This window comes from Rhizobium sp. BK456, from assembly GCF_014194045.1.
Classification (GTDB): domain Bacteria; phylum Pseudomonadota; class Alphaproteobacteria; order Rhizobiales; family Rhizobiaceae; genus Rhizobium; species Rhizobium redzepovicii.
Window position 1 is genome coordinate 995,373 of sequence record NZ_JACIAO010000001.1, and the last position, 112,904, is coordinate 1,108,276.

The 112,904-nt window shown below is 62.5% G+C and carries 107 protein-coding genes (1 of these 107 only partly in view); 65 read left to right on the top strand and 42 right to left on the bottom strand.

Features of this window, described 5'->3' with window-relative positions:
* Window positions 1–129 precede the first annotated feature (129 nt).
* The 3 genes from dapD (at window position 130) to FHX03_RS05250 (ending at window position 2,866) form a co-directional block, all read left to right on the top strand.
* Window positions 130–990 (top strand): 2,3,4,5-tetrahydropyridine-2,6-dicarboxylate N-succinyltransferase, encoded by an 861-nt coding sequence (gene dapD, locus FHX03_RS05240; protein ID WP_183779190.1) that lies wholly within the window; start codon window positions 130–132, stop codon window positions 988–990.
* 99 nt (window positions 991–1,089) lie between these two features.
* Window positions 1,090–2,283, top strand: coding sequence for a succinyl-diaminopimelate desuccinylase (gene dapE, locus FHX03_RS05245; protein ID WP_183779188.1), 1,194 nt, complete (start codon window positions 1,090–1,092; stop codon window positions 2,281–2,283).
* Window positions 2,270–2,866, top strand: a complete 597-nt coding sequence (locus tag FHX03_RS05250) for a hypothetical protein (RefSeq protein ID WP_003588938.1) — start codon at window positions 2,270–2,272, stop codon at window positions 2,864–2,866. The genes dapE and FHX03_RS05250 overlap by 14 nt, the downstream gene beginning before the upstream one ends.
* A 6-nt stretch (window positions 2,867–2,872) precedes the next feature.
* Here the strand turns inward: FHX03_RS05250 and truA are convergent, their stop codons facing one another.
* The 5 genes from truA to def all read right to left on the bottom strand — a co-directional run bounded on the left by truA (window position 2,873) and on the right by def (window position 5,885).
* The gene (truA, locus tag FHX03_RS05255) at window positions 2,873–3,673 is read right to left on the bottom strand and encodes a tRNA pseudouridine(38-40) synthase TruA (RefSeq protein WP_183779186.1); all 801 of its coding nucleotides are present in this window, start codon (window positions 3,671–3,673) and stop codon (window positions 2,873–2,875) included.
* Window positions 3,673–4,608, bottom strand: a complete 936-nt coding sequence (fmt, locus tag FHX03_RS05260) for a methionyl-tRNA formyltransferase (RefSeq protein WP_183779184.1) — start codon at window positions 4,606–4,608, stop codon at window positions 3,673–3,675. The genes truA and fmt overlap by 1 nt, the downstream gene beginning before the upstream one ends.
* A 20-nt stretch (window positions 4,609–4,628) precedes the next feature.
* Window positions 4,629–5,048: a type II toxin-antitoxin system VapC family toxin gene (locus FHX03_RS05265; protein ID WP_183779182.1), complete on the bottom strand. Its 420-nt coding sequence runs from the start codon at window positions 5,046–5,048 to the stop codon at window positions 4,629–4,631.
* Complete coding sequence (locus FHX03_RS05270) at window positions 5,045–5,305, bottom strand: FitA-like ribbon-helix-helix domain-containing protein (RefSeq protein ID WP_097624676.1); 261 nt, start codon at window positions 5,303–5,305, stop codon at window positions 5,045–5,047. The genes FHX03_RS05265 and FHX03_RS05270 overlap by 4 nt, the downstream gene beginning before the upstream one ends.
* A 64-nt stretch (window positions 5,306–5,369) precedes the next feature.
* A complete protein-coding gene (gene def / locus FHX03_RS05275) occupies window positions 5,370–5,885 on the bottom strand; it encodes a peptide deformylase (RefSeq protein ID WP_097624851.1) in 516 nt (171 codons plus the stop codon).
* Between the two features lie 233 nt (window positions 5,886–6,118).
* Here def and FHX03_RS05280 point away from each other — a divergent pair, with 233 nt between their 5' ends.
* From FHX03_RS05280 to FHX03_RS05290, 3 genes are all read left to right on the top strand, one after another.
* A complete protein-coding gene (locus FHX03_RS05280; RefSeq protein WP_183779180.1) occupies window positions 6,119–7,342 on the top strand; it encodes a DNA recombination protein RmuC in 1,224 nt (407 codons plus the stop codon).
* 51 nt (window positions 7,343–7,393) lie between these two features.
* Window positions 7,394–8,293 (top strand): ribokinase, encoded by a 900-nt coding sequence (locus FHX03_RS05285; RefSeq protein ID WP_183852825.1) that lies wholly within the window; start codon window positions 7,394–7,396, stop codon window positions 8,291–8,293.
* Window positions 8,294–8,596: 303 nt separating this feature from the next.
* Window positions 8,597–10,933: a methyl-accepting chemotaxis protein gene (locus tag FHX03_RS05290; protein WP_183852827.1), complete on the top strand. Its 2,337-nt coding sequence runs from the start codon at window positions 8,597–8,599 to the stop codon at window positions 10,931–10,933.
* Window positions 10,934–11,109: 176 nt separating this feature from the next.
* Here the strand turns inward: FHX03_RS05290 and ptsN are convergent, their stop codons facing one another.
* The 7 genes from ptsN to lptC all read right to left on the bottom strand — a co-directional run bounded on the left by ptsN (window position 11,110) and on the right by lptC (window position 17,432).
* Window positions 11,110–11,574: a PTS IIA-like nitrogen regulatory protein PtsN gene (ptsN, locus tag FHX03_RS05295; protein ID WP_003570770.1), complete on the bottom strand. Its 465-nt coding sequence runs from the start codon at window positions 11,572–11,574 to the stop codon at window positions 11,110–11,112.
* 69 nt (window positions 11,575–11,643) lie between these two features.
* Window positions 11,644–12,219, bottom strand: coding sequence for a ribosome hibernation-promoting factor, HPF/YfiA family (hpf, locus tag FHX03_RS05300; RefSeq protein ID WP_003588952.1), 576 nt, complete (start codon window positions 12,217–12,219; stop codon window positions 11,644–11,646).
* 293 nt (window positions 12,220–12,512) lie between these two features.
* Entirely contained in the window at window positions 12,513–13,427 is a 915-nt protein-coding gene (locus FHX03_RS05305; RefSeq protein WP_097624672.1) for a DMT family transporter, read from the bottom strand.
* Window positions 13,428–13,515: 88 nt separating this feature from the next.
* Entirely contained in the window at window positions 13,516–15,078 is a 1,563-nt protein-coding gene (gene rpoN / locus FHX03_RS05310) for an RNA polymerase factor sigma-54 (protein ID WP_097624671.1), read from the bottom strand.
* Window positions 15,079–15,298: 220 nt separating this feature from the next.
* The gene (lptB, locus tag FHX03_RS05315) at window positions 15,299–16,075 is read right to left on the bottom strand and encodes an LPS export ABC transporter ATP-binding protein (protein ID WP_003583867.1); all 777 of its coding nucleotides are present in this window, start codon (window positions 16,073–16,075) and stop codon (window positions 15,299–15,301) included.
* 40 nt (window positions 16,076–16,115) lie between these two features.
* The gene (locus tag FHX03_RS05320) at window positions 16,116–16,751 is read right to left on the bottom strand and encodes an LptA/OstA family protein (protein ID WP_097624670.1); all 636 of its coding nucleotides are present in this window, start codon (window positions 16,749–16,751) and stop codon (window positions 16,116–16,118) included.
* A 15-nt stretch (window positions 16,752–16,766) separates the two neighbouring features.
* A complete protein-coding gene (gene lptC / locus FHX03_RS05325; RefSeq protein ID WP_097624669.1) occupies window positions 16,767–17,432 on the bottom strand; it encodes an LPS export ABC transporter periplasmic protein LptC in 666 nt (221 codons plus the stop codon).
* Window positions 17,433–17,656: 224 nt separating this feature from the next.
* Here lptC and sppA point away from each other — a divergent pair, with 224 nt between their 5' ends.
* The 3 genes from sppA to FHX03_RS05340 all read left to right on the top strand — a co-directional run bounded on the left by sppA (window position 17,657) and on the right by FHX03_RS05340 (window position 19,433).
* Window positions 17,657–18,607 (top strand): signal peptide peptidase SppA, encoded by a 951-nt coding sequence (gene sppA / locus FHX03_RS05330; RefSeq protein ID WP_097624850.1) that lies wholly within the window; start codon window positions 17,657–17,659, stop codon window positions 18,605–18,607.
* A gap of 29 nt (window positions 18,608–18,636) precedes the next feature.
* Window positions 18,637–18,936, top strand: a complete 300-nt coding sequence (locus tag FHX03_RS05335) for an integration host factor subunit beta (protein WP_003544934.1) — start codon at window positions 18,637–18,639, stop codon at window positions 18,934–18,936.
* Between the two features lie 164 nt (window positions 18,937–19,100).
* Window positions 19,101–19,433 carry a LapA family protein gene (locus tag FHX03_RS05340; protein ID WP_097624668.1) on the top strand — a complete coding sequence of 111 codons (333 nt, stop codon included), beginning with the start codon at window positions 19,101–19,103 and terminating at the stop codon, window positions 19,431–19,433.
* Window positions 19,434–19,466: 33 nt separating this feature from the next.
* On the opposite strand, the gene FHX03_RS05345 is transcribed toward FHX03_RS05340, so the two are convergent.
* Complete coding sequence (locus FHX03_RS05345) at window positions 19,467–19,901, bottom strand: GNAT family N-acetyltransferase (RefSeq protein ID WP_183779346.1); 435 nt, start codon at window positions 19,899–19,901, stop codon at window positions 19,467–19,469.
* 63 nt (window positions 19,902–19,964) lie between these two features.
* Window positions 19,965–20,420, bottom strand: coding sequence for a CoxG family protein (locus FHX03_RS05350; protein WP_097624667.1), 456 nt, complete (start codon window positions 20,418–20,420; stop codon window positions 19,965–19,967).
* Window positions 20,421–20,523: 103 nt separating this feature from the next.
* On the opposite strand from FHX03_RS05350, the gene FHX03_RS05355 reads away from it, so the two are divergent.
* From FHX03_RS05355 to FHX03_RS05380, 6 genes are all read left to right on the top strand, one after another.
* A complete protein-coding gene (locus FHX03_RS05355) occupies window positions 20,524–21,108 on the top strand; it encodes an NUDIX hydrolase (RefSeq protein WP_183852829.1) in 585 nt (194 codons plus the stop codon).
* A gap of 124 nt (window positions 21,109–21,232) precedes the next feature.
* Window positions 21,233–22,330 (top strand): class I SAM-dependent methyltransferase, encoded by a 1,098-nt coding sequence (locus FHX03_RS05360; protein WP_183852831.1) that lies wholly within the window; start codon window positions 21,233–21,235, stop codon window positions 22,328–22,330.
* On the top strand, window positions 22,327–23,187 hold the full coding sequence (locus tag FHX03_RS05365) for a TrmH family RNA methyltransferase (RefSeq protein ID WP_183852832.1): 861 nt from the start codon (window positions 22,327–22,329) through the stop codon (window positions 23,185–23,187). Before FHX03_RS05360 ends, FHX03_RS05365 begins: the two co-directional genes overlap by 4 nt.
* The gene (lspA, locus tag FHX03_RS05370) at window positions 23,184–23,687 is read left to right on the top strand and encodes a signal peptidase II (protein WP_183779162.1); all 504 of its coding nucleotides are present in this window, start codon (window positions 23,184–23,186) and stop codon (window positions 23,685–23,687) included. Before FHX03_RS05365 ends, lspA begins: the two co-directional genes overlap by 4 nt.
* A gap of 55 nt (window positions 23,688–23,742) precedes the next feature.
* Window positions 23,743–26,022, top strand: coding sequence for an ATP-binding protein (locus FHX03_RS05375; RefSeq protein WP_097624663.1), 2,280 nt, complete (start codon window positions 23,743–23,745; stop codon window positions 26,020–26,022).
* A gap of 108 nt (window positions 26,023–26,130) precedes the next feature.
* Entirely contained in the window at window positions 26,131–27,006 is an 876-nt protein-coding gene (locus FHX03_RS05380) for a GNAT family N-acetyltransferase (RefSeq protein ID WP_097624662.1), read from the top strand.
* Window positions 27,007–27,039: 33 nt separating this feature from the next.
* On the opposite strand, the gene FHX03_RS05385 is transcribed toward FHX03_RS05380, so the two are convergent.
* Together FHX03_RS05385 and FHX03_RS05390 are read right to left on the bottom strand one after the other, a co-directional pair.
* Window positions 27,040–27,579, bottom strand: a complete 540-nt coding sequence (locus FHX03_RS05385) for a murein L,D-transpeptidase family protein (protein WP_183852834.1) — start codon at window positions 27,577–27,579, stop codon at window positions 27,040–27,042.
* A gap of 173 nt (window positions 27,580–27,752) precedes the next feature.
* Entirely contained in the window at window positions 27,753–30,038 is a 2,286-nt protein-coding gene (locus tag FHX03_RS05390; protein WP_097624661.1) for an NADP-dependent malic enzyme, read from the bottom strand.
* 113 nt (window positions 30,039–30,151) lie between these two features.
* Here FHX03_RS05390 and mutS point away from each other — a divergent pair, with 113 nt between their 5' ends.
* The 4 genes from mutS to murJ all read left to right on the top strand — a co-directional run bounded on the left by mutS (window position 30,152) and on the right by murJ (window position 37,773).
* Window positions 30,152–32,878 carry a DNA mismatch repair protein MutS gene (mutS, locus tag FHX03_RS05395; protein ID WP_183779152.1) on the top strand — a complete coding sequence of 909 codons (2,727 nt, stop codon included), beginning with the start codon at window positions 30,152–30,154 and terminating at the stop codon, window positions 32,876–32,878.
* Between the two features lie 14 nt (window positions 32,879–32,892).
* The gene (locus FHX03_RS05400; RefSeq protein ID WP_054182031.1) at window positions 32,893–33,168 is read left to right on the top strand and encodes a hypothetical protein; all 276 of its coding nucleotides are present in this window, start codon (window positions 32,893–32,895) and stop codon (window positions 33,166–33,168) included.
* A gap of 107 nt (window positions 33,169–33,275) precedes the next feature.
* Entirely contained in the window at window positions 33,276–36,182 is a 2,907-nt protein-coding gene (locus tag FHX03_RS05405; RefSeq protein ID WP_183779150.1) for a [protein-PII] uridylyltransferase, read from the top strand.
* A 10-nt stretch (window positions 36,183–36,192) separates the two neighbouring features.
* Window positions 36,193–37,773 carry a murein biosynthesis integral membrane protein MurJ gene (gene murJ / locus FHX03_RS05410; RefSeq protein ID WP_183779147.1) on the top strand — a complete coding sequence of 527 codons (1,581 nt, stop codon included), beginning with the start codon at window positions 36,193–36,195 and terminating at the stop codon, window positions 37,771–37,773.
* Between the two features lie 12 nt (window positions 37,774–37,785).
* Here murJ and FHX03_RS05415 read toward each other — a convergent pair whose 3' ends face one another.
* Window positions 37,786–38,214: a YcbK family protein gene (locus tag FHX03_RS05415; RefSeq protein WP_097624657.1), complete on the bottom strand. Its 429-nt coding sequence runs from the start codon at window positions 38,212–38,214 to the stop codon at window positions 37,786–37,788.
* A 187-nt stretch (window positions 38,215–38,401) separates the two neighbouring features.
* On the opposite strand from FHX03_RS05415, the gene FHX03_RS05420 reads away from it, so the two are divergent.
* The 16 genes from FHX03_RS05420 (at window position 38,402) to FHX03_RS05495 (ending at window position 52,401) form a co-directional block, all read left to right on the top strand.
* Window positions 38,402–38,800, top strand: coding sequence for a VOC family protein (locus FHX03_RS05420; protein ID WP_183779145.1), 399 nt, complete (start codon window positions 38,402–38,404; stop codon window positions 38,798–38,800).
* A 96-nt stretch (window positions 38,801–38,896) separates the two neighbouring features.
* On the top strand, window positions 38,897–39,961 hold the full coding sequence (gene trpS / locus FHX03_RS05425) for a tryptophan--tRNA ligase (protein ID WP_183779143.1): 1,065 nt from the start codon (window positions 38,897–38,899) through the stop codon (window positions 39,959–39,961).
* 87 nt (window positions 39,962–40,048) lie between these two features.
* On the top strand, window positions 40,049–40,540 hold the full coding sequence (locus tag FHX03_RS05430; protein ID WP_003583845.1) for a universal stress protein: 492 nt from the start codon (window positions 40,049–40,051) through the stop codon (window positions 40,538–40,540).
* 105 nt (window positions 40,541–40,645) lie between these two features.
* Window positions 40,646–41,212 (top strand): NifU family protein, encoded by a 567-nt coding sequence (locus FHX03_RS05435; protein ID WP_183779141.1) that lies wholly within the window; start codon window positions 40,646–40,648, stop codon window positions 41,210–41,212.
* Window positions 41,213–41,301: 89 nt separating this feature from the next.
* Window positions 41,302–41,964 (top strand): tRNA (adenosine(37)-N6)-threonylcarbamoyltransferase complex dimerization subunit type 1 TsaB, encoded by a 663-nt coding sequence (gene tsaB / locus FHX03_RS05440; RefSeq protein WP_097624654.1) that lies wholly within the window; start codon window positions 41,302–41,304, stop codon window positions 41,962–41,964.
* The gene (locus tag FHX03_RS05445; protein WP_003570810.1) at window positions 41,961–42,461 is read left to right on the top strand and encodes a GNAT family N-acetyltransferase; all 501 of its coding nucleotides are present in this window, start codon (window positions 41,961–41,963) and stop codon (window positions 42,459–42,461) included. Before tsaB ends, FHX03_RS05445 begins: the two co-directional genes overlap by 4 nt.
* An 83-nt stretch (window positions 42,462–42,544) precedes the next feature.
* The gene (locus FHX03_RS05450) at window positions 42,545–42,973 is read left to right on the top strand and encodes a Fur family transcriptional regulator (protein WP_012556376.1); all 429 of its coding nucleotides are present in this window, start codon (window positions 42,545–42,547) and stop codon (window positions 42,971–42,973) included.
* 27 nt (window positions 42,974–43,000) lie between these two features.
* Window positions 43,001–43,798 (top strand): lysophospholipid acyltransferase family protein, encoded by a 798-nt coding sequence (locus tag FHX03_RS05455; protein WP_183852836.1) that lies wholly within the window; start codon window positions 43,001–43,003, stop codon window positions 43,796–43,798.
* Between the two features lie 49 nt (window positions 43,799–43,847).
* On the top strand, window positions 43,848–45,257 hold the full coding sequence (gene miaB, locus FHX03_RS05460; protein WP_097624652.1) for a tRNA (N6-isopentenyl adenosine(37)-C2)-methylthiotransferase MiaB: 1,410 nt from the start codon (window positions 43,848–43,850) through the stop codon (window positions 45,255–45,257).
* An 18-nt stretch (window positions 45,258–45,275) separates the two neighbouring features.
* Entirely contained in the window at window positions 45,276–46,325 is a 1,050-nt protein-coding gene (locus FHX03_RS05465; protein ID WP_088940002.1) for a PhoH family protein, read from the top strand.
* The gene (ybeY, locus tag FHX03_RS05470) at window positions 46,325–46,840 is read left to right on the top strand and encodes an rRNA maturation RNase YbeY (protein WP_183779139.1); all 516 of its coding nucleotides are present in this window, start codon (window positions 46,325–46,327) and stop codon (window positions 46,838–46,840) included. The genes FHX03_RS05465 and ybeY overlap by 1 nt, the downstream gene beginning before the upstream one ends.
* The gene (locus FHX03_RS05475; RefSeq protein WP_097624650.1) at window positions 46,837–47,991 is read left to right on the top strand and encodes a hemolysin family protein; all 1,155 of its coding nucleotides are present in this window, start codon (window positions 46,837–46,839) and stop codon (window positions 47,989–47,991) included. The genes ybeY and FHX03_RS05475 overlap by 4 nt, the downstream gene beginning before the upstream one ends.
* A gap of 111 nt (window positions 47,992–48,102) precedes the next feature.
* Entirely contained in the window at window positions 48,103–49,707 is a 1,605-nt protein-coding gene (lnt, locus tag FHX03_RS05480) for an apolipoprotein N-acyltransferase (protein ID WP_183852838.1), read from the top strand.
* A gap of 148 nt (window positions 49,708–49,855) precedes the next feature.
* Complete coding sequence (locus FHX03_RS05485; RefSeq protein WP_003589003.1) at window positions 49,856–50,275, top strand: helix-turn-helix domain-containing protein; 420 nt, start codon at window positions 49,856–49,858, stop codon at window positions 50,273–50,275.
* 177 nt (window positions 50,276–50,452) lie between these two features.
* Complete coding sequence (metK, locus tag FHX03_RS05490; protein ID WP_097624649.1) at window positions 50,453–51,691, top strand: methionine adenosyltransferase; 1,239 nt, start codon at window positions 50,453–50,455, stop codon at window positions 51,689–51,691.
* Between the two features lie 8 nt (window positions 51,692–51,699).
* Entirely contained in the window at window positions 51,700–52,401 is a 702-nt protein-coding gene (locus tag FHX03_RS05495) for a tRNA (guanine(46)-N(7))-methyltransferase TrmB (RefSeq protein ID WP_097624648.1), read from the top strand.
* Between the two features lie 147 nt (window positions 52,402–52,548).
* Here FHX03_RS05495 and FHX03_RS05500 read toward each other — a convergent pair whose 3' ends face one another.
* The gene (locus FHX03_RS05500) at window positions 52,549–52,806 is read right to left on the bottom strand and encodes a DUF1150 family protein (protein WP_003570822.1); all 258 of its coding nucleotides are present in this window, start codon (window positions 52,804–52,806) and stop codon (window positions 52,549–52,551) included.
* A 47-nt stretch (window positions 52,807–52,853) separates the two neighbouring features.
* On the bottom strand, window positions 52,854–53,279 hold the full coding sequence (locus FHX03_RS05505; RefSeq protein WP_097624647.1) for an Hsp20 family protein: 426 nt from the start codon (window positions 53,277–53,279) through the stop codon (window positions 52,854–52,856).
* Between the two features lie 238 nt (window positions 53,280–53,517).
* Between FHX03_RS05505 and FHX03_RS05510 the strand changes: the two genes are divergently transcribed.
* The gene (locus tag FHX03_RS05510) at window positions 53,518–54,462 is read left to right on the top strand and encodes a nucleoside hydrolase (protein ID WP_097624844.1); all 945 of its coding nucleotides are present in this window, start codon (window positions 53,518–53,520) and stop codon (window positions 54,460–54,462) included.
* Window positions 54,463–54,492: 30 nt separating this feature from the next.
* On the opposite strand, the gene grpE is transcribed toward FHX03_RS05510, so the two are convergent.
* Both grpE and hrcA read right to left on the bottom strand, forming a co-directional pair.
* The gene (gene grpE / locus FHX03_RS05515; protein ID WP_054182041.1) at window positions 54,493–55,125 is read right to left on the bottom strand and encodes a nucleotide exchange factor GrpE; all 633 of its coding nucleotides are present in this window, start codon (window positions 55,123–55,125) and stop codon (window positions 54,493–54,495) included.
* 109 nt (window positions 55,126–55,234) lie between these two features.
* Window positions 55,235–56,323 carry a heat-inducible transcriptional repressor HrcA gene (gene hrcA, locus FHX03_RS05520; protein ID WP_183779129.1) on the bottom strand — a complete coding sequence of 363 codons (1,089 nt, stop codon included), beginning with the start codon at window positions 56,321–56,323 and terminating at the stop codon, window positions 55,235–55,237.
* A gap of 127 nt (window positions 56,324–56,450) precedes the next feature.
* Here hrcA and rph point away from each other — a divergent pair, with 127 nt between their 5' ends.
* From rph to hemW, 4 genes are read left to right on the top strand one after another with little or no spacing between them, the layout of a single operon-like run.
* A complete protein-coding gene (gene rph, locus FHX03_RS05525) occupies window positions 56,451–57,170 on the top strand; it encodes a ribonuclease PH (RefSeq protein WP_097624644.1) in 720 nt (239 codons plus the stop codon).
* Complete coding sequence (locus FHX03_RS05530) at window positions 57,167–57,583, top strand: VOC family protein (RefSeq protein ID WP_097624643.1); 417 nt, start codon at window positions 57,167–57,169, stop codon at window positions 57,581–57,583. The genes rph and FHX03_RS05530 overlap by 4 nt, the downstream gene beginning before the upstream one ends.
* 9 nt (window positions 57,584–57,592) lie before the next feature.
* Window positions 57,593–58,237, top strand: a complete 645-nt coding sequence (gene rdgB / locus FHX03_RS05535; protein WP_097624642.1) for an RdgB/HAM1 family non-canonical purine NTP pyrophosphatase — start codon at window positions 57,593–57,595, stop codon at window positions 58,235–58,237.
* A 9-nt stretch (window positions 58,238–58,246) separates the two neighbouring features.
* A complete protein-coding gene (gene hemW, locus FHX03_RS05540) occupies window positions 58,247–59,449 on the top strand; it encodes a radical SAM family heme chaperone HemW (RefSeq protein ID WP_183852840.1) in 1,203 nt (400 codons plus the stop codon).
* Window positions 59,450–59,511: 62 nt separating this feature from the next.
* Here hemW and FHX03_RS05545 read toward each other — a convergent pair whose 3' ends face one another.
* The 5 genes from FHX03_RS05545 to mutM form a co-directional block, all read right to left on the bottom strand.
* Complete coding sequence (locus FHX03_RS05545; RefSeq protein ID WP_003589021.1) at window positions 59,512–60,594, bottom strand: saccharopine dehydrogenase family protein; 1,083 nt, start codon at window positions 60,592–60,594, stop codon at window positions 59,512–59,514.
* Between the two features lie 164 nt (window positions 60,595–60,758).
* The gene (gene dnaA, locus FHX03_RS05550) at window positions 60,759–62,309 is read right to left on the bottom strand and encodes a chromosomal replication initiator protein DnaA (RefSeq protein WP_183852964.1); all 1,551 of its coding nucleotides are present in this window, start codon (window positions 62,307–62,309) and stop codon (window positions 60,759–60,761) included.
* An 841-nt stretch (window positions 62,310–63,150) separates the two neighbouring features.
* A complete protein-coding gene (rpsT, locus tag FHX03_RS05555) occupies window positions 63,151–63,429 on the bottom strand; it encodes a 30S ribosomal protein S20 (RefSeq protein ID WP_003570835.1) in 279 nt (92 codons plus the stop codon).
* Between the two features lie 191 nt (window positions 63,430–63,620).
* Window positions 63,621–64,394, bottom strand: a complete 774-nt coding sequence (locus FHX03_RS05560; RefSeq protein WP_183852842.1) for an enoyl-CoA hydratase — start codon at window positions 64,392–64,394, stop codon at window positions 63,621–63,623.
* A 15-nt stretch (window positions 64,395–64,409) separates the two neighbouring features.
* Window positions 64,410–65,315, bottom strand: coding sequence for a bifunctional DNA-formamidopyrimidine glycosylase/DNA-(apurinic or apyrimidinic site) lyase (mutM, locus tag FHX03_RS05565; RefSeq protein WP_097624638.1), 906 nt, complete (start codon window positions 65,313–65,315; stop codon window positions 64,410–64,412).
* 149 nt (window positions 65,316–65,464) lie between these two features.
* Here mutM and ubiE point away from each other — a divergent pair, with 149 nt between their 5' ends.
* From ubiE to FHX03_RS05605, 8 genes are all read left to right on the top strand, one after another.
* Window positions 65,465–66,241 (top strand): bifunctional demethylmenaquinone methyltransferase/2-methoxy-6-polyprenyl-1,4-benzoquinol methylase UbiE, encoded by a 777-nt coding sequence (ubiE, locus tag FHX03_RS05570; RefSeq protein ID WP_097624637.1) that lies wholly within the window; start codon window positions 65,465–65,467, stop codon window positions 66,239–66,241.
* 48 nt (window positions 66,242–66,289) lie between these two features.
* On the top strand, window positions 66,290–67,864 hold the full coding sequence (gene ubiB / locus FHX03_RS05575) for a 2-polyprenylphenol 6-hydroxylase (RefSeq protein ID WP_097624636.1): 1,575 nt from the start codon (window positions 66,290–66,292) through the stop codon (window positions 67,862–67,864).
* 199 nt (window positions 67,865–68,063) lie between these two features.
* On the top strand, window positions 68,064–69,650 hold the full coding sequence (locus FHX03_RS05580) for an aromatic amino acid lyase (protein ID WP_097624635.1): 1,587 nt from the start codon (window positions 68,064–68,066) through the stop codon (window positions 69,648–69,650).
* Window positions 69,651–69,674: 24 nt separating this feature from the next.
* Window positions 69,675–71,054 (top strand): dihydroorotase, encoded by a 1,380-nt coding sequence (locus FHX03_RS05585; RefSeq protein ID WP_183852844.1) that lies wholly within the window; start codon window positions 69,675–69,677, stop codon window positions 71,052–71,054.
* Complete coding sequence (locus FHX03_RS05590; protein ID WP_183852846.1) at window positions 71,051–72,331, top strand: Zn-dependent hydrolase; 1,281 nt, start codon at window positions 71,051–71,053, stop codon at window positions 72,329–72,331. Before FHX03_RS05585 ends, FHX03_RS05590 begins: the two co-directional genes overlap by 4 nt.
* On the top strand, window positions 72,312–73,409 hold the full coding sequence (locus FHX03_RS05595) for a DUF917 domain-containing protein (RefSeq protein ID WP_097624632.1): 1,098 nt from the start codon (window positions 72,312–72,314) through the stop codon (window positions 73,407–73,409). The genes FHX03_RS05590 and FHX03_RS05595 overlap by 20 nt, the downstream gene beginning before the upstream one ends.
* Window positions 73,410–73,412: 3 nt before the next feature.
* Entirely contained in the window at window positions 73,413–73,742 is a 330-nt protein-coding gene (locus FHX03_RS05600; RefSeq protein WP_097624631.1) for a TfoX/Sxy family protein, read from the top strand.
* A 33-nt stretch (window positions 73,743–73,775) separates the two neighbouring features.
* A complete protein-coding gene (locus FHX03_RS05605) occupies window positions 73,776–75,437 on the top strand; it encodes a urocanate hydratase (protein ID WP_183852848.1) in 1,662 nt (553 codons plus the stop codon).
* Between the two features lie 17 nt (window positions 75,438–75,454).
* Here the strand turns inward: FHX03_RS05605 and FHX03_RS05610 are convergent, their stop codons facing one another.
* Both FHX03_RS05610 and FHX03_RS05615 read right to left on the bottom strand, forming a co-directional pair.
* A complete protein-coding gene (locus tag FHX03_RS05610; RefSeq protein ID WP_097624629.1) occupies window positions 75,455–75,841 on the bottom strand; it encodes a VOC family protein in 387 nt (128 codons plus the stop codon).
* Entirely contained in the window at window positions 75,838–77,088 is a 1,251-nt protein-coding gene (locus FHX03_RS05615; protein ID WP_183852850.1) for an MFS transporter, read from the bottom strand. Before FHX03_RS05615 ends, FHX03_RS05610 begins: the two co-directional genes overlap by 4 nt.
* A 91-nt stretch (window positions 77,089–77,179) precedes the next feature.
* Between FHX03_RS05615 and FHX03_RS05620 the strand changes: the two genes are divergently transcribed.
* Window positions 77,180–78,055 (top strand): LysR family transcriptional regulator, encoded by an 876-nt coding sequence (locus tag FHX03_RS05620; protein ID WP_183779115.1) that lies wholly within the window; start codon window positions 77,180–77,182, stop codon window positions 78,053–78,055.
* 100 nt (window positions 78,056–78,155) lie between these two features.
* Here the strand turns inward: FHX03_RS05620 and FHX03_RS05625 are convergent, their stop codons facing one another.
* On the bottom strand, window positions 78,156–79,061 hold the full coding sequence (locus FHX03_RS05625; protein WP_183779113.1) for a LysR family transcriptional regulator: 906 nt from the start codon (window positions 79,059–79,061) through the stop codon (window positions 78,156–78,158).
* 125 nt (window positions 79,062–79,186) lie between these two features.
* On the opposite strand from FHX03_RS05625, the gene FHX03_RS05630 reads away from it, so the two are divergent.
* The 3 genes from FHX03_RS05630 (at window position 79,187) to coaBC (ending at window position 82,218) form a co-directional block, all read left to right on the top strand.
* Window positions 79,187–79,951 (top strand): SDR family oxidoreductase, encoded by a 765-nt coding sequence (locus FHX03_RS05630; RefSeq protein ID WP_097624625.1) that lies wholly within the window; start codon window positions 79,187–79,189, stop codon window positions 79,949–79,951.
* A gap of 135 nt (window positions 79,952–80,086) precedes the next feature.
* A complete protein-coding gene (locus FHX03_RS05635) occupies window positions 80,087–80,836 on the top strand; it encodes an SDR family oxidoreductase (RefSeq protein ID WP_183779111.1) in 750 nt (249 codons plus the stop codon).
* Window positions 80,837–81,012: 176 nt separating this feature from the next.
* Window positions 81,013–82,218 (top strand): bifunctional phosphopantothenoylcysteine decarboxylase/phosphopantothenate--cysteine ligase CoaBC, encoded by a 1,206-nt coding sequence (gene coaBC / locus FHX03_RS05640; protein WP_183779109.1) that lies wholly within the window; start codon window positions 81,013–81,015, stop codon window positions 82,216–82,218.
* A gap of 29 nt (window positions 82,219–82,247) precedes the next feature.
* Here the strand turns inward: coaBC and FHX03_RS05645 are convergent, their stop codons facing one another.
* Window positions 82,248–83,060, bottom strand: a complete 813-nt coding sequence (locus FHX03_RS05645; RefSeq protein ID WP_097624622.1) for a class II glutamine amidotransferase — start codon at window positions 83,058–83,060, stop codon at window positions 82,248–82,250.
* A gap of 507 nt (window positions 83,061–83,567) precedes the next feature.
* On the opposite strand from FHX03_RS05645, the gene FHX03_RS05650 reads away from it, so the two are divergent.
* From FHX03_RS05650 to FHX03_RS05680, 7 genes are all read left to right on the top strand, one after another.
* Entirely contained in the window at window positions 83,568–84,245 is a 678-nt protein-coding gene (locus FHX03_RS05650) for a FadR/GntR family transcriptional regulator (RefSeq protein ID WP_097624621.1), read from the top strand.
* Complete coding sequence (locus FHX03_RS05655) at window positions 84,242–85,534, top strand: CynX/NimT family MFS transporter (RefSeq protein ID WP_183852852.1); 1,293 nt, start codon at window positions 84,242–84,244, stop codon at window positions 85,532–85,534. The genes FHX03_RS05650 and FHX03_RS05655 overlap by 4 nt, the downstream gene beginning before the upstream one ends.
* A gap of 200 nt (window positions 85,535–85,734) precedes the next feature.
* Complete coding sequence (locus tag FHX03_RS05660) at window positions 85,735–87,267, top strand: S10 family peptidase (protein WP_131710686.1); 1,533 nt, start codon at window positions 85,735–85,737, stop codon at window positions 87,265–87,267.
* Between the two features lie 10 nt (window positions 87,268–87,277).
* A complete protein-coding gene (locus FHX03_RS05665; protein ID WP_097624618.1) occupies window positions 87,278–87,679 on the top strand; it encodes a GFA family protein in 402 nt (133 codons plus the stop codon).
* 545 nt (window positions 87,680–88,224) lie between these two features.
* On the top strand, window positions 88,225–91,773 hold the full coding sequence (locus tag FHX03_RS05670) for a DUF5801 repeats-in-toxin domain-containing protein (RefSeq protein WP_097624617.1): 3,549 nt from the start codon (window positions 88,225–88,227) through the stop codon (window positions 91,771–91,773).
* 80 nt (window positions 91,774–91,853) lie between these two features.
* Window positions 91,854–93,578, top strand: coding sequence for a type I secretion system permease/ATPase (locus FHX03_RS05675; protein ID WP_097624616.1), 1,725 nt, complete (start codon window positions 91,854–91,856; stop codon window positions 93,576–93,578).
* A 17-nt stretch (window positions 93,579–93,595) separates the two neighbouring features.
* On the top strand, window positions 93,596–94,909 hold the full coding sequence (locus FHX03_RS05680; RefSeq protein ID WP_183852854.1) for an HlyD family type I secretion periplasmic adaptor subunit: 1,314 nt from the start codon (window positions 93,596–93,598) through the stop codon (window positions 94,907–94,909).
* Window positions 94,910–94,919: 10 nt separating this feature from the next.
* On the opposite strand, the gene FHX03_RS05685 is transcribed toward FHX03_RS05680, so the two are convergent.
* On the bottom strand, window positions 94,920–96,503 hold the full coding sequence (locus FHX03_RS05685; protein ID WP_097624614.1) for a peptide chain release factor 3: 1,584 nt from the start codon (window positions 96,501–96,503) through the stop codon (window positions 94,920–94,922).
* Between the two features lie 91 nt (window positions 96,504–96,594).
* Here FHX03_RS05685 and dut point away from each other — a divergent pair, with 91 nt between their 5' ends.
* Complete coding sequence (gene dut, locus FHX03_RS05690) at window positions 96,595–97,065, top strand: dUTP diphosphatase (RefSeq protein WP_097624613.1); 471 nt, start codon at window positions 96,595–96,597, stop codon at window positions 97,063–97,065.
* The gene (locus tag FHX03_RS05695; protein WP_097624612.1) at window positions 97,065–97,964 is read left to right on the top strand and encodes a GNAT family N-acetyltransferase; all 900 of its coding nucleotides are present in this window, start codon (window positions 97,065–97,067) and stop codon (window positions 97,962–97,964) included. Before dut ends, FHX03_RS05695 begins: the two co-directional genes overlap by 1 nt.
* Before the next feature lie 12 nt (window positions 97,965–97,976).
* On the opposite strand, the gene FHX03_RS05700 is transcribed toward FHX03_RS05695, so the two are convergent.
* A complete protein-coding gene (locus FHX03_RS05700) occupies window positions 97,977–98,441 on the bottom strand; it encodes an Lrp/AsnC family transcriptional regulator (protein WP_003583755.1) in 465 nt (154 codons plus the stop codon).
* Window positions 98,442–98,553: 112 nt separating this feature from the next.
* Between FHX03_RS05700 and FHX03_RS05705 the strand changes: the two genes are divergently transcribed.
* Window positions 98,554–99,456: a DMT family transporter gene (locus FHX03_RS05705; RefSeq protein ID WP_097624611.1), complete on the top strand. Its 903-nt coding sequence runs from the start codon at window positions 98,554–98,556 to the stop codon at window positions 99,454–99,456.
* Window positions 99,457–99,501: 45 nt separating this feature from the next.
* On the opposite strand, the gene FHX03_RS05710 is transcribed toward FHX03_RS05705, so the two are convergent.
* Window positions 99,502–100,020 (bottom strand): Dps family protein, encoded by a 519-nt coding sequence (locus FHX03_RS05710; RefSeq protein WP_097624610.1) that lies wholly within the window; start codon window positions 100,018–100,020, stop codon window positions 99,502–99,504.
* Window positions 100,021–100,248: 228 nt separating this feature from the next.
* Between FHX03_RS05710 and FHX03_RS05715 the strand changes: the two genes are divergently transcribed.
* Entirely contained in the window at window positions 100,249–100,866 is a 618-nt protein-coding gene (locus tag FHX03_RS05715) for a LysE family translocator (RefSeq protein ID WP_097624609.1), read from the top strand.
* Between the two features lie 144 nt (window positions 100,867–101,010).
* A complete protein-coding gene (cysK, locus tag FHX03_RS05720; protein ID WP_097624608.1) occupies window positions 101,011–101,973 on the top strand; it encodes a cysteine synthase A in 963 nt (320 codons plus the stop codon).
* Between the two features lie 326 nt (window positions 101,974–102,299).
* On the opposite strand, the gene FHX03_RS05725 is transcribed toward cysK, so the two are convergent.
* The 7 genes from FHX03_RS05725 to FHX03_RS05755 all read right to left on the bottom strand — a co-directional run bounded on the left by FHX03_RS05725 (window position 102,300) and on the right by FHX03_RS05755 (window position 110,620).
* Window positions 102,300–103,226: a reverse transcriptase family protein gene (locus tag FHX03_RS05725; RefSeq protein ID WP_097624607.1), complete on the bottom strand. Its 927-nt coding sequence runs from the start codon at window positions 103,224–103,226 to the stop codon at window positions 102,300–102,302.
* The gene (locus tag FHX03_RS35035) at window positions 103,216–103,518 is read right to left on the bottom strand and encodes a helix-turn-helix transcriptional regulator (protein ID WP_097624606.1); all 303 of its coding nucleotides are present in this window, start codon (window positions 103,516–103,518) and stop codon (window positions 103,216–103,218) included. Before FHX03_RS35035 ends, FHX03_RS05725 begins: the two co-directional genes overlap by 11 nt.
* Window positions 103,519–104,210: 692 nt before the next feature.
* On the bottom strand, window positions 104,211–105,743 hold the full coding sequence (locus FHX03_RS05735) for a YifB family Mg chelatase-like AAA ATPase (protein ID WP_183852856.1): 1,533 nt from the start codon (window positions 105,741–105,743) through the stop codon (window positions 104,211–104,213).
* Between the two features lie 176 nt (window positions 105,744–105,919).
* Window positions 105,920–106,867, bottom strand: coding sequence for a glutathione synthase (gene gshB / locus FHX03_RS05740; RefSeq protein ID WP_183852858.1), 948 nt, complete (start codon window positions 106,865–106,867; stop codon window positions 105,920–105,922).
* Window positions 106,868–106,952: 85 nt separating this feature from the next.
* The gene (locus tag FHX03_RS05745; protein ID WP_183779082.1) at window positions 106,953–107,975 is read right to left on the bottom strand and encodes an ABC transporter permease; all 1,023 of its coding nucleotides are present in this window, start codon (window positions 107,973–107,975) and stop codon (window positions 106,953–106,955) included.
* Window positions 107,959–109,479 (bottom strand): sugar ABC transporter ATP-binding protein, encoded by a 1,521-nt coding sequence (locus FHX03_RS05750; RefSeq protein ID WP_097624842.1) that lies wholly within the window; start codon window positions 109,477–109,479, stop codon window positions 107,959–107,961. The genes FHX03_RS05745 and FHX03_RS05750 overlap by 17 nt, the downstream gene beginning before the upstream one ends.
* Window positions 109,480–109,636: 157 nt before the next feature.
* Window positions 109,637–110,620 carry a sugar ABC transporter substrate-binding protein gene (locus tag FHX03_RS05755; RefSeq protein ID WP_183852860.1) on the bottom strand — a complete coding sequence of 328 codons (984 nt, stop codon included), beginning with the start codon at window positions 110,618–110,620 and terminating at the stop codon, window positions 109,637–109,639.
* 331 nt (window positions 110,621–110,951) lie between these two features.
* On the opposite strand from FHX03_RS05755, the gene FHX03_RS05760 reads away from it, so the two are divergent.
* On the top strand, window positions 110,952–111,962 hold the full coding sequence (locus tag FHX03_RS05760; protein ID WP_183779077.1) for a LacI family DNA-binding transcriptional regulator: 1,011 nt from the start codon (window positions 110,952–110,954) through the stop codon (window positions 111,960–111,962).
* 26 nt (window positions 111,963–111,988) lie between these two features.
* On the opposite strand, the gene FHX03_RS05765 is transcribed toward FHX03_RS05760, so the two are convergent.
* Window positions 111,989–112,492 (bottom strand): cupin domain-containing protein, encoded by a 504-nt coding sequence (locus FHX03_RS05765; RefSeq protein ID WP_097624600.1) that lies wholly within the window; start codon window positions 112,490–112,492, stop codon window positions 111,989–111,991.
* 116 nt (window positions 112,493–112,608) lie between these two features.
* On the bottom strand, window positions 112,609–112,904 hold the 3' portion of the coding sequence (locus FHX03_RS05770; RefSeq protein ID WP_183852862.1) for a YraN family protein. The gene runs 73 nt beyond the window's last position; only the last 296 of its 369 coding nucleotides appear in the window; its start codon lies beyond the right edge, outside the window; the stop codon is at window positions 112,609–112,611.

Genomic DNA, 112,904 nt, shown 5'->3' on the forward strand with positions numbered 1-112,904 from the left:
AAGTATGATCTTGTTGGAAAAATCATTCCGTTCTACGGCTGCATGCTGTAGAGCAGGTTAAATCCCTGCCAACCGCATTCCGGAGACTCCGCCGTCTCCACGATAAAGATCGAAGTTTAAGGAATTCTCATGAGCGCCACCGACCTCGCATCCCTCGAAAAGACCATCGAAGCCGCCTTCGACAATCGCGACAATGTGAACACGTCGACCAAGGGCGAGGTTCGCGATGCGGTCGAAGCAGCGCTCGACCTGCTCGATGCCGGCAAGGTTCGTGTCGCAACGCGCGGCGCCGACGGCGCCTGGACGGTCAATCAGTGGCTGAAGAAGGCCGTGCTCCTGTCCTTCCGCCTCAACGACATGGACGTGGTCAAGGGCGGCTCGGGCAATTCCACCTGGTGGGACAAGGTGCCCTCGAAATTCGAGAACTGGGGCGAGAACCAGTTCCGCGCCGCCGGCTTCCGCGCCGTGCCGAACTGCGTCGTGCGCCGCTCGGCCTATATCGCCCCGAACGCCATCCTGATGCCCTCCTTCGTCAATCTCGGCGCCTATGTCGGCGAAGGCACGATGGTCGATACCTGGGCGACGGTCGGCTCCTGCGCGCAGATCGGCAAACATGTGCATCTCTCCGGCGGCGTCGGCATCGGCGGCGTGCTGGAGCCGATGCAGGCCGGCCCGACGATCATCGAAGACAATTGCTTCATCGGCGCCCGTTCGGAAGTGGTCGAAGGCTGTATCGTCCGCGAAGGCTCGGTGCTCGGTATGGGCGTCTTTATCGGCAAGTCGACCAAGATCGTCGACCGCGCCACCGGCGAAGTGAGCTACGGCGAAGTGCCGCCCTATTCCGTCGTCGTCGCCGGCTCGATGCCGTCAGGCAATGCGACCATGGGCAACGGCAAGCCGGCGCCGCATCTTTATTGCGCCGTCATCGTCAAGCGCGTCGATGAACAGACCCGATCCAAGACCGGCATCAACGAACTGCTCAGAGATTGATGACACCAGGACTTTGATCCGGTAAACAGGCGGCGTCTTTTGCGCGAGGCGCCGCCGCCTTGCCATGTCTTTGCCATTCCCGCCGGATAGTTCGACGCCATGACCGCTACCGATCCCGTCGCCAATCTTCAGACGCTGATTCGCTGCCCCTCGGTGACACCGGCCGAAGGCGGCGCGCTGTCGGCGCTCGACGCCATGCTTGCGCCGCTCGGCTTCACTGTCGACAAGGTGAAAGCGAGCGAAGCGGGAACCGCCGATATTGAAAACCTCTATGCCCGGCTTGGCAAGGACGGCCCGCATCTGATGTTTGCCGGCCATACCGATGTCGTGCCGGTCGGCGACGAGGCCGCCTGGACGCATCCGCCCTTCGCCGCCGAGATATCGAAGGGCGAACTCTTCGGTCGCGGCGCCGTCGACATGAAGGGCGGCATTGCCTGCTTCGTCGCCGCCGTCGCCCGCCATATCGAAAAGAGCGGGCCGCCCAAGGGCTCGATTTCCTTGCTGATCACCGGCGACGAAGAAGGCCCGGCGATCAACGGCACAACCAAGCTCCTGCAGTGGGCGGCCGAACGCGGCGAACGCTGGGATGCCTGCCTGGTCGGCGAGCCCACCAATCCGGACAGGCTCGGCGACATGATCAAGATCGGCCGGCGCGGCTCGCTGTCGGGCAAGATCACCGTGCATGGCGTCCAGGGCCACGCCGCCTATCCGCATCTTGCCGACAATCCGGTGCGCGGCATGCTGCAGCTGACGCAGGCGCTGATGGATCCGCCCTTCGACGGCGGCACCGACGATTTTCAGCCCTCAAACCTTGAGGTGACCACGGTCGATGTCGGCAATCCGGCGACCAACGTCATTCCGGCCAAGGCCTCGGCCAGCTTCAACATCCGCTTCAACGACAGCTGGACGGCCGAGACGCTGCGCGCCGAAATCCTGCGGCGCCTCGACGCCGCCGCCGGGGATGGTCGGCTGCGGCCGGGCCGCGAACCGGTGAAATACGATATCGTCTGGGCCGACCGGCCGAGCCATGTCTTCCTCACCCGCAACAATGCCCTGATCGCCTCGCTCTCTTCAGCCGTCGAAAGTGTCACCGGCCGCTCGCCGGCGCTTTCGACCACCGGCGGCACCTCGGATGCGCGTTTCATCAAGGATTATTGCCCGGTCGTCGAGTTCGGCCTCGTCGGCCAGACGATGCACATGGTCGACGAGCGCGTCGCCGTTTCCGATCTGGAGATGCTGACGGCAATCTACGAGACCTTCATTGCCCACTGGTTCGCCAATGCCGGGGCTTAGGGAAGTCCAATACTATTTGGCCGGCCTCTGGCTGCTGATCCGGCTGGATCCGCGCGGCTTCCGCTACCTCGATTTGTCCGAGCGCGGCGTCAACCGCTCGTTCTGGGCGATCGCCTGGTGCCTGCCGCCGATGGGCATTTCCTGGCTCTGGTGGCGGCAGGTCTTTCTGCGGTCGATGCCGCCGGAAGCCGATGTCGGCTTTGCCTTCTATCTCAGGCTCGGCTTCGTCGAGCTCGCCAACTGGTTCGTGCCGCTGGTTTTTGCCGGGCTGCTGCTGCTTGCCTTCCGCATGGGCGAGCGTTTCGCCCCTGTCGTCGTCAGCGTCAACTGGCTCGGCGTGCCGCTCTCCTATATCAACGGGCTGCTGCTGGCGATGGTTGTCTTCCTTCCCGGCTCCGTCGGCCTTGTCTCGCTGCTGCTGCTTGCCTTCATGCTGGCTCAGGTCTTCGTGCTGGCGCGCATTCTGCGGATGATCTGCCACGGTCATCCGCTGATGGTCGGGGCAATGACGCTGGTGCTGCTGGTGCCGTCGATGATCCTTTCGGAATATCTCCAGCACTTCCTCGGCATCTATCCGGTCTGACCAAGCTTACGATGGATCGTCATCGGTCTCGCTGACCGGCCTGCGCCGGTCGACGATCACCTCCGGATAATCCACCTGCAGGAAATAGAGCCCGTCGGGCGGCGCCACCGGGCCGCAGGCCTTGCGATCGCGCGCTGCAAGGGCGGCCTCGACATCGTCAGGCGTCCATTTACCTTCGCCGGCGAGCTTCAGCGTGCCGGCGAAGGAGCGGATCTGGTTGTGGAGAAAACTCTGCGCCGTGGCGCGGATCTCGATCAGCTCGCCGCTGCGCGTCACATCCAGCCGATCGAGCGTGCGCACCGGGCTGTTTGCCTGGCAATGAGCGGCGCGGAAGGTGGAGAAATCGTGGCGGCCGACCAGCCTCTGGGCGGCGGCGTGCATGACCTCGTGGTCGAGCGCCTTCGGTACCCACCAGGCCTTGCCGGCTTCCAGCGCCAGCGGCGCCCGTCGGCTGACGATCCGGTAGAGATAATGGCGGCGCAACGCCGAGAAACGGGCATCGAAGAATTCCGCAACCGCCTCGACATCGAGAATGGAAACACGCTCGCCGGCAAGCCTCAGATGCGCGTTCAAGGCATTCTGCAGCTGGTACGGCGACCATGCCTTCGACAGATCGGCATGTATCACCTGGCCCATGGCGTGGACGCCGGAATCGGTGCGGCCGGCGCCGCGGATCGAGACGGTCTCGCCGGTCAGCGACAGCACTGCGGCTTCGATCGCGCCCTGCACCGAGGGGCCGTTCTCCTGCCGCTGCCAGCCGACATAGGGGCCGCCGTCATATTCGACGGTCATGCGGAAGCGCGGCATCAGGAAAGCCTCGTGCCGGCGGCAAGCGGCGTGCCCCTGAGGAAATCGGCCGCGGCCAGCGGCTTGCCGCCTGCCTTCTGCAGCCTGGTCAGCCGCACAGCACCCGAGGCGCAGGCGACCACGAGATCGTCGCTCAGCAATTGCCCGGCAGGCCCCTCGCCTTCAGCCAGCTCCGAGCCGAGCACCTTCACGCGCTCAGGCTTGCCACCGATCTCGAGCTCGAACCAGGCGCCGGGAAATGGCGCCAGACCGCGGATATGATTGTGCACATCTAGGGCATCCCTGGCAAAATCGATGCGGGTTTCGGCCTTGTCGATCTTGGCGGCATAGAGCACACCATCTTCCGGCTGCGGCGTCAGCGGCAGGTCGTTCATCTCCAGCTTCACCATGGCTTCCGCCATCGCCTTGGCGCCGACCTGCATCAACCGGTCGTGCAGTTCGCCTGCCGTCATGTTCGGGCCGATCTCGACTGTGCGGGTGAGCGCCACGGCGCCGGTATCGAGCCCCTTGTCCATCTTCATCACCATCATGCCGGTTTCTGCGTCACCCGCCATGATCGCCCGCTGGATGGGCGCCGCACCCCGCCAGCGCGGCAGCAGCGAGGCGTGGCCGTTGTAGCAGCCGTCGCGGGTGCCGTTCAAAACCGCCTCCGGCAGCAGCAATCCATAGGCGACGACGACGGCGACATCGGCCTTGAGAGCGGCGAACCTCTCGCGCTCCTCGGGATCTTTGAAATTGACCGGCGTGAAAACCGGCAGGCCGAGCAGTTCGGCCGCCTGATGCACCGGCGATTTCTGCAGATCGAGCCCGCGTCGCCCGCCCGGCCGCGGCGGCTGCGTATAGACGGCGATGATCCTGTGTCCGGCATCGACCAGCAGGCGCAGGGTCGGAACGGAGAACTCCGGTGTTCCCATGAAAATGATGCTAAGAGACATTCTATCTCGCCAATTGAGGATCAGCCGTCTTCAAACGGGTTTACGAGCTTGAGATCAAGCCCCTCGAAATCTCTGGTGTTGCGGGTGGCGAGCGTGGCGCCGTTTGCAAGGCAGATGGCGGCGATCATCGCATCCTTGGTCTCCATCGGCCGCCCCGCCCTCTTGCGCTGTGCTTCCAAGAGGCCGTAGCGATTGGCCGCGCTCAGGGAAAAACCGAGGATACGGCCTGAAAATTCCGACTCGATCTTATTAAAGTCGGATATCAACGTTGCCTTCCGCCTGCCGTCATCAAGAAGTTCAAGACCATAGCGCATTTCGGCGACGGCAATCGTCGTCAGGAAAAGCGTCTCGACGTCATAGCCATCAAGCCAGTTCAATATCCGCTCGCTGTGGGTTCTCCCCTGCATTTCGGAAATCACATTCGTATCGAGGACGATCATGTGTCGAAGCGCGGCGGTTCGCGGTCGGGTTCGTGGCGCGATGCGGCGATGGTTTCCACCTCCTCATCGCTCAATCTTTCATCGCTCATCAGCGAGCGAAAGCGCTGTCCGGCGGAAGCCCCCGAACGCCCGACAGCAATCTGCCGGCGGATGATTTCGATCGCCTCTTCCGAAAGGCTGCGGCCATTGCGCTGCGCGCTTTCCTGAAGCTGCCGCTTCATTGCATCCGGAACATCGCGAATAAGCAGGTCACCCATCGGCACCTCCAATATGATATCAGTGATATCATAGCGCCTTGCCGGCGAAATTTCAACGCGACGCTCAGAGCGCCTTCGACTTCGCCGCCTTGGTGAATTTCTTGATCACCATCTCCCGCTTCAGCCGCGAGATATAATCGATGAACAGCACGCCGTTCAGATGGTCGATCTCGTGCTGCAGGCAGGTGGCGAGCAGGCCATCGGCTTCCACCGTCTGTTCCTTGCCGTTCCGGTCGAGATATTTGACCGAGACGACGGCGGGGCGTTCGACCTCGGCATAATAATCCGGGATAGACAGGCAGCCTTCTTCATAGACCGAGCGTTCGTCGGAAGATTTGACGATCTCCGGGTTGATGAAGACCTGCGGCTGCTTTTCTTCGCCTTCGCGCGACACGTCGATGACGAGCACGCGGCGCGGCACGCCGATCTGGATCGCCGCAAGGCCGATGCCCGGCGCGTCGTACATGGTTTCCAGCATATCGTCAGCAAGACGCTGCAGGTCGGCATCGACCCGCTCGATCGGCTTCGAGGCCTGGCGGAGAATAGGATCGGGAAGAATGATGAGTGGCTTGATGGTCATGGCGTTCCCATAACCCATCTTTTCCGACTATGGAATTATCCGGCAGGCAGGGAAGACGCTTTTTTGCATCCCCGCCCGGAATTTCGCCATATTCGCCGCTGGCCGCTGGCCGGCAGCGGTACCGGAACGACCCTTTTGGCCAGCAAGCGCCTCGGCCTGCGAGGACATTGCGGGCGCTATATCCGTTCACGTTTTGATCTATATATTGCCACCTCTTCTGTTATGGTTACGGCATGACCGCTAGTTCCGATTCGTTCAGTTTGTCGCTTGCCTCCATCAGCCCGGCCATGCTGGCGCTTGCCGGCGGGGTTCTGCTGGCTCTTGTCCTGCTGGTGATCGTGCTGCTGCTGCGCGGCGCAAGCCTTCGCCGCGAGCAGGCGGAGGAGGCAAGCTTTCGTGCCGCTGAAAGCGAGGCGCGCATGGCCGAGCTTTTGAAGATCCAGGCGGAGATGCAGGGCCGGATCGCTGTGATGACCGAGGTGTTCGGCGCGCGGCAGAGCGAGCTGAACCAGGCGATCAGCCAACGCCTCGACGGCATGTCGCAGCGCGTCAACTCGACGATCACCGAGCAGACTAAATCGACGCATGAGAATTTGCAGCGGCTGCAGGAGCGGCTGGCGGTGATCGATGCGGCGCAGAACAATATTCAGACGCTCGCCAAGGATGTCGTCGGGCTGCAGGCCATTCTTTCCAACAAGCAGACGCGCGGCGCCTTCGGCCAGTCGCGAATGGAAACCATTGTCGCCGACGGCCTGCCGATGGGCGCCTATGCCTTCCAGCAAACGCTCTCCAACGGCTCGCGGCCCGACTGCACGATCCGCATGCCGAACGGTGCGCCGCCGCTGGTGATCGATGCGAAATTTCCGCTCGAGGCCTGGAACGCGATCCGCGACGCCGGCAGCCCGGAGGCGGGCAAGATCGCCGGCCAGCAGTTCCGCCGCGACATGGAGATCCATATCAGGGACATTTCCGAGAAATATCTGATCCAGGGGGAAACCCAGGATACGGCCTTTCTCTTCGTGCCGTCGGAATCGATCTTCGCCGAGATCCACGAAAACTTCGAGCCGGTGGTGCAGAAAGCGCACCGCGCGCGCATCGTCATCGTCTCGCCATCGCTGCTGATGCTGTCGATCCAGGTCATCCAGGCCGTGCTCAAGGATCAGCGCATGCGGGCGCAGGCACATCTGATCCAAGGCGAAGTGGCGATCCTAATGGACGACCTCGGCCGCCTCGACGAGCGGGTGCGCAAGCTGCAGGGCCATTTCGCCATGGCGCAGAAGGATATCGACATGGTCGTCACCTCGGCCGACAAACTGACCAAGCGAGGCGCCAAGATCGAAGCGCTGGAATTCGAGGCCGGCGGCGACAGCAAACCGGGCCGCGACACCGAACCCGCAGCCAAATCGGTGGAAAGCCGCACCGGGCTTCTCAAGCTCAGGGTGGTTGACGAGGAGTGACCGCTTCGGGCAGTGTCTCGCCCGCATGCGCCAAAGGACGGGACACCCCTGATGATTACAGTTTTCGGGTCCATCAACATGGATCTCATCGCCACCACCGAGCGTCTGCCGAAGCCCGGCGAGACGGTGGCCGGCAACGGTTTTGCCACCGCCGCCGGCGGCAAGGGCGCCAACCAGGCACTGGCTGCGCGGCGCTCCGGCCGCTACGTGCATATGGCAGGCGCTGTCGGCAAGGATAGCTTCGCCGCCGATGCCCTTGCCCTGCTCGATGATGCGGGAACCGATCTTTCTCTGGTCAAGCATGTCGACGGTCCCACCGGCACGGCGCTGATCCTTGTCGGCGGCGACGGTGAAAACATGATTGCCGTCGTTCCCGGTGCCAACGGCGTGGTCACCGCTGACGATGCCGAGACGGCGATCGGCGGCATGAAGGAAGGCGATATCTTGATGCTGCAGTTCGAAGTGCCGGCTGATGCCGTCGAACGCGCCCTGTCGGCCGCCCGCGCCAAGGGCGTCACCAGTATCCTCAACCTTGCGCCCTTGATTCCCGATGCGCCGCGCCTCGGCCGGCTTGCCGATATCGTCATTGCCAATGAGACCGAGTTCGAGCGGCTAGCCGGACAGGACGGCATGGACGCACCGGCGCGCGAGGCAGCCCTGATGCGCCTGCACGCCGAAACCGGCCAGACGCTGATCGTGACGCTTGGCGGCGACGGTGTCATCGCCATTCGCGACGGAGCGATCTTAAGGGCGCAGGGTCTGAAGATCGAACCCGTCGATACGGTCGGCGCCGGCGACACTTTCTGCGGTTATTTCGCGGCGAGCCTCGACGAGGGCCTGGATTTTGCCTCGGCGCTGCGCCGTGCGGCCGTTGCCGGTTCACTCGCCTGCCTCAAATCCGGGGCGCAGCCTTCGATCCCTTGGGGTGAGGACGTCGCAGCCAGGATATAAGCTGCGTCTCTTTGCGAAGCCGCCGGCAGGGCCCTTAATTTTAAGGGGAATTCCTGCCTTTTTACCGCGGCGCACGGCCCAAATTTCATTCAAATTTAACAGATCCCCAGCGATGTTGCTCCTGGTCGCCGGTGACGCATGCCTTTGATCCGGCCGTCCATTGCATAATTCAAAATGCTGCGGCGTCCTTTGCGCGTCTTTAACAGATGCACGGCGCTGCAGGCGGCGGCTCCATGACGGGGCGATGCCTTTGCTCCTGCGCCGGAAAATGCCCGTTCGGCGCATCCTTGCCCGAGGATTCCCATGTCCATATTCCGCATGAAATCGCTTGCCGCGAAGCTCATCGTCATCACCGGCATCGCCATCGCGCTTGTCCTTGTCGTTTCGAACTTTTTCCTCATCGGCCAGACCCGGGACCGCGTCCAGACGCTGACGATGGATCAGGCGAACCTCGAGGCGAAATCGATCGCAAATGAAATCGCCGCCAATGTCGGCGAACTCGCCAGCGCCGCGCGCACCATGTCCGGCGTCATCGGCCGCGGCCATGAAGGCAAGGCGCTCGATCGCAAGGGCATGATCAACGTGCTGAAGGCCAATCTCGAGCAGAACGCCTTCGCCTTCGGCAGCTGGTTTTGCGAGCAGCTCGGCGCGCTCGACGGCAAGACCACCGAGATCGCCAACGACAAAGACGAAGGCACGAACAAGAACGGCGCCTTCACGCCTTACTGGTCGAAAACCAAGGATGGCGGCATCCAATATTCGACTTTCGATAATGATTATACCGCCGAATGGTGGAAGCTCGCCGCCGACAGCGGCAAGGGCGCGATCACCACGCCCTATATGGCCGAAGGTACCGACGTTCCGACGCTGTTGACCTCGATCGCCTATCCCGTGATGTCGGGTGGCAAGATGATCGGCGTCGGCGGCGTCGACATCTCGCTGAAATCGCTGACCGATAAGCTGCAGGCGCTGCATCCGTTCGGCTCCGGCCGCGTCACGCTGCTGTCGCAGACCGGCAACTGGATCGTCGCGCCGATCCCCGACCTGATGACCAAGCAGTATGACGGCGAAGGCGCCGACACCGTCAAATCGGCGCTGTCAAGCAAACAGCCGGGCCTCGTCAGAAACCTCGCCTATGACGGCCTCGATCCTTTCGACCGCGTCGTCTATCCGTTCGCGGTTCCCGGCGTCAACGCCACCTGGGTCGTGCTCGTCGATGTCCCGCATACGGCGATCAACGCACCGGTGCAGGATCAGACCACCATGATGATCGTGAACGGCCTGATCGTGCTCGGCGCAGTGATGCTGGCGCTCTATTTCGCCGTTCGCTCGCTGGTGCAGCGACCGCTCGGCGGGCTGGTTGCCAGCGTCGAAGCGCTGGGCGACGGCAAGTATGACGAACCGGTCGCCGCCCAGGACCGTACCGACGAAATCGGTTCGGTCGCCAAGGCGCTCGAAGGCTTCCGCTTCACGCTCGCCGACAGCCGTCGCCTCGAAGACGAGGCCGCCAGAGAGCGGCAGGCGGCGGAGACCGAGCGCGGCCGTTCGGAATCGGAACGCCAGCAATCGGTATCGCTTCAGCGCCATATCGTCTCGATCGTCGGCGATGGCCTTTCGGCGCTGTCGCAGGGCAATCTCAGTCACCGCATTATCGACGATTTCCCCGGCGAATATGGCAAGCTGAAACAGGACTTCAACGCCGCCCTTGCGAGCCTCGAAGAGACCATCAACACGATGAACCTCAGCGTCGCCAATATCGGCTTGGGCACCGGCGAAATCAGCAACAGCGCTTCCGACCTCGCCAAGCGCACCGAACAGCAGGCGGCAAGCCTTGAGGAGACGGCGGCCGCACTCAACGAACTCACCGCACAGGTCGATTCCAGCGCCGACAACGCCCGCACGGCCGCAGACAACGTCAACCTCGCCTGCCAGGACGCCGAAAAGTCCGGCGAAGTGGTGCAGAAGGCGATCGCCTCGATGCAAGGGATCGAGCAGTCATCGACGGAAGTTTCGAGGATCATCGGCGTCATCGACGAGATCGCCTTCCAGACCAACCTGCTGGCGCTGAACGCCGGTGTCGAGGCGGCGCGTGCCGGGGAAGCCGGCAAGGGCTTTGCCGTCGTCGCCCAGGAGGTGCGCGAACTTGCGCAGCGTTCGGCCAATGCCGCCAAGGAAATCAAGACGCTGATCAACACCTCGGCCGTCCAGGTCAAGGAAGGTGTCGATCTGGTCGGGCGGGCCGGCGGCACGCTGCACAAGATCGCCGAACAGGTGATGAGCATCAATGATCTCATCCGCCAGATCTCGGCATCGGCCAGCGAACAGGCCGTCGGCCTGAAGGAAATCAACCAGGCCATGAACCAGATGGACCAGGTGACGCAGCAGAACGCGGCGATGGTGGAGGAAGCCACCGCCGCCAGCGTCGCCCTCAACGACGAGGCACAGACGCTGAAGGCGCTTGCTACCCGTTTCAGCGTCGCAGGCTCAGGCAATGCCGCAGCACTGACCTCGGTTGCCCAGCAGATGCGGGCGCCGGCTGCCCCGGCCGCTTCGCCTCGTGCCACCCCCGCGGTCCGCCGCGTGGCAGCTCCATCGCGAGGCTCGGCTGCCGTGGCGCAGGATAGCTGGGAAGAGTTCTGAGCATCAGTTCCCTAAAGCGCGTCACGGCTAACTTGATTCATGCGACGCGCTTTGGCTCTTTGTTTTTATGCATGTCGTTATCCGGGAACCGCTGCACACTTCCCGGCGCCATGCATTATCATGCAAAAGGCGCCGGGATGAGCCGGCGCCTTTCGCATTTCAGACATAAATGACGCTCAGGCAGCGTTCGACGTCTGTTCCTCATTGAGGAAAGCGTAGATTGCCGAAGCGGAATCCGTGGCGCGCAGCTTGGCGACCAGATCGTGATCGCGCAGCACGCGGGCGATCCGCGACAGGGCCTTCAGATGATCGGCACCGGCACCTTCCGGCGCCAGCAGCAGGAAGACGAGGTCGACAGGCTGGTCGTCCAGGGCTTCGAAATCGACCGGCTGCTCCAGCCGGGCGAAGATGCCGACGATCGAATGGATGTTGACCAGCTTGCCGTGGGGAATGGCGATGCCGTTGCCGACGCCGGTCGAGCCAAGGCGTTCGCGCTGCAGGATGACGTCGAAGATCTCCCGTTCGGAGAGCCCGGTGATCCTGGCGGCTCTTGCGGCCAATTCCTGAAGCAACTGTTTCTTGGAATTTACTCTGAGGGCGGGAATGATCGCATCCTGATGGAGCAAATCTGCCAATGCCATTTCTTTTTCCTTCTGTCGCCGGGATCAAATGCAACGAGCGGCGGCGATACCGCCGCTCACCGCCTGATCTCAGCCTTTGATATTGGCGGAATCGATCCAGCCAATATTTCCGTCGTGCCGACGGTAAACGATGTTCAAGTGTTCCTTGCCGGGGCTGCGGAACAGGAGAAGCGGCTCGTCGGTCATGTCGAGCGCCATCACGGCGGTGGCGACCGACATGGTCTTCAGCTGCTTCGTGCTTTCGGCGACGATGGCCGGCGCGAAATCGTCGGGGATCTCATCTTCGTGGTCAGGAACGGAATCCATGACCGTGTAGGAGACTTCTGCAAAACCGTTCAGATGGTTTCCGGCATGATGGTCCTTCAGCTTGCGCTTGTAGCGGCGCAGGCGCTTTTCGATGCGCTCCGAAGCGGCGTCGAAAGCCAGCAGCGGGTCCGTCGCCTCGCCGGCCGCATGCAGCACCACCCCACTGTCGAGATGAAGCTTGCAGTCTGCCGAGTAACGAGAACTCGCCTTTTCCACGGTCACCTGACCCGAATATCCCCCGTCGAAGTATTTCGTGATGGCCATACCAATTTGGTCCTCGATCTTTTGACGGAACGAGTCACCAATTTCCATATGTTTACCGGACACACGCACACTCATGGAGTTTCCCTTCTTATCGTCGTTTGCGGGTATCAGTTTACGCCAAGCCTCAGGTTCATCCAAGCACTTCGCGCAATCTCAAGCAAGATCGGCGTCAGCCTGCTGGTCCTTGGTGCCCTTCTGATGCTGGGGATAACTCCAGACGCCGTTTGCGGCATCGATTGCGGCGGGCTTCTAGCCAGCCGCTGTTGAAAAGTCAATAGGGCGAAAAATCGGCATCACTAATACACGCGACGCACGCATCGAAAACACGGTAATTACAGCATATTTCACCGGCCACTTACCAATGACCTTTAGTGGATTCTCGCTGTGGTTGCCATAACCCGCGCCGGGATCGTCATGGCTGCGACACCGAAGATGACGCAAACGAGTCCAATCCAGGCCGTCGGACTCAGCCTTTCACCGAGGAAAAGGATGCCGATCGCAACACCGATCGGCACTCTGAGATAGGCTTGCGACGTCGTGCCGACCGAGCCCAACGTTTGGACGAGACGGAAATAGATCGCAAAGGCAAGCGCCGTCGAAAAGGCGGACAGAGCCAGCAGCGCCAGAATCGATGCGGCCGAGGGATCGAGCGTCCACGGCCGGTCGACGACGAGGCTGACCGGCAGGAGAATGACCGCGCCCGAGATCAACGAGCCGGCCGCCGGCACGGCGGGATCGAGCCCCTTGAAGTTCTTGCTGAAAATCGCCGCACCGGCATAGCAGGCTGTCGCCAGGATGATGGCGAGCTGCGCCATCAGGCTTTCGCCGAGACCGCCGAGCACCTCTACGCCGATGACCAGGCAGATGCCGGCAACTCCTGATATGACGCCGAAAAGCTTTCGCGCCGTCACCTGCTCGTGGCGGACTATCAGCACGGTCAGCAGGAAGGTGAAGATCGGCGTTGCCGAATTGAGGATCACCGCCAGCCCGGCATCGACGGATTGTTCCGCCCAGGCAATCAGCGTGAAGGGAATGACGCTGTTCAGACAGGCCTGGACAAAAAACCGCCGCCACGTCCCACCGTCAGTGGGCAGACGGATTCGCCGGTAGCGGAGGACGGCGAGCAGAATGCCGCCGGCAATCAGCGTGCGGACGGCGATCAAAGTCACCGGGGGGATCGTCTCGACGCCGATCTTGATGAAAGTGTAGGACGACCCCCAGAGGGCTGCCAGCGCCAGCAGCAGGAGAAGCTCCCTGGCAAGCTTCGGATTTTGCGGCGTCATGGTCGGCTTTCCCAATTCGTTCAAGACGTCAGAGAAATAACGGGGATTTGGAGCTGGATGCTTCGATCAAGACCGAAGCATTGCGGCGTCAGAAGCCGGCGACCTTGGCGAGCGCCCGTTTTTCGCGCCGGCGCTGGACCGAGGAGGCAATGTTCATAGCCTCGCGGTACTTGGCAACCGTGCGGCGGGCGAGATCGACACCGCCTTTCTTCAGCATGTCGACGATATCGTCGTCGGAGAGCACCGCGTCGGGGCTCTCCTGCATGATCAGCGCGCGGATCTTGTGACGCACCGCCTCGGCCGAATGGCTGTCGCCGCCGGCAACGGCGCTGATCGAGACGGTGAAGAAATATTTGAGCTCGAAGAGGCCGCGCGGCGTCAGCATGTATTTGTTCGAGGTGACGCGGCTGACGGTGGATTCGTGCATCTTGATCGCCTCGGCGACCGTCTTCAGGTTCAGCGGGCGCAGGTGGTCGACACCGTTCAGCAGGAAGGCATCCTGCTGGCGGACGATCTCGCTTGCCACTTTCATGATGGTTTTTGCCCGCTGGTCAAGGCTGCGCGTCAGCCAGTTGGCGCTTTGCAGGCATTCGGACAGGAAGGCGTGATCATCGCCATTCCTGGTCACACGGGAAAAATAGGACTGGTTGACGAGCACGCGCGGCAGCGTATCCGGATTGAGCTCGACCAGCCAACCGCCCTCCAGGGAGGGCCTGACGACCACATCGGGCATGATCGCTTCGGAAACGCCGGTCTCGAAACCGCTGCCAGGCTTGGGATTAAGCTGCCGGATTTCGCCGAGCATATCGAGAAGGTCTTCCTCGTCGACGCCGCAGAGCCGCTTCAGCGTGGCAAAATCGCGCCGTGCCAGCAGTTCGAGGTTTTCGACAAGCGCCTGCATGGCGGGGTCATACCGGTCCTTCTGCCTGAGCTGGATCGCCAGGCATTCGGAGAGGCTGCGGGCGAAAACCCCCGGCGGATCGAGCGTCTGAAGTGCGGCAAGCACACGCTCGGCCGCAGTCAGGCTCGTGCCCAGCCGCTCGCCGGTCTCGACGAGATCGACTTGCAGATAACCGGCATCGTCGAGCTGATCGACGAAGTTCTGCGCGATCAGCCGATCGGCCATGTCGGGCAGGACGAAGGGGATCTGCTGGGCGAGATGATCACGCAGCGACACCTGGCCGGCGACGAAATCGTCGAGATCGTAATCGGTGCCCTCGCCGCCGCTGCCCGGCATCGATTTCCACTGGCCGACGAGTTCCGGCGCATCGAGGCGCTGCGGCGCGCTGTCATCGGGATAGACATTGGTGTAGTTGGCGTCGAGCTCGTCGTTCAGCCGGCTGGTGCTGGCGCTGCCGCCATTGTCGTACCAGTCGCTGGAAAGCGCGTCGGTGCGGTTGTCGTAACCATCGTCCGAGCCCGCATCCTCCGGCGAATGACCATAAGGCTCGTCCTCGGATTCGCCGCGTTCTGCGCCCGCCTCGCCGTCATTCGACGGAAATTCGAGCAGCGGGTTCTTCTCCACTTCCTGGGCGATGAACTGGGTGAGCTCGACATGCGTCATCTGCAGCAGCTGGATGGATTGCATCAGCTGCGGTGTCATCACCAGCGATTGGTTCTGGCGCAGGAAAAGACTGGCGGACAGTGCCATGACGGACGCGAAACTCCCTCGATTCCTCCGGGAAACCGCGTCCGATCACACTTCAGGCGACGGAAATCCAACTGGCCCAAAAATTGCTTTTTTATCTCATTTGGTCAAGCGGAACTATGTCGGCGCGGTTAATTTCTGCGGTGGGACAGGTGCCGGCGAAAGGTTTGCGCCGTTTCAGGATGACTGAGGCAGCGTCCCCGTCTTTAGCATCATCGACCGTTCAGAGGCTGAAATTGTCGCCGAGATAAAGCCGGCGCACTTCCGGATTGTTGACGATGTCGTTCGCCCGGCCATGGGTCAGCACTTCGCCGGCATGGATGATGTAGGCCCGGTCGATCAGACCCAGCGTCTCGCGCACATTGTGGTCGGTGATGAGAACGCCGATGCCGCGCGCCGTCAGGTGGTGGACGAGATTCTGGATGTCGGCGACCGAGATCGGGTCAACGCCGGCGAAGGGTTCGTCGAGCAGCATGAAGGTCGGGTCGGTCGCCAGCGCACGGGCGATTTCGAGACGGCGGCGCTCACCGCCCGAGAGGGCAACTGCAGCACTCTTGCGCAGCTTCTGGATATGGAATTCTTCCAGCAACTCGTTCAGCTTCTGCTCGCGCTCGGCCTTGTCCTTGACGTGCACTTCAAGCACGGCGCGGATATTTTCTTCCACCGTCAGGCCGCGAAAGATCGAGGCTTCCTGCGGCAGGTAACCGACGCCGAGACGGGAGCGGCGGTACATCGGCATGGTCGTGACGTCGTTGCCGTCGATCTCGATCGTGCCTTCATCCACCGGCACGAGGCCGGTGATCATGTAAAAACAGGTGGTCTTGCCGGCGCCGTTCGGGCCGAGCAGGCCGACGGCCTCGCCACGGCGCACCACCAGCGAGACGCCATTGACGACGCGCCGCGTCGCATAGGTCTTCGTCAGACCGCGTGCGATCAGCGTTCCCTGATAACGGCTTTTGTCGGCGGCGCCCGCAGCTTGTGGCCCGGGCTGGCCGAACATGGTGGATAGCGATGATAATTTCACGTGGGAGGCCGGCTTCTCAGTTCTGCTTCTGCTGCGCATTCGGCTGCGATTTTGGATCGAGCTGAATTTGGACACGCCCGCCGCAGCTTTCAAGCTCCGCCTGACCGGTTTGCATGTGAACGGTCAGTTTGCAGCCGGTGAAGACGTTCGGTCCATCCGACAGAATAACCTTGTTGCCCTGATCCGCCGTGAGGATGAATGTCTGCGAGGCCATATCGAACTTGCCGTCATCGGCGGTCGCCGTCTGCGTGCCCGATGTCAGCAGGACCTTGTCGGTCACCAGGATCTTGTCGATATCGGCACTGCCCGATGCCAGCGAGGCCGACTGCTGCGGCTGGGCGGCGGGTTGCGTCCCGTCGGCGGCCGGCTTTGCCGCCTTGTCCTTGTAATAGACGGTCATCTTGCCGGACTGCATCGTCGTCGTCCCCTGGACGACCTTGACCTTGCCGGTGAACAAAGCCGTGTGTTCCTGATCGTGGATTTCCAGCTTGTCGCTTTCGATCTGGATCGGCTGGTCGTTGGAAAGCTTCATGCCCGACATCGTGGCCGCCTGCTGCGCTCCCGCGCCCGCGGCCGTCAGAACAAGGGCAAATGCGCCGGCAATGAACGCCAAGCCAGTCTTGCAAGTGGAAATGCGACAATCTTTTGTCATGGATGACCCGGCTGGTTAAGTGCCCTGTTTATGGATGGTGGATGGATCGACATTCATGCGAACATTCCCCTCGAATGTGATCACCCGCCCCTTATCGGTTATCTGGAGCGTCTTCGCAACAATGGAGGCATTGTCCTTGGTGATGGTGACGGGGTCGTCGCTGCGCATGTTCCCGCCCTTGATATCGAGGCGGGCGGACTGGAAATTCGCGTTGAGGCCGCTGCTCAGCACCAGGGTGAACGGAGCGGTCATATGCAGGTTGTCGGTGGCGCGGTTGTAGTCGGCGGTCGAGGCGACGACGCGGGCGATCAGGCCGTCATTCATCGGCACGGCGGCCTTGATGGTCTCCAGCGTGATGAGATCGGGATTGCGGATATCCTGCAACGCCCGTTCGGCGAGCATCGAATAATTGATGCCGTCGGAATTGCGGCCCGCGATCGCCGGCTTTTCCATCACGACCTTGCCGTTTTCGATCTTGGCGCCTTCGAACTTGACGTTCTCAGGCAGATAGATGCTGACCAACGCCACCGCCAGGAGGGCAGCCGCGACGATGAGGGCTGCCACCGGCAGCAAAATCTTCAGCCGCCGCACGCGGGCGGAATGGAACAACGCATCGCCATAGGCGCTACGGCCGGAGCCCGCATAGGCGGCATTTCCGTTGTTCTTCAGGGTATCGAGCATAGGTCTCGTTCCATGTGCGGTGATTGCCGCGCCTCGTAACAAAGCCGGCCGCCAATCACAGTTCGTTTCGCATTATTACATTGGCTTGCCAATATGGAATTTTTTCTGCAACAAGCAACAAAACGGAAAAACATCAAAAAGTGGCATTCGTACGCGCCGCTGCCACCTATTTCACCGGATCGATCGGCGGCATGCCGAAGCCGGGCCAGCGCTGGAGGTTTCTCATGGACAGTTCGATCATCGCCGATCGCCGGCGGCTGCGCCGCAAGCTCGGCTTCTGGCGTATCGTCGCGGTCGCCCTCATCGTGGCACTTGGTCTGGCCTTCTACAGCTTCGCCTTCGGCAATGGCGGGACGGAGCGCCCGCATATCGCCCACGTGACGATCTCGGGACTGATCGTCGACGACGACGAGCTTCTGGAGCGGCTGAAGAAAGTCGAGACCAGCGATCAGGTGAAGGCCGCAGTGATTTCGATCTCCTCGCCCGGCGGCACGACCTATGGCGGCGAAAAGATCTTCAAGGCGATCCGTGCGATCGCAGCCAAGAAACCCGTCGTCTCCGATGTGCGCACGCTTGCCGCCTCCGCCGGCTATATGATCGCCACCGCCGGCGACACGATCATTGCCGGCGACAGCTCGATCACCGGCTCGATCGGCGTCATCTTCCAGTATCCGCAGATCCAGCCGCTGCTCGATAAGATCGGCGTCTCGCTGCAGGAGATCAAATCTTCGCCGCTGAAGGCCGAACCCTCGCCGTTCCACGAAGCGAGCGAGGAGGCCAAGGCAATGATCCGCAACATGGTGGTCGACAGCTATAACTGGTTCGTCGATCTGGTCGCCGACCGGCGCAAGCTGCCGCGCGACGAGGTGCTGAAGCTCGCCGACGGCACGATCTATACCGGCCGCCAGGCGCTCAAGGTGAAACTCGTCGATACGATCGGCGGCGAGCCGGAAATCCGGGCCTATCTCAAATCGCGCGGCGTCGACGCCGACCTGCCGATGGTCGACTGGGACAAGAAGAGCAACACGCCCTTTCTGCTCGCTGGGGCTGTTTCGCGGTTGATTACGATCTTCGGTTATGATGATCTCTTGAAAGGCCAGGATATCAATGGAATCCTGCCCCCAAAGTTGCTTCTTGACGGGCTGCTTTCAGTTTGGCAGGTTGGCCGCGATTGATAAGAAATCAATAATTTAAGGGGGCGAACGTGATCAAGTCCGAATTGGTGCAGATTGTTGCAGCACGCAACCCGCATCTCTATCATCGCGACGTCGAGAATATCGTCAACGCGGTTCTCGACGAGATCACGGATGCACTGGCTGCGGGCAACCGAGTCGAATTGCGCGGCTTTGGCGCGTTTTCGGTCAAGAACCGCCCGTCCCGCTCCGGCCGCAACCCGCGCACCGGCGATACCGTCTTCGTCGAGGAGAAGTGGGTTCCCTTCTTCAAGACCGGCAAGGAGCTGCGCGAGCGGCTCAATCCCGGCCAGGCCGACGAAGAGGATTGAGCGCCGCACGCCGCCTGCGGCGAATCCGCACTTGATCTCGAAGACCGTTTTCCTATTCTGCTAACGCATCGGCCCCGAAAATCGGAATCGATTTTCGGGGCCGATGCGTAGTTATAACGCGCCGCTCAGAAAGGGCGGCGCCATCCGACGCATGGAGAACTCCAATGGCCAAGAAGATCGTCAACCTGTTGATTCTGCTGCCGCTCGGCGTCATCCTCATCGTCTTCTGCGTCGCCAACCGGCAAAGCGTCACGCTCGCCTTCAATCCGTTCCGGCCGGAAGATCAGGTGCTTGCGGTTTCTGCGCCCTTCTTCGTCTTCCTGGTCGTTGCCTTGATCGCAGGCATGCTGATCGGCTCGGCCGCCACCTGGTTCAGCCAGGGTAAACACCGCAAGCGCGCCCGCATCGAGGCCAAGGAAGCCATCCGCTGGCAGGGCGAGGCCGACCGCCACAAGAGCCGCGCCGAGGAAATCGCCGGGCAGCTTCCGGCACGATAAACCGGCTCGGTTTCGGCGATGCTTCGGCAGCGGTCAAACCGGAAAAAAGCTCAGTTCCTCATAGTCGCCCTCCGGCGACGTGCCGTTGCCGGTCACACGGAAACCGTGGGCGAGGTAGAAAGCCTTCGCCCGCCGGTTCTTCACCAGGCACTTCAGCCGGTAGCGGTGGCCTGGCCATTCCGGCAGCGCCTGCAGCAGCGCCGTACCGGCGCCAAAGCCCTGGAAGTCCGGGCTGATATAGAGCATGTGGATGAAATCATCGGCCGGCCAGAGCGACAGGAAGCCGGCTACTCCGCCGTTTTCATGCTCACAGACGAAGACCGTCTCGCCATTCGTATGGGCGGCGAAGTCTTCGCGGTGGAATTTGCCGGGATCGACCCAGACGAATGTTTCGCGGCGCACGGAAAGATAAATCTCCGCGAGCATTTCCTGGTCTTCCGCCCGCGGCGGCCTGATTGTCCACGTCATGACGTGGATGTAGCCCATGGCCCAACCCACGCCAAGCCCAAAGCGCGTGGCGTCGGGCCCGGATCAGCCAGCCGCCATCTTCGCGACGACGGCGGCATTGAAATCCGAAAAGAACCCTTCGGCGAGCCTCTGTGAGGTCGCATCGAGCAGACGTGCGCCGAACTGGGCAAGCCTGCCGCCGAGCTCGGCTTTTGCCCGAAAATGCAGGATGGTCTCGGCACCGCTTTCTTCGAGCACGATATCGGCGGCTCCTTTGGCAAAGCCGGCAAGACCACCCTTGCCTTCGGCCGACAGCGTGTAGCTGTTCGGCGCATCGACATTGGACAGTGTCAGCAGCCCATGAAAGGTAGCCGACAGCAGGCTGAACTTGACCTTGATCGTCGCCTCAAAGGTATCCGGCGACAGCCGCTCGATGGCCTGGCAGCCTGGAATGCAGCCGCGCATGATCTCGGGATCGTTGAGCGCTGCCCAGACGACATCCCGCGGCGCGGCGATGCGTTCTTCGCCGGTGAAATCCATTCGATAACCCCATCTCCGATTCGCTCACTTTATCCCAGCGGGAAAGGCTTTTGCCAGGCGGAGAGGAATGTTATCCCGCTCGTTCCGGGGCAAGGAATTGGCGATGAGTGACGAATTGAGGCCGTGGAGCGTGGCGGCAAGCCGCATCACCTATGAGGATCGCTGGATCCGGCTGCGAAGCGACGACTGCGTCACCGCCGATGGGACCGTCGTCGCGCCCTTCCATGTGCTCGACTATCCCGACTGGATCAACGTCGTGCCTGTCATGCCCGACGGCCGCGTGCTGCTGACTCGGGAATACCGGCATGGACGCGGCGAGATCATCCACGGGCTCGTCGCCGGCGGTGTCGAGCACGGCGACAGCGAGACCGGCGATGCGGCGATGGCGGCAGCCCGGCGCGAACTCCGGGAGGAGACCGGCTATGAAGCCTCCACCTTCGTCAAGCTGCTCACCTCCTACCCGAATGCAGCAAGCCACAGCAACGCGGTGACGAGCTGGCTGGCACTCGACCTCAGCCGAGCCGGTGAACCGCGTTTCGACCCGGGCGAGAAGGTCGAGCTGTTGTTTGAGGATCTTGCCGCCCTCCTCGGCGACCTGCAGTCCGGCGCGGTCATCATGCAGTCGATGCATGTCGCAGCCCTTTATGCGGCGGAAAGCTGGCTTCGCCGGCGGTCATCGGAGGCTTGAAATAAATGCCGCGCCGGCGCGCAGTTGATCCGGCACGCTTTTCTGGGCTACTGCATAATTCAAAGGGCGCTGCAGAAGATGCAGACGTTCTCACCATATCCCGACAGACACGCGGAAGAGCACGTTGAAACAAAGAGAACGCCGGCCGGGCCAGAAGAAGACATCAGGTCCTTCCGGGGAAAGCCGCAGGGACGACCGGGTCGGCCGGCCGCCGAAGCCGGTCGCGCGGCCTGCGGCTGCCCTCGAGACGGTGCGCGAGGCTGCCGTGCCTGCCGCCCCCGAACGGCCGCTGATGACGCGCAGCGGCGAGCGCCCGGCTGAGCGCGTGCCCGTGATCCTCGAATCGCTCGGGGCCGGCGACTTCCACCTGATCGACAGCGGCAACGGCGAAAAGCTTGAGCAATACGGCCCCTATCGTATCATCCGTCCCGAGGCGCAAGCGCTGTGGCGGCCGTCGCTGCCCTCGCATGTCTGGGAAAAGGTCAATGCCGTCTTCACCGGCGATACCGACGAGGAAGGCAGCGGCCGCTGGCGCTTCCCGAAGGAGGCGCTGGGAGAGACCTGGCCGCTCAACCTGCTCGGCGTCGATTTCCTCGGCCGTTTCACCTCTTTCCGTCATGTCGGCGTCTTCCCCGAGCAGATCGTGCACTGGAGCTGGATGAAGGAGCAGGTCGAAAAGGCCGGCCGGCCGCTGAAGGTGCTGAACCTTTTCGGCTATACCGGCGTCGCCTCGCTGGTTGCCGCCGCAGCCGGCGCCGAAGTCACCCATGTCGACGCCTCGAAGAAGGCGATCGGCTGGGCGCGGGAAAACCAGGCGCTCGGGCGCATGGAGAAGCTGCCGATCCGCTGGATCTGCGAAGACGCGATGAAATTCATCCTGCGCGAGGAACGCCGCGGCAGCCAGTACGACATCATCCTCACCGATCCGCCGAAATTCGGCCGCGGCCCGAACGGCGAAGTCTGGCATCTTTTCGCGCATCTGCCGTTGATGCTCGATGTCTGCCGCGAGATCCTGTCGCCGAAGGCCGTCGGCCTGGTGCTGACCGCCTATTCGATCCGCGCTAGCTTCTATTCGATCCACGGGCTGATGCGCGAGACGATGCGGGGCGCCGGCGGCGTGGTCGAATCCGGCGAGTTGGTCATCCGCGAAGCCGGCCTCGACGGCAAGACGCCGGGCCGCGCGCTTTCCACCTCCCTCTTTTCCCGCTGGGTGCCGAAATGAGCAAGGACTTCCACGATCAGGGACCGCGCAGGGTCGGACAGGTGAAGGAAGTCACCTCGCTTGCCAATCCGATCATCAAGGACATCAAGGCGCTGACGAACAAGAAGTCGCGGGAGGAAAGCGGGACTTTCCTGGCCGAAGGACTGAAGCTCGTCATCGATGCGATCGAACTCGGCTGGACAATCCGGACGCTGGTCTATGCCAAGGCCGCCAAGGGCAAGCCGCTGGTCGAGCAGATGGCGGCAAAGACCGTCGCCTCGGGTGGGCTGGTGCTCGAAGTCAGCGAAAAGGTGATCGCCTCGATCACCCGGCGCGACAATCCGCAGATGGTCGTCGGCATCTTCGAGCAGCGCTGGATGCCGCTTCGGGGCATTCGGCCGAGGGATGGCGAGACCTGGGTGGCGCTCGACCGGGTGCGCGACCCCGGCAATCTCGGCACCATTATCCGCACAGCCGATGCGGCCGGCGCTTCTGGCATCATTCTGATCGGAGAGACGACCGATCCCTTTTCGCTCGAAACGGTGCGGGCCACCATGGGCTCGGTCTTTGCCGTTCCGGTGGCGCGGGCAACACCGGAAGAGTTCATCGCCTGGCGGAAATCGGCCGGCGTTTCCGTGGTTGCGACGCATCTTGCCGGCGCGGTCGACTACCGCACCATCGACTACCGGAAAAAGCCCGTCGTGCTGCTGATGGGCAACGAGCAATCCGGCCTGCCGGACCAACTGGCCGGGCAAGCCGACGCGCTTGCCCGCATTCCGCAGCAGGGCCGCGCCGATTCCCTGAATCTCGCCGTCGCCACCGCTGTCATGCTTTTCGAGGCGCGCCGCCATCTCCTCTCACTTGCCGAGGGCAAATGACCGAACAGACGCCTGCCCGCCCCGCGCTGTTTTCGCGCCCGGCGCCGATCCTCTTCTTCATCATCGTCGCCGTTTTCCTCGACCAGATCGTCAAGATCGCGGTCGATCATTACCTGCCGCTGCAGGAGGCCGTGCCGGTTATTCCGATGCTGGCGCTCTACCGCACCTACAATCTCGGCGTTGCCTTTTCGATGCTGGAGGGCATGGATGGCTGGTTCATCGTCGGCATGCGCCTCGTCATCGTCGCCTTCGTCATCTGGCTGTGGTACCGCACGGCGAAGGACCGCTGGCTTGCCCATCTCGGTTACGCGCTGATCATCGCCGGCGCGATCGGCAATCTCGTCGACCGCTTCGCCTATGGCCACGTGATCGATTACATCTTGTTTTACACCGACAGCTGGTCTTTCGCGGTGTTCAATCTCGCCGACAGTTTCATCACCATCGGGGCTGGCTGCGTCATTCTCGACGAGCTGCTGCTGCCGAAAAAGGCCGGCCGCTAAAATCTTATCGAATTCCTGAAGGCATTCGGAAGAGGCCTCATGTTAGCCAGATTGCATGCAGAATCTGGGACAGTTGCAGGAAAGATTGTCCGCCGCCTTCGGCGGACCCGCCGCCAAGCCGCGCGAAGAGCGGATGGCGGAGTTCTTCTCGCGACCCGGCACATCGGCGCCTCAGGCGGCCGATGACGGCAAGATGGGGCCTGCAGCGACACGGCGCCTGCTGGTCTACTGGCTTGGCGGCGCTGGCCTGCTTGCCGCGATGATCCTGACTCTGCTTGCCCATGCCGGCGATCCTCTGCTGCTTTCGGGCGGTCTTGTGGTCCTCGGCCTTGCCGTCATCGCCAGCTATGCCGTCTTGATGTTTCGCCGGCGCAGGCCCCCCAGCGGCGGCAAATCGCTGCCGGATTGGAACGACGGCGCCAAGCTGTTTGCAGACGTCCACGACGTGCTCGGCGATATCACCGTCAGCCGCAGCATGGACCGGCGCATCATTTCCGCCAACGATACGTTTCGCCGGCTGACCGGGCGCCTGCGTCCCGAAGGGCACAGTTGCGAGGAGATCGGGCTTGCCTTTCGCCCCGGCCCGATACCCCACTGCTTCGATGTCGAGATCTCGACGCCGGACGGCCAGCGCATCTTTCTCTGGCGCGACGTCGTCACCCGCGACCCGGCAAACGGCCGGCTGCTGCTGCAGAGCGTGGCGCGCGATGTGACCGACGAGCGGCTGATCGCGCAGGGCCGCGAGGAGGCCCGCCAGAAGGCCGAATATAACAGCGCCGCCAAGTCGAGGCTGCTTGCCACCGTCAGCCACGAGGTGCGCACGCCGCTTTCCGGCCTGCTCGGCATGACGCATCTCCTCGCCGAGACGCGGCTGACGCAGGAGCAGCAGGATTATCTCGCCAATATCCGCCAGTCCGGCCACGCGCTGACGCAGCTCGTCGAGGATCTGCTCGATTTCTCCACCATCGAGGTCGGCCGCTTCGCGCTGCACCCGCGCTCGGAATCGCTGCGCAAGCTTCTGGAAAGCGTCGTCGAGATGCTCGCCCATCGGGCGCATGAAAAAGGCATCGAGATCGGCGCCACGGTGTCATCAGACGTTCCGGAGAATATGAGTTTCGACCCGGCGCGGCTGCGCCAGGTTCTGTTCAACGTCATCGGCAATGCGGTGAAGTTCACCCAGGTCGGCGGCGTCTTCATTCGCGTCTCGCTCGATGCGGACGACCTGTCGATCACGGTTACGGATAGCGGTCCCGGCATGACGGCGGAGGAGCAGGCGCGAGTCTTCGGCGAATTCGAACAGGGCGGGACCGTTGCCGACAGGAGCAGCGGCACCGGGCTCGGCCTTGCCATCTCCGCCCGCATCATGCGCGAATTCAACGGCACGCTGACGGTTGCCAGCGAAAAGGGCAGAGGCAGCGAATTCACCATCCGCTTCCCTGTCGATATCGGCAGCGAGCGCCCTGACCGGCGCAATACGCTGCTTGCCGGCAACAGCGTCGTGCTCCTGGCGCCGACGGGTGCTGCACGCACCGCCATCGCCGAGACGATCACCGCGCTCGGCGGCCTCTGCCATCTGGTCAGCGACGGCGAGAGCGCGCGGACGACGCTGCTCGGCTTGGCCAATAGCGGAAAGCGGCCGACCGATATCATCATCGACCATCGCATGTCGGCGGAATTTGCCGCCCATCTTGCCGATCGCGCCGAAATCGCCGCCCTTGGCCTGCGCAAGGTGCTGCTCGTCAATCCGGAAGAGCGCAGCGCCCATCCGCTCGACCTCTTCGATGCCTGGCTCATCCGGCCGCTGCGCGAACAGTCGCTGATCGACGTGCTGCGCGGGCGCATGCGCGGCATGGAGAAGCGCGACGCGCTGAACGACAACCAGCCGGGCTTTGGCCTTTCGGCGGCGGAGCCGATGGTTGCCGCCAGCGGGCTCAACATCCTGCTTGGCGAGGACGATCCGATCAACGCCATGCTGGTGCGCGTCGTGTTGGAGAAGGGCGGGCATAAGGTGCGCCATGTCGAGGATTTCGAGGCGCTGCTCGATTGCGCCCTTTGCGAGGCGAATGCCCGGCCCGATATCATCATCAGCGACCTGTCGATGCCCGGCGGCAACGGCATCGACATGCTCGGACGCCTGCGCGGCCACGAAAGACGGCTCGATCTGGCCTCGGTGCCGGTGATTGTGCTGACCGCCGACAAGAGCGACGAATCGCGCCGCCAGGTGTTGCTGAACGGCGCCAACCGGGTGATGGTAAAGCCGGTCGACCCGGTGCGGCTGCTGACCGAAGTGCAGGCGGTCGCCGCACTTTCCGCCCGCCGGGCAGAGGCGCGATAACGTGCCGCGGGGCCGGCATGCTTCTTGCGTTCACAAATTCAATATGTCACTTTCCTGTCGCAGAGAAGTGTTTTATGGCGTCGATAAGCCGGCAACGGGAGAATCGCCATGTCCGCCATCGACATCCTGAATCGTGACACCACCGAGGTTGCACCGCCCTTGACGGCGGCTGCCCAGACGGACGGCGACATCCTCGGCCGCATCGGCAATCTGGAAACCCGGCTTGCCCGCACGGCGCGCGAGATCGATGCCGCCCAAGCCGTGCGTTACCGCGTTTTCGTCGACGAAATGAAGGCGCAACTGCCGCTGGACGCCATGCGCCGCCAGCGGGATGTCGATGCCTATGACGCCTTTTGCGACCATCTTCTCGTTCTCGACCGCACGATCGAGGGCGACCCGGAAGACCAGATCGTCGGCACCTACCGCCTGCTGCGCCAGGATGTCGCCATGGCCAATGGCGGTTTTTACTCGGCTTCCGAATTCGAGATCGAGGGCCTCCTCGCCAAACATCCGGATAAGCGCTTCATGGAGCTCGGCCGCTCCTGCGTACTGCCGGAATACCGCACCAAACGCACCGTCGAGCTTCTGTGGCAGGGCAACTGGGCCTATGCGCTGAAGCACGGCGTCAGCGCCATGTTCGGCTGCGCCTCTTTCCCCGGCGTCTATCTGGAAAGCCATGCGCTGGCGCTGTCCTTCCTCTACCACAATGTGCTGGCGAAGAACGAATGGGCCGTCAGCGCATTGCCGCATCTCGCCCGCAACATGGATCTGATGCCGATCGAGGCCGTCAACCCGAAGCGCGCGCTGATGGCGCTGCCGCCGCTGATCAAGGGTTACATGCGCTTGGGCGCGATGGTCGGCTCCAGCGCCGTCGTCGACCACGCCTTCAACACGACCGACGTGCTGATCGTGCTGCCGATCTCCAGCATTTCCGACCGCTACCTGAATTATTACGGCGCCGACGCGGGCCGCTTCGCGAGCTAGAGCCTTTCCTAGTCGCCAGGCCCCGGCAATGTTTCAGGGCATGATCTCTATCGGCGTATGGTTGGGGACCCGAGCCCAGATATCGCGCATCTCCGAGTTGGTTACTGCAACACAGCCATCCGTCCAATCCCACAGGTGATGGACGTTTCCGAAGAGGCCCCAGCCATTGGGAAGCCCGTGGATCATGATATCGCCCCCGGCAGGAAAACCTCCTGCTTCAGCGTTGCGCCGATCATCCGGATTTGGATAGGAAATGTGCAGGCTCAGATAGGCCATGGACTTTGGATTTCGCCAGTCTATTTCATAACGTCCTTCAGGTGTTCTCTCGTCACCTTCTCGCTGCTTGGGCCCGGCATCGGCAGCCGTGCCTAAAGAAATCCGGTATGTAGAGATGGGAGCATCGCCTCTCAAAAGGACCATGCGGCGTTCGGATTTATAAACGCGAATGAGGTCAGCCTGTTGTTCCAATGGCGCATCCGGAGGCGGCGAGCCTGAGCCGACCCTGGCCATCAATTTCGTATAAGCGAAACAGCTGGCGACCACGATGGCTAAAACGACAAGTTTGTTTCTCAACTTGATCTCATCTTCAGGAGGCGCGCTCGAGGCCAGGCACGATCGGCCGGCAATGGCTGGCAGGCTTTGGCGCTCATGATGCTTCACCCCTTGGCGCCAGTCTAAAGCCGGGTAAATGCCCGGCCGACGCACAGTCGGCCGGGCCAAAAGGCGTCTCAGAAACGCAGGACAGGTTACGAACCCGCCCCATAGGCGGCGATCGCCGCCATGTTGACGATGTCGCTGTCCTTGGCGCCCATCGAGGTGATCTGCACCGGCTTGTCGAGACCGACGAGGATCGGGCCGATTACCGTCGAGCCGCCAAGCTCCTGCAGCATCTTGGTCGAGATCGAGGCCGAGTGGAAGGCCGGCATGACAAGCACGTTGGCGGGGCCGGAAAGGCGGCAGAAGGGATATTGCTCCATCACCTTGCGGTTCAATGCGACATCGGCCGCCATCTCGCCGTCATATTCGAAATCGACGCGACGCTTGTCGAGGATCTTCACCGCCTCGCGCACCCGCTCTGAACGTTCGCCCGAGGGATGGCCGAAGGTGGAATAGGCGAGCATGGCGACGCGCGGCTGATAGCCCATGCGCCGCGCCAGACCGGCGGCCTCTTCGGCAATATCGGCAAGCTGCTCGGCCGTCGGCATGTCGTGGACGGCGGTATCGGCCACGAAGACCGTGCGGCCGCGGCAGAGCGCCAGCGACACGCCGATGACGCGGTGGCCAGGCTTTTCATCGATGCAGCGGCGCACATCGTCCAGCGCGGTGGAATAGTTGCGGGTGATACCCGTCACCATGCCGTCGGCGTCGCCCAACGCCACCATCGTGGCGGCGAAGTGGTTGCGGTCGTTATGGATTAGCCGCTGAACGTCGCGGTGGAGATAACCGTGCCGCTGCAGCCTGGCATAGAGATAGTCAATATAGGCTTCGACCCGGGTGGAAATACGGGCATTGACGATTTCAAGCCCCGGCCGGTTGAGATCGATGCCGGCGCGTTCGGCCGTCGACCGGATCAGGTCCTCGCGGCCGAGCAGGATGGCGGTGCCGAGCTGCTGGTTGGCGTAGGAGAGTGCTGCGCGCAGGACCTGTTCTTCCTCGGCCTCGGCAAAGACGATCCGCTTCGGGCGGCGGCGCACCCGCTCATAGAGGCTGGCGAGCGTCGAGGCGATCGGATCGCGGCGCGCCGAAAGCTCGCGGGCATAACCGGCCATATCAGTGATGACCTTGCGGGCGACGCCGGTTTCGATCGCCGCTTCCGCCACCGCGACCGGGATCGCCGAGATCAGCCGCGGGTCGAAAGGAACCGGGATAATGTATTGCGAGCCGAAGCGCGGCCGGTTGCCTTGATAGGCGGCAACCACGTCATCCGGCACATCCTCGCGGGCAAGGTTTGCCAGCGCCTTGACGGCGGCGATCTTCATCGCGTCGTTGATTGTGGAGGCGCGGACGTCGAGAGCGCCGCGGAAGATATAGGGAAAGCCGAGGACGTTGTTGACCTGGTTCGGGTAGTCCGAGCGGCCGGTCGCCATGATGGCGTCGTCGCGGATGCGAGCGACCTCTTCCGGGGTGATTTCGGGATCGGGATTGGCCATGGCGAAGATGATCGGCCGATCCGCCATCGAGCGGATCATCTCTGCCGAAAAGGCGCCCTTCTGCGACAGGCCGAAAACGACATCAGCGCCGTCCATCGCCTCCTCAAGCGTGCGTGTATCGGTCTTTGCCGCATGCGCCGATTTCCATTGGTTCATGCCCTCGGTGCGGCCCTGGTAGATGACGCCCTTGGTGTCGCAGAGAATGATGTTCTCCGGCGCAAAGCCCATCGCCTTGATGAGTTCGATGCAGGCGATCGCCGCAGCACCGGCGCCGTTGCAGACGAGCTTGGTCGTCTTCAGGTCGCGGCCGGTCAGTTCGAGCGCGTTGATCAGGCCGGCGGCGGCGATGATCGCCGTTCCATGCTGGTCGTCATGGAAGACGGGAATATCCATCAGCTCGCGCAACCGGCTTTCGATGACGAAACAATCCGGCGCCTTGATATCCTCGAGATTGATGCCGCCGAAGGAGGGACCGAGGAAGCGCACGCAGTTGATGAACTCGTCGACATTTTCCGTATCGATCTCGAGGTCAATGGAATCGACGTCGGCAAAGCGCTTGAACAGCACCGCCTTGCCTTCCATGACGGGCTTGGAGGCCAGCGCGCCGAGATTGCCGAGACCGAGAATGGCCGTGCCGTTGGAAATGACGGCGACCATGTTGCCGCGGGCGGTATAATCGTAGGCCGTCTGCGGATCGGCGGCGATCGCCTTCACCGGTACGGCGACACCCGGCGAATAGGCGAGCGACAGGTCGCGCTGCGTCGCCATCGGCTTGGTCGGGACGACTTCCAGTTTGCCGGGCCGGCCCGTGGCGTGAAAATCGAGCGCCTCCTGGTCGGTAACTGATGTCGCCGGCCGGTCCTTCTTATCGATATCGGGCATAAATCCTCCAACGTCCTGTGGGCGACGCTTCGCTCTTCCTCAAATGCTGTTGTCATCTATAGCGGCGCGCGGATAGGGTTGGCACCTGTTTTTTTGGGAAAAACTGCACCTCCGTGAACGCACGAATAGATACAGAGAATGAAGCCTTTTCGGCTGCCGAGCTTGCCACGGCGGAAAGTCGTGCCTCGGCGACGCCGATGATGGAGCAATATATAGAGATCAAGGCGAACAATCCGGGTTCGCTGCTCTTCTATCGCATGGGCGACTTCTACGAGCTGTTCTTCGAGGATGCGCTGGAAGCCTCCCGTGCGCTCGGCATCACGCTGACGAAGCGTGGCCAGCACATGGGCCAGGATATCCCGATGTGCGGCGTTCCGGTGCATGCGGCCGACGATTACCTGCAGAAACTGATCTCGCTCGGTTTCCGCGTCGCCGTCTGCGAGCAGGTCGAAGATCCGGCCGAAGCGAAAAAGCGTGGCGGCAAATCCGTCGTCAAGCGCGATGTCGTCCGCCTGGTCACGCCGGGCACGATCACCGAAGAAAAGCTGCTTTCGCCCTCGGAATCCAACTATCTGATGGCGCTGACCCGCATTCGCGGCGGGGCCGAACCTTTGCTGGCGCTTGCCTGGATCGACATTTCCACCGGCGTCTTCCGGCTGGCCGAAACCGAAGCCTCGCGACTGCTTGCCGATATCCTGCGCATCGATCCGCGCGAACTGATCCTGCCCGAGACGATCTTCCACGATCCGGAACTCAAGCCGGTGTTCGACGTGCTCGGTCGCACCGCCGTGCCGCAGCCTGCCGTGCTCTTCGACAGCGCCAGCGCCGAAGGTCGGATCGCGCGGTATTTCGGCGTTGCGACGCTCGACGGCTTCGGCACCTTCTCGCGCGCCGAGCTGGCGGCGGCTGCCGCCGCCGTCGCCTATGTCGAGAAGACTCAGATCGCCGAGCGGCCGGCGCTCGGCAAGCCGGAGCGGGAAAGTGCGGCGTCAACGCTGTTCATCGATCCCGCCACCCGCGCCAATCTGGAACTGGCCCGCACGCTGTCGGGCGACCGCAACGGCTCATTGCTGAAAGCGATCGACCGCACCGTCACCGGCGGCGGCGCGCGGCTTCTGGCCGAGCGGCTGATGTCGCCGCTGACCGACCCCGCCCGCATCAATGCGCGGCTCGATTCGATCGGCTTCCTGATCGACGAACCCTCGCTCTGCGGCAATCTGCGCGACACGCTGAAACATGTGCCGGACATGCCGCGGGCGCTGTCGCGCCTGGCGCTCGACCGCGGCGGCCCGCGCGATTTGTCAGCCATTCGCCAGGGCCTTCAAGCGGCGAACGACGTGGCAGCCATGCTTGCAAATGCGATGCTGCCGGAAGAGCTTGGCCAGGCGCTGTCCGGGCTGCAGGCCCTTCCCGCAGCGCTCGAAACCCTGCTGGCCGAAACGCTTGCCGACGAATTGCCGCTGCTGAAGCGCGACGGCGGCTTCCTGCGCGACGGCGCCAGCCCCGAGCTCGATGAGGTCCGGGCGTTGCGCGACCAGTCGCGCCGGGTGATCGCCGGGCTGCAACTGCAATATGCCGAAGAGACCGGCATCCGGTCGCTGAAGATCAAGCACAACAACATCCTCGGCTATTTCATCGAGGTGACCGCCGGCAATGCCTCGCCGATGACGGACACGGCCGAAGCCAAGGCCCGCTTCATCCACCGCCAGACGATGGCGAGCGCGATGCGCTTCACCACCACCGAACTTGCCGATCTCGAAAGCCGCATCGCCAATGCCGCCGATCGGGCGCTGACGATCGAGCTTGCCGCCTTCGAGAAGATGACGGCGGCCGTGGTTGCGGAAGCCGAGGCGATCAAATCCGGCGCCCGGGCGCTTGCCGTCATCGACGTTGCAGCCAGCCTGGCGCTGCTCGCCGAAGAGCAGGCCTATTGCCGTCCGCAGGTCGACAGCTCGAAGATGTTTGCCATCGAGGGCGGCCGCCATCCGGTCGTCGAGCAGGCGCTGCGGCGGCAGGCGGGCGGTCCCTTCGTCGCCAATAATTGCGATCTCTCGCCGAAGGCAGGCGACAAGGACGGCGCGATCTGGCTGTTGACCGGCCCGAACATGGGCGGCAAATCGACCTTCCTGCGGCAGAACGCGCTGATAGCGATCCTGGCGCAGATGGGCTCCTTCGTGCCGGCGACCTCAGCCAATATCGGCATCGTCGACCGGCTTTTCTCGCGCGTCGGCGCGTCCGACGACCTGGCGCGCGGGCGCTCCACCTTCATGGTCGAGATGGTCGAGACCGCTGCGATCCTCAACCAGGCGAGCGACCGTTCGCTCGTCATCCTCGACGAGATCGGCCGCGGCACCGCCACCTTCGACGGCCTGTCGATCGCCTGGGCCTCCGTCGAGCATCTGCACGAGGCCAACCGCTGCCGCGGCCTCTTCGCCACGCATTTCCATGAGCTGACCGTGCTTTCGGAAAAGCTGGGCCGGCTATCGAACGCGACGATGCGCGTCAAGGAATGGGACGGCGACGTCATCTTCCTGCATGAGGTCGGCCCGGGCGCGGCCGACCGCTCTTACGGCATCCAGGTCGCCCGCCTTGCCGGGCTTCCGGCCTCGGTGGTGACGCGGGCCCGCGATGTGCTCACTCGCCTCGAAGATGCCGACCGCAAGAACCCGGCGAGCCAACTGATCGACGACCTGCCGCTCTTCCAGGTGGCGGTGCGCCGCGAGGACACGGCCCGCGGACCGTCCAAGGTCGAGGAGACGCTGAAGGCGATGAGCCTTGACGATATGACGCCGCGCGAGGCAATGGACGCGCTTTACGACCTCAAGAAGAAATTGAAATAGGGCAGCGGCACGCGATGTTCATGGAAAAGCTGATACGCGAAACGGAGCGCCTCTCGCTCATCTGCTCCATGCTCGACACGATGCGGCGCGCCGACGCCGATCGCAATGCGCGCGGCTGGACGTCGCCGATCGGCATGCTGAAAATTACCCGCTGCTGCGCTATGATCTCGGAACTCGGAACTTCGATCGCCAAGGCCGGCTATCGCGAGTGCGACAGACAGTCGCTTGAGGAGATCATGAGAGAGACGCGGCAGGTGCTGCATTTGCTGAATGCGCGGGCCACCACCTGAGTTTTCAGGAAAGCCGTCGCGCGGCTTACCAACACCATTTCGCCAAATTTAAAGGTTCTTGCAGTATGAGGGCCCGTGTCAATCGCCTGATAAAGGGGTTATAGCGCATGCGGACGAAACACGAGGCGAGCCCGGATGCGGCCGCCCGGCATGAACAGGAAACCGCCCCGGCGACAGCGATGCGCGAGCTTGATTTTTCCCATATTCTCGACGTCGAGTTGTTGCAGAAGCAGTGCGACGCCGTTGCCGAGGCCAACCGCAACCGGCCCGACGTGCTGCGCGCCGACCTGCTTGCGGTGCTCAAGAAGGCGAGCACGGAAGGCCGGCAGAAGGCGCGGGCCGCACTTATGGCCGACGGCGGCGGGCTGAATTGCGCCTACCGGATTTCCTGGCTGCAGGACCAGATCATCACCGTCCTCTACAATTTCGCCACCGCCCATATCTTTCCGCAGCAGAAGGACAAGTTTGCGGTCACCGCCGTCGGCGGCTACGGCCGCGACACGCTGGCGCCGGGCTCCGATATAGACCTGCTCTTCCTCTTCCCGCCGCGCCCGACCGAGGAGACGCACAAGGCCGTCGAGTTCATGCTCTACGTGCTCTGGGACATGGGCTTCAAGGTCGGCCACGCCACCCGTACGGTGGAAGAATGCATCGCGCTTTCCAAGTCCGACATGACGATCCGCACCGCCATCCTGGAAATGCGCTACATCTGCGGCCTGCAGCGGCTGGAAACCGAACTCGAGACCCGCTTCGACAAGGAAATCGTCACCGGTACCGGCCCTGAGTTCATCGCCGCCAAGCTTGCCGAGCGCGACGAGCGCCACCGCAAGGCAGGCGATACACGCTATCTCGTCGAGCCGAACGTCAAGGAAGGCAAGGGCGGGCTTCGCGACCTGCACACGCTGTTCTGGATCTCGAAATATTATTATCACGTGCGCGACCAGGCCGAGCTGGTCAAGCTCGGCGTCTTGTCGAAGCACGAATACCGCCTGCTCGAGAAAGCCGACGATTTTCTCTGGGCGGTACGCTGCCATATGCACTTCCTGACAGGCAAGGCCGAGGAGCGCCTGTCCTTCGACATCCAGCGCGAAATCGCCGAAGCATTCGGCTATCACACCCGCCCCGGCCTTTCGGCCGTCGAGCGCTTCATGAAGCACTATTTCCTCGTCGCCAAGGATGTCGGCGATTTGACCCGAATCCTCTGCGCCGCACTGGAAGACCAGCAGGCGAAGTCGATCCCGGGCCTGACCGGCGTCATCAGCCGCTTCACCCATCGCAACCGCAAGATCGCCGGCAGCGTCGAATTCGTCGAGGACCGCGGCCGCATCGCGCTTGCCGACGCCGAGGTGTTCAAGCGCGATCCCGTCAGCATCCTCCGGCTCTTCCACGTCGCCGACATCAACGGGCTGGAATTCCATCCGGACGCGCTGAAACGTGTCACTCGCTCGCTTGCCCTGATCGACAACCGGCTCAGGGAAAACGACGAGGCGAACCGGCTGTTCATGTCGATCCTGACGTCGAAGCGCGATCCGGCGCTGATCCTGCGGCGGATGAACGAGGCCGGTGTGCTTGGCCGCTTCATCCCCGAATTCGGCAAGATCGTCGCGATGATGCAGTTTAACATGTATCACCACTATACGGTCGACGAACATCTGATCCGCACCGTCGACGTTCTCTCCGAGATCGATCAGGCACGCGCCGAAGATCTGCATCCGCTCGCCAACAAGCTGTTCTCAGGCATCGAAGACCGCGAGGCGCTCTATGTCGCGGTTCTCCTGCATGATATCGCCAAGGGCCGCCTGGAGGATCATTCGATTGCCGGCGCACGCGTCGCCCGCAAGCTCTGCGGCCGCTTTGGCCTGTCGCAGAAGCAGACGGAAATCGTCGTTTGGCTGATCGAGGAACATCTGACGATGTCGATGGTGGCGCAGACCCGCGACCTCACCGACCGCAAGACGATCACCGATTTTGCCGACCGGGTGCAGTCGCTCGACCGGCTGAAGATGCTGCTGATCCTGACGATCTGCGATATCCGCGCCGTCGGCCCCGGCGTCTGGAACGGCTGGAAAGGCCAGCTTCTGCGCACGCTCTATTATGAAACCGAGCTGCTGCTGGCCGGCGGTTTTTCGGAAGTCTCCCGCAAGGAGCGCGCCAATGCCGCCGCCGAGGCGCTGCATGCGGCCCTTGCCGACTGGAGCCAGAAGGACCGCAATACCTATACCAAGCTGCACTACCAGCCCTATCTGCTCTCGGTGCCGCTGGAAGACCAGATCCGCCACGCCCATTTCATCCGCCAGGCCGACAAAGCCGGCCAGGCGCTCGCCACCACGGTGCGCACCGACAGTTTCCACGCGATCACCGAAATCACCGTGCTGTCGCCCGACCATCCGCGGCTGCTCGCCGTTATCGCCGGCGCCTGTGCTGCGGCCGGCGCCAACATCGTCGACGCGCAGATCTTCACGACGTCGGACGGTCGGGCGCTCGACACCATCCATGTCAGCCGCGAATTTACCGACGATGCCGACGAGCTGCGCCGGGCCGCGACGATCGGACGGATGATCGAGGACGTGCTGTCCGGCCGCAAGCGGCTGCCCGAGGTCATCGCCACGCGGGCGCGCAATCGCAAGAAGAGCAAAGCCTTCGTCATTCCGCCGTCGGTCAACATCACCAACAGCCTGTCGAACAAGTTCACGGTCATCGAGGTCGAATGCCTCGACCGGCCGGGTCTCTTGTCTGAGATCACCGCCGTGCTCTCCGATCTGTCGCTCGACATCCAGTCGGCCCGCATCACCACCTTCGGCGAGAAGGTGATCGACACCTTCTATGTCACCGACCTGGTCGGCCAGAAAATCTCCGGCGACAGCAAGCGCGCCAACATCACCGCCCGGATGAAGGCCGTCATGGCCGAGGAGGAAGACGAACTGCGCGAGCGCATGCCCTCCGGCATCATCGCGCCGGCCGCCACCGCCCGGACATCGCCGTCAGCCGAAAAGAAAGCCGATTCGCCCGCATGAGCCCCCAAGCATGAGTCTCGTCAAGAAATTCGCAACCGTCGGCGGCGCCACCCTCGGCAGCCGCATCTTCGGTTTCGCCCGCGAAACGCTGATGGCAGCCGCACTCGGCACCGGACCGATGGCCGACGTCTTCTACGCCGCCTTCCGCTTCCCGAACCTGTTTCGCCGGCTGTTTGCCGAGGGCGCCTTCAACGCCGCCTTCGTACCGCTTTTTGCCAAGGAGATCGAAGCGAACGGCACGGAAGGGGCCAAGCGCTTTTCCGAGGAAGTCTTCGGCGTGCTGTTTTCAGTGCTGCTCCTCATCACCATCGTGATGGAGCTTTCCATGCCGCTTTTGGTGCGCTTCGTCATCGCGCCGGGTTTTGCCGACGATCCCGACAAGTTCTCGATCACCATCCGCATGGCGGCGGTGATGTTTCCCTATCTGATGTGCATGTCGCTGACGGCGATGATGAGCGGCATGCTGAATTCGCTGCATCATTTCTTCGCCGCCGCTATCGCGCCGGTTTTCCTCAACGTGGTGATGATTGGGGCGCTGTTTTATGCGCTCTATACCGGCGCCGATCCGCTGGCGACGGCCTGGTATCTCTCCTGGGGTGTTCTTGCCGCCGGCGTGCTGCAGCTCGCCGTCGTCTATATCGGCGTGCTTGCGGCCGGCATGAGCATCGGCTTCCGCTTCCCGAAGATGACGCCGAACGTCAAGCGGCTGCTGATCCTTGCGGTGCCGGCCGCCGTGACCGGCGGCATCACCCAGATCAACCAGTTGATCGGCCAGGCAATCGCCTCCTCCCGCGACGGCGCGATCGCAGCCCTGCAATATGCCGACCGGATCTATCAGCTGCCGCTCGGCGTCGTCGGCGTCGCCGTCGGCGTGGTGCTGCTGCCGGAACTTGCCCGGGCGCTGAAGGGCGGCAATCTGCGCGAAGCCGGAAACCTGCAGAACCGCTCGATCGAATTCGTGCTGTTCCTGACGATCCCTGCCGCCTTCGCGCTGTGGATCCTCTCCGACGAGATCATCCGCGTTCTTTACGAGCGCGGCGCCTTCCATCAGGAAAACACCGCCGTCGTCGGCGCGATCCTGGCGATCTACGGCATCGGGCTGCCGGCCTTCGTGCTGATCAAGGCGCTGCAGCCGGGCTTCTATGCGCGCGAGGACACCAAGACGCCGATGCGCTTTTCGGCGATCGCGGTTGCCACCAACTGCGCCACGGCGCTCACCCTCTTTCCCTTTATGGGCGCGCCCGGCATCGCCGTTGCCGAAGCCACCGCCGGCTGGATCAGCACCGTGCTGCTGTTCACTACGCTGTTGCGCCGCGGCCATCTGACATGGGAATGGGCGCTGGCAAAACGCACCGCCCTGCTGATCGTCGCGGCGGCGGTCATGGGGGCGGCCATCGTCTTTCTCAAGCAGTATTTCGCACCCTGGCTCGCCTCCGGCTCGCCGCTTCTAACCAAGATCGGCACGCTGGGGCTGCTGATCGCGATTTCCATGCTGGTCTATTTCGCCGCCGCCTTCCTGATCGGCGGCGCCGATCTCGGCATGATCCGCCGCAATCTGAACCGCAAGCCGGCGGCGGCGGAGGATGCGTAGCGCCGTCAAGGTCTAGCAATCCACCCATCGCCGCTGCGGTCCGACATCGACATGAACGATGCCGTTGCAATAGGTGCCGATGCCGCCGATGCCGGGCGCGCTTCTGGCGGCTGCGATGATGGTGCGTTCCGACAGGCCCGGCATCCTGATATCGGCCGCCAGGCATTTTCCATGCAGGGAGCCATGGCGGCGGGGATGCGCCCGGAGGCCGGAGGTGATCATCGGCCGGCGTCCGGTTTTTGCGGCGATATGCGACAGCACCGCCTGAAGACGCGCGGGAAAACAGCCGGTGCGGACACTGACGGTCTGGACGGTGTAGGCTGGGCGTGCCTCCTGCTTGGGAAGATGAATGACCGGCCGTTTGCTGTCTTGACCGACGGCGCTGGTTGCGGATTGTAGGGCGAAAAGGCCTGCCATGGCGAGCAAACTGGCGGTCTGCATGGTTCCTCCTGGCGGTTGACAGGGCGGCCATCGCACGCCCCTGCGCGGTCGAGGATTTTCAGTTCAATAAAAGCTTTTCTGTGAAATTTTATACTCAATTGTGAGTAATGGACTTGATCACTTCGGCTTAAAATAACGGATATTGCCGATCCAGCCTGGAATAAACATCTCAATCGGGAGATATGACATGACGATCCAGTCGCTTTTCCTCGTCACCCTCGTCGTCGACGACTACGACCGCGCCAAGGCATTCTACTGCGGCGCCCTTGGTTTCGATTGCCTTCAGGACGAGCCGCAGCCGGAGGGCAAGCGCTGGGTGGTGGTGAAGCCCAGAGGAGGAGATGGCGGAGCCTTTCTGCTGGCGCAGGCCGCAAACGACACGCAACGGGCGGCGATCGGTAACCAGACAGGCGGCCGGGTCAGCTTCTTCCTGAAGACCGACGATTTCGCCCGCGACCATGCCGCAATGCGCGCCGCCGGCGTGCGCTTTCTGGAGGAGCCGCGGCATGAGGTTTACGGCACGGTCGCGGTGTTTGCCGATCCCTACGGCAACAGCTTCGATCTGATCCAGCATCACGCTGCCTGAACCTCTTGATTGCGATCGGCTGCCCGTGCATAAGCCGCGGCGTTAGCAACATGGGCGAACAGCCCTGGGGCCCTCCACCAGCCTATTGAGGACGACATGAGCGAATTCAAGAAACTCGTATTCTCCGGCGTGCAGCCGACCGGCAATCTGCATCTCGGCAATTATCTCGGCGCGATCCGCCGCTTCGTGGCGCTGCAGGAGGGCAATGACTGCATCTACTGCGTCGTTGACATGCATGCGCTCACCGCCCAGCTCGTGCATGAAGACATGCAGAGCCAGACTCGCTCGATCGCCGCCGCCTTCATCGCCGCCGGCATCGATCCGGAAAAACATATCGTCTTCAACCAGTCGGCCGTGCCACAGCATGCCGAACTTGCCTGGATCTTCAATTGCGTCGCCCGCATCGGCTGGATGAATCGCATGACGCAGTTCAAGGACAAGGCCGGCAAGGACCGCGAGCAGGCCTCGCTCGGCCTATACGCGTATCCGAGCCTGATGGCCGCCGATATTCTCGTCTATCGCGCCACCCATGTGCCGGTCGGTGAGGATCAGAAGCAGCATCTGGAACTTGCCCGCGATATAGCGATGAAGTTCAACCTCGATTATGCCGAGCATATTCGCAAGACCGGTTACGGTGTCGACATCACCGTCGGCAACGAGCCGGTGCATGCCTATTTCCCGATGGTCGAGCCGCTGATCGGCGGACCGGCCCCGCGGGTCATGTCGCTGCGCGACGGCACCAAGAAAATGTCGAAATCCGACCCTTCCGACCTCTCGCGCATTAACCTGATGGATGACGAGGAGGCGATCTCGAAGAAGATCCGCAAGGCAAAGACCGATCCGGACGGCTTGCCGAGCGAGGTGGAAGGTCTGCAGGGCCGGCCGGAAGCCGACAATCTGGTGGCGATCTATGCGGCGCTTGCCGATAAATCGAAGGCGGCCGTGCTGGCCGAATTCGGCGGCCAGCAGTTCTCCGTCTTCAAGCCGGCGCTGGTCGATTTGGCGATCCACGTGCTGGCGCCGATCACCGGCGAAATGCGCCGGCTGATGGACGACACCAGCCATATCGACGCCATCCTGCGCAGGGGCGGCGAACGGGCCAGGGCCCGCGCCGAGGTGACGATGCGCCAAGTCCGCGATGTGATCGGCTTCCTTTACTGAGAGTGATCTCTTCTTCTCCCACGTGGAGGAGAAGAGGAAAAAAACTGGGCTTGCAAATTTTCCGCTTCGGGTGTCAGAGTCCGCGCCATGGTATCGAAGCGACTCTCACGGCTCGAAGGTCATCGCCGCAAATTCATGGCGGTGATCGACGGTACACCCGAATGCCAGCGCGCCGTTCATTATGCCGGCCGGCGCGCGAAGAATTCCAATGGCGGGCTGGTGCTGCTCTACGTCATTCCCGACGGGGATTTCCAGCAATGGCTCGGCGTCGAGGCGATCATGCGGGCCGAGGCGCGCGAGGAGGCCGAGGCGGTCGTTGCCAAGATCGCCCAGATCGTGCGCGAGACGATCGGCATCGAGCCGGAGATCGTCATCCGCGAAGGTGGTGCGGCCGAACAAATCAACGCCGTGATCGAGGACGACCGCGATGTGGCGATCCTCGTTCTGGCCGCCGGTTCGGCGAAGGAAGGCCCGGGACCACTGGTTTCGTCGATCGCCGGCCGCGCGGCGGCGTTTCCGATCCCGGTCACCGTGCTGCCAGATACGCTGACCAATGAGGAAATCGACGCCCTCTGCTGACAATTTCTTGAGTAAAAATCTCTTGAATGGCACCGGCAATCGGCTTATCTTCTTTTGAAGAATTCTAAAGACGGCGAGGCATGGGCCGGCCGCATGGAGACCCAGATGTTCATTCAGACCGAAGCCACGCCAAACCCCGCCACGCAGAAGTTCCTGCCGGGCAAGGTGGTGATGGAAAGCGGCACGGCCGAGTTCCGCAGTGCCGAGGAGGCCGAAGCTTCGCCGCTCGCTGCCCGCCTGTTCGAAATACCGGGTGTGACCAGTGTCTATTTCGGCTATGATTTCATTTCCGTCTCCAAGGACGATGCCGAATGGCAGCATCTTAAGCCGGCTATTTTGGGCTCGATCATGGAGCATTTCATGTCGGGCAAGCCTGTCATGGGCGATGCTTCCATCCTCTCCGAAGACGTTGACGCCGGCGACGAGTTTTTTGACGAAGGCGACGAGTCGATCGTGCTGACCATCAAGGAGCTTCTGGAGACCCGCGTGCGCCCCGCCGTTGCCCAGGACGGCGGCGACATCACCTTCCGCGGCTTCAAGGACGGCAAGGTCTATCTGAACATGAAGGGTTCCTGCGCCGGCTGCCCCTCTTCGACGGCGACGTTGAAGCATGGCGTCCAGAACCTGCTGCGCCATTTCGTTCCGGAAGTGCAGGAAGTGATTGCCGCTTAAAAATTCTGGCGTTCGTCCGGCCGTTCATCTGTGGTTCGGCCAGACGAATTTATGATCAGGCGACAATAGATTTTTCGGAAATTGATGGCATGATTGTTCTGGCGCTCGACACGGCAGGTGTAGACTGCGCTGCCGCCGTTTACGACAGCGGCAGGAATACGATGCTGGGGGAGGCATCGGACATGATCGGCAAGGGGCATGCTGAACATCTGATCGGTATCGTCGATCGCGCGCTCGATCAGGCTCATATGGCGCTTTCCGATATCGACCGCATTGCCGTCGCCATCGGCCCCGGCTCGTTTACCGGTATCCGGGTCGGCGTTGCCGCAGCCCGCGGTTTTGCGCTTTCCCTCAATGTGCCCGCCGTCGGCGTCACCACGCTCGAGGTCATGGCATCAGCCCAGCGCGAAAAAACGCCCGGCCGCGCCGTGCTGGCAGCGATGGATGCCAAGCGGGACGAAATCTACCTCCAGTCCTTTTCATCGGATGGTTCGCCCCTCGACGCGCCACGGGCGTTAAGCGTGGCGCAAGCGCAGGCTTTTGCCGCAGGCTTCGACGGCGAGATCACCGGATCGGCAACGCCGCTGCTGAAGGCGGACGCCCATGGCGATCACAGCAACAATTTCCCGATCTCCGTCGTGGCGCGCCTCGGTGCTGCCGCCTCCCCCGATGCCGGAAAGCCGAAGCCCCTTTATCTGCGCGGACCCGATGCCAAGCCGCAGGCCGGGTATGCGATTGCCCGACGAGTATGACGATGCTGGAAGCCTATCTGACGCTGAAGCCGGAATTCGAGATCATCGCCATGGAGCGCGAGGATTGCCGCGATGTCGCCGTCCTGCACGGCGAACGTTTTGCCCGGCCCTGGGGCGATGGTGAATTTCACGGGTTGCTGATGCAGGACACCGTGTTCGGCTTCGTCGCCCGCCAGACCAATGCCATCCTGAAAAAGCCGCTTCCCGGCTTCATCCTCGCCCGCCATGTCGCCGGCGAGGCGGAGATCCTGACGATCGCCGTGCAGGCGAAGGTCGCTCGCGCCGGGCTCGGCTGGCGACTGATGCAGGCAGCGATGCGGGAAGCACGCGCACGCGGCGGCGAGAGCATGTTTCTCGAAGTCGACGACGGCAATACGGCAGCGCTTGGCCTCTATCGCAAGCTCGGCTTCGAAAAGGTCGGGGAACGCAAGGGTTATTACAAGCAGGAAAACGGCGCTCTCTCCACGGCGCTTGTCATGAAGCGCGTTCTTCGCTAGTTCCCTGACAGAGAGATGACATGCTGATCGGCGCCAAAGCCCTTCGGCATTGTCGCAAGACGAATATCTTTTGAAGGCGGGCCATGCCTGATGTAGCCAAGACCCTTGAGGAGCTTTGCACCGAACGCGGCATGCGCATGACCGAGCAGCGCCGCGTGATCGCGCGCATTCTCGAAGACTCGGAAGACCATCCCGATGTCGAAGAACTCTATCGCCGCTCGGTGAAGGTCGATGCGAAGATCTCGATCTCGACCGTCTACCGCACCGTGAAACTGTTCGAGGATGCCGGCATCATCGCCCGCCACGACTTCCGCGACGGGCGCTCGCGCTACGAAACGGTGCCGGAAGAGCATCACGACCACCTGATCGACCTGAAAACCGGCACGGTGATCGAATTCCGCTCGCCGGAGATCGAGGCGCTGCAGGAGCGCATCGCCCGCGAGCACGGCTTCAAACTGGTCGACCACCGGCTGGAACTCTACGGCGTTCCGCTGAAGAAGGAAGACCTCTGAAGCAATGGCCGCCGGGGAGACCAGCATTTGATCGCCTGGCTGCGCATTGCCTGTGCTGCGGTCGTCATCCTGACCGTCAGCATCGTGCTCGTGCCGCTGCAACTGCTCGCCCTCCGTTTCGACTGGCGGCTGCGGCGCCGGCTGCCGCGCGTCTGGCACCGTATCATCTGCTATTGTCTCGGCATCCGCGTCCGCGTCACCGGCCAGCTGGAAGAGCGCCGGCCGCTGATGCTCTGCTCCAATCATTCCTCCTGGATGGATATCATGGTGCTGTCGGCGGTTGCCGACGTTGCCTTCATCGCCAAGATCGAGGTGGCCGAATGGCCGATCTTCGGCACGCTCGCCAAGCTGCAGAAGAGCGTCTTCGTCGTACGCGAGGAGAGGCGCAAGACCGGCCATCAGGCAAACGAGATCGCCGGGCGGATGGCCGATGGCGAAATCGTCGTGCTCTTCCCAGAGGGCACGACCTCGGACGGCAACCGGCTGCTGGAGGTCAAGTCCTCGCTGTTCGGCGCTGCCGCCATGGCCGTGCCCGCTTCGCCCACAGGAACCGTGGTGGTGCAGCCGGTGGCGGTTGCCTATACCAGGGTGCACGGCATCGCCATGGGCCGCTATCACCGGCCGCTCGCCGCCTGGCCGGGGGATACCGAGCTCTTGCCGCACCTGATCGATATCGTGCGATGCGGCGCGATCGACGCAGAGGTTTCCTTCGGCGAGGCGGTGGAATACCGCGCCGACACCAATCGCAAGGAAGTGAGCGCGACCATCGCCTCACGCATCCGCAACCTGTTGAACAGCCGCCTGCGCGGGCGCGAAATCTCCTAAAAGAAGATTTCGATTTTCTCAGGCGGCAAAAACCACTAAATAGCGCGCCATGACACAGGACAGCGCCCTTCTCCAGGCTCCGGAGCCGACACGCCGCGACGGTTCCAACAGCCGCAAGGTATTCATCAAGACCTATGGCTGCCAGATGAACGTCTATGATTCCACGCGCATGAGCGATGCGCTCGCCCGCGACGGTTACGAACCGACTGAGGATATGGAAGAGGCGGACCTCGTTCTGCTCAACACCTGCCATATCAGAGAGAAGGCGGCCGAGAAGGTCTATTCGGCGCTCGGGCGGCTGCGCGACATGAAAAAGAAGAAGGCGGCGGACGGACGGGAGATGATGATCGGCGTTGCCGGCTGCGTCGCCCAGGCCGAAGGCGAGGAGATCCTGCGCCGGGCGCCCGCCGTCGACGTCGTCATCGGCCCGCAGACCTATCACCGCCTGCCGGAGGCGCTGCGCCGGGCCAAGCAGGGCCAGCGCGTCGTCGATACGGAATATGCGGTCGAGGACAAGTTCGAGCATCTGCCGATCGCCGAGAGCCGGAAGATCCGAGCCCGCGGCGTCACCGCCTTCCTGACGGTGCAGGAGGGCTGCGACAAATTCTGCACCTTCTGCGTCGTGCCCTATACGCGCGGCTCGGAAGTGTCGCGGCCGGTTGCCCAGATCGTCGAGGAAGCCGAAAAGCTGGTCGAAGGCGGCGTGCGCGAGATCACCCTGCTCGGGCAGAACGTCAATGCCTGGCACGGCGCCGGGCCGAGGGGCGAGGCGTGGAGCCTCGGCGACCTGCTCTACCGGCTTGCCGAGATCCCCGGCCTTGCGCGGCTGCGCTACACCACCAGCCATCCCCGCGACATGGACGACCGGCTGATCGACGCCCATCGCGATCTTCGGGCGCTGATGCCCTATCTGCACCTGCCGGTGCAATCGGGCTCCGACCGTATCCTGAAGGCGATGAACCGGCGCCATACAGCGGCCGAATATCTCTCGCTGATCGAACGCATTCGCACGGTGCGGCCCGACATCGCCCTGTCCGGCGATTTCATTACCGGCTTTCCGGGGGAGACAGACGAAGATTTTGAGGATACATTAGAACTTGTGAAGAAGGTGCGCTATGCGCAGGCCTTCTCGTTCAAATACTCGACACGGCCGGGCACCCCCGGCGCGGAACTGAAGGACCAGGTGCCGGAAGAGATCAAGGCAGAACGGCTGGAACGCCTGCAAGCGCTTCTCGTGAAGCAGCAGCAGGAATTTGCCGAATCCTGCGTCGGCAAAGAGATCGACCTGTTGCTGGAAAAGCCCGGTCGCATGCCGGAACAGCTGATCGGACGTTCTCCCTGGCTTCAATCCGTGAATGTTGATGCAAAAGCATCGCAAATCGGTGACATTATTAAAGTGCGAATCACAGGAACCGGAAACAACAGCCTGTTTGCCGAACGCGCAGAGGCTGCGGTTTAACTCAAGGAGCCCGACCGCTTGAACGGACAAGAATTGGTTTCTTCTTCACCGCGCCACCCCCGCACGCCGAGCGATACCAATCACTTCGTCCTGACGTTCGAGAACAACCGCTTCGCCAGCGAGCTCTTCGGTCAATTCGATCAGAACCTCAAGCTGCTCGAGGAACGGCTCAACATCGATGCGCGGGCCCGCGGCAATTCGGTCGTCATCACAGGCGATGTCGTGACCACCAACCAGGCGCGGCGCACGCTCGACTATCTCTATGAAAAACTTCAGAAAGGCGGCAGCGTGGAACGATCCGACGTCGAGGGCGCAATCCGCATGGCGGTCGCCGCCGACGATCAGCTCAGCCTTCCCACCATGGAGCGCAAGGCCAAGCTGACGATGGCGCAGGTTTCCACCCGCAAGAAGACGATCATCGCTCGCACGCCGACACAGGACGCCTATATCCGGGCGCTGGAGCGGGCCGAGCTGGTCTTCGGCGTCGGCCCGGCCGGCACCGGCAAGACCTATCTCGCCGTCGCCCACGCTGCCCAACTGCTGGAGCGCGGCGCGGTCGAAAAGATCATCCTGTCGCGCCCGGCCGTCGAAGCGGGCGAGCGCCTCGGATTCTTGCCCGGCGACATGAAGGAAAAGGTCGATCCCTATCTTCGCCCGCTCTATGACGCGCTCTATGACATGATTCCCGCCGACAAGGTCGACCGGGCGATCACCGCCGGCGTCATCGAAATCGCGCCGCTCGCCTTCATGCGCGGCCGCACGCTTGCCAACGCCGCCATCATCCTCGACGAAGCACAGAACACGACATCGATGCAGATGAAGATGTTCCTGACGCGTCTCGGCGAGAATGCGCGGATGATCGTCACCGGCGACCCGAGCCAGATCGACCTGCCGCGCGGCGTCAAATCCGGCCTCGTCGAGGCGCTGCAGCTTCTCAACGGTGTCGAGGGCATCTCGATCGTGCGCTTCAAGGATACCGACGTCGTCCGCCATCCGCTGGTCGGGCGCATCGTCAGGGCCTATGATTCCACCTATGCCGAAGCCGAAGCGGTCAGCCGGCAGGACTGATGGCAGAACTCGACATCCAGATCAGCGTCGACGACATCGGCTGGCCGGGCGAGGAGACGCTGCTGTCCTTTTGCGAGCGCGTGCTCGGCGCCGCCGTGGTCTATCTCCGCGACAGCGAGAAGCAGCCCTTCCCGACGATGCCGCCCGAGGTCTCGCTTGTCTTCACCGACGACGCCTCGATCCAGGACATCAACGCCGAATGGCGGGGGAAGGACAAGGCGACCAACGTGCTCTCCTTTCCAGCCTTTCCGGTTCGGCCCGGTAAAATGCCCGGTCCGATGCTCGGCGACATCATCATCGCCCGGGAGACCGTGGAGCGGGAAACCATCGAGCTCGAAAAGAGTTTCGATGACCACCTGACCCATCTTCTGGTGCACGGTTTCTTGCATCTTCTCGGCTACGACCATATGAATAGTGATGAAGCCGAAATTATGGAGGGGCTGGAGACTCGCATTTTGGCGCAGCTCGGCCTATCTGATCCTTACGAGGGTCAAGACCTTAAAATGGAACCATGAGCGACTTTACGACGAAGCCGGCGGCAGACGCCAAGGACTCCGAGCCATCCTCCTCTTCCGACGAGGCGGGCAGTAGTAGTCGGCCATCCGGCCGATCCCAATCCTTCTGGTCGCGCGCCGCGCGCATCCTTCGCCCGCAGCAGGGCTCGCGGCTGCGCGAGGATCTTGCCGACGCGCTGATGACCGATGCGGCCGGCGATGACGCATTTTCACCCGACGAACGGGCAATGCTGCATAACATTCTGCGCTTTCGCGAGGTGCGCGTCGCCGACGTGATGGTGCCGCGCGCCGATATCGAGGCGGTCGACCAGAACATCACCATCGGCGAGCTGATGATCCTGTTCGAGGAATCCGGCCGCTCGCGCATGCCCGTCTATGCCGACACGCTCGACGATCCGCGCGGCATGGTGCATATCCGCGATCTGCTCTCCTATGTCGCCAAGCAGGCGCGCAACAAGCGCCGCGGCCCGGCGAAACCGGCCGCAGCCCTGCCGGCGCTGCCGGCGATCGAGGTCGCGCCCGAGAATATCCAGAAGACCACGCGGCCGGCCAAGCCGAATTTGGATCTCGCCCGCGTCGACTTGCAGAAGACGCTGACGGAAGCCGGCATCATCCGCAAGATCCTGTTCGTGCCGCCGTCGATGCTGGCCTCGGACCTGTTGCGCCGCATGCAGGTGAACCGCACGCAGATGGCGCTGGTCATCGACGAATATGGCGGCACCGACGGGCTCGCCTCGCATGAGGACATCGTCGAAATGGTGGTCGGCGACATCGACGACGAACACGACGACGAAGAGGTGATGTTCAAGCGGGTTGCCGAAGACGTCTTCATTGCCGACGCCCGCGTCGAACTGGAAGAGATCGCCGCGGCGATCGGGCCGGATTTCGACATCAGCGAGCAGGTCGACGAGGTCGATACGCTGGGCGGCCTGATCTTCTCCGCACTCGGCCGCATCCCGGTGCGCGGCGAGGTCGTGCAGGCGCTGCCGGGCTTCGAATTCCACATCCTCGACGCCGATCCGCGCCGCATCAAGCGGCTGCGCATCACCCGCAAGCGCCATGCGATCCGCCGCCGCGCCAAGGTGGATGGCGACATTCCCCCCGGCTCCGACGCCGGCGACGACCGGCCGGCGGAATCAACCGCCAATTAGTGCTGTCCCGGAACCCGCTGCGCGGTTCCGGGCGATCTTCATTAACAGGACAAAGAGCCGCTTTTTTGAAAGACTGCGCATGGGTTGATTCGCGGTTTGATGGGAGTGCGCATGGAGCGGCTTGCGGACAGGGTTATCCTCGTCTGGGGTTTCAAACGGTCGCTGCTGGCCATTGCCGCCGGAGCATTCGCCGTGCTGGCGCTGCCACCCTTCGGCTTCTTCGCGGCAATGTTCGTCTCCTTCACGCTGCTCGCCTGGCTGATCGACGGGGCCGCGGCTTCGCCTGACAGCGGCCTCATCGGCAGGCTGTGGCCGGCATTTGCCACCGGCTGGCTGTTCGGCTTCGGCTATTTCGTCGCCGGCCTGTGGTGGCTCGGCCATGCGCTGCTGGTCGATCAGGAGGAATTCGCCTGGGCGCTGCCACTCGCCATTCTCGGGCTGCCGGCTTGTCTGGCGATTTTCTACGGGCTGGCGGTGGCCCTTGCCCGCATCTTCTGGTCCGACGGCATGGGACGGATCGCCGCACTGGCGGCCGGCTTCGGGCTGATGGAATGGCTGCGAAGCGTTGTTCTGACTGGCTTTCCCTGGAACGCCATCGGCTATGGCATGATGCCGGTTCCACTGATGATGCAGTCGGCGCATGTGATCGGGGCGATGGGGGTGACTACCCTTGCCGTATTCGTCTTTTCCGCGCCGGCCCTTGTCGGCACCCGGCAAGGCGCACGCACCGGCATCGCGCTCGCCGTCCTGCTATTTGCCGCCCATCTCAGTTATGGCGCTTATGCCCTCTATGTCGCGCCGCGGACCGAAGCCTTGCCTGAAGATAAGCGGCCGGTGGTGCGGCTGGTGCAGCCTGATATCGACCAGGCGGCAAAGATGGACAACGACGCCGATCGCAATGCGATCTTCGAGACGCATCTGAAGCTGTCGGCCGAAGCACCGAGAAATGGCGGGCGCAAGCCCGACATTATCGTCTGGCCGGAAACCTCCATCCCCTTCATACTGACCGACAATCAGGATGCGCTGACGCGGATCGCCGATACGCTCGACGACAACCAGATCCTGATCGCCGGAGCCGTGCGCGCCGAGGAGATGGGGCCCGGCACGCCGACGCGCTACTATAATTCCATCTATGTGATCGACGGCCGCGGCCAGATCATCGCCGCCTCCGACAAGGTGCATCTGGTGCCGTTCGGCGAATACCTGCCCTTCGAGGACCTGCTCACCGAATTCGGCATCCAGAACGTCGTCGAAATGCCGGGAGGGTTTTCGGCAGCAGTGAGCCGGCACCTGCTGGCGCTGCCCGGCGGGCTCAATCTTTATCCGCTGATTTGCTACGAGATCATTTTCCCCGATGAAATGACCGGCGACATCGAAGACGCCAATGCGATCCTCAATATCACCAATGATGCCTGGTTCGGTGCGACGCCAGGCCCCTATCAGCACTTCCAACAGGCGCGGGTGCGAGCTGTTGAAACCGGACTGCCGCTGATTCGCGACGCCAACAGCGGTATTTCAGCAATTGTGAATGCACAGGGGGAAATTATTGCCGGCCTCGATCTCGAACAAACCGGCTTTATTGATGCAACTCTTGATAGGTTAGGCGTAGAAGCGGGGACGGCATTCCCCCGGCAAACATACTTCTGGTTGACCGAGGCGCTGCTCATTTTGATTGCGCTGGTTTCTCGTAGAGGTTTTATTTCCGGGTTGAATTGACCAAAAACCCCTAAAATTGCATAGTGATGACAATCGGCGTTCCGGACGTATGTTCAAAGGTGGGTTCTCACCGCTTGCAACGTGGCGTTTGGGATGGATCAGGGGCATGCCGGTTAAACAGGTTGAAATTCTTAGCTAGGGCACGACCATGATTGAAAACAAAAAGAAGCCGAATCCGATCGACATCCACGTTGGCAGCCGTATTCGTCTTCGCCGAACAATGCTGGGCATGAGCCAGGAAAAACTTGGCGAAAGCCTCGGCATCACATTCCAGCAGATCCAGAAATACGAAAAGGGCACCAACCGCGTCGGCGCAAGCCGTCTGCAGAACATCTCGAACATCCTCAATGTTCCGGTTTCCTTTTTCTTCGAGGACGCACCCGGCGAACATGCAGGCGCCGGCGGCGGCATGGCCGAAGCCTCCAGCTCGAATTACGTCGTCGATTTCCTCTCCTCTTCCGAAGGCCTGCAGCTCAACCGCGCCTTCGTCAAGATTTCCGATCCGAAGGTTCGCCGCAAGGTCGTGGAGCTGGTGAAGGCTCTGGCAGCCGAGGCCGACTCCGACTGAGCCACACCAATCGCTGAATCCCAAAGGCGGTCGAAAGGCCGCTTTTTTGCGTTTTTGGGGCAAAATTTGTCACTTTGCCGCAGATATAAAGATATATTTATGTCCTTCTGCGCTTGTCATCGGGCCTCGAACTGAGTACCTACTAGCTAGCTTTTATTCTTTGAGGGGAATCCCGGAATGCGCGCGAATTATCTCTTTACCAGCGAATCTGTTGCCGAAGGTCATCCTGACAAGGTTTGCGACCGCATCTCCGACGAGATCGTCGATCTGGTCTACCGCGAAGCGGCCAAAACAGGCGTCAATCCGTGGGGCGTGCGCATTGCCTGCGAAACGCTGGCGACCACCAACCGTGTCGTCATCGCCGGCGAAGTCCGCCTGCCGCCGAGCCTGATGAAGAAGGACAAGGAGGGCAAGGACGTCATCAATCCTTCTAAGTTCAAGGCCGCTGCCCGCCGCGCCATAAAGGATATCGGTTACGAGCAAGACGGCTTCCACTGGAAGAAGGCCAAGATCGATGTGCTGTTGCACTCGCAGTCGGCCGACATCGCGCAGGGCGTTGACAGCGCCGCCGACCAGCAGGGCGACGAGGGCGCCGGCGACCAGGGCATCATGTTTGGTTACGCCTGCAAGGAAACGCCGGATTTGATGCCGGCGCCGATCTATTATTCCCACAAGATCCTGCAGCTGCTCGCGGTTGCCCGCAAGAAGGGTGACGGCGAAGTCGCCAAGCTCGGCCCCGACGCCAAGAGCCAGGTGACCGTGCGCTACGTCGACGGCAAGCCGTCCGAAGCAACGTCGATCGTGCTTTCGACCCAGCATCTCGACGAAAGCTGGGATTCGAAGAAGGTCCGCGCCGTCGTCGAGCCTTATATCCGCGAGGCGCTCGGCGAACTGAAGATCGCTGACGACTGCAAGTGGTACATCAACCCGACCGGCAAGTTCGTCATCGGCGGACCGGACGGCGATGCGGGCCTCACCGGCCGCAAGATCATCGTCGACACCTACGGCGGTGCCGCACCGCATGGCGGCGGCGCATTCTCCGGCAAGGACACGACCAAGGTCGACCGTTCGGCTGCCTATGCCGCCCGCTATCTGGCGAAAAACGTCGTTGCCGCCGGCCTAGCCGACCGTTGCACGATCCAGATTTCCTACGCGATCGGCGTCGCCCAGCCGCTGTCGATCTATGTCGACCTGCACGGCACCGGCAAGGTCAGCGAAGATCAGGTCGAAGCGGCGATCCGCAAGAATATGGACCTGTCTCCGTCGGGCATTCGCCGCCATCTCGACCTCAACAAGCCGATCTATGCGAAGACCTCCGCTTATGGCCATTTCGGCCGCAAGGCCGGCCGCGATGGCTCGTTCTCCTGGGAGCGCACCGACCTCGTCAAGGCGCTCAAGGAAAGCGTAAAGGCCTGAGATAAAGCATGACGGATATGGAACGCCGCGGCCGGGCGACTGAAGCCTTCTTCGGTCGCCGCAAAGGCAAGGCCCTGCGCGAACACCAGGCCGAGACGCTGAACAGCCTGCTGCCGGCATTCCTTATCGATCTTTCGGCGGCTCCGCTGGAGCCGCTGACGTCCCTCTTTACGGTTCCGGTCGACAGATTGCGGCTGGAAATCGGTTTCGGTGGCGGCGAGCACCTGATCCACCGCGCACTCGAGAGGCCTTCGACCGGCTTCATCGGCGTCGAGCCCTTCGTCAATTCCATGCAGAAGCTGCTGTCGCGCATCGGCGAGACCGGGGCGCGCAATATTCGCGTCTATAATGACGACGCGACGCAACTGCTCGACTGGCTGCCGGACGCTTCGCTCGATCAGATCGACCTGCTCTATCCCGATCCCTGGCCGAAGCGGAAGCACTGGAAGCGCCGCTTCGTCTCGAAGACCAATCTCGACCGCTTTCACCGCGTGCTGAAGCCGGGCGGCCTGTTCTGCTTCGCCTCCGACATCGACACCTATGTGAACTGGACGCTGCTCAAATGCCGCGACCATGGCGGCTTCAACTGGCTGGCTGACAATGCGGCGGACTGGCTGACGCCCTATGAGGGCTGGCCGAGCACACGCTACGAGGCCAAGGCGCGACGCGAGGGCCGGTCTTCGGCCTATTTGACGTTCAGGAAGATCTGAGTTTCAACGGCGGCTAAAGGGCAATAGTGACGGGCGTGCCGTGTGGCACGAACGATGAGCCTATCCTGACGCAGCCTCCGCAGCGAAATCGAATAAGCGATAGTGCACCGCAAAAGCAGCACAACGCGCCAGGCATTATCTTGACGGTCAGTGGAGGCTGACCGTCTTCAATTCATCCTCGGCAGCCTTGAAGAAGGTGCTGGAGCGGTTGTCCGTCAAGAGGATCGGCGTGCCGTCGGCGCCGAAAAGTGCCCAGAGATCGACGTTCGGATCGATATCCGGCGCCTCGGGAAAACACTTGGCGACCTCTTCGGTGCGCATCTTTCTGATATAGGCGACCTCGCCGCTGCCGATGTGGGCAAGCTCGGATTTGGTCAAGTGAGACGTGGCTTCTTTCATCAACATTCCTGTTCCTCCGGAAGAAGGGACCAACGGTTCGACAAACCGTTGTGCTACTGTGAGACCGAAATGTTAATTTTCTTGACCATGCGCGCGGGCTCCGGTCGAATTAGATCGACGGAGAGCAGACCGTTCTTCAGACCGGCGCCGAGCACCTGCATGCCGTCGGCCAGAACGAAGGTGCGCTGGAACTGACGGGCGGCGATGCCGCGATAGAGATAGTCCCGTTCGCCGTGCTCCACCTGACGGCCGCGAATCAGAAGCTGGTTCTCCTCAATGGAAACATCGAGTTCCTCCTCGCCGAAGCCGGCGACAGCCAGCGTGATGCGCAGACGTTCCGGCGCGCCGTTATCGGCGGCGATGCGTTCGATATTGTAAGGCGGATATCCGTCGCTCGCCTTGGAAATGCGCTCCAGCGTCTTTTCCATGGCATCGAAGCCCAGAAGCAGCGGGCTGGCGAAAGGGGTAATGCGGCTCATCTCTTTTCAAGTCCTTGATGCAAGCGACCATCCCGGACCTTAAGGGCAGCATCCGGATGCCGCTAATATGGGGACAGCACCCCGGCGCTGCAAGACGCGGGTGACGTCTCGGCACCACCCCTCAATTTTGAGGTGGTGACGGCTCCTTGCTTGACAAAGCGGCGGCTGCCTCGCATCAAAACGGGCCGGCGCAGAATGTGCCGATTTGTGACGAGAAATGAAGAAAACGGTGCATCGGATGGCAAGCGCAAGAAAGATCATCATTGACACGGATCCCGGCCAGGACGACGCGGCCGCCATTATGCTGGCCTTCGGCAGTCCCGACGAGCTGGAGTTGCTGGGGATCACCACGGTCGCCGGCAACGTGCCGCTTTCGCTGACCAGCCGCAATGCGCGCATCGTGTGTGAACTCTGCGGCCAGACGGAGACGAAGGTCTTTGCCGGCGCCGACGCGCCGATCGCCCGCAAGCTGGTGACCGCCGAGCATGTACACGGCAAGACCGGCCTCGACGGTCCTCACCTCAGCGAGCCGACGATGGCGCTGCAAACGGGACATGCCGTCGACTTCATCATCGAGACGCTGCGGCGTGAGGAAGAAGGCACGGTGACGCTCTGCACGCTCGGGCCGCTCACCAATATCGGCCTGGCCTTACAGAAGGCGCCCGACATCGCCCCGCGCATCCGCGAATTGGTGATGATGGGCGGCGGTTTTTTCGAGGGCGGCAACATCACGCCGGCAGCCGAATTCAATATTTACGTCGATCCCGAGGCCGCCGATATCGTCTTCCGCTCGGGCGTTCCGATCGTGATGATGCCGCTTGACGTGACGCACCAGTTGCTGACCCGCAAGGATCGGGTGAAGCGCATGGCCGAGATCGGCACGGCGCCGGCAAAGGCGATGGTCGAGATGCTGGAATTCTTTGAACGCTTCGATATCGAGAAATACGGCTCCGACGGCGGGCCGCTGCATGACCCGACCGTGATCGCCTACCTGCTGAAGCCGGAGCTTTTCAACGGCCGGGACTGCAATGTCGAAATCGAGATCCACTCCGAACTCACCGTCGGCATGACGGTCGTCGACTGGTGGCATGTCACCGAGCGCAAGCGCAATGCAAAGGTCATGCGCCAAGTCGATGCGGACGGCTTCTTCGATCTTTTGATCGAACGCTTCGCCCGCATCTGATTTCGGCATCCTTCTCCAAAGGGAGAAGGTTCAGGCGTCCTTCTCGTCGAAGACCGAATTGGTTTCGGCTTCGGCGGCCTTCGGACCGCCCTTGGCGACGCCGACCATGGCCGGGCGCAGCACGCGCTCGCCGATGGAAAAGCCTGCCTGCACGACCTGGACGACCGTGTTGTTCGGCACATCCGGGTTCGGCACTTCGAACATCGCCTGATGGAAATTCGGATCGAACTTCTGGCCGACCGGCTCCAGCTTGCGAACGCCGTGGCGCTCGAGCGCCGACAGCATGGCGCGCTCGGTCATCTCGACGCCCTCGATCAGCGTGGTCAGGCCGGCATCGGCCGCGTCCTTGACCTCTGCGGGAATGGCATCCAGCGCCCGGCGCAGATTGTCCGAGACGGCGAGCATGTCACGCGCGAAACCGGCGACGGAATAGGACTTGGCGTCCTTGACCTCACGCTCGGTGCGGCGGCGCAGATTATCCATTTCGGCGGCAAGGCGCAGATAGCGGTCGCGCAGTTCGCCGTTTTCGGCTTTCAGAAGCTCGAGTGCATCAGGCTGGGGCGCCTCTTCCTGCGCAATATCGTTCTCGACGTAGGCGGCAGCGTCGGCTGCGGCATCGGCCGCAGTTGCGTCAGGTCCGTTTTTCGTCGTGTCATCGGTCATGACGGTCTCCGGTTGGTGTCTTCAGATGCGCCCGATATCGAGGTTTGACCGAAAAAAATCAAGTCTGCGTGACAAAGAAGCGAAAATTCCGCGGTCTTCGTCAAAGTGGTCAAAGCGAATTGCGTGAAAGCCGGGAGACGAGCTGGGCAGTGTAGTCCACCATCGGCACGATACGGGAATAATTGAGCCGCGTCGGGCCGATGACGCCGACGGCGCCGACGATGCGATCGTCGTCGTCACGATAGGGCGCAACGATGAGCGATGAGCCGGACAGCGAGAAGAGCTTATTTTCCGAGCCGATAAAGATACGCACGCCCGAGCCGGTTTCGGCGAGATTGAGGATCTCGATCAGGCTGTCTTTCTTTTCGAGGTCGTCGAACAGCATCCGCAGCCGGTCGAGATCCTCGGCGCCGGCGAGACCTTCAAGCAGGTTGGCGCGGCCGCGGATGATCAGCTGCGCCGGCTTTCCCTCGTCGGGGCTGCCGGCCCAGACGGCGATGCCGCGCTCGACGAGATCACGCGACAGGGCATCGAGTTCGTGGCGGACGTTATCCTTCAGCTGACTTAATTGTTTGCGCAGCTCCGGCAGGGTCTGGCCGGACATGTGGGCATTGAGAAAATTCGCCGCCTCGGCCAGCTGCGAGGAGGTAACGCCCGCCGGCAGCTCGATGATGCGGTTTTCCACCTGGTCGTGATCGCCGACGAGCACGGCCAGCGCCTTTGTCGGCTCCAGCCGGATGAACTCGACATGTTTGAGCACCGGATCGCTTTTCGAGGTGATGACCAAGCCGGCGCCGCGCGAAATGCCCGACAGCATGCGGCTCGCCTCGTTCATCATCGATTCCACCGGATTGCCGCCGCTTTCGGCCCGCACCTGGCGGTCGATGCTGGCGCGGTCCTCGGCGGAGAGATCGCCGACCTGCATGAAGGCATCGACAAAGAAACGCAGGCCGATCTGGGTCGGCAGCCGGCCGGCGCTGATATGCGGCGAATAGATGAGGCCGAGATCCTCGAGATCGCTCATGACGTTGCGCACCGAGGCCGGCGACAGCGACATCGGCAGCAGGCGGGACAGATTGCGCGACCCGAGCGGCTCGCCGCTCTCCAGATAGCCCTCGACGATGCGGCGAAAAATTTCCCTGGAGCGCTCGTCCAGCGCAGCAACGGCATCCGAAACCGATGTCGACCTGATGCCCATGAAACTCTCGAACCCGCGCTGATGATACTTCGCGAAAAGTAAGTCAAACTCGCAGCCGTGGCAAAAGGGAATTTGCAAATGGGCGCCGCCAATCGTAGAAGCGGTCAACAAACCCCAGGAGATAAGAATGCGGCCTTCAGGCAGAAAAATCGACCAGATGCGCAAGGTCTCGTTCGAGCGCAATTTTTCCAAGCATGCGGAAGGTTCCTGCCTGGTGAAATTCGGCGATACGCATGTGCTCTGCACGGCCAGCCTCGAAGAAAAGACGCCGCCATGGCTGCGCAATAGCGGCAAGGGCTGGGTCACGGCTGAGTACGGCATGCTGCCGCGGGCGACCGGCGAGCGCATGAAGCGCGAGGCGGCCGCCGGCAAGCAGGGCGGCCGCACCCAGGAAATCCAGCGGCTGATCGGCCGGTCGCTGCGCGCCGTCGTCGACCTGCAGGCGCTCGGCGAGCGGCAGATCACCCTTGATTGCGACGTCATCCAGGCCGATGGCGGCACGCGGACGGCCGCGATCACCGGCGGCTGGATCGCGCTTTACGACTGCCTGAAATGGATGGAAAGCCGCAACATGATCAAGGTCGACCGGGTCCTGAAGGATCATGTCGCCGCCATCTCCTGCGGCGTTTTCGCCAGCCAGCCGGTGATCGATCTCGATTACCTCGAGGATTCCTCGGCCGAGACCGACGCCAATTTCGTCATGACCGGCGCCGGCGGCATCGTCGAAATCCAGGGAACGGCCGAAGGCACGCCATTTAGCGAAGAGGAATTCACTTCGCTGATGGGTCTTGCCAAGAACGGCATCGGCGAACTCGTCGCCCTGCAGAAACAGGCGATTGCGGGATGAACCCCATGCTGGAAGGCATGCTGGAAACGGCGCTTTATGCGCGCGATCTCGATGAGGCGGAGGCGTTCTACGAGAGCGTCCTCGGGCTTGAAAAGATCACCCGCGCCGCCAACCGGCATGTCTTCTTCCGCTGCGGCCCCGGCGTTCTGTTGATCTTCAATCCGGAGGAAACCGTGAAGCCGCCGTCGCCTGACGCGCTGCAGGTGCCGCCGCATGGCACGACCGGACAGGGCCATGCCTGCTTTCGGGTGTCCGGCCGCAACATCAATGCGATGGCCGAACGGCTGACGGCGGCCGGTGTGGCGATCGAATCCGAGGTGCATTGGCCGAATGGCGGCCGCTCCATCTATTTCCGCGATCCAGCCGGCAACAGCCTGGAATGCGCGGAGGCTAAAATCTGGGGCATCGAATAGGATATCTGAATGCGCAAGCTCGAAACGAAGACCATCGTCGTCGCCAGCCACAATGCCGGCAAGATCCGCGAGATCCAGGAACTGATCGGACCGCTCGGCTTCACCGCCAAATCGGCGGCCGAGCTGAATTTCGTCGAACCTGACGAAACCGGCACCAGCTTCGAGGAGAATGCGACGATCAAGGCGGTGGCCTCCGCCAATGCAGCCGGCATGCCGGCGCTGTCGGACGATTCCGGGCTGGTGGTCGATGCGCTCGGCGGCGATCCCGGCGTCTACACCGCCAATTGGGCAGAGACATCGGACGGCACACGCGATTTCGACATGGCGATGGCGAAGGTGGAAAAGGCGCTGCAGGATGCGGGCGCGAGCAAGCCGGAACAGCGCACCGCGCGTTTCGTCAGCGTGCTCTGCCTCGCCTGGCCGGACGGCCATACCGAGCTCTTCCGCGGCGAAGTGGAAGGCAATGTCGTCTGGCCGCCGCGCGGCACGCAGGGCTTCGGCTACGATCCGGTCTTCCAGCCGGAAGGTTACGGCGTCACTTTCGGCGAGATGAGCGGCGAGGAAAAACACGGCTGGAACATCGGCAAGCCGCAGGCGCTGTCGCACCGGGCGCGTGCCTTCAAACTCTTTGTCGAAACCTGCCTGGAGGCATAAGGTCGCGAAGTGGACAATTTCGACACGCCAGGCTCCTCGCGCGATGCTGCGCTGCTGCCCGATACCGGCGAGCCCGGTTTCGGCGTCTATGTGCATTGGCCCTTCTGCGCGGCGAAGTGTCCTTATTGCGATTTCAACAGCCATGTGCGCCATCAGCCGGTGGATCAGGAGCGCTTTGCAGCAGCCTTCCTGAAGGAGATGGCGGCGATCCGGGCAATGAGCGGGCCGAAGACGGTGACGAGCATCTTCCTCGGCGGCGGCACGCCGTCGCTGATGAAGCCGGAAACAGTCTCCGCCATTCTCGACGGCATTGCCCGGCACTGGCACGTGCCCGATGGTATCGAGATCACCATGGAGGCCAATCCCTCCAGCGTCGAGGCCGATCGCTTCCGCGGCTACCGGGCGGCCGGCGTCAACCGCGTCTCACTCGGCGTGCAGGCACTTGATGATCGCGACCTGAAATTTCTCGGCCGGCTGCATGATGTCGCCGACGCGCTGAAGGCGATCCGGCTGGCGCGCGACATTTTTCCGCGCATGTCTTTCGACCTCATCTATGCCCGGCCGGACCAGACGGTTGAGCAATGGGAAAGGGAGCTGAAGCAAGCGATCTCTTATGCGGTCGATCATCTTTCGCTCTATCAACTCACCATCGAGGAAGGCACACCGTTTTACGGCCTGCACAAAGCAGGCAAGCTGATCGTGCCGGATGGCGAGCAGGCGGCTGTGCTCTACGAGGCGACGCAGGAAATCACCGCGCGCGAGGGCATGCCGGCCTATGAGGTTTCCAACCACGCCCGGCCGGGCGCCGAAAGCCGGCATAACCTCACCTATTGGCGTTACGGCGATTATGCCGGCATCGGCCCCGGCGCGCACGGCCGGCTGACGCGTGGGCCCGAGAAGATCGCGACGGCGACCGAGCGCAAGCCGGAAGCCTGGCTCGACATGGTCGAGCGCGACGGCCACGGCATTCTTGACGAGGAGCGGCTCGGCTACGAGGAACAGTCCGACGAACTGCTGCTGATGGGGTTGCGGCTCAGGGAAGGCGTCGATCTTGCCCGCTGGCAGCAGCTTTCCGGCCGTGACCTCGACCCGAAGCGGGAAGAGTTTCTGCTCGAACACAAATTCATCGAGCGGATCGGCAATTCACGGCTGCGCTGCACGCCGGCGGGCATGCTGATCCTCGATTCCGTCGTCGCCGATCTCGCCTGCTGACATCTGACAACGGATTGTATCCAACGCGGCGATGACATCAACGCCGCGTTGGAAAACAATTCTCAGCCGTGGCTGGTGGCGCCGGCCTTGAACAGGCTGCCGGTCGGCGTCTTCAAGAACATCTCCAGCGGAATATGCTCCTGGTGCAGGAAGCCGGTCGCCGGCAGCAGGCCGTCGCGGACCATTTCGATAACGGCAACGACGGAGGCTGACGTCGTCCAGGCGATCGCCGTGCGGCGTGCACCGGCAATCTCGATCGGGTAATAGGCGCGCACGAACTCCTTGCGGCGCAGGCTGCCGTTCTCCGTGCCCTCGGCGGCGACATGGACATAGACAACATCGTCTTCAACCGGCGGCTTGGCATTGGTCAGAATCTCGCCGGCGAGCTTGCGCTTGTCGCGCATCAGAAGCTCGTGGAAGAAGAAGTTCATCAGTTCCATGTGACCGGGATAACGCATGGTCTTGTAGTCGAGATTGTCGATCTTGCCGAGCATGGTATCGCACATGGTGCCGAGGCCGCCCGAGGTCGTGAAGGCTTCGAGCTTGACGCCGCCGACATAGACGGTCTCGTGCCATTCCATCGGCGAGACCAGCTTGCGCACGCCGCCTTCGATGACCTCGCAATCGTTCAGATATTCGTTGACGACGCCTTCGGGCGACCAGTTGAAGGCATAACCCAGCAGCCCCGTCGGATGCTGCGGCAGGGCGCCGACGCGCATGCGGATCGAACGGCAGCGATCGAAGCCGTCGGCAAGGCTGGCGCCAACGATGCCGACGAAACCCGGGGCCAGGCCGCATTGCGGCGCCATCAGGCCGCGGGCGGTCTTCGACAATTCGATGATGAAATTGGTGGTGGGAACGTCTTCGGTCAGGTCGAAATAATGAATGCCGGCGAGATGGGCGGCGCGCGCCAATTCGATGTTCAGATGGTAAGGCAGGCAGGAGAGCACCGCCTCGACATTCGACAACAGTTCGCCGACCACTTGCGGGTCCGAGATATCGCCGGCGCGGCACTTGAAGGGAACGTCGCTCAGCGGCAGTTGCGCATCGACGCCGATGACCTCGAAACCACCTTCATGCAACAGCGTCGCCGCCAGCCGTCCGACCTTGCCCAGGCCGAGAACGGCGATCTTTCTAAAACTCATTTATGATCCTCCCATGCGCCCTCTTCGGCGCTTCAGTCTTTGCCCGGCACACGCCGCTCCAAATCGGGCATGCACGGGGTGGCCGGAGGTATAGAATAAAAAGCTCATAAAGCAAAACGGCCGGAATCGCTTCCAGCCGTCAACGTTTTCCGAAAATCGGGTCGTTATTCGTTGATCAGCCGCTTCAGAAGCTCGACCTCATGCGACAGCTTGGTGTCTCCGGAAATCAGCTCTTCGATCTTGCGCACGGCGTGCAGCACGGTCGTGTGATCGCGCCCACCGAAACGGCGTCCGATCTCGGGGAAGGAGCGCGGCGTCAGCGTCTTCGACAGATACATGGCGATCTGGCGCGGCTTTACGATGACGCGGGTGCGGCGGTTCGAGACCAGTTCCTGGCGCGAGACATTGTAGTGCCTCGCGACGATGCGCTGGATATCCTCGATACGCACGCGGCGGGGTTCGCCGGAGCCAACGAGATGGGCGAGCAGTTCGTCGACGCGCTCGATCGACAGGTTCGGCTCGAAGGAGCGGCGGAAGACCAGCTGGTTGAAAGCCCCTTCCAGCTCGCGGCCGCTGGCCGTGACGTTGCGGGCGACGTGCTGGAGCAGTTCGGCCGGAATTTCGAGCGACGGATCTTCAAGCCGGGCCGCAGCAAGGCGACGCCTGAGGATCTCGAGGCGCATCTCGTAATCCGGCGCGTCGAATTCGATCGCGACACCGCCCTGCAGGCGCGAGCGCACACGCGGGTCGAGCGATTCCAGCTCCCAGGGGGCGCGGTCGGCGGCGACGACGACCTGCTTGGCGCTGTCGAGCAGCATGTTGAGGAGATGGCAGAATTCGTGCTGGATCATCTTGCCCTGCAGGAACTGCATGTCGTCGATGATCAGGAGATCGATGTTGCGCAGCGAATCCTTCAGCGTCAGCGCATCATTGTCGCGGATCGCGGTGGCGAAGCGCCACATGAAATACTCGGCCGTCAGATAGACGACGCGCAGCGCCCGCGGGTTCTGCACCGCCGCATTGGCGATCGCCTGCAACAGGTGGGTCTTGCCGAGGCCGACCGTCGAATGGATGAACAGCGGATTGAAGCGCACGGCGCCGGAACCGGCCTCGGCGATCGTCTTGGCGGCCGCAAGTGCGACGCGGTTCGAGCTGCCTTCGACGAAGGTGTCGAAGGTGAAACGGCTGTCGAGCGGCGAACCGAAGAGCGGCGCGCCAAAGCTTGCGGGCCTTGACGCGGCAACGGAGGAAACCGCCTGCTGGACGGCCTGGCCGGCCGGCTGGGCGCTTGCGGGGCGGCGCGCCTGGGGGGCAACGACCGGCTCGGGCTGAACCGCCTCATCGAGCGCCTTCGTGCCGCTGCGCGTCGCAGTGCGCACCAGGACTTCGATCTTCAGAATTTCCGGATCCTCGGCCTGGAACAGACCGGTGATGAGATCGAGATAACGATTGTTGATCCACGACTTCAGGAAGGTGGTGGGAACCGACAGGCGAACCACGCTCTTCGACACCGAATGCAGCTTCAGCCGGGCGAACCAGCTGGCATAGACGTCAGGGCCGACCTGGGCCTTCAAGCGCGCGCTGACGCGCTCAAACAAGATGCTGTGCTTCATTTCCGCCTTTGCTTCTCCCCCTTCGAGGCGAATGGAGCCAAACGCCTGCGGTGCCACATCCCCATTGTCGGGCCCGCCCGCCGTCATCGTATTCATCTGCATAATGCCGCCTTTCAATTCCACCGGGCGGCTTCCGCTAAAATAGCCGCCCGATTATTCCCCGCTTTGGCGAGCTGACGGCATCCTCATGAAGCCGCTTACCTGCCGGTTCACTCAAACATGGCGCAGAACACCGTTGCAGGGACCGCGTTCATGCGGCAACCTTCACCGGCTTTCCGTGCCAGGCTGGCGGTCGATCCTCGTTTTCGACCGATCAGCCCGTACGCAATATTACTTTAACCTTCTCCGGCGACCTCGCCTTAAACGTGTGGCCACTGAAGGCACAAAACATCCCTGCCCGTAACAGCCACGTTACGGCCCAAATCCGTCGAGTGCTTGAAAAAACGGAAGCGCAAGGCTCCGTAACAAATGGCACAAACTTATCGCCCTGCCGACGTGGCAGTTAAGACCGAGCCTCTACAGGTGATGTCCGCGCCCTCTGTTGGAAGCCATTTAGGCAGGATCAAAAGGCAATATCAACGATGAATTTTACGCAAAATTAAGAAGCGGGCATTGACTCCGCCTGCCCTTTTCGGGCGTCACACCACTGTCAAAAAAGAATCGCTTTTGAATCAAGGAGATTCCCCGTTCGGGCTATTTGGACACGCATGGAAAGAAAAAAAATAAAAATCTTCTTGACTCCCCCCTGGTCCCGGAACGTCGGGTCAGAGTCGCGTGGCGTGAAAGCATCCTTGCGCAAGTGTTTGTTATCAAACAATTTTTCCTGTCATGGCGCTGACACGAAACAGTCGCAGGATTAACCATAGAGGGGCTGATCGGCGGAATCGAAAAAGCCCGGTAAAATTACCGGGCTAATCATAACGAGGAAGTTCTTAACGGAAGATTACGCGGTCGCGGTGACCGAAAGAGCCTTCACACGAGCGGCCAGGCGCGAGACCTTGCGCGATGCCGTGTTGGCATGCAGCACGCCCTTGCTGGCGGCGCGGGCAAGCTCGGGCTGAGCCGCCAGGAAAGCTTCCTTCGCCTTGGCGGCGTCACCGGATGCGATGGCCTCTTCGACCTGGCGAACGAAAGTACGAACGCGCGAGCGACGAGCCTTATTGACGTCGGTACGGCGGGCGATCTTGCGGGTCGCTTTTTTCGCCGAAGTTGTATTGGCCATGGATGCCTCTCTCAAGAATTCGAACAAACTCCGCCATTACCGCGGGCCCTGCGGCCACAAAATCCAGCAATGCGGGAGCAATCGCGGAAAACCAAACCGGCTTTCCGAACCGTGGGCGGGCATATAACTCTAAAGCCGGCCCACGTCAACGCGGATTTTCAAGCTTTGCAGCCGGAACCGCCGAAAAGCGTTCAACGGTGCTTAAAAGCCGGTTTGCGCTTCTCGACGAAGGCCGCCATGCCTTCCTTCTGGTCGTCGGTGGCAAACAGACTGTGAAACAGCCGGCGTTCGAAGCGGAGCCCCTCCTCCAGCGTGGTCTCGAACGCGCGATTGACCGCCTCCTTGGCCATCAGCACCGAAGGCTGAGAAAGCGAGGCGATCTTTTCCGCCGCCGCCAACGCCTCGTCGAGCAGACGCTCGGGCGCCACCACACGCGAAACGAGTCCCGAGCGTTCGGCTTCGGCCGCATCCATCATGCGGCCGGTCAGGATGAGATCCATTGCCTTCGCCTTGCCGACGGCGCGCGTCAGCCGCTGCGAGCCGCCCATGCCGGGGATGACGCCGAGGGTGATTTCCGGCTGGCCGAACTTCGCCGTTTCCGAAGCGATGATGAAATCGCACATCATCGCAAGCTCACAGCCGCCGCCGAGCGCAAAGCCGCTGACGGCGGCGATGACCGGCTTGCGGGCCTTGGCGACCTCATCCCAGCCGCTGATGAAATCACTCTTATAGATATCGGCGAACTGAAGCGCCTGCATCTCCTTGATATCGGCGCCGGCGGCAAAGGCGCGTTCCGAACCGGTGATGACGATCGCGCCGACCGCCTCGTCGGCATGGAAGGCGGCATAGGCCTCCTTCAACTCCTTCAGGACGGTGGAATTCAGCGCGTTCAGCGCCTGCGGTCGGTTCAGCGTGACGAGACCGACATTGCCTCGGGTTTCGACGATCAGGGTCTCATAGGCCATGCTGTTCTCCCGTTCTTACTTCTGGCAGGTGGCGCAATAGAAGGTGGAGCGGCCCGCCTGGACGATGCGGGCGACCGTACCGCCGCAGCCGGGCGTGCGGCAAGCCTGACCTTCGCGATCATAGACGGAGAAGGAATGCTGGAAATAGCCGAGCGATCCGTCGGTCTGGATATGGTCGCGCAGCGAGGATCCGCCGGCGGCGATGGCATCGGCAATGACATGGCGGATCGAGGCGACGAGCAGGTTGAGCTGCTCCTTCGGCCGGCCGCCTGCCGTCACCAGCGTGCCGGCGGCGCGGATCGGCGAAAGATGGGCGCGCCACAGCGCCTCGCAAACATATATATTGCCGAGACCGGCAATATTCTTCTGGTCGAGCAGCGCACTCTTCAACGGCTGCGCCTTGTCGCGGAAGCGCTCGGCGAGATAGGCGGCGCCGAGCTCGTTTCCCGTCGGCTCCGGGCCGAGATCGCGGAAGAAGGGATGGGCGGCAAGATCGGCGCGCCCCACCATATCCATGAAGCCGAAACGGCGCGGATCATTATAGACAACGCGGCGCGGACCCGCTGGACTTTCCAGATGAAAGACGACGTGATCGTGCTTCTCGTCCTTCGAGCGGGCATGGTGGAATTCGCCAGGCGTGGCCGCGCCAGCGCCCTCCTCGATGCGACCCTCCTCGATCCGAAAAGAGCCGGACATGCCGAGATGGGAAATCAGCGTGTTGCCATCGTCGAGATCGACCAGCAGATATTTGGCGCGGCGGCCAAGGCTGACGATGGTGCGGCCGGAAACCCTGTCGGCGAAAGCGTCGGGAAAGGGAAAGCGCAGATCCCCACGGCGCAGCTCAAGCCTGGCAATACGAGCCCCCTCCATCGCCGGCGCCAGGCCGCGTTTTACCGTTTCGACTTCTGGCAATTCCGGCATCTTAACCCATCTGTATCTAACGTGTTTCAACCGAGGACGATGTGCGCTATAGCGCCAGTGGTCCGCGGAGAGCGCGGCCCAGTGATAACGTCGCGCGCGGTCTTTCGCTATGGCCTGCGCGGCTGAATATCGAGGAACGGAGCAGTCTGATGCCTGAAAGCCGCACTTCCGCCGATGGCGGCATGGAGACCTCCTACGGCTTCCGCGAGGTGCCGGGCGGCGAGAAGCAGGACCTGGTCAACCAGGTGTTCCACAAGGTCGCCAAGCGCTACGACATCATGAACGACGTCATGTCGATGGGCATGCACCGCGCCTGGAAAGACGCGATGATTTCGGCGCTGAACCCGCGCAAGGAGCAGGGCTACAAGGTGCTCGACGTTGCCGGCGGCACCGGCGACATCGCCTTCCGCATCGTCGAGGCCTCGGGCCGGCAGGCGCATGCGACCGTGCTCGATATCAACGGCTCGATGCTCGGCGTCGGCGCCGAGCGGGCGGAAAAGAAGAAGCTTTCCGGCAATCTCACCTTCGTCGAGGCGAATGCCGAGGAACTGCCCTTCGAGGCGGCGAGCTTCGACGCCTATACGATCGCCTTCGGCATCCGCAACGTGCCGCGGATCGATGCCGCACTGTCAGAGGCCTATCGCGTGCTGAAGCGCGGCGGACGGCTGCTGGTGCTCGAATTTTCCGAGGTCGACATGCCGCTGCTCGACAAGATTTATGACGCCTGGTCGTTCAATGCCATTCCGCAATTCGGCAAGGCGATTACCGGCGATGCCGAACCCTACCAGTATCTGGTGGAATCGATCCGCAAATTCCCCAACCAGGAGAATTTCGCGGCGATGATCCGTCAGGCCGGCTTTTCCCGCGTCACCTACACCAACTATACCGGCGGCATCGCCGCGCTGCATTCCGGCTGGAAGCTCTGAGGGCATGAGGGAAGCAAACACCAACCTCGGCCGGCGGGGCACTGCAGCATGAGCACGTTCGGGGCCTATTTCCGCCTGTGGCGCGTCGGCTGGGTGCTCGTTCGTGAGGGCGTCGTGTCAGCTCTGCCGTCCGAAGGCCTGCCGCCTCCGGTGGCGCTCGCCAAATCCTTCGTGACGATTTTCGAGCGCAGCAAGGCGCGCCATCAGAAGCGCAGCGACCGGTTGGCGCATGCCGTCGAGCGGCTCGGCCCCTCCTATGTGAAAATCGGGCAGTTCCTGGCAACGCGGCCTGACGTGGTCGGCGTCGAATTCGCCAACGACCTGTCGCAGTTGCAGGATCGGATGGCCTTTTTCCCCTCGGCTGCGGCCAAGGCCAATATCGAAGGCTCGCTCGGGCGGCCGATCGGCGAACTCTATGCGAGCTTCGGCGAGCCGATCGCCGCCGCCTCGATCGCCCAGGTGCATCCGGCCGAAGTCGAAACATCCGAGGGCCGCAAGAAGGTCGCCGTCAAGATCGTGCGGCCCGGCGTGCGCCAGCGTTTTGCTCATGACATCGAGGCGATGTACCTCGTTGCCCATATGCAGGAGCGTTTCCTGGCCTCCAGCCGACGGCTGCGGCCGGTCGAGGTGACGAAGACGCTGGAGCAGACGACGAAGGTGGAGATGGATCTTCGCCTCGAGGCGGCCGCCCTCTCCGAAATCGCCGAGAATACCGAAAAGGATCCCGGCTTCCGCGTGCCGAAGGTCGACTGGGAGCGCACCGGGCGCGACGTCATCACCATGGAATGGATCGACGGCACCCGCATGTCCGACGTCGAAGGACTGCGCGCGGCCGGCCACGATCTCAACCTGCTTGCCGACACGCTGATCCAGTCCTTCCTGCGCCACACGCTGCGCGACGGCTTCTTCCATGCCGACATGCATCCGGGCAATCTCTTCGTCGATGCGGACGGCATGATCGTTGCGGTCGACATGGGCATTGTCGGACGGCTCGGCAAAAAGGAACGGCGGTTCCTCGCCGAAATCCTCTATGGCTTCATCACCCGCGACTATATCCGCGTCGCCGAGGTGCATTTCGAGGCGGGCTATGTGCCGGGCCACCACAATGTCGAGAGTTTTGCCCAGGCGATCCGGGCGATCGGCGAGCCGATCCATGGCCAGCCGGCCGAGACGATCTCGATGGGCAAGCTCTTGACGCTGCTGTTCGAAGTGACCGAACTCTTCGACATGGCGACACGGCCGGAGCTGGTAATGTTGCAGAAGACCATGGTGGTGGTCGAGGGCGTGTCGCGCATGCTCAACCCGCGCTTCAATATGTGGAAAGCCTCCGAGCCTGTTGTCGGCGACTGGATACGCACCAATCTCGGCCCGAAGCGGATCGCCACCGATCTCAAGGATGGGCTGAAGGCGGCGGTCAAACTTGCCGAAGCCGTGCCGGAAATTGCGGCGAAGACCGAAAAATTCCACCACCAGCTTCTGCACATGAGCGAACACGGCTTACGCTTCGACGCGCAGACGGCTGAGGCGATCGGCAAGGCCGAGGCGCGGCACAACCGCTCGGCCAGGATCGCCCTTTGGGTCATTGCATTGACGCTTCTCTATATTGCCTGGATGCTGAGCTGATCCATCGGTAAAACATGCTGTGTTCGGCATTTAGGATATCCCATGCGACCGAGGGCTCGCTTAGTCTCGCCGTTAGAGCATGATGCCGAAGTGTAAGCGGTTTTCGGGCGACATCATGCTCTAGCTCTTTAATTTGGAACGGGATTCAGATTTTCGGCCGGACCGGCCTAAGATCATCCTGTTCTAGGAGATATGGCACATGCAGCACGAACGCCCTGGCATCGAACTTTCCGGACGGCCGCTCGGTTTTGCCGAGATGGTGACGATCGGTGCGGGCAAGGCGACGATTTCGGCTTCGGCCACCGGCATGGCGCGCATCGCCATTGCCCGCGAGATCGTCGAGGATGCGATCGCCTCCGGCATGCCCGTCTACGGCTCGACGACTGGCGTCGGCGCCATGAAGGATGTGGAATGGTCGGCCGACGAACTCGACACCTTCAATCTCGGCCTGGTGCGCGCCCATCATTTCGGCACCGGCACGCCGTTTTCCTGCAATGTCGTCCGCAATGCCATGGCGATCCGCGTCAATACGGCTCTGACCGGCCAGGTCGGCTGCACGCCGGAGTTGATCGAGGCCTATATCACCATGCTGAAAGCCGATCTCATCCCGGTCGTGCGCCGCACCGGCTCGATCGGCTGCGCCGATATCGGCCTGATGGGGCAGATCGGCGCGGTGCTGACCGGGGTCGGCGAAGCGATCTATCGCGGCAACCGCATGCAGGCAGCGGAAGCCTTCCGGGCGGCCGGGCTGGAGCCGGTGCGGATGGCGCCGCGCGACAGCCTCGCCTCGCTCAGCATCAATGCGGTAAGTTTTGCCGCGGCGGCGGAAACGACGCGCAATGCGGCGGCCTCGATCCGGATCCTGCTGGCGACGGCGATGATGGCGGCCGGTGCGCTCGGCGCATCGCGTGATCCGTGGAAGGCGGTCCGCCATGTCGGCACCGCGCGCGAGGCGCTGATCGGCGCCTGGCTCTGCAACGCCTCCGATGACTGGAACTGGCCTGTTGCAACGCATGTGCAGGATCCGCTCAGCCTGCGCATGATTGCCCAGGTGTTCGGTGCGGTCATCGAAAACCTGCTATCGACCGGCCACAAAATCCTTGCCGCCACCGGGCGTTCGGACGACAATCCCGTCGTGGTCGAAGGCCGGGTGATGACCTCGGGCGGATCGCTTCCGCTCGACGTGACGATCCTGCTCGAATCGGCCGCCCTCTGCATGGCGCATGCGGCGCGCAACGCCTTCAACCGCTGCGTCATTCTCGGCAACGGCCAGCGGCGCGACCTGCCGGTCAATCTCGTGCCGCCGGGGCGGATCGCCACCGGATTCGGGCCGATCATCAAACTTGCCGGCGAGATTTTTTCGCGCGTGCTGTCGATGTCCAATCCGGTGTCGGCGCAGTCGCTGGTGGTGGCGGCCGGGCTGGAGGACGAGGCGGCGTTCCTGCCGCTGGTCATCGAGCGCTTCGAGCGGCAGATGCAGGCGTTGAAGCGCCTGGCGGCGCTGGAGGCACTGCTCTCCGCCCAGGCGATCGACATCCTCGGCGATGAACCGAAGGGCGTTGCCGCCATGCTCTACGAGGTCGTGCGCAAACATGCGGATTTCTATATCGTGGACCGGCCGCTTTCGGCTGAGGTGGAGGCAATCGAGGAGGAGCTCGGCTCGGACGACTTCCTGTCGAGACTGACTGCACAGGTTCCGATCGCCTCCTTCGACGATTTCTTTGCGCTCGGATCACTGGAGCATATCGAGGAGCGGCTGACCCGCCACGAGGCGCAGGCAATCTGAACTCAGCTTTTTGGAGGAGCCGACATGGACTTCGATCTCGTTCTGCAGGGCACGGTGGTGCTGCCGGACCGCATTGTCGAAGCGGGTTATGTTGCCGTGCGCAACGGCAAGATCGCCGAGGTCGGCCTCGGCGTGCCGCCTGCGGCGCGGGAACGCCACCTGCTCGGCAAAGCACTGATCCTGCCTGGCGCGATCGACGCGCAGGTGCATTCGCTCTCGCAGAAGGACCAGGAGGATTTCATCTGGTCGACGCGGTCGGCAGCGGCCGGCGGCGTGACAACAATCGTCGATATGCCCTATGACGAGGGCGATCTTGTCTGCTCGGCGGCGGCAGTCAAACGCAAGATCGACCATGCCGGGCAGCAGGCGCGCGTCGACTTCGCGCTTTACGGCACCGTCGACCCGGAAGAAGGCCCGGCGCGGATCGGCGAGATGGTCGAGGCCGGCGTTGCGGCGTTCAAATTCTCGACCTTCGGCACCGATCCCATGCGTTTTCCGCGCATTCCGCCGACCCTGCTCGACGCCTGTTTTGCGGAGATCGCTCCGACCGGGCTGACGGCAGGCGTGCACAATGAGGATGACGAGGCGGTGCGCAGCTATATGGCTGAGGTGAAGGCAAGCGGCGTCACCGACTGGCGGGCGCACGGCCTGTCACGGCCGCCGATCACTGAGCTGCTGGCGATGCATACGATCTTCGAGACCGGTGCCGTGACCCACTGCCCGGCGCACGTGGTGCACTGCTCGCTCGGGCGCGGCTACGATATCGCCCGCGCCTATCGCCGCGACGGCTTTGCGGCGACGGTCGAATGCTGCATCCATTATCTGACGCTCGACGAAGAGAACGACGTCAAGCGCCTCGGTGGCAAGGCGAAGATCAATCCGCCGGTGCGGCCGCGCGCCGAGGTGGAGACGCTCTGGCGGAAGGTGGCCGAGGGTGATGTCTGGCTGGTCTCGACCGATCACGTCAGCTGGTCGGAAAACCGCAAGACCAATCCCGACATGCTCGCCAACGCCTCAGGTGTTCCCGGCCTCGAGGTGATGGTGCCGCTCTTCGTCAAAGGCGCCATCGAACGCGGCATTCCCCTGACCTGGGCAGCGCGGCTCATGGCCGAAAATCCGGCCAGGCATTTCCGGCTCGACCATATCAAGGGGGCGCTGACGCCGGGCAAAGATGCCGATATCACCGTGCTCGAACCGAGGGACAGCGTCTATGACGCTGCGGCAAGCGGCAACAATGTCGTCGGCTGGAGCCCTTACAACGGCATTCGCCTGCCCTGGACCGTTTCCGCCACCTATCTCAGGGGTGAAAAGATCGCCGAAGGCGGCAAGGTGCTGGCCGAGCCCGGCAGCGGACGGTTCGTGCGGCCGTTGCCGCGCCAGGTCATTGCGGGAACGGATGCATGAACCGAAATCTTCCCATCAATGCCGGCCGTATCGCCAGGGATATCGAGGCGCTGGCCGCGATTACCGAGCCGGGGCACCCCTGGACGCGGCGGGCCTTCTCACCGCTCTTTCTCGAAGGCCGGGCCTATATCGAAGCGAAGATGAAGGCGGCGGGACTGGAAACGCGGATCGATGCCGCCGGCAATCTGATCGGCCGGCGCACGGGCCGCAAGCCCTGGCTCGGCACGATCATGGTCGGTTCGCATTCCGACACGGTGCCGGACGGCGGCCGCTTCGACGGCGTTGCCGGGGTGGTCTCGGCGCTGGAAGTGGCGCGTGCGCTGAGCGACCAGGCGATCGAACTCGACCACGATCTGGAGATCGTCGACTTCCTTGCCGAGGAGGTTAGCATCTTCGGCGTCTCTTGCATCGGCAGCCGCGGGATGACCGGGCAATTGCCGGAAGCCTGGCTTTCCCGCGTCAGTGGCGGTCTCGATCTTGCCGAGGGCATCGCTGAGATGGGCGGCGAGCCCGGCGTGCTGGCGCAGCAGAAGCGGCCGGATCTCGCCGGCTTTCTCGAGCTTCATATCGAGCAAGGACCGGTGCTCGAAGCCGAAAGAGAGGATATCGGCATCGTCACCGCGATTGCAGGCATTACCCGCATCGAGATCACCGTCGAGGGACGGGCCGATCATGCCGGCACGACGCCGATGGACCGGCGGGCGGATGCGCTAGTGGCAGCCTCGCAGCTGGTGCTCGACATTCGCAACGCCGCGGCTGAGCTCTCCAAAACGCCGGGCCACTTCGCGGCGACGGTCGGTGAATTCAGGATCGAGCCGAATGCCGCCAATGTCGTGCCGTCGAAAGTGGTGCTGCTGATCGATGGCCGCGCCGAGATTCGTGCCGACATGGAGGCCTTCTGCCGCTGGCTCGATGGCCATGTCGAAAAGCTGGCCACCGCCTATGGCGTCACGATCGAGACGCCGAACCGGGTCTCCGACAATATGCCGACGCCGGGCGATGCCGGCCTGCTTTCGACATTGGAGACTGCCTGCCAACGCGTCGGCGCCAAACATCGGCGCATGGCCTCCGGCGCGGGACACGATACGGCCTGGATCGCCAAGGTGGCGCCGGCGGCGATGATCTTCGTGCCCTGCCGGGGAGGACGCAGCCATTGCCCCGACGAACGGGCGGAAAATGACGATATTGCGCTCGGCGCCGCCGTGCTGTTCGAGGCGGTGCGCGAGATGGACACGGATTTGACGCGGGAGAAGACCGATGGGACGCATACTGGTTGAGAAGGACGTGGAAGCCGCGGTCAAGGGCGGCTCCGTCTATGCCGCCGGTGGCGGCGGCTGGGCCGATCACGGGCGGATGCTCGGTTATGCCGCCGTCAATGTCGGCAAGCCCGAGCTGGTCTCGATCGACGAGTTGAAGGACGAGGAGTGGATCGCCACCGCGGCTGCGATCGGCGCGCCGGCCTCCACCACCCCCTGGGAAATGCAGGGCATCGATTATGTGAAGGCGGTGCAATTGCTGCAGGAGGCACTCGGCGAAAAGCTTTCCGGGCTGATCATCGGCCAGAACGGCAAATCCTCGACGCTGAACGGCTGGCTGCCGTCAGCGATCCTCGGCACCAAGGTGGTCGACGCGGTCGGGGATATCCGCGCCCATCCCACCGGCGACATGGGCTCGATCGGCATGGCCGGCTCGCCGGAGCAGATGATCCAGACCGCGGTCGGCGGCAATCGGGCCGAAAGCCGCTATATCGAACTGGTGGTGAAGGGCGCGACCGCGAAGATCTCGCCGGTGCTGCGCGCCGCCGCCGATCAATCCGGCGGCTTCATCGCCAGTTGCCGCAATCCGCTCAGAGCCTCCTATGTCCGCAGCCATGCGGCGCTCGGCGGCATTTCGATGGCACTTTCGCTCGGTGAGGCGATCATCGCGGCGGAGAAGAAGGGCGGATCTGATGTCATCGACGCGATCTGCAAGACGACGGGCGGACATATTCTTGCCGAAGGAATCATTACCCGCAAGGAGGTCGTCTACACCAAGGAAGCCTTCGACATCGGCACGATCACCGTCGGCGCGGGCGAAAAGTCGGTGACGCTGCATGTGATGAACGAATATATGGCGGTGGACGATGCGGATGGCGGGCGGCTTGCCACCTTTCCCGCGGTCATCACCACGCTTTCACCACAGGGCGAGCCGCTCAGCGTCGGCCAGCTCAAGGAGGGCATGCGGGTGTTCATCCTGCATGTGCCGATGGATATCATTCCGCTGTCGGCAAGCGTGCTCGATCCGACCGTCTATCCCGTCGTCGAAAAGGCGATGGGGATCGAGATCGCCCGCTATGCACTGGCGACGAAGGCCTGAGCCATGGCGCGCGATCGGGGTCTCGAAGAACTGATGCGTGAGGAACTCGGCGATCGGCCGGGTCTTGCCGAAAAATCGATGTTCGGCGGCTGGGCCTTCATGCTGAACGGCAATCTTCTCTGCTGCGCACGCCATGACGGCATGCTGATCCGTCTCGGCAAGGGCAATGACGACTGGGCGCTGGCACTGCCAGGCGTGATCCAGATGCTGTCGGGCGAGCGGGTGATGCATGGCTGGGTGCGAGGCGGTGCCGAAGTTTATGGCGACGATACCCTGAGACGGCGTTTGCTCGATGCGGCACTCGCCTATGTGGAATCGCTGCCCAGGAAATAACGAACGAAGGCAGAGCAAAACGAGGAACCCACGATGCCGAAGGCCAATCCACGTCATCCGAAATTTCCGATTCCCGGCGGGCCGGAACTGCGCGCCAAGGGCTGGCGGCAGGAGGCGCTGCTGCGGCTGCTCGAAAACGTGCTCTCCGTCGGCGAGGACCCCGACAATCTGATCGTCTACGCCGCGCTCGGCAAGGCGGCCCGCAACTGGGCGGCGCATAGGGGCATCGTCAAAGCGCTGACCGAGATGGACGAGGACCAGACGCTGCTCATCCAGTCCGGCAAGCCGATCGGCCTCGTTCGAACGCATGCCAAGGCGCCGCTGGTCATCATGGCGAACTGCAATATCGTCGGGCAATGGGCAAAGGCCGAAGTGTTCTACGAGCTGCAGCGCAAGGGGTTGATCTGCTGGGGCGGGCTGACGGCCGGCGCCTGGCAATATATCGGCAGCCAGGGCGTCATCCAGGGCACCTACGAGATCTTCATGCGCATTGCCGAGCGGCGCTTCGGCGGCGATCTCCTCGGCCGGTTCGTGCTGACGGCCGGCCTCGGCGGCATGGGCGGGGCGCAACCTCTCGCCGGCCGCATGGCAGGGGCTGCAATCCTCTGCATCGACATCGATCCGGAGCGCGCCCGCAAGCGCCAGCAGATCGGCTATCTCCAGGAAGTCGCTCCCGATCTCGATACCGCCCTTCAGATGATCGATGCAGCGGTGAAGGACAAGCGGGCGCTGTCCGTCGGCCTGGTCGGAAATGCGGCGGAGGCCTATCCCGAGATCGCCCGGCGCGGCATCGTGCCCGACATCGTCACCGACCAGACCTCGGCGCATGACCTCGTCTACGGTTACGTGCCGAAGGGTATGAGCCTCGATCAGGTCAAGGGTCTGCGCGACGACGGCCAGGGGCAGTTGATGGCGGCAAGCCGGGCCTCGATCGTCGAGCATGTGACGGCGATGCTGGAATTCCAGAAGCGTGGCTCGGAGGTTTTCGACAACGGCAATCTCATCCGCACGCAAGCCCGCGAGGGCGGTGTCGCCAATGCCTTCGACATTCCGATCTTCACCGAAGCCTATCTCAGGCCGCTCTTTGCCCGGGCGATCGGCCCGTTCCGCTGGATGGCTCTGTCAGGCGAGGAGAGCGATATCGCCCGGATCGACGATCTGCTGCTCGAGATGTTTCCCGATAACAAGATCATCACCAACTGGATCCGGCTGGCGCGCGAGCATGTGCCCTTCGAGGGGCTGCCGGCCCGCATCGCCTGGCTCGGCCACGGCGAACGCACCGCACTCGCAAGGCGCGTCAACACGCTGGTTGCGAGCGGCGAACTCAAAGGCCCGGTCGCCTTCTCCCGCGACCATCTCGATGCCGGCGCCATGGCGCATCCGAATATCATGACCGAGGGCATGAAGGACGGCTCCGACGCGATCGCCGACTGGCCGCTGATCGATGCGATGATGCTCTGCTCGTCGATGGCCGATCTCGTCGTCGTCCATTCCGGCGGCGGCGGCTATGCCGGCTACATGACGAGCTGCGGCGTCACCGTCGTCGCCGACGGCACCGATGCCGCCGACGAGCGGCTCGACCATGCGCTGACCAATGATACGGCGCTTGGCGTCATGCGTTACGCCGATGCCGGTTACGAGGAGGCGCTGGATGAGGTGGCGAAGAAGGACGTGCCCTATATCCGGCTCGGTTGATGTGCGGGAGGCCGACGTCAGGCAATCAGATTGGAGACCTCGAGGAGGTTGCCGTCGGGGTCCCTGAAATAGACCGAGCGCAAACGCCCGGTCGCGCCGGTGCGCTCGACCGGACCCTCTTCGATGGCAACGCCTAAGGCCTCCAGATGGGCGATGACATCGGCAAGCTGAGTGTCGGCGATGAAGCAGAGGTCGCCGGAGCCGGGTGTGGGTTGCCTTGCCTTGGGATCGAATTCGTGGCCGGCATGGTGCAGATTAATCTTCTGCCCGCCGAATTTCAGTGCTTTACGGCCTTCAGCAAAGGTTTCGACCGACATGCCGAGGATGCGGGAATAGAAGTCGCAGCTGATCGCGATATCGGCGACGGTCAGCACGAGATGGTCAAGCCGGTCTATGCGGATCATGCTTTTCTCCTCGCGAGGTGCTGCGCAAGACAGGCGGAGACAAAGGCCAGCGCCAGCATGGCAAGCGTGAAGATAACGACGGCGGCCCAGCCTTCAACCGCGAAGAACCAGCCGCCCGCCGAACCCATGAGGCTGGAGCCGACATAATAGGCGAGCATATAGAGCGACGAGGCGTGCCCTTTGGTGCCATGTGCCAGCTTGCCGACAAGGCCGCTGGCGATCGAATGGCTCATAAAGAAGCCGGTCGTGAGCACGATGATACCGAGGATAATCGCCGGGAGCGAGGCAAAGAGCGTCAGCGCGCTGCCGGCGGCGGTGAGTGCCAGACCGAAGAGAAGCACGGAAAAGTGCCCGATCCGGTCTCCCAACAGGCCGCCGATCGAGGAGGCGCCGATGCCGAAGAGGTAGACGGTGAAGATCAGGCCGAGTTCGGTCTGGTTGAGGCCGTAGGGCGGCGCCACCAGGCGGAAGCCGGCATAATTGTAGATCGTCACAAAGGAGCCCATCGCCAGGAAGGCGATGGCGAAGATGAAGGGCAGCGCCGGATTGCGGAGATGGCCGAGCCAGGCCTTTGCATGAAAGCGTGGGTCGAAGCCCGGCCGGCGGACGAAATTGCGTGACGGTGGCAAGAGGGCGATAAAGCCGAGCGCGGCGGCAAGGCCGATGGTGCCGATGATGAAGAGCGCCGGACGCCAGGTGAGATATTCGGCGAAGATGCCGGTGAGCACACGGCCGGACATGCCGCCGAAAGCCGTGCCGCCGACATAGAGACCCATGGTGGCGCCAAGGCCGCGCGGATCGATTTCCTCGGCGAGATAGGCCATGGCAACGGCCGGCACACCACCGAGAACAAGGCCCTGAAGCGCGCGGATGACGAGCAGCAGATGCCAGTTCGGGGCAAAGGCGGTGGCAATGGTCAGCAATGCCGCCCCGACCAGCGATATCGACATCAGGCTGCGGCGGCCGAGACCTTCCGAGACGGCGGCGGCGCAGACGATGGCGACCGCCAGGAAACCGGTGGAGAGCGAGAGGGACAGCGAGCTTTCGGCCGGGCTGACGGCGAATTCCTGCGAGAAGATCGGCAGCAGCGGCTGGACGCAATAGAGCAGCGAGAAGGTGGAGAAGCCGGAAAGGAAGAGTGCCAGGCTGGCGCGGCGATAGGCGCCGGTGCCACGGGTCAGGTAGTGCTTCTGCCCTGGGATCGGAGCTGTCTCGGAGGTCTTCACTGCATGCACTGACGGCGGCATATCTTCATCCTTCCGGTCTCCGATCTAGTCAAAGCGCCTCCATTTGTCCAATATATGAGACCGTCGATTCCGATAGGTTTTGGAGATAGCGATGGAGCTGCGGCATCTCAGGTATTTTCTGGCGGTGGCGGAAGAAGGCAATTTCACGCGTGCCGCCGGCAAGCTCGGCATCGGGCAGCCGCCGCTCAGCCAGCAGATCCGCGACCTGGAGTGGGAAGTGGGTGCGGCGCTGTTTCACCGTGTGCCGCACGGCGCCGAATTGACGGCAGCGGGCGCGGCCTTCCTTGGCGAGGCAAAGGCGTCGCTGGTGGCAGCTGAGAAGGCGAAGCTTGCGGCGCAAAGCGCCAATCGCGGCGAGACCGGCCGGCTGTCGCTCGGCTTCACCGCATCCTCCGCCTTCAACCCGGTGGTCAGCACGACGATTCGACTGTTTCGCGCACGCTGGCCGGAGGTTCGGCTGTCGTTGACGGAAATGAATACGCTGGCGTTGATGCAGAAGCTGGAACGCGGCGAGCTCGACGCCACCTTCATGCGCCCCAGCTTGGACGATCCCGCCGGCATCCGGCTGCGGCGGCTGCCGGACGAGCCGATGGTGATTGCCCTGCCCGCCAGCCATCCTCTGGCAAGACATCGCAGCCTGCCGCTTGCAATGCTGGCGGACGAACCCTTCATCCTCTTTCCCCGGCTCGTGGGCTTGAGCCTCTACGACGATGTCGTGCTCGCCTGCCGCAAGGCGGGATTCGAGCTGACCGTGGCGCAGGAGGCGCCGCAGATTTCCTCGGTCGTCAATCTGGTGGCGGCCGATCTCGGCGTCTCGATCGTGCCGGCCTCGATTTCGCAGATCAAGCTCGAAGGTGTGGCCTACCGGCCGATCGAGGGGCCTCCGGCCGTGGCGCGCCTGGCGCTGGCAATCCTGAAAACACATCGCTCGCCGGTCACCGAGAACCTGATGAGCCTGCTGAGCTAAAGCGCGTCGCGATCTTTCAGATTCGCTCTTCGCGCTTTAGGTCTTTGTTTTTGCGCATGTCGTTGTCGCAAAACCGCTGCACACTTTTGCGCGACATGCTCTAGCCCGCCGGATCCCAATAGGGCGGATCGCCAAAACTCTTCTTCAGGTGATCGGCGATGGCACGGAGCTTGGCGGAGGGGTTTCGGCCCTCGGGATGCGCCATGTAGATGAATTCGGCCTCCGGCTTGTGACCGACATCGATTTCGGCAAGCCGGCCCTCGCGGATGGCCGGGCCGGCGATGAAGGCGGGCAGCAGCGCAATGCCGAGGCCGGCAATCGCGGCGTCGCGGAGCATGTCGCCATTGTTGATGCCGAGCGCCAGTTTCGCACGGACGACGATCGCACCCTCCGGCGTCTGGAAGCGCCAGTCGGCAACGCCGCGATTGGTGTAGAAGATGCCGCGATGGCTGTTAAGATCGGCCAGCGACGACGGAATTCCCTGGCGGGCGAGATAATCCGGTGAGGCACAGAGAAGACGGCGGCTTCGCGTGAGCTTCCAGGCGACCAGCCTGTTATCGGCGATCGGACCATTGCGGATAATGGCATCATAGCCGTCCGAAGCGGCATCCACCCGTCGATCATCGATATCGAGGGTCAGTTCGATCTCGGGATGTTTGGTGAGAAAGGGATAGAGCGCCGGGCCGAGATGCATGCGGCCAAAGGTGACGGGGGCGGCGATGCGGATCGGGCCTGACAGCGTTCCGCGCCGCTCCGCCATATCGGCCGCGGCCTCCTCGATCTCGCGCACGATGCGCGCAGCCCGCTCCAGGAAGACCGTGCCATCCTCGGTCAAAGTAAGCTTGCGGGTCGTTCGGTGCAGCAGGATGCCGCCGAGCGACTTCTCCAGCTCGGCCAACCTTTCGCTGACGACGGATTTGGACAGCCGAAGACGCCGGGCCGCCTCGCTGACCGAGCCTGCCTCGACCACGGCGACAAAAGCCGCAATGCCTTCTATCCTGATCATCGTTCGGTCTTTCCGAATTCGAATTCCCCGATCTGGAGACTAATCCGAACGAAAGGAAAATGCCATCTTCCATTCAACGGAAGGGACGGCAAGGGCCGCCTCACCTCAACACAGGAGATGGAACCATGAACCGCTTGAACAACAAGGTCGCGATCGTCACCGGCGCAAGCTCCGGCATTGGCCGGGCCACGGCAAAACTCTTCGCCGCCGAAGGCGCCAAGGTCGTCGTCGGCGCCCGCCGTCAAGGCGAACTTGACAGCCTCGTTGCGGAGATCAAGGCGGAGGGCGGCGATGCCGTCGCCATTGCCGGCGACGTGCGCTCGGAAGATTATCACAAGGCGCTGGTCGCCGCCGCCGTGAGAAATTACGGCAAGCTCGATATCGCCTTCAACAATGCCGGCACGCTCGGCGAAGCCGGTGCGAGCACCGCCGTTTCCGAAGCGGGCTTCAGCGAGGCGCTGGCGATCAATCTGACGGCCTCCTTCCTCGCCGCCAAGCACCAGATCGGGGCGATGGTGGAAAATGGCGGCGGCTCGGTGATCTTCACCTCGACCTTCGTCGGCTACAGCTTCGCCTTCCCGGGGGTTGCCGCCTATGCCGCCAGCAAATCCGGCCTGATCGGCCTGACACAGGCGCTTGCCGCCGAATTCGGACAGCAGGGCGTGCGCGTCAATGCCATCCTGCCGGGTGCGGTCGATACCGACATGTATCGGGACATGAACGATACGCCTGAGAAGCAGGCCTTCGTCACCAATCTGCATGCGCTGAAGCGTGTCGCAACACCCGAAGAACTTGCCCGCTCGGTCCTCTACCTCGCCTCCGACGATGCAAGCTTCGTCACCGGTACGGCGTCGCTGGTCGACGGCGGCGCTTCGATCACCCGCACCTGAGGCGGCGCGGCGCGGTTATCCGCTGCGGGTTGATGATCCTTCAACGCGCCGGCTTATCGCGCCGCCTTTTTCAGAGCATTCTCGCATTGAACAAGAACGGGCCACGCCCCAACATTCGGTCAAAGGAACTTCATCATGTCACGCCTGCAGAACAAGACAGCCCTCATCACCGGCGGCACCAGTGGCATCGGCCTCGAGACCACCCGCCAGTTCATCGCTGAAGGTGCCCGCGTCGTCGTTACCGGCAGCAGCGCGGCAAGCGTCGAGGCGGCCCGCGCCGAATTCGGCAGCAAAGCCACCGTCATCCAGGCCGATGCCGGCAATGCGGTCGGCCAGAAGGCCGTCGCCGATAGCGTGAGAGAGACTTTCGGCACGCTCGACATCCTCTTCGTCAACGCCGGGGTCGCCGAATTCGGGCCGCTGGAACAGTGGAGCGAAGCCGCCTTCGACAAGTCGGTTGATATCAACGTTAAGGGCCCATTCTTCCTGATTCAGGCGTTGCTGCCGATTTTTTCGAAGCAGGCTGCGATCGTGCTCAACACTTCGATCAACGCCCATATCGGCATGCCGAATTCCAGCGTCTATTCGCTGACGAAGGGTGCGCTGCTGACGCTTGCCAAGACATTGTCGGGCGAACTCATCGGCCGCGGCATCCGCGTCAACGCCGTGAGCCCCGGTCCGATCGCCACGCCGCTCTACAGCAAGCTCGGCGCTTCGCAAGCCCAATCGGAGGCGATGACTGCGCAGATCCAGGCCCAGATTCCCGTCGGCCGTTTCGGAACCCCCGGCGAAGTCGCCAAGACGATCGTTTTCCTCGCCTCCGATGAGGCGGCCTATATCGTCGGCAGCGAACTCATCATCGACGGCGGGATGAGCAACCTCTGATCCACGAGTGCGGCGGAGACTGGCTGCCGCCGCAGCTTGCCCGCCTCGGCATGGCGATCGCGATCGTCATGCGGCGGCTTCCGGAGTAGCTCCGATGCCTGTCGTCCTCGCGATTGCATGTTCTCCGCCAAAGGCTTAGGGTCGGGACCGGTCAATAAGGCGACGGGAAGAAAGCCATGGCTCTCAGCGGCAAACGCATCCTCCTCATCATCTCCGGCGGCATCGCCGCCTATAAGAGCCTGGATCTGATCCGCCGGCTGCGCGAGCGCGGCGCCAGCGTGCGCCCGGTGATGACCAAGGGCGCCCAGGAATTCGTCACGCCGCTGGCCGTCGGCGCGCTGGCGGCTGACCATGTTTTCCTCGATCTGTTTTCGCGTGAAGACGAGCAGGATGTTGGCCACATCAGGCTGGCGCGCGACTGCGACCTCGTGCTGATTGCCCCGGCCACCGCCGACCTGATGGCGAAGATGGCAAACGGGCTGGCCGACGATCTCGCCTCGACCGTGCTTTTGGCGACGGAGAGGCCGGTGCTCGCGGCACCGGCGATGAACCCCAGAATGTGGGCGCATCCGGCGACGCGGCGCAATGCGGCGCTGCTCCGGGCAGACGGCATCCGCTTCGTCGGGCCGATGGCCGGCGAGATGGCCGAAAGCCGCGAGGCCGGGCTCGGCCGGATGGCGGAGCCGCTGGAGATCGTCGCGGCCGCCGAAACCATGCTCGACGACGGGGAGAAACCGCTGAAGGGACGCAAGGCGATCGTCACCTCAGGCCCGACGCATGAGCCGATCGACCCGGTGCGTTATATCGCCAACCGCTCCTCCGGTCGGCAGGGGCATGCGATCGCCGCCGCCCTTGCCAAACTGGGAGCTGAGGTGACGCTGGTCTCGGGTCCTGTGACGATTGCCGACCCTGTCGGCGTCAACACCGTGCATGTCGAACGGGCGGAGGAAATGCGCGACGCCGCGCTCGCGGCGCTGCCGGCCGACATCGCCGTCATGGTCGCGGCTGTGGCCGATTGGCGGGTGGCCTCGGCCGCCGACCAGAAGCTGAAGAAACATCCGGGCGAATCCATTCCGACGCTGGCGCTGACCGAGAACCCCGATATCCTCAAAACCGTCGGCCATCATACGATGCGGCCGAAGCTGGTGATCGGCTTTGCCGCCGAGACGCAGGACGTCGAAAGCAATGCAAAGGCGAAACTCGAGCGGAAGGGCGCCGACATGATCGTCGCCAATGACGTCTCGCCCGCCACCGGCATCATGGGCGGCAGCCGCAACAGCGTCAAACTCATTCGCCGCGACGGCGTCGAGCAATGGCCTGATCTGGCGAAGGAAGAGGTTGCCGAAAGGCTCGCGGCGCTGATCGCCAAGCAACTGAGCTAATCGCCTGCGGCTCCGCTACTGCCAGGCGTTTAGGCAGGAATGGCCACGCGCTGGGGCTTTGCGGCACTCCGCTTCTCCGGCCGGAAGTCGGCGACATTGATGCCATCTTTACCGACGGTGACGGCGCTACCATCGGGAATTTCCGCCCAGGCATCGACATCGTCGTTCAACGGCTCGGAGACGAGGCAATAGCCGGCGCTTGCAGGTGAGGCATAAAGCGTCGGCGCCTTGCGATCGGTGGCATAGCGGATCGCATAGAGCGTCTTGCCGTCGGAGAAGGCGGCAGTGAAGCGCAGCACAATCGAGCCGAGGATGCTTTCGGCCAGATCCTCGACAAAACCGACCATCTGGGCCATCGCAGCGATCGGCGCCTCGCGCAGGCCGAATTGCAGCGCCAGCAGAAACATCAGCTCGGAATCGGTCGTGCCGCCGCGGGCGTTGAACAACTCGTCGTCGAGCATCGCTTCCATCGGCCGGCGCAGGCGCTCGAATCCTGAAATCTGGCCGTTGTGCATGAAGGACCAGGTGTCATGCGTGAAGGGGTGGCAATTGTCGCGGCGCGTGCCGCCGCCGGTGGCGGCGCGGACATGGGCGAGAAAGAGTGGCGAGCGGATCTGCCGCGCCAGGCTCTTCAGATTGCAATCCGACCAAGCCGGCAGGATATCGCGGTAGCGGCCGGGCTCGGGCCTGTCGCCATACCAGGCGATGCCGAAACCGTCGCCATTGGTCGCCGTCTTGGCGCGGGTAGCGCAATGCGACTGCTCGATCAGCGAATGGGCGGGCGAGGATACCAGCTCCTCGAGATAGAGAGGGTCTCCGCGATAGGCTGCCCAGCGACACATGGCTTTCTTGCTCCGGACCCCGCCGCCGCACCGGCGGGCATGCTGAAATTGTCTGTCGTCGCGGCTAATAACAGCTTAACGCGCCGCCGATTTGCAAGCGCAAGATGACGGATTCATGACTCTGGCATCTTCAAATTCGGCGAAAGTCTGTGTCCTTTTGTGAACATACGGATTGCCTTGCGGCAGCGCGTTGCACGGATTTGTTCTTGCATCTGAAAAGAATCAGCCTACCTTTGACCTATCAGCAACAGAAAGAAAGGAAGGTGATCCAATGTCTAATGAGATTTCGGACCTCGTAACGGGCATGGGAGAGGTGATGAAAGCGAGGCAGCCCTCGCTGTAATCCCGCCTTCCTGGGGCTGCGTAGACAGCCCAGGCCAGTTTGAGGCCAAACTCATGGAAAGGGTCGCCGAGGCGGCCCTTTTTATTGCCCTGATATAAGATCGTTGACGGACCATCGAAATCCCACTACTCATAAAGTCATCAGATGACTTTATGAGTAGTGGGATGCGCGCAATCAGCAGGACCAATCTCGCCGATGATGCCGTCGAGGCGATCCGCAGCGATATTCTTGGCAAACGCTGGGCGGTCGGCGAGAAATTGCCGAATGAAGCCTCGCTGTCTGCCATGCTCTCGGTAAGCCGCGGCACGGTGCGCGAGGCGGTGCGGGTTCTCGTGTCGCAGGGTTATCTCGAAACAAGGCAGGGTTCGGGAACCTATGTGCGGGCGACCAGCGATGCCGGCCGGCCGCTGACCATGGCCCGGCGCGCCAGCCTGCGCGACCAGTTCGAGGCTCGCCTGGCGCTCGACGTCGAGGCCGCGCGGCTGACCGCGCTTCGCAAGACGCCGGAGACGGTTGCCGGGCTTCGCCGGCTGCTTGCCGAACGCGGCAGTTACGACGGCGGCGATCAGGCCGCCTTCATCGAACGCGACCTCGCCTTCCACAAGGCCGTCATCGCCGCTTCGGGCAACCGGGCGATGATCGAGATCTACGATTTCTTCTCGGCCTCGATCGCCGATACCATCGCGGCGACGCTCGGGAAGGATATTCCTGAACCGGATATGCAGGCGCATGCCGATATCGTCGACGCCATCGAAACCGGCGATCCGGACAGGGCGGATTTGGCTGTGCGCCGCTTCATGGCGCCGGTTCTTGCCGCCCTCGACCGGATGATCCTGTCATGAACACGCCTTCCCGCGATCTCGCCGCCACGCTCGACCCATCCGACGAACTGCTGATCGATGCCGAGGCCGGCAGCCTGCCGCCGCCGCAGGCAACACCGGTCCGCGGAGCCGCGGATCGTTTCCTGCTTGGCGCCAGCCTTGTGCTGATCGCCTTCAACCTGCGCCCGGTCTTTTCGAGCGCTTCGGCGCTGCTGCCGGAGATCCGCTCGGAACTTGGTCTCACCGCGCTCGGCGCCAGCCTGCTGACGACGCTGCCGGTCGTCTGCCTCGGCGCATTCTCGCCGCTTGCACCGCGTCTTGCCCAACGCCTCGGTTCCGAACGGACGCTACTCGGCGTCATCCTGCTTCTGACCCTTGGCACCGCTTTGCGCGGGCTCTCCTCCGTACTGCTGCTTTTTATCGGCACGGCGCTGGCAGGCGCCTGCATCGCCGTCGGCAACGTGCTGCTGCCGGGGCTGGTGAAGCGGGATTTTGCCGGGCGCGCCGCGCTGATGACCGGCTTCTACACCATGGCGCTCTGCGCGGGTGCGGCCAGTGCGGCGGGGCTGACACTGCCGATCGAACACGCGCTCGGCGGCTCTCTCCAAGGCGCGCTCGCTATCTGGGCACTGCCGGCGCTCGTCGTCGGGCTGATCTGGCTGCCGCAGGTTCTGCGCAGCGGAGGCAAGGCAAGGCGAAACGGATTTCATGTCAAAGGCCTCTGGCGGGATCGGCTCGCCTGGCAGGTGACGCTGTTCATGGGTCTGCAATCCGCACTTGCCTATTGCGTCTTCGGCTGGCTGGTTCCGATCCTGCGCGAGCGCGGCCTCGACGGCGTCACCGCCGGGGCGATCGTATCGCTCTCGGTGATGGTGCAGGCCGCATCCTGCCTGATCGTGCCGCATATCGCCGTGCGCGGGAAAGACCAGCGGCTGATCAATGCGAGCCTTTGCGGCGTCGCCGTCACGGCCCTGCTCGGCCTGCTCTTTGCGCCGCTGTCGACCGTCTGGCTCTGGGCTGTGCTGCAGGGCATCGGCCAGGGCGGGCTGATCGCGGCGGCGATGACGACGATCGTGCTGCGGTCGCGCGATCCCGATGTCGCCGCCCATCTGTCCGGCATGGCGCAATGCGTCGGTTACCTGCTTGCATCAATCGGCCCGCTCATCGTCGGCCTCATCCGCGGCTGGACCGGCAGCTTTTCCTGGTGCGCCGCCCTCTTCGTCGCGCTTGGGCTCGGAGCCGCGATCAACGGCTGGAAGGCCGGCCGGTCGATCGAGATCGATGTTCATGCCGTGGAGAAGGTGAGCTGAGCCCTCACCGGCCCATCACCATCTCTTGATGCCGGTCGCCCGGCCGCGGATGTTACGCTATCTCTAGAGCGCGTCGCATCAAACTTGATTCATGCGACGCGCTTTAGCTCTTTGTTCTTACGCATGCCGTTGCCGTAAAACCGCTGCACGCTTTTGCGCGACATGCTTTACCTGCAGCCCGTACCGCCGGAGGAGACATCTTGCGTTTACGACCTCTGTTTCTGTTTGCAGCGCTGGCGGTGTCGCTGGCCCCTGCCCTTTCCTCGGCTGAGGAAAGCACCCAACCCGGGGCAAATGTCGAGCGCAGCGCGCGCGACGGCGTGCTGAAGCTGCTGCCGGCCGATTCCGTCACCGAGCACGAAATGACGATCGGCGGCCGGAAGTTTGCCTATACCGCAACCGCCGGCACACTCGATCTCTTCGGCCAGGACGGCGCGCCGACCGGCGCCATCTTCTACACCGCCTATGTCGCGAAAGGCGGCGGCCCGGGCCGGCCCCTGACCTTCGCCTTCAACGGCGGCCCGGGTGCGGCTTCCGCCTTCCTGCATCTCGGGCTGGTCGGGCCCAAGGTGCTCGATTTCGGGCCTCAGGCGCGCGACGGCGCGCATGCGCAGCTCGTCGACAACCCACAGAGCTGGCTTGAGTTCACCGATCTCGTGCTGATCGATCCGATCGGCACCGGCTGGAGCCGGACGGTGAAGGCCGACGACGCCTCCAATTATTACAACGTCAACGCGGACGCTCAGAGCATCGCCAAGGCGATCGCGCTTTATGTCGCGCACAACAACCGCTCCAACGCGCCGAAATATCTTCTCGGCGAGAGCTATGGCGGCTTCCGCGCCGCCAAGGTCGCCTCGGCGCTGCAGGAAAGCCAGGGCATTATCGTCGCCGGCGCGGTGATGCTGTCGCCCCTGCTCGAGGGCCAGTTGATGTTCAACGCCGATCAGTTCCCGCTCGGCGCAGCACTGGAGCTGCCGTCGCTCGCGGCGGCCGAACTCGACCGGCACAACGCCTTTGACGAAGGGAAGCTGCGCGAAGCGGAAACCTTCGCGCTTGGGGATTATCTGACGACGCTCGCCGGGCCGCCGCCGACGGGCGCCAATGCCGCCGCCTTCTATGGCAGGATTGCCGGGCTGACGGGCATCCCTGAGGATATCGTCACGCGCAACCGCGGCTTCCTCGGCAACTCCTTCGTCAAACATTCCGACGGGGGCAACGGCGAAGTGATGAGCCCTTACGACGCCTCTTTTGCGGCCCCCGACGCCTATCCTGAATCGGATTACGACCGCGGCGACGACGCCATTCTCGATGGCTTCGCCCGCGCCTATGGCGGCGCCTTTGCCGACTATGCCCGCAACCAACTTGGCTTCAAAACCGAGATGACCTATTCGCTGCTCGACAGCGATATCAGCCGGCGCTGGGAATGGGGCAGCGGACGCGGCGGCGGATCGCGCTTCCAGGCAAGTGCGACCGATGACATCAGGCAGCTGCTTGCCTCGAACACGGCCTTCCATCTTTTGATCGCGCATGGCTACAGCGATCTGGTGACGCCCTACGGCGTCAGCCGCTACGTGGTCGACCACTTGCCGCCATCGCTTAGCGGCGGCCGCGTCGGGCTGAAACTTTATCGCGGCGGCCATATGTTCTATACCAAGGCCGATCAACGGGCCGCCTTCACGGCGGATGCCAAGGCCTTCTACGCCACGCACCCGGCCGCGCAGCCGGCGGATTGAGGAAATGCGGATGCATATCACCGGAGGATGCCATTGCGGCGCCATCCGCTATCAGGCGGCGATCGAGCCGGAGCGGGTGTCGATCTGCCATTGCACCGATTGCCAGCGGCTGACCGGCTCTGCCTATCGCATCACCGCGCCGGCGCGGCCGGGAAGTTTCGAGCTCACCTCAGGCGAGCCGCGCGGCTATGCAAAATACGGCGACAGCGGCGGCCTCAGCCGGCAATTCTTCTGCCCGAACTGCGGATCGCCGCTCTACCGCACGGATGGCGACGGCGGCGCGATCGGCATCCGCCTCGGCGGCATCGACCAGCGGCGGGAACTCACCCCGAGGAAGCAGATATGGTGCCGCTCGGCCTTGCCCTGGGTGGAGAATATCGAGCCGCTGCCACGGTCCGACGGCGAAGACTGAGAAACATTCGGCGCGACCCCTTGCCTTGCTCTTGTCGCAACCGGACGCCGCGTCGGATCTTTGAATATCGCCGCGCCGCAGGTCCGCGTTTGACCTGGCGAAATGTCAACGCAATGTATTCATTCGCAAAAAACGGAAAAAATTCTGCTAAGGCTCAGTACAGATCCCCCATTAGCTCAAACTTGCTAAGTGCAAATTCGCCCAACTTATAGTATAAAAGAAAGCGGAGGGGAATTGCATGGCGTATTCGGTGGGGGTTTCATAGTCATAAATGTCTTTATTCCGGATTTTACAAACTCTTTCTTGCATTTTAAGAGGATGTAATATTTGGAGTTGTCGTTATGGCAACCTCTGTACATGGACTTTGGTCTTAATCCACCGACGGACTTTGGTCTTAATGCCCTCCAACTGACTGGCGCCCTCCATCGGCGAGACAATCGCGACTCGATGGAAAGCAGCAAGTTCGATGCGCGGGGGGAGACCTGCCGGGTGCATTCGGCGCCCGGGGCCTGGACCCCTGCGACTCTAACCGAGGGAGCATCTCCATGGCACTCGACATCACAACCCAGGACATCGTCATCGACGAAAGCGCCAATTTGCAGGACGACGACATCGATCCGCTGCTTGCGCCGCACAGCACCAACACAACGCTGCAATACATGTTGGGCCTCGATGGCTCGGGCGGGCTATCCTCACCTGAAGTCGCCTACCAGTCCAACTTCGTCGTCGCCTCGGCGAGCGCAGGGGAAACCATCACCTCGGTGGTTCTCACGCAGAATTCTTCCGGGACCCCGTTTTCCACCACCGTCGGCGTCAACAGCAACATCCGCACGGTCGACGGCAATTATGTCTGGCTGTTCCAGAGCGCAACGAATGCAAACGTCGTGATCGGCGTCATCGGTACCTCTGATCCGCTCGCCGAACCCGCCGAGACGGGACCGCTTGCCTTCTCGCTCGGACTGATCGGCACCGGCGCCACCCATGACCTCTATACGGTCCAATACGTGCCGCTGCTCCATCCCGACGCAACCAACCCCGACGACCGCATCGATCTGACCAATAAGGTATTTGCCTCGGTCACAGGGACCACGGTGGTCAATTTCAGCCAGCTTGACGACGCACCCTCCGGACACAACGACTGGTACATCCTCGACGCCGACACAGGCAGCACACAGAAGATTCTCGTGACGGCTCACGACGAAGGCGCGCAGGCGGAAGTCAATGTCAGCACGCAGGGCCTGGGCGTCGCCTCTCAAGATGTGCGCTTCGGCCGTGAGCTTCAAATCGACTTGATCAGCGGCGGCACCCAGAGCGCGGGCAAGGACTTTACCGATACGCCAACCGCGCCTGATTACACCGCTCACATCGAAAACGTCTCGAGCGCCGGCTTCTCGGTTTCGCAATCGACTCCGACCGGCACCGTCGCTGACATCGAGATCCACGCCTACAATAACGACGACAATGCCGAGGGCTCCGCATTCCCGGGTGACGATAACGATACCGAGATCAATATAACCGGCGTGACGTTCAAGCTGAACGGTGTGGCAACAACGGCGGCCGCACTCGGCATCACGGTCAATCTCAGCGGCAATGGACTGATTCTCGAAAATGTCGGCGAGGGCGTGACGATCGATTTCACCACTGCAGGCGGGGCCGGCGGAACCTTCGACCGCTTCACCATCAAGAACATCGACACGGAGAAAGACTTCTTCGACGTCAAGGAGGTGCACTACGGCGGCGAGGTCAGCAATGCTCACAACGAAGAGGTCGGCTCCTTCATCAATTTCGACGATGACGGACCGACGATCACGGCAACCGGCAGCCCGCCGAACCTGACGGTCGACGAGACTATCCTTGCGACCAATGCCAGCGACGACTTCTCGACCTTCTTCACCTCAAATGCCGGGGCCGATGGCGACGCCATCACCTACTCGCTTGGCATCAGCCAGGTCACCAATGTCAGCGGCCTCACCGATACGGCAACCAACCAGTCCGTGCTGCTGTTCCTCGAAAGCGGCAGTGTCGTCGGCCGCGCCGGATCCGCCGCCGGCGCAATTGTCTTCACCGTCAGCGTCAGTGCTGCCGGCGTCGTCACCCTCGACCAGCAACGGGCGATCTTCCATGCCGACGCCACCAACCCGGATGACAGCCGAACCCTGGCAGCCGACGACCTCATCACCCTGACGGCGACCATCACCGACAAGGACGGCGATCACGCCCCGGCCACCCACAATATCGGCCAGAACCTCATCTTCAAGGATGACGGGCCGGCGATCACGGCAACCGGCAGCCCGCCGAACCTGACGGTCGACGAGACTATCCTTGCGACCAACGCGCCGGGCGACTTCTCGACCTTCTTCACCTCAAATGCCGGGGCCGACGGCGACGGCATCACCTATGCGCTCGGCATCAGCCAGGTCACCAATGTCAGCGGCCTCACCGACACGGCAACCGGTCAGTCCGTGCTGCTCTTCCTCGAAGGTGGCAACGTCGTTGGTCGCGCTGGATCGGCCGCCGGCGCCATCGTCTTCACCGTCAGCGTCAGTGCTGCCGGCGTCGTCACCCTCGACCAGCAACGGGCGATCATCCACGCCGATGCCGCCAACCCAGATGACAGCCGGACCCTGGCGGCCGACGACCTCATCACCCTGACCGCGACCATCACCGACAAGGACGGCGATCAGGCAACCGCCACCCACAATATCGGCCAGAACCTCAATTTCGAGGACGACGGGCCGACGATCACCGTGCCGTTTGACGGCAACCCCGCTCTCGCAGGCACCCAGCACGAAACCCTCGCCAACGTGCTCAACGCCTCGGCGAGCGGAGCCTTCGGCTACGATATCGGCGCTGATATTCACCCAGCCGCTTTCTACACCGGCGGCGGCTCCGACTTTGTCGACCAGAATGGCGTAACGGCCGGCGTCCAGATCGGACTGACCGGCACGATCACCGGCGGCGGCGGAGGCAATCTCCTCACCTCGAATGTGACGCTGGCGTCGGAGAGCCTCACCTCAGCGACGTTCAACTTCACCTTCACCTACGACAGAGATCCGGCTGCCGGCACCCAGACAGGCACGGGAGGCGGCACCCTCGTCTTCGATAAGGTCGCCGACACCTATACCATCAACCTGACCGACCCGCTCGAAGGCTTCAGTTTCGACGTGCTCCATACGAGCGAGCTGCTGTCCAAGCAGCCGACGAGCAATGTCGGCCACCCGCCGATCGTGCTGGAAAAGCTGCAGGCAGATGACTCGAATACACCTGCCGATGAAGACTTCTATGTGCAGTTCACCGGCAACCTGGTCAACAAGGCCAACCCGTTCGGCTTGACGAGCAATGGCCAAGGCTCGTCCACTGACACCACCTTCACCATCGGCGGTCACGAGATGGTGAGCAACGGGAATGAGACGTGGGTGTCTGCAACACAGAGCACCAACGGCGTCGCCGGCGACACGATCCAAAAAGACGAACTGCTCACCTTGCGGTTCTTCAACAGCGATGTCGGTATCTCCAATGAGGCCACCACCCCGACAGCGACCGCCGGCACGATGGCGATCAAATTCGACGGCATCGGCAACAGCGAAGACCTGATGCTGATCCTCAACCTGATCGACAAGAACGGCGCCGACAACATCGCCGGCAACGGAGACGATAATACGACGATCACGCGGGCCATGTATGTGTCGAACGCCGACATCTACAAGACGGGGCAAGTGCCGGCCCCCTACAGCAGCGAGTTCACGCTCGACAACAATGACGGCCTCGTGATCGTCGAGCAGAACGACTACAACGCGACCGGCGAAGACTACGTGCTCCAGGGCGTGCAGATCATGCAGTCGGGCAACGGCATCACCGGCAACAACACAGCGATCGACCTGGTGCGGACGACCGGCGCCAACGGCGGCAGCAATGCGACCGCCGGCCTGGTAAATTTCGACGGCGCCGACAACGACGTGCTGAAGATCACCGACATCGGCTTCACCTCAACCGTCAGCCAGACACCGGATGCCAACCTCGACTTCGCCTTCCAGGTGGTCGATGCGGACGGAGACCAGACGGTGATGCAGCACATACTTGTCGACGTCGCCTGACATGTAACCAACGGGGGCAGCATTCGCTGCCCCCGTCATCCATTGCGCAAAGTGTCATCTCGAGTACAGAGCCATAAAAGATGAAAACCAAACAGCCGCCCCCGGCGCTTCAGGTTGTGATGAAAGAAGCCAGACGGGCTATCCGGCCGCTTATCTGGTTCAGCGGCGCCATCAACGTCCTGATGCTGACCGGGGCGCTTTACATGCTGCAGGTCTATCACCGCGTGCTGTCCAGCCACAGTCTCGAGACGCTGCTGATGTTATCGCTGATGGCGGCAGGCGCACTTGCGGCAATGGCGGGGCTGGAGGTGGTGCGCGGGCGCCTTCTGGCAACCCTTGGATCGTGGATGAACGCGCGGCTGGCGCCCGTTCTGCTGACGGCATCGGTGGAATATGCGGCCTCAAAGCCCGGCCAGGCCAATGCCCGCCCGCTGCGCGACCTCGACCAGGTCCGGAATTTCTTCACCAGCCCGAGCATCTTCCCGATTCTCGATGCACCTTGGGCGCCGCTGTTTTTCGCCGCCATCTTCTTCATGCATCCGTGGCTGGGCTGGCTGGCGCTGTCGGGTGGCGGGGTGCTGTTTACGCTGGCCCTGCTCAATGAATGGCTGACACGCAAGCCGTTGACCGAGGCGACGAGCGCACAGTCGCGGGCCTACACCCAAGCCGAGGCTGCGATCCGCAACGCCGAGGTCGTCCAGGCGATGGGCATGCTGAAGCCACTGCTCGAGGGCTGGAAGGTGCAGCAAGACGAGGCAAACAGGGGCCAGGTTGTTGCCGCCAACCGCGGTGGCATCATCTCGGCCATCGCGCGTTGCCACCGGCTGGCTCTGCAAATGGGGATATTGGGCCTCGGGGCCTATCTCGTCCTGCGCAATGAGGCCTCCCCGGGGATCATGGTCTCCGCCTCCATACTGATGGGCCGCGCGCTATCGCCGGTCGAGCAGGCGATCGGCACGTGGAAGGCGACGGTCGGCGCGCGCGCCGCCTACCGGCGTCTCACCGCCGTCGCCGGCGAGCACCCCGAGGCCGCACCGGTTCCAGCGATGCCGCGGCCGACAGGCCGGTTCGAGGCCGACAATATCGTGCTTGCCCGACAGGGCGGCGAACATATTCTGAAAGGGATCAATTTCCGTCTCGAGCCGGGTGAATCCCTGGCTTTGATCGGCCAGAGCGGGGCCGGCAAGACGAGCCTAGCACGCATCCTGGCCGGGGCCTGGCGCCCTTCTGGCGGGCGGGCTTTGCTTGATGGCATGGATGTCGCCCAATGGGCGGCGGAGGACCGCGGTCATCATGTCGGCTACCTGCCGCAGGACATCGAGCTTTTCGCCGGGAACGTCTGCGAAAATATCTGCCGCTTCGCCACGGTCAGTCCGGTGGTGTTCGACAAGGCGGTCAAGGCAGCGCAGTTGGCGGGCGTCCACGACCTGATCAAAGGGCTGCCGAAGGGTTACTTGACGGAGATCGGCGAATCCGGCGCGGTCCTGTCCGGCGGACAGCGCCAGCGCATTGGCCTGGCGCGGGCGCTCTACGGCGACCCGGCCCTCGTCATCTTGGATGAGCCCAATTCCAATCTCGACCGCGAAGGTGAGGAGGCCTTAATCGCGGCCCTCGGCACGATCAAGGCGACGGGCACGACCGTCATCCTGATCGCGCACCGGCCGAACATCATGGAAACGGTGGACAAGATATTGGTTCTCAACCGCGGCCAGCAGGACCTCTTCGGTCCACGCGATTACGTCTTCAATGAACTGGCCGTGCGCCTGCGCAAGGTCACCCAGATGCCGACTATCGTGGCGAAGTGAGAAGAAACGAGACAGACATGAAGGATATGAAGGTCGTTCCGTTACCGGTTTCACCGCCCACCGCTCCGGTCCCCCTGCGCCTGACCGGCGTGACGATCACCGGCTTCGCGATCATATTCCTGTTCTTCGGCATGGCCGGGGGCTGGGCGACGCTGGCGCCGCTGGACAGCGCCGCAGTGGCCCCCGGGGTCATCAAGGTTGCCGGCGACCGCAAGCTCATCCAGCACCTGGAGGGCGGCATCATCGCCGGTCTGAACGCCGCCAATGGCGATATCGTCAAGGCGGGTACTGTCCTCATCCAACTCGACGCCACACAGGCAAAGGCGAGGCTCGATCTGGTCCAGAACCGGATCGCAACGCGTGAGACGCTGGCCGCTCGTCTGCGGGCCGAGCGCGACGACAAGACCGAGATCGAATTCGACCCGGCGCTGCTCGCAAACCCCACCCGCTCGGCAAAGGACGCGGTGGCCGCCCAGCGCGATGTCTTCGCGGCGAAGCACCACAATCTGCAGGACGAGCGTGAAATTCTCAGCCAGCGCCGTCGTCAGACCCAGGAAGAGATCACGGGACTGGAGGAGCTGATCATCACCGAGGACAAGCAGATCGAGGGGTTCGAGGGTGAAACCAAGGATCTTGAAAGCCTCCTCAAACGCGGGCTGGTGCTAAGACGGCAACAACGGGAGGTCGAGGGGGAACGCGCGACCAATGTCGCGGCCATTGCCCGCGCCAAGAGCGCCATGGCCGAGATCGACATGCAAATCCTCAATCTCAGCACCTTGCGGCTAAACGAGGCTGTGGAAGAGTTGAGTAAGGTCGAAGCTGAGCTGTTCGACCTTAGACAGGAGGAGCGGTCCGCCAAGGACGTGCTTGCCCGCACCAATGTCGTCGCGCCCGTCGATGGCATCGTCATGGACCTGAAGGTCCACACAACAGGCGGCGTCATCAAACCCGGCGAGACACTGATGACGGTCGTGCCGCTCGGCCAGCAGCTCGTGGTCGAGGCCATGGTCCGGCCTGAAGATGTCGAGACGATCGCGCCCGGACAACGCGCACGCGTCAGTTTCCCGGCATTTGCCCGCTACAACCTGCCGCCGCTCGACGGCGTCGTTGAGATCGTGTCGGCCGACCGGATGGTGGAGGAGCGCAGCGGGGCGCCCTATTTCGCGGCGACCGTGCTGATCGACAAGAGCGAACTCACCAAGCTGGAAGGCCGCAAGCTTCTGCCCGGCATGTCGAGCGAAACGATGATCCGGACAGGCGCCCGCACCGTGCTTTCCTATCTGGCCGAGCCGATCACCCAGAATTTCCGCCGGGCGCTGCGGGAAAAATAGCGGCGACCGATCACGCCGCCTTGGCGGCGTGATATTCCTTGATGGCGACCATCTTGATCGCCGGATGGCGTTCGGATTCGTAGCGCAGCGAAAAACCGTCCTGGGCGAGGAAGACCGGATCGCCGTCGAGATCGCGGGCGATATCGCCGCGTTTGACGGTGAGGAATTTTTCCAGATCGGCCGGCTGATCGGCCGAGATCCAGCGGCAGACGGAGAAACGCGACATTTCGAAGGAGACCGGCAGGCCGTATTCGGCCATCAGCCGTTCCTTCAGGACGTCGAGCTGCAGGGCGCCGACGACGCCGACGATTGCCGGCGAGCCGTCTTCCGGCGAGAACAGCTGGACGACGCCTTCTTCGGCCATCTGCTGCAGCGCTTCTTTCAGCTTCTTCGCCTTCATCGCATCTTCCAGCCGCACACGGCGCAGGATCTCGGGCGAGAAGTTCGGCACGCCCTGGAAGACGAGGGCTTCGCCTTCGGTCAGCGTATCGCCGATGCGCAGCGTCCCGTGGTTGGGAATGCCGACGACATCGCCGGCATAGGCAGTGTCGGCGAGCTGGCGCTGCGAAGCGAAGAAGAATTGCGGCGCCGTCAGACCGAGCTGCTTGCCGGTGCGGGCAAGCCTTGCCTTCATGCCGCGCTCGAGCTTGCCGGAGCAGATGCGGGCAAAGGCGATGCGGTCACGATGGTTGGGGTCCATGTTGGCCTGGATCTTGAAGACGAAGGCCGTCATCTTGTCGTCGGTCGCATGCACGGTCCGGGTGTCGGCGACCTGGTCGCGCGGCGGCGGCGCAAATTCGCCGAGCGCGTTGATCAGATCGCGAACGCCGAAATTGCGCAGCGCCGAGCCGAAGAAGACCGGGGTCATATGGCCTTCCAGGAAGGATTCGCGGTCGAAGGGCCGGCAGGCCTCGATCGCCAGTTCCGTCTCCTCGACGAAAGCCCGACGCTCGTTTTCCGGCAGCCGATCGGCAACAGCCTGCGGACCGTTGACCGGCGTTCCCTCGATTTCGGTATCCGAGCCGCGCACCGTGTTGGCGGCAATATTGTAGGAGCCGCAGAAGGTTTTCGAGCGGCCGATCGGCCAGGTGATCGGCGCCGTATCCAGCGCCAGCTTCTCTTCCACCTCGTCGAGGATCTCGAAGGGATCGCGGCTTTCGCGGTCCATCTTGTTGATGAAGGTGATGATCGGGATATCGCGCATGCGGCAGACTTCGAAAAGCTTCAGGGTGCGCGGCTCGATGCCCTTGGCGGCGTCGATGACCATGACGGCGGCGTCGACGGCGGTCAGCGTGCGATAGGTGTCGTCGGCGAAATCCTCGTGACCAGGCGTGTCGAGGATGTTAAAGACATTGTCGTTATATTCGAAGGTCATCACCGAGGTGACGACGGAGATGCCGCGTTCGCGCTCGATCTTCATCCAGTCGGAGCGCGTCTGCATGCGATCCTTCTTCGCCTTGACTTCGCCGGCAAGCTGAATGGCGCCGCCGAACAGCAGCAGCTTTTCGGTGAGCGTCGTCTTGCCCGCGTCCGGGTGAGCGATAATAGCGAATGTGCGGCGGCGGGAGACCGCCTCGGCGAGACTTTCGGCCATGCTTGTGAATCCTGTGGAATTGCCGCGTATCTAGCGATTAAAGCCTGGCATTGCAATTGACCTCGGCGCTCAGGGCGCAAAGTAATGGGCCATGACCATTCATCATGATGTGAGACCGACGCTGAATCTCATCCGCCTGGCCAATGGCGAAGGCCTCGACCTGCCCGCCTATGAAAGCAAGGGCGCCGCCGGCATGGACCTGCGCGCCGCCGTCGACGAGGCAGCGCCGCTGACGCTTCAGCCTGGCAAAAGGGCGCTGGTGCCGACCGGCTTCATCTTCGAGATCCCCGAAGGTTTCGAGGGCCAGGTGCGGCCGCGCTCCGGCCTTGCCTTCAAACACGGCATCACCTGCCTGAATTCGCCCGGAACCGTCGACAGCGACTATCGCGGCGAGGTGAAGGTGCTGCTTGTCAATCTCGGCGAGGAAGCCTTCATCATCGAACGAGGTATGCGCATCGCCCAGATGGTGATTGCGCCGGTGACCCAGGTGCGGGTGGCCGAAAGTGCCGCCGCAAGCGAGACGACGCGCGGCGCCGGTGGCTTCGGTTCCACCGGCGTGTGATGACAAAGCGCCCCGACAGCGCGGGCCTATTCTTCCGGCAGGATTATTTCGGCGACCCGGCCGGCTGGGCGGCGTTGGTGCGCCTGCTCCGGGATATTTTCGGCATCGATATCGGCCCGTTGCAGCAGCTCGGCGGCCCCGACCCCACAAGCATGCCGTTCGGCTGGTTCGATGCCGAGGGCGGGCTTGCCGCCAATATCTCGGCCTTTGCGCTGCCTTTCGTTCTCAATGGCAGGGTCGTCCATGCCGCCGGGCTGCAATCGGGCGCCGTGCGGCCGGCATGGCGCCGACGCGGGCTCTATCGCGATTTGACGGTGAAGGCGCTCGACTGGTGCGACCGGCAGGGCTTTGAAGCCGTCATCCTCTATACCGACAAGCCGTCGCTCTATGAGCCCTATGGTTTCCGCGCGATACCACAGCATCGATATCAGGGAGCGGCACCAGACCCATCGATTTTTTCAGGACCTGCCCGGCAACTTGCGCCGACCGATGCGGATGATCTTGCCCTGCTGCAATCGCTGCTGAACGCGCGGAGCCCGGTTTCGACCTCGCTCTCGGTCACCGTCAATGCGGCGATGTTTCTCATCAACACGCAGCTCGATCCCGATGTCCGCGTCAGCTTCATCGAAGACCTGCAAGCGGTGATCGCCTGGAAGATGGATGCGGCGGGTCGCTTCAGCCTTCTCGATGTCGTGGCGGTCGAGATCCCGACGCTTGCAGTCATCCTCGGCGGGCTCGACATCGCCTCCGCCGCCATCGAGGTGTTTTTCCGTCCCGACAAGCTCGACTGGGCGGGTGCTCCGCAGCCGGCGAAAAGCGGCACGGTATTGATGCTGCGCGGGCTCGGCGATGAGGCCCCGCACTTTCCGGCAATGCTGTCTCCGATGGCGGACTTCTAAAAGTTCGCCGCCTTACTTTTTCCGTGACAGCGGCGGCAGGCGGCGCTTGACGGGCGAGGCTTTGATCATCGCGGTGTTGGTTTCCGCCCGTTCGGCGACCCGGTCGAGGAGACCGTCGAGCTCCGCCATCGAGCGGATGACCAGGCGGGCGATGAAACAATCCTCGCCGGTGACCTTGTCGCATTCGACGATTTCGGGAATCTCCTGAATGAGCCGTTCGACGATGTGCAACTGTCCCGGCAGCGGCCGCACACGGACGATCGCCTGCAGGGGGTAGCCAACGGCGGCAGGATCGAGATCGATGGTGAAGGCCTTGATGACGCCGCGCTCCTCCAGCCGCCGCAGGCGCTCGGCCGCACTTGGCGAGGAAAGGCCCACCTGCTGCGCCAGCTCCTTCAGCGAGATGCGGGCGTTGCCGGCCAATGCTTCGAGAATGGCCTGATCGGTTTCGTCTAGCGATTGCACATCGTTAGGCATGTCGTCAATCTTTCCTCATATTATTAGGCTATGCCGTTCACCATCCTTTTCAACCTTATATAAAATCGCGCACCGCCGCAATATCATGATGCCATCGAAAACGGAGGCGATCATGAGCGGCGACATTAGAAGAGGCACGGCGGAGATGACGGCAGCGATGCTGATCTCGGGGACGATCGGCTGGTTCGTCGTCATGTCGGGCCAGCCGGTCAGCGGCGTGGTGTTCTGGCGCTGCCTGTTCGGCGCGCTGACTCTACTCGTCATCTGCGGCGCGCTCGGGCTGCTTCGGCCTGGTATCCTGACGTTGCGCGCCTTCGGCATCGCCATCTTCGGCGGCATCGCCATCGTCTTGAACTGGCTGCTGCTGTTTGCCTCCTATTCGCATGCGACGATCTCGATCGCCACGACCGTCTACAACACCCAGCCCTTCATGCTGCTGATGCTCGGCGCCCTGTTTCTCGGCGAAAAGATAACCGCCACCAAGCTGTTCTGGCTGATGCTTTCCTTCGCCGGCATGGTGGCGATCGTCCAGGCGAAACCGGGTGGGAGCGGCAATACGGTCGACGGCTACGGCCTCGGCATCCTCATGGCGCTGGGCGCGGCCTTCTTCTACGCGCTGGCAGCACTTGCCGCGAAATGGCTGAAAGGCACGCCGCCGCATCTGATCGCGCTGATCCAGGTCGCGACCGGCATGCTGATGCTGGCGCCGATGACCGACTTTTCGCATCCGCCCGCGGATCTCGGGACATGGGCGATCCTGGTGACCGTCGGCGTCGTCCATACCGGGCTGATGTATGTGCTGCTCTATGGCGCTATCCAGAGGCTGCCGACACATCTGACGGGGGCCCTGTCCTTCCTCTATCCGATCGCGGCAATCCTCGTCGACCGGCTGGCCTTCGGCCACGCGCTGCAGCCGATGCAGATCGCGGGCGCCGCAATCATCCTCATTGCCGCCGCCGGCATGAACCTCGGCTGGAGCCCGAGATGGCTGCGGCCGAGGGCGCTGCAGAGCTGAGAGCCGGGCGCGCCGCACAGATGACGCCACGCCCGACTGCCGATATTATTTCTGCCGCCGGGTCGTTTCGAACAGGAACCAGGTGCGGCGCTCGGACTCGTCGATCCAGTTCTCGATCAGGCTGGCGGTCGCGACATCATTGTGCTCATCGCAGAGATCGTGCACCTCGCGCAGCAGCGAAACGAGTTGGCCATTGTCCTCACGCAGTTCCGACAGCATGTCCTCGGCCGTGACGAAATCCGCGTCATTGTCGGAAATTCGCTGCTGGCGGGCGATCTGGCCGATGGAGCGCAGCGTCACGCCGCCGATCTTGCGGGCGCGCTCGGCAATGTCGTCGGTCATGGCGAAGATCTGCTCGGCCTGTTCGTCGAGCAGCAGGTGGTAGTCGCGGAAATGCGGGCCGGACATGTGCCAGTGGAAGTTCTTGGTTTTCAGATAAAGCGCGAAGACATCGGCGAGCAGCGCGGTCAGCGCCGCCGAAATGTCGGTGACGGCGTTGGTCGGCAGAGTGGACGGCGTCTTCAGCGGCGAAAGTCTGCGGGTTTCGGCTGGGGTCGGGGACATTCATTCTCTCCTTGGTGATCAAAATCTCGACGCCGCCGACCTTTTCGAGCGCAGAAGACACTGACGGCGCGCGTGCAGAGAGAGAACTAGCAAGGCCCGACCGCTTTCCAAGTGGACCGAGGTTCAGCAGACCTATTCCTTATGGTTATGGACCGATCAGCACCGAAGCATTGATGAAGCCGCAACGCGCGCCTATAGAGAGATCGCGCAATCCAGTGGATATCAAAGATGAGCCTTACCGCCCTGATCGCCTATGCCGGAGCGCTGTTCATCGCCGCGGCCATTCCCGGACCCGGGATTACCGCGATCGTCGCCCGCGCGCTCGGCTCGAATTTCCGCGAGACCTTCTTCATGGGCCTCGGCCTGGTGCTCGGCGACATGACTTATCTCACCGCGGTCATTCTCGGCCTTGCCTTTGTGGCGCAGACCTTCACCGAGGTGTTCATCGTCATCAAGATCGCCGGCGCGCTCTATCTCGGCTATATCGCCTGGAAATTGTGGACGGCGGGACTGGTGCCGCAGGATATCGCGGCGAAGAAATCCAGCAATATCGGCCTGTCCTTCCTTTCCGGCCTGCTGGTGACGCTCGGCAATCCGAAGACGATGCTGTTCTATGTCGCGCTGGCGCCAACGCTGATCGATATCGGCCATATAAGCTTGCGCGACTATGCGATGCTGCTTGCGGTGACCTTCGTGGTGCTGATCGTCGTGCTCGTGCCCTATATGCTGCTGGCCTCGCGGGCCCGCACGATGCTGAAAAAGCCGCGCGCCCTGCAGGCGCTGAACCGGGTTGCTTCAGGCATCCTGGCCGGCACGGCGGCCTTCATCGCCACACGGGCGGCCTGAAATAAACATCCGGCAAGAAACGGTTTTCAAAGCTTTTTTTCTCCGACGCCCGCCCTCCCGACATGAACGCGGTCTGGTCTCTTCAGCCCTTTGACCCTATTCTCCTCCTCAATTTCAGACGTAGGATTTCAAAGGGAGGCACTCATGTCGCATAAGCCCGGCCGCGGCCGCATCTATTCCTCGATCACCGAGACCATCGGCAACACGCCGCTCGTGCGCTTCGACAAGCTGGCGCGGGAAAAGGGCGTGGTGGCCAACCTGATCGGCAAGCTCGAATTCTTCAACCCGATCGCCTCCGTCAAGGACCGCATCGGCGTGGCGATGATCGAAAGCCTGGAAGCGCAGGGCAAGATCACCCCTGGCAAGACGGTGCTGATCGAGCCGACCTCCGGCAACACCGGTATCGCGCTCGCCTTTGCCGCCGCCGCCAAGGGTTACCGGCTGATCCTCACCATGCCGGAAACTATGTCGGTCGAGCGCCGCAAGATGCTGGCGCTGCTCGGCGCCGAGCTGGTGCTGACCGAGGGACCGAAGGGCATGAAGGGCGCGATCGCCAAGGCGGAGGAGCTGGCGGCGTCGCTTCCCGACGCCATCATTCCGCAGCAGTTCGAAAACCCGGCCAATCCCGAAATCCACCGCAAGACGACCGCCGAGGAAATCTGGAACGACACCGAGGGCACGGTCGACATCCTCGTCTCCGGCATCGGCACCGGCGGCACGATCACCGGCGTCGGCCAGGTGCTGAAAAGCCACAAGCCCGAGATCCAGATCATCGCCGTCGAGCCCGCCGATTCCCCGATCCTCTCCGGCGGCAATCCCGGTCCGCACAAAATCCAAGGCATCGGCGCCGGCTTCGCCCCGAAGATCCTCGATACCGGCATCTACGACGAGGTCGTCACCGTCACCAATGACGAGGCTTTCGAACAGGCGCGCCTGGTCGCCAGGCTCGAAGGCGTGCCGGTCGGCATCTCCTCGGGTGCGGCGCTAGCCGCGGCGATCAAGGTCGGCAGCCGTCCGGAGAATGCGGGTAAAAATATCGTGGTGATCATTCCGTCCTTTGCGGAGCGTTATCTGTCCACGGCGCTGTTTGAGGGGCTCGGGAGCTGACGTAGAGCTTCAGCTCCGCTTTCCCATTCCTAATTCTCGGGAAAATATTGGGGCGCTGCGGCGCCCCTTGCTATTGCTAACGTGATCGACAGGAGCGAACTTACAATTGGAAGGGACAAGGTCAAGAGGCATGGGACTTTCCGAACTGTCCGATTGGATCATGTCCAGAAGTTCGGACGCCCGAGTGCAAACAACAACGCCTATGGACGCCGTCGGGGCCGTTGCGGCAACCGTCCGCAGGGGCATGCTCCTGCGGACGGAGAATCGGACTCAGCAATTGGCGATGACTGAGGCCGGAACTGATCCTGGGAAGCAACCACGTTGGCCTAGATGGCTTCTTCAATTTGCCTACGCTGAGCGAGACGCCCACGTATCTGACTCTCTATCTTGGCCAGCAGTTTCGTATCGGTTGCTATCTTCTGCTGTTTTGACAGGTCAACAATCTTCTTATGCTGCCGATTTGGTAGTTTGAGCTTTCCGTCTCTAACGATTACGCCGGTTATGTCGGCAGGGGAGGCCATAAGGCTCAGTTCTTTTTCGTGTTTAAGCTTAAAGCCGTTCCTAAAAATAACCTGCTTCACTTGCCAAATGAGGGAGCCCGGCACAGTTTTTCCTGAAATAGTGATGTCATCCGCATATACACTGAGGATGCACCCAGCCCCTGCAACCAAGGTCGCCACGTCGTGCCACATTTTCATGTTCGAGTAATAAGCAAGGATCGGACTGCAGGGTGATCCTTGGGGCAACCTATTCATATCGGTAGTCAACGACACCAGCACCGCCGTAACATCAGGCGCACACTTCATGATCGTTCCGAAAAACCAGGCTACTCGATCGGCGCTGCAGCTCGGAAAGTAGTCAGCAATATCGAGGAGCCAGAAGGCGCGATTGTTAACGTGTCTTCCTGCGTTATCCACATAAGAGACGCCTTTAACAGGGCTACAAAGAAAAGGGGGAGTTTCGATGCGGGAAAGCAGGTCTGCGATCCGTGCTTGCAACTTTTTCAACTGATCGACTGGAATATCGATAGGACGGTACTGGGTTGCTTGGTCAGGTGGCGGGGGTTGTGTCAGCCAAGGCGCGGTGTCGCTGTCTTTTCGCTTCCAACGTTTCTTATAGCGAACATCCAGACCCTCGACGGCCTTCAGAAGCGGTAGCGAACACATCAAAACGTTTGCGAGCTTCTTACGTGTGCTCACATTGAAAAGAGCGCTATCTTCGATCTTATGGAAACGGAATGACTTACGCGGCATTCGACGATGATTTCTGCTCGATCAACCGTAAGAAACTGATGACCTTCGACGCAACAAAAGCTTTCGCCCTCTCGCCCTTTCCGGCATTCTCGATGTTCTCGGAAAAGAACATTATCGAAGACACCGGGATTCCGAAGGTCTTTGAGTATCGCTCAATTATATCAAGTGAAGGTATCTTGCTTCCACTCTCGATCTCTGAGAGATGCGATCTGGAAATACCAAGCTTTTCCGCAAGTTCAACCTGCTTCAAGTCATGGAAAACCCTCATTAATCTCAAGGCTTCGGATAACATATTACGTTCCCTTCCTTGTAGATATTGGGTTCACGGTTTATCACGACGGTCCGAAGATATCGTGGCATACTCGCAATATGCGATATATGGTCAAAGCCAGCCTGACGACCACCTTCAACATTTGCGGATTTTTCAGCTGTTTCCAGCACCAAGAGACGAACTGCTTCCAGCGCGTCTTTGTTCCACTCCTTAACCGCTGCCGCTGGCGATCACTTTCTTCTACAGACATAGAGATTCCCTTCTGTTTGCCCTCGGGACCATCCCTAAGGGTCGTCGCCAAACAGACTCGGAACCAGCAGCATGCACCGTCTACCTAGAAGCAACCCGCTCGTCGGGGTTGCTTCTGCTTCGCCCGCCGCCGTCGTCCCCTCTCGGGTCTCCTCGGGCGTCCGGGTAAGATCAGAGGGCACGAAGGCCCTCCACGGCATTCGCTTTCGCGAATGGCCTGAAAATAACGACTTCTTCCGCTCGTGATCTGAAACGAGATGTAGACTCGCCCTGCCGCAATTACAAGAACAATATTCGCTAACAGCGAACTTTTTTCCACCGTGGACGCGTTATTCTGTCAGGGGGCAGGACCTGAATGCCGCGAAAATGATTGGCAAGGGCGATCAGGCTGTGGGGTTGGCGCGAGCATATTACCCTCGGCGCCGGCCCAGCCGGCCTCAGACTTGTTAGAAAATCCACTCTTCTTACGCCGCCGCCGTCAGCCTCTCCCCCGCGATCCGGTAAGAAATCGCTTCGGCAAGATGCAGGCGGCCGACGGTCGGTTTGCCGTCGAGATCAGCCAGGGTGCGGGCGACCTTGAGGACGCGGTGGTAGCCGCGGGCGGAGAATTTCATTTTTTCGGCGGCGTCGCGCAAGAGCTGCAGGCCGGCGGCATCCGGTTCGGCGAGTTTCTCGATCATTGATGTGGAGCAGCGGGCATTGGTGCCGATGCCCTTGGCGCCGGCGGCCTCGAAGCGCTCTTGCTGCCGTTCGCGGGCGCGGGCGACGCGGCGGGCGACGTCGGCGCTGGCCTCGGCGGCCATCGGGCGGATGAGATCGGCGGCGGAGACGGCGGGTACGTCGATGCGGATATCGATGCGGTCCATCAGCGGGCCGGAGATGCGGGCCTGGTAATCGCTCATGCAGCGCGGGCCGCGGGCGCAGGTGTGATCGGGCTCGCCCGCCATGCCGCAGCGGCAGGGGTTCATCGCCGCGATCAGCTGGAATTTGGCCGGATAGGAGACGCGGTGATTGGCGCGCGCAATGACGCATTCGCCGCCTTCGAGCGGCTGGCGCAGCGCATCGAGCGCCTGCGGCGTGAATTCGGGAAACTCGTCGAGGAAGAGTACGCCATGATGGGCAAGCGAGGCTTCGCCCGGCCGGGCGCGCAGGCCACCGCCGACGAGGGCCGCCATGGTGGCGGAATGATGCGGAGTGCGGAAGGGACGGCGATCGGAAAGCTTGCCGCCGGTAAGCTGGCCGGCGATCGAATGGACCATCGAGACTTCAAGCAGCTCGGCCGCCGAAAGCGGCGGCAGGATCGACGGCAGCCGTGCGGCCAGCATCGATTTGCCGGAGCCGGGAGGGCCGACCATCAAGAGATTATGGCCTCCAGCGGCCGCCACTTCGAGCGCGCGCTTGGCGCTTTCCTGGCCCTTGATCTCGGCGAGATCCGGCAGGTTGGCGGCGTTGGCGCGGATCGACGCTTCCGGCCGGGTGAGGACCTGGGTGCCGCGGAAATGATTGGCAAGGGCGATCAGGCTGCGCGGCGCGAGGATATTGACCTCGGCGCCGGCCCAGGCGGCCTCGGCGCCGCTTTCGGCCGGGCAGATCAGCCCCTTGCCGAGCGCATTGGCGCCGATGGCAGCCGGCAGCGCGCCTGATATCGCGGCGATGGTGCCGTCGAGGTTGAGTTCGCCGACGACGACATAATCCGACAGCGCATCGGCGGGAATGGCGCCGAGGGCGGCCATCAGGGCAAGCGCGATCGGCAGATCGAAATGCGAGCCCTCTTTCGGCAGATCGGCGGGCGCCAGATTGACGGTCACCCGCTTGCCCGGCAGCGACAGGCCGGAGGCATGAAGGGCGGCCTGCACCCGCTCGCGGCTTTCGGCCACGGCCTTGTCGGGCAGGCCGACGATCTGCATGCCGACCTTGCCGGGCGCGACCATGACCTGGACCTCGACCGGCACGCCTTCGATGCCCTGAAATGCCACCGTACTGACACGCGCGACCATAAACCCGTCCCCCTGCCCGCCAACTCTTATACCGCCTGCAACCCTTCAGGGCCAGCGGTTGCAATCTGGCATGGGAATAGGAATAAAACAAGAACAAGAAAGGAACGGAGTCAGATATGGACTGTGACCGGGGTTGTGCCCGGTCACAGCAGGCGCGGGTGGCTCGCGCGGTAGGCTCAGCCGCGCTTGCGCTCGATCGCGTCCCAGAGCAGGCTTGCGATATCGGCGCCGCCGAATTTTTTCACTTCGCGGATGCCTGTCGGAGAGGTGACGTTGATCTCGGTCATGTAATCGCCGATCACATCGATGCCGACGAGCAGGAAGCCGCGTTCCCGCAGCGCCGGACCGATGCGCTCGCAGATTTCCTGTTCGCGCGACGTCAGCTCGGTCGCCTCGGCGCGGCCGCCGACATGCATGTTGGAGCGGCTGTCGTGCTCGGCCGGCACGCGGTTGATGGCGCCGGCAAATTCGCCGTCGACCAGGATGATGCGTTTGTCGCCCTTGCGCACGTCCGGCAGATATTGCTGGGCGATGAACGGCTCGCGGAAAAGCTGGCCGAACATTTCCAGCAGCGAAGAGAGGTTGCGGTCGTCGCGCGTGGAATGGAAGACACCGGCGCCGCCATTGCCGTAGAGCGGCTTCAGGATGATATCGCCCATCTCGTCGCGGAAGCGGCGGATTTCGGCGGGATCCTTGGTGATCAGCGTCTTCGGCATCAGGTCGGCAAATTCGGTGACGAAGATCTTTTCCGGCGAATTGCGCACCCAGGCCGGATCGTTGACGACGAGCGTCTTCGGGTGGATGCGCTCGAGCAGATGCGTCGAGGTGATATAGGCCATGTCGAAGGGCGGGTCCTGGCGCAGAAGCACCACGTCCATGGTCGACAGATCGACGCGCTCGGGCGCGCCGAGCTCGAAGTGATCGCCCTTGACGTCGCGCAGCAGCATCGGCTCGACGCTGGCATAGAGCTTGCCGTCGCGGAAGCTCAGGCGTTCAGGCGTGTAATGGAACAGCCGGTAGCCGCGCGCTTGGGCTTCCAAGCTCATGGCGAAGGTGGAGTCGCCCGCAATATTGATGCCGGCGACATGGTCCATCTGGACCGCTACATTGGTGATCTTGGCCATTTCCGTCCCTCGCTGAATGCCGGACAGATGTAGGTCGGCCCGGTATCAAACGCAACGGTCAATCAAGGCTTGCGGCGCCAGCCAATTACCGGGTTTCGAGGATGCGCATCAGCCGGCCGCGATAGCTGTCGAGAATGACGGCGAGCACGATGACGGCGCCGATGACGATCGGCTTGATGTTGTCGTCGGCGCCCAAGAGCTGCAATCCGGTCGACAGCACCTGCAGAATGCAGGCCCCGACCAACGTGCCGATGATCGAGCCCTTGCCGCCCGAGAGGCTGGTGCCGCCGATGATGACCGCGGCGATGGCATTCAGTTCGTAGCCGATGCCGGCGACCGGGCTGCCGACATTGAGGCGGAGCAAATAGACCATGGCAGCAATGCCGGCCGTCAGCCCCGAGATGGTGAAGACGGCGATCTTGTATCGTTTCGGCTGGTGACCCGACAGGCGGACGGCCTCTTCATTGGTGCCGATGGCGAAGACGAAGCGGCCGAAGACGGTGTAGCGCAGCACGAACCAGCCGATGAGGACGACGACGATCGCAATCAGGAAGATCGACGGGAAGATGCCCCAGAAGATCAGGTTGCCGAAATCGACGAAAGGCTGAGGTAGGCCGGTAATCGTCGAATTGTCGCTGACGACGCGGGCCAGGCCGCTCGCGACATTCAGCATGCCAAGGGTGACGATGAAGGACGGAAGCTTCCACTTCTCGCAGATCCAGCCGTTGACGGCGCCTAGCACGGCACCGGTGCCCATCGAGGCCAGGCAGGCGAGAATGATGGCCTGCCATGGCGAAAACGCCGGATTGATCATGATCGTCGCACCGATCACCGTGCAAAGGGCAAGCAGCGAGCCGACAGAGAGATCGATGCCGCCGACCAGGATGACGAAGGTCATGCCGGCGGCCAGCACGGTGTTGATGGCGATCTGCACAAAGATCTTCAGGAAATTCTCAGGCGTGGCAAAATAGGGCGCCGTCGCCGAGAAAAACGCCAGGATCAGGACGAGGGCAATGGCGACGCCCGCCTCCTTCATCGAGATCCTGATCAGCTTGTCCCAGAAGCGCGCCTCTTTTGCCTCGGTCTGTTTTTCAATGCTGGCGGACACGGCTGTACTCCTTGTAGGCGAGCGACAGGATCCTGCTCTCGTCAAATTGTTCGCGGGCGATTTCGCCCGATATCTTGCCGTCGGAGAAAACGATGATGCGATGGCAAATGCCGATCAGCTCCGGCAGATCCGAAGACACGACCAGCACACCTTTTCCTTCGGCGGCAAACTTCCACAAAAGCTCATAGATCTCGGCCTTGGCGCCAACGTCGATGCCGCGGGTCGGCTCATCGAAGATCAGCACCTTGGGACCGCGGAACAGCCATTTGGCGATGACGACCTTCTGCTGATTGCCGCCGGAAAAGGTCCTGACGGCCTGATGGATAGAGGGGGTCTTGATCCGCAACTCGCGCACGAGGCGCTGCGAATGATCGTCCTCCGCTCTACGGTTGATCAGCCCGTTGCGGGAGATCTTGGCGAGATCGGTGATGGTGGCATTCTGGGCACAGCTCATGTCGAGCATCAGGCCCTGCATCTTGCGGTCTTCGGTCGCCAGGCACAGGCCGGCGGCAACCGCATCCTTCGGCGAGTTGATCTCGACCGGCGCGCCGTCCAGGCGGATCTCGCCAGAGGCCTTCAGGTCGGCGCCGAAGAGGGCGCGCACCGCCTCGGTGCGGCCGCTGCCGACCAGGCCGGCAATGCCGACGATTTCGCCCTTGGCAACCGAGAAGGACAGTTCCGGGCTGTTGCGCGTCACCTTCAGGCCGGAGACACCGAGCGCTTCGCCGGATATTGTGCTGTCGCCTTTGAAGATGCCGTGATCGGCAAGCTTGCGCCCGACCATCAGCTCGACGATATCGGGAATAGCAAGGCCTGCCAGCGGCCGGGTGATCACATGCTGGCCGTCGCGCAGCACCGTCACCTCGTCGCCGACTTCGAAGATTTCCTCCAGCCGGTGGGAGATATAGAGGGTGGTGACGCCGCGGCCCTTCAGCCGTTTCAGAATCTCGAACAGGCGATCGACCTCCTTGGAGGTCAGGGTCGCCGTCGGTTCGTCGAGAACGAGAAGCTTGCTTTCGTAACATAGCGCCTTGGCGATCTCGACCAGCTGCAGCTGGGCGACGCTGAGGCGGCTCGCCAACGTCGTCGGGGCGACATCGAGGCCGACCTCTTCGAGCAGTTCGGCGGCCCTGGCGTTCATCGCCTTGTAGTTCACCAGGCCGTAGCGGCGCGGCAGATGTTCGAAGAGCAGGTTTTCGGCAACCGTCAGGTTGGAGAGGGGATGCAGCTCCTGGTGAATAACCCGGATGCCGGCCCTGAACGCCTCAAGCGGCGAGGCCGGGTGATAAGGCCTGCCGTCGAACAGGATGTGACCGTCATCCGGCCTGAAGACGCCGCCGAGCAGATTGATCAGGGTCGATTTTCCGGCGCCGTTCTCGCCAAGGAGAACATGCCCCTTGCCGCGGCCGATCCGCATCGAAACATCCTTGAGCGCCACGACTCCCGGGAAGCGCTTGCCGATCCCTTCCAGCCTCAGGATGTCGTCATCTACTGCGTCTGACACGTCGACCTCATGCGCGCTTATGCGATCCTCCGCGAAGGCGCATAGGAGAGGCTCGAAAACGAGCCTCATCCGGAGCGATCAACGCGTCAATCGGTTTGTTAGCGGTTGGCGCCGGCCAGCAGCCGGCGCTCCTTTGGTTTTACAACCGGCGATCCGCTTATTTCAGATCGGCAGAGGTGACGAGCTTGACGTCGGTCTTGACCCAGCCGGTGAATTTTTCGCCGGCAAGTTCGCGCATGCCATAGTCGATGCCCATAACCGCCATCTGCGCGCCATACTGCTCGACGGTGGCGAGCATCTTGCCATCCTTGATCAGCGGCTGAACGGGCGGGATGTTGTCGAAGCCGACAACCTTGATCTTTCCGGCCTGGCCGGCGGCATCGAGAGCCTTGACGACGCCGAGAGCCATGGAGTCGTTGGCGGCCATGACGCCCTGGATATCCTTATACTTCGTCAGGAAATTCGTCATGACGGTATTGGCTTCCTCGGTCTCCCAATGGGCGGTCTTGCTGTCGAGAAGCTCGAGCTTGCCCGATTTGACCGAGGCCATGAAGCCTTCCTTGCGCTCCTTGGCGTTGTCGGCCTCGGGGTTGCCCTCGAGGATGACCACCTTGGCGCCGGCTCCGAGATCCTTGGCCAGCGCATCGCCTGCAAGCTTTGCGCCTTCCTTGTTGTCAGGTCCGAAGAAAGCCAGATCGATTCCGGCCTTCTTCTTGGCATCGGCATCGAGCGGTACGTCGATGTTGATGACCTTGACGCCGGCCTTGACCGCCTTTGCCAGCGGCGTCGCCATCGCCTTTGAATCGGCCGGTGCCACGACGATGATATCGTATTTCTGGGTGACGAAGTTCTCGACGGCGTCGACCTGCGAGGCGAAGTCACGCTCGTCCTTCATGCCGACGGCCTTGAAATCGAACTTGTCCTTGTTCTCGGCCGCATATTTGTCGGCGCCAGCTTTCATCTGCTTGAAGAACTCATTGGACAAGGATTTCATGATCAGGCCGACCTTCGGCTTCTCGGCCGCGAAGGCAGTCGACACGCTGCAGGACAGCGCCAGCACCAGGGTACCGGCGATACCGAGCTTCAAGGCCGCACGGCGCGGTGCATTGATCAAGACGGATTCACGCTTAAATTTGGACATTTTTTCCTCCGAACGGCCCAGGGCTCAGCTCCATCTGAGTTGCCCGCGGCAAATGAACCGTTTCCAACGCCAAATGGGTAACACGCCTCCAAAAATTGTCAAGCGACCAAAACGGCGCCCTGGAGCGAACTGCATCGCCACGTTCGACGCATATTGACATGAGCGCGATGAACCGTTTCCATGCTCTTAGGCAGGCGCTGCTCGCACGTTCAGACGCTGGAATCGAGACACGGCCCTTTGACTAGGGACCTGAAGACCATTAGCTGGAAGCCAGGATCAGGCGCCCTCGGGCGCCTTGCGCAGGCGAAGATGAAGGGCATCTATTTCTGTCATGTCAAAGGTCGGGATCAGGGATGTTGCCAAGCTTGCGGGTGTTTCCACCGGCACCGTTTCCAGGGTTTTGAACGATCATCCGTCCGTGACCAAGGATGTGCGGGCACGCGTCGAAGGGATCATCAAGGACCTGGGTTATCTGCCCGACCCGTCGGCAAGAAGCATGCGCAGCAAGGTCAGCCGCCTGATCGGCATCGTCATCCCGGATCTGACCAATCCCTTCTTCTCCGAACTCGTGCAATCGGCAGAACAGGCGGCGGCCAATCACGGCTATAATATCATCGTCATGACCTCGCTTGATCATGCGGCCAAGGAAGCCGATCGGATCAAGCAGCTGACGAGCCGGAAGGTCGACGGCATCATTCTCGTCCCCAGCAATGATTTTCATACGCTCAAGCTGCCGAAAGGGTTGCCGATCGTCGTCGTCGACCGTCTTATGCCCGGATATTCCGGCATCGCCGCCGATCACCGCGCGGGCGTTCGCCTCGGCGTCGAGCACCTTCTGAAGCTCGGCCATCGCCGCATCGGCTTCATCTCAGGGCCTGGACACTCGGTCCCCGCCAACGACCGCCTGAGGGGTTATCTCGACGCCATGGAGCAGACGGAGGACGGCGCGAAAACGGCGGGACCGCCGCTGATCGCCGAAGCCGCTTTCGACTATGAGAGCGGCCGCTCGGCTGGAAATTATCTTCTGGCCCGCGCCCGCAACGAACGGCCGACGGCGATCTTTGCCAGTTCGGACCAGCAGGCAATCGGCTGCATGCGGGCAGCGCATGATCTGGGAATTCCGGTTCCCGCGGCCCTTTCCATCGTCGGCTTCGACGGCATCCCGCTCGCCAGCATGACGACGCCGCGCCTGACGACGGTGAAGCAGCCGATCCAGGATGTCGCCGCCGCCGCGGTCGCCGTTCTGTTGAACAAGCAGACCGCGCCAGAGCTCGACAATCCGATCCTGTTTGCCTGCGAGGTTTTAGAGGGCGAAACCACCGCCCCGCCCCAGCCCGATTAGTCGCGCATGATGGCCGGCGGCGCTTTTCAGGCGGCGATGCCCTGATTGCCGCCGTTACGCAGCATGTTGCGCAGGCGATAGGCAATCGCCAGGGGCTTCGGGAAAGGCTTGCGCAGGAAGGCGACCTTGCGGACATAATTGTCGACCCGCCAGCTCGCCCAGGTTCCGCCGGCGAAAAAGGCGACGTCGCCGGCGCAGAGCGTGCGTTCGGTGCCGTCCTCGGCAGTGATATGGACCTCGCCTTCGAGGATCATCACTGTCTCGTCCCAGCCGAAATACCAGCGGAATTCGCCTGATGTGCAGTCCCAGATCGCCGTCAGCGAGGCCTCGTCATGACCGCGCGAATGCTCGGCGGTGCGGGCCTGCGGATTGCCGCTGATAATCCAGTCCGGATTGATCGGCGTCGATTTCAGCGGCAAGAGATCGCTTGCATGCGCGACGAAGGATTTGCCGGCCGGCTTTACCACGGCATAAGGCACCGAGCGCGCGGCCATGGCGACCGCACTTGCAAGCATCAGCTTCCAGGCCATGAAACAATCCCCAATTGTTATCCCTACCGAGATTTGGCTAACAGAGAGTCGTAAGCACCTGGTTCAAACGGGCACTAAAATTTTACCGATCCGGACAAGGATGGGTTGAAACGAGGTCAGAAGGCGTCAGGAAAGTGTCGCGGCAGCCGCCGTGGCATCACCGCGACAATATCGTAACGCTGGGAAAGCCGGGCCTGATCCGGCTGGCGGGCGAGCCAGAGATCGCTTGCCGCTCGTATGCGCTTCTGGGCGGCCGCGGAGACGGCGTCGACAGCTGCCGCCTCGCCGTGGCGGGCCTTGACTTCGACGAAGACGGCGAGGTCACCCTTGCGGGCAATAATATCGATCTCCCCGAGCCGGGTGCGGTGGCGCAGCGACAGGATGCGGTAACCCTTCAGCATCAGAAAGACGG

What these genes read in the sequence shown, in the direction of transcription:
- dapD (WP_183779190.1), top strand. Translation starts at nt 130, where the DNA reads ATGAGCGCCACCGACCTCGCATCCCTCGAAAAGACCATCGAAGCCGCC.
- dapE (WP_183779188.1), top strand. Translation starts at nt 1,090, where the DNA reads ATGACCGCTACCGATCCCGTCGCCAATCTTCAGACGCTGATTCGCTGC.
- FHX03_RS05250 (WP_003588938.1), top strand. Translation starts at nt 2,270, where the DNA reads ATGCCGGGGCTTAGGGAAGTCCAATACTATTTGGCCGGCCTCTGGCTG.
- truA (WP_183779186.1), bottom strand. Translation starts at nt 3,673, where the DNA reads ATGCCGCGCTTCCGCATGACCGTCGAATATGACGGCGGCCCCTATGTC.
- fmt (WP_183779184.1), bottom strand. Translation starts at nt 4,608, where the DNA reads ATGTCTCTTAGCATCATTTTCATGGGAACACCGGAGTTCTCCGTTCCG.
- FHX03_RS05265 (WP_183779182.1), bottom strand. Translation starts at nt 5,048, where the DNA reads ATGATCGTCCTCGATACGAATGTGATTTCCGAAATGCAGGGGAGAACC.
- FHX03_RS05270 (WP_097624676.1), bottom strand. Translation starts at nt 5,305, where the DNA reads ATGGGTGACCTGCTTATTCGCGATGTTCCGGATGCAATGAAGCGGCAG.
- def (WP_097624851.1), bottom strand. Translation starts at nt 5,885, where the DNA reads ATGACCATCAAGCCACTCATCATTCTTCCCGATCCTATTCTCCGCCAG.
- FHX03_RS05280 (WP_183779180.1), top strand. Translation starts at nt 6,119, where the DNA reads ATGACCGCTAGTTCCGATTCGTTCAGTTTGTCGCTTGCCTCCATCAGC.
- FHX03_RS05285 (WP_183852825.1), top strand. Translation starts at nt 7,394, where the DNA reads ATGATTACAGTTTTCGGGTCCATCAACATGGATCTCATCGCCACCACC.
- FHX03_RS05290 (WP_183852827.1), top strand. Translation starts at nt 8,597, where the DNA reads ATGTCCATATTCCGCATGAAATCGCTTGCCGCGAAGCTCATCGTCATC.
- ptsN (WP_003570770.1), bottom strand. Translation starts at nt 11,574, where the DNA reads ATGGCATTGGCAGATTTGCTCCATCAGGATGCGATCATTCCCGCCCTC.
- hpf (WP_003588952.1), bottom strand. Translation starts at nt 12,219, where the DNA reads ATGAGTGTGCGTGTGTCCGGTAAACATATGGAAATTGGTGACTCGTTC.
- FHX03_RS05305 (WP_097624672.1), bottom strand. Translation starts at nt 13,427, where the DNA reads ATGACGCCGCAAAATCCGAAGCTTGCCAGGGAGCTTCTCCTGCTGCTG.
- rpoN (WP_097624671.1), bottom strand. Translation starts at nt 15,078, where the DNA reads ATGGCACTGTCCGCCAGTCTTTTCCTGCGCCAGAACCAATCGCTGGTG.
- lptB (WP_003583867.1), bottom strand. Translation starts at nt 16,075, where the DNA reads ATGTTCGGCCAGCCCGGGCCACAAGCTGCGGGCGCCGCCGACAAAAGC.
- FHX03_RS05320 (WP_097624670.1), bottom strand. Translation starts at nt 16,751, where the DNA reads ATGACAAAAGATTGTCGCATTTCCACTTGCAAGACTGGCTTGGCGTTC.
- lptC (WP_097624669.1), bottom strand. Translation starts at nt 17,432, where the DNA reads ATGCTCGATACCCTGAAGAACAACGGAAATGCCGCCTATGCGGGCTCC.
- sppA (WP_097624850.1), top strand. Translation starts at nt 17,657, where the DNA reads ATGGACAGTTCGATCATCGCCGATCGCCGGCGGCTGCGCCGCAAGCTC.
- FHX03_RS05340 (WP_097624668.1), top strand. Translation starts at nt 19,101, where the DNA reads ATGGCCAAGAAGATCGTCAACCTGTTGATTCTGCTGCCGCTCGGCGTC.
- FHX03_RS05345 (WP_183779346.1), bottom strand. Translation starts at nt 19,901, where the DNA reads ATGACGTGGACAATCAGGCCGCCGCGGGCGGAAGACCAGGAAATGCTC.
- FHX03_RS05350 (WP_097624667.1), bottom strand. Translation starts at nt 20,420, where the DNA reads ATGGATTTCACCGGCGAAGAACGCATCGCCGCGCCGCGGGATGTCGTC.
- FHX03_RS05355 (WP_183852829.1), top strand. Translation starts at nt 20,524, where the DNA reads ATGAGTGACGAATTGAGGCCGTGGAGCGTGGCGGCAAGCCGCATCACC.
- FHX03_RS05365 (WP_183852832.1), top strand. Translation starts at nt 22,327, where the DNA reads ATGAGCAAGGACTTCCACGATCAGGGACCGCGCAGGGTCGGACAGGTG.
- lspA (WP_183779162.1), top strand. Translation starts at nt 23,184, where the DNA reads ATGACCGAACAGACGCCTGCCCGCCCCGCGCTGTTTTCGCGCCCGGCG.
- FHX03_RS05375 (WP_097624663.1), top strand. Translation starts at nt 23,743, where the DNA reads ATGCAGAATCTGGGACAGTTGCAGGAAAGATTGTCCGCCGCCTTCGGC.
- FHX03_RS05380 (WP_097624662.1), top strand. Translation starts at nt 26,131, where the DNA reads ATGTCCGCCATCGACATCCTGAATCGTGACACCACCGAGGTTGCACCG.
- FHX03_RS05390 (WP_097624661.1), bottom strand. Translation starts at nt 30,038, where the DNA reads ATGCCCGATATCGATAAGAAGGACCGGCCGGCGACATCAGTTACCGAC.
- FHX03_RS05400 (WP_054182031.1), top strand. Translation starts at nt 32,893, where the DNA reads ATGTTCATGGAAAAGCTGATACGCGAAACGGAGCGCCTCTCGCTCATC.
- FHX03_RS05405 (WP_183779150.1), top strand. Translation starts at nt 33,276, where the DNA reads ATGCGGACGAAACACGAGGCGAGCCCGGATGCGGCCGCCCGGCATGAA.
- murJ (WP_183779147.1), top strand. Translation starts at nt 36,193, where the DNA reads ATGAGTCTCGTCAAGAAATTCGCAACCGTCGGCGGCGCCACCCTCGGC.
- FHX03_RS05415 (WP_097624657.1), bottom strand. Translation starts at nt 38,214, where the DNA reads ATGCAGACCGCCAGTTTGCTCGCCATGGCAGGCCTTTTCGCCCTACAA.
- FHX03_RS05420 (WP_183779145.1), top strand. Translation starts at nt 38,402, where the DNA reads ATGACGATCCAGTCGCTTTTCCTCGTCACCCTCGTCGTCGACGACTAC.
- trpS (WP_183779143.1), top strand. Translation starts at nt 38,897, where the DNA reads ATGAGCGAATTCAAGAAACTCGTATTCTCCGGCGTGCAGCCGACCGGC.
- FHX03_RS05430 (WP_003583845.1), top strand. Translation starts at nt 40,049, where the DNA reads ATGGTATCGAAGCGACTCTCACGGCTCGAAGGTCATCGCCGCAAATTC.
- FHX03_RS05435 (WP_183779141.1), top strand. Translation starts at nt 40,646, where the DNA reads ATGTTCATTCAGACCGAAGCCACGCCAAACCCCGCCACGCAGAAGTTC.
- tsaB (WP_097624654.1), top strand. Translation starts at nt 41,302, where the DNA reads ATGATTGTTCTGGCGCTCGACACGGCAGGTGTAGACTGCGCTGCCGCC.
- FHX03_RS05445 (WP_003570810.1), top strand. Translation starts at nt 41,961, where the DNA reads ATGACGATGCTGGAAGCCTATCTGACGCTGAAGCCGGAATTCGAGATC.
- FHX03_RS05450 (WP_012556376.1), top strand. Translation starts at nt 42,545, where the DNA reads ATGCCTGATGTAGCCAAGACCCTTGAGGAGCTTTGCACCGAACGCGGC.
- miaB (WP_097624652.1), top strand. Translation starts at nt 43,848, where the DNA reads ATGACACAGGACAGCGCCCTTCTCCAGGCTCCGGAGCCGACACGCCGC.
- ybeY (WP_183779139.1), top strand. Translation starts at nt 46,325, where the DNA reads ATGGCAGAACTCGACATCCAGATCAGCGTCGACGACATCGGCTGGCCG.
- FHX03_RS05475 (WP_097624650.1), top strand. Translation starts at nt 46,837, where the DNA reads ATGAGCGACTTTACGACGAAGCCGGCGGCAGACGCCAAGGACTCCGAG.
- lnt (WP_183852838.1), top strand. Translation starts at nt 48,103, where the DNA reads ATGGAGCGGCTTGCGGACAGGGTTATCCTCGTCTGGGGTTTCAAACGG.
- FHX03_RS05485 (WP_003589003.1), top strand. Translation starts at nt 49,856, where the DNA reads ATGATTGAAAACAAAAAGAAGCCGAATCCGATCGACATCCACGTTGGC.
- metK (WP_097624649.1), top strand. Translation starts at nt 50,453, where the DNA reads ATGCGCGCGAATTATCTCTTTACCAGCGAATCTGTTGCCGAAGGTCAT.
- FHX03_RS05495 (WP_097624648.1), top strand. Translation starts at nt 51,700, where the DNA reads ATGACGGATATGGAACGCCGCGGCCGGGCGACTGAAGCCTTCTTCGGT.
- FHX03_RS05500 (WP_003570822.1), bottom strand. Translation starts at nt 52,806, where the DNA reads ATGTTGATGAAAGAAGCCACGTCTCACTTGACCAAATCCGAGCTTGCC.
- FHX03_RS05505 (WP_097624647.1), bottom strand. Translation starts at nt 53,279, where the DNA reads ATGAGCCGCATTACCCCTTTCGCCAGCCCGCTGCTTCTGGGCTTCGAT.
- FHX03_RS05510 (WP_097624844.1), top strand. Translation starts at nt 53,518, where the DNA reads ATGGCAAGCGCAAGAAAGATCATCATTGACACGGATCCCGGCCAGGAC.
- grpE (WP_054182041.1), bottom strand. Translation starts at nt 55,125, where the DNA reads ATGACCGATGACACGACGAAAAACGGACCTGACGCAACTGCGGCCGAT.
- hrcA (WP_183779129.1), bottom strand. Translation starts at nt 56,323, where the DNA reads ATGGGCATCAGGTCGACATCGGTTTCGGATGCCGTTGCTGCGCTGGAC.
- rph (WP_097624644.1), top strand. Translation starts at nt 56,451, where the DNA reads ATGCGGCCTTCAGGCAGAAAAATCGACCAGATGCGCAAGGTCTCGTTC.
- FHX03_RS05530 (WP_097624643.1), top strand. Translation starts at nt 57,167, where the DNA reads ATGAACCCCATGCTGGAAGGCATGCTGGAAACGGCGCTTTATGCGCGC.
- rdgB (WP_097624642.1), top strand. Translation starts at nt 57,593, where the DNA reads ATGCGCAAGCTCGAAACGAAGACCATCGTCGTCGCCAGCCACAATGCC.
- FHX03_RS05545 (WP_003589021.1), bottom strand. Translation starts at nt 60,594, where the DNA reads ATGAGTTTTAGAAAGATCGCCGTTCTCGGCCTGGGCAAGGTCGGACGG.
- dnaA (WP_183852964.1), bottom strand. Translation starts at nt 62,309, where the DNA reads ATGCAGATGAATACGATGACGGCGGGCGGGCCCGACAATGGGGATGTG.
- rpsT (WP_003570835.1), bottom strand. Translation starts at nt 63,429, where the DNA reads ATGGCCAATACAACTTCGGCGAAAAAAGCGACCCGCAAGATCGCCCGC.
- FHX03_RS05560 (WP_183852842.1), bottom strand. Translation starts at nt 64,394, where the DNA reads ATGGCCTATGAGACCCTGATCGTCGAAACCCGAGGCAATGTCGGTCTC.
- mutM (WP_097624638.1), bottom strand. Translation starts at nt 65,315, where the DNA reads ATGCCGGAATTGCCAGAAGTCGAAACGGTAAAACGCGGCCTGGCGCCG.
- ubiE (WP_097624637.1), top strand. Translation starts at nt 65,465, where the DNA reads ATGCCTGAAAGCCGCACTTCCGCCGATGGCGGCATGGAGACCTCCTAC.
- ubiB (WP_097624636.1), top strand. Translation starts at nt 66,290, where the DNA reads ATGAGCACGTTCGGGGCCTATTTCCGCCTGTGGCGCGTCGGCTGGGTG.
- FHX03_RS05580 (WP_097624635.1), top strand. Translation starts at nt 68,064, where the DNA reads ATGCAGCACGAACGCCCTGGCATCGAACTTTCCGGACGGCCGCTCGGT.
- FHX03_RS05585 (WP_183852844.1), top strand. Translation starts at nt 69,675, where the DNA reads ATGGACTTCGATCTCGTTCTGCAGGGCACGGTGGTGCTGCCGGACCGC.
- FHX03_RS05590 (WP_183852846.1), top strand. Translation starts at nt 71,051, where the DNA reads ATGAACCGAAATCTTCCCATCAATGCCGGCCGTATCGCCAGGGATATC.
- FHX03_RS05595 (WP_097624632.1), top strand. Translation starts at nt 72,312, where the DNA reads ATGGGACGCATACTGGTTGAGAAGGACGTGGAAGCCGCGGTCAAGGGC.
- FHX03_RS05600 (WP_097624631.1), top strand. Translation starts at nt 73,413, where the DNA reads ATGGCGCGCGATCGGGGTCTCGAAGAACTGATGCGTGAGGAACTCGGC.
- FHX03_RS05605 (WP_183852848.1), top strand. Translation starts at nt 73,776, where the DNA reads ATGCCGAAGGCCAATCCACGTCATCCGAAATTTCCGATTCCCGGCGGG.
- FHX03_RS05610 (WP_097624629.1), bottom strand. Translation starts at nt 75,841, where the DNA reads ATGATCCGCATAGACCGGCTTGACCATCTCGTGCTGACCGTCGCCGAT.
- FHX03_RS05615 (WP_183852850.1), bottom strand. Translation starts at nt 77,088, where the DNA reads ATGCCGCCGTCAGTGCATGCAGTGAAGACCTCCGAGACAGCTCCGATC.
- FHX03_RS05620 (WP_183779115.1), top strand. Translation starts at nt 77,180, where the DNA reads ATGGAGCTGCGGCATCTCAGGTATTTTCTGGCGGTGGCGGAAGAAGGC.
- FHX03_RS05625 (WP_183779113.1), bottom strand. Translation starts at nt 79,061, where the DNA reads ATGATCAGGATAGAAGGCATTGCGGCTTTTGTCGCCGTGGTCGAGGCA.
- FHX03_RS05630 (WP_097624625.1), top strand. Translation starts at nt 79,187, where the DNA reads ATGAACCGCTTGAACAACAAGGTCGCGATCGTCACCGGCGCAAGCTCC.
- FHX03_RS05635 (WP_183779111.1), top strand. Translation starts at nt 80,087, where the DNA reads ATGTCACGCCTGCAGAACAAGACAGCCCTCATCACCGGCGGCACCAGT.
- coaBC (WP_183779109.1), top strand. Translation starts at nt 81,013, where the DNA reads ATGGCTCTCAGCGGCAAACGCATCCTCCTCATCATCTCCGGCGGCATC.
- FHX03_RS05645 (WP_097624622.1), bottom strand. Translation starts at nt 83,060, where the DNA reads ATGTGTCGCTGGGCAGCCTATCGCGGAGACCCTCTCTATCTCGAGGAG.
- FHX03_RS05650 (WP_097624621.1), top strand. Translation starts at nt 83,568, where the DNA reads ATGCGCGCAATCAGCAGGACCAATCTCGCCGATGATGCCGTCGAGGCG.
- FHX03_RS05655 (WP_183852852.1), top strand. Translation starts at nt 84,242, where the DNA reads ATGAACACGCCTTCCCGCGATCTCGCCGCCACGCTCGACCCATCCGAC.
- FHX03_RS05665 (WP_097624618.1), top strand. Translation starts at nt 87,278, where the DNA reads ATGCATATCACCGGAGGATGCCATTGCGGCGCCATCCGCTATCAGGCG.
- FHX03_RS05670 (WP_097624617.1), top strand. Translation starts at nt 88,225, where the DNA reads ATGGCACTCGACATCACAACCCAGGACATCGTCATCGACGAAAGCGCC.
- FHX03_RS05675 (WP_097624616.1), top strand. Translation starts at nt 91,854, where the DNA reads ATGAAAACCAAACAGCCGCCCCCGGCGCTTCAGGTTGTGATGAAAGAA.
- FHX03_RS05680 (WP_183852854.1), top strand. Translation starts at nt 93,596, where the DNA reads ATGAAGGATATGAAGGTCGTTCCGTTACCGGTTTCACCGCCCACCGCT.
- FHX03_RS05685 (WP_097624614.1), bottom strand. Translation starts at nt 96,503, where the DNA reads ATGGCCGAAAGTCTCGCCGAGGCGGTCTCCCGCCGCCGCACATTCGCT.
- dut (WP_097624613.1), top strand. Translation starts at nt 96,595, where the DNA reads ATGACCATTCATCATGATGTGAGACCGACGCTGAATCTCATCCGCCTG.
- FHX03_RS05695 (WP_097624612.1), top strand. Translation starts at nt 97,065, where the DNA reads ATGACAAAGCGCCCCGACAGCGCGGGCCTATTCTTCCGGCAGGATTAT.
- FHX03_RS05700 (WP_003583755.1), bottom strand. Translation starts at nt 98,441, where the DNA reads ATGCCTAACGATGTGCAATCGCTAGACGAAACCGATCAGGCCATTCTC.
- FHX03_RS05705 (WP_097624611.1), top strand. Translation starts at nt 98,554, where the DNA reads ATGAGCGGCGACATTAGAAGAGGCACGGCGGAGATGACGGCAGCGATG.
- FHX03_RS05710 (WP_097624610.1), bottom strand. Translation starts at nt 100,020, where the DNA reads ATGTCCCCGACCCCAGCCGAAACCCGCAGACTTTCGCCGCTGAAGACG.
- FHX03_RS05715 (WP_097624609.1), top strand. Translation starts at nt 100,249, where the DNA reads ATGAGCCTTACCGCCCTGATCGCCTATGCCGGAGCGCTGTTCATCGCC.
- cysK (WP_097624608.1), top strand. Translation starts at nt 101,011, where the DNA reads ATGTCGCATAAGCCCGGCCGCGGCCGCATCTATTCCTCGATCACCGAG.
- FHX03_RS05725 (WP_097624607.1), bottom strand. Translation starts at nt 103,226, where the DNA reads ATGCCGCGTAAGTCATTCCGTTTCCATAAGATCGAAGATAGCGCTCTT.
- FHX03_RS35035 (WP_097624606.1), bottom strand. Translation starts at nt 103,518, where the DNA reads ATGTTATCCGAAGCCTTGAGATTAATGAGGGTTTTCCATGACTTGAAG.
- FHX03_RS05735 (WP_183852856.1), bottom strand. Translation starts at nt 105,743, where the DNA reads ATGGTCGCGCGTGTCAGTACGGTGGCATTTCAGGGCATCGAAGGCGTG.
- gshB (WP_183852858.1), bottom strand. Translation starts at nt 106,867, where the DNA reads ATGGCCAAGATCACCAATGTAGCGGTCCAGATGGACCATGTCGCCGGC.
- FHX03_RS05755 (WP_183852860.1), bottom strand. Translation starts at nt 110,620, where the DNA reads ATGTCCAAATTTAAGCGTGAATCCGTCTTGATCAATGCACCGCGCCGT.
- FHX03_RS05760 (WP_183779077.1), top strand. Translation starts at nt 110,952, where the DNA reads ATGTCAAAGGTCGGGATCAGGGATGTTGCCAAGCTTGCGGGTGTTTCC.
- FHX03_RS05765 (WP_097624600.1), bottom strand. Translation starts at nt 112,492, where the DNA reads ATGGCCTGGAAGCTGATGCTTGCAAGTGCGGTCGCCATGGCCGCGCGC.